We start from the raw sequence: 113,719 nt of genomic DNA, 5'->3' as shown, positions 1-113,719 counted from the left end.
CCCGCGTGGGCCGCCCAGATCTACCTCACGAACCCGCTGGTCAGCGCGGTGTCGCTGTTCCAGCGGGCGTTCTGGGAGCCGGGCGCGCCGGGCGCGCTGCCGCCCGTGCCTGCGCTGGAGGCCCGCACGGTGGCGTCGCTGGGCTTCGCGGTCGCGGTCTTCCTGACCGGGCAGTGGGCGTTCGCGAGCCTGCAGAAGCGATTCGCGCAGGAGCTGTGACCGTGACCGACCATCCCGAGCCCGCTCCCGTGCCCGCCTCCGCGCCCGCTCCCGCGCGGCTGCCGTCGATCGTCGTCGACTCGGTGAGCAAGCGGTTCACGATCCGGCACGCGCGGTCCATCAAGGACATGACCGTGCGCGCGGTGCGGCGGCAGAGCCTGTCGGAGTCGTTCAACGCCCTGGACGACGTCAGCCTCACCATCGGGCGGGGCGAGACGGTCGCGCTGATGGGCCTGAACGGGTCCGGCAAGAGCACCCTGCTCAAGCTCATCTCCGGGGTGCTGTCGCCCGACGCGGGCTCGGTACGGGTGCGCGGCCGCATCGCCGGGCTGATCGACGTGGGCGCGGGCCTGCACCCCGAGCTGACCGGGCGGGAGAACGTCTTCCTGAACGGCGCCATCCTCGGCATGGACGAGGCCGAGATCCGGAGCAAGTTCGACGCGATCGTGGAGTTCTCCGGGGTGGAGCGGTTCCTGGACAGCCAGGTGAAGTTCTACTCGTCCGGGATGTTCATGCGGCTGGCGTTCTCGATCGCCGCGCACACCGATCCCGACATCTTCCTGATCGACGAGGTGCTGGCCGTGGGCGACCCGCCGTTCCGGGAGAAGTGCCTGGCCAGGATCCGGGAGCTGCGGGACGAGGGCCGCACGATGGTGATCGTGGCCCACGACATCCAGATGCTGATCAAGCTGTGCGACCGAGGAGTCATGATGCGAGGCGGCCGCAAGATCTTCGACGGCGACGTGGCGGAGGCGGGGGCGATGTGGCGGGGGGACCGCCAGGCGCGCAACAAGGGCGCCAAGCCCAAGCCCAAGGCCAAGCCGCCCGGCTCCGAGCCGCCGGCCAAGGGGGACGGGCCCTCCACCGGGTCGGTCGAGCGTTGAACCGAGCCTTGAACCGAGCGTCGGGCCGAACGCCGGGCGGGCGGGCGCGCCGGTACGGGGCGCTGCTGGCGGCCTGCGCGCTGGTCCTGTCGACCGCGTGCGGCGTCGTCGGGAACGGGCCGTCCAAGCCCCCCAAGGCCGTGGCCTCGCCCGGCGGGCCCAAGCCCAACATCGTGTTCATCCTGACCGACGATCTGAGCTGGGATCTCGTCCAGTACATGCCGCGCGTGAGGAAGATGCGCGAGCAGGGCGTCACGTTCACCAACTTCATCGCCACCAACACGCTGTGCTGCCCGTCCAGGGCGACGATCCTGTCGGGCAAGTTCCCGCACAACACGCAGGTGCTCACCAACGAGCCGCCCAAGGGCGGCTGGCAGCGGTTCAACGGCAACGGCGGTGAGCGCGACACCTTCGCCACGACGATGGAGGGCTCGGGCTACCGCACCGCGCTGATGGGCAAGTACCTCAACGGCTACGACCCGGCCAAGGTGCAGGCGGGCTCGCAGGCGTTCGTTCCGCCCGGGTGGACGGAGTGGTACGCCACCAGTCTCGGCTACCGGCACTACGACTACACGCTGAGCGAGAACGGCAAGCCCGTCCGGTACGGCAACCAGCCGGCCGACTACCTGACCGACGTGCTCACGGGGAAGGCCGTGGACTTCGTCAACCGGTCCACCACGAGCCGCCCGTTCCTGCTGAAGCTGTCGACGTTCGCGCCGCACGCGCCGTTCACTCCGGCGCCCCGGCACGCGAACCTCTTCCCCGGGGTGAAGGCGCCGCGCGGCCCCGCGTTCAACGAGCCCGACATCTCCGACAAGCCATCCTGGATGCACGCCTGGCCGAAGATCGGCCCCAAGGGGATCCAGACCATCGACCAGAAGTACCGGGGCCGGGTGCAGATGGTGCAGGCGGTCGACGAGATGATCGGCCGCGTCCAGCAGGCCCTCGCGGACCGGGGGCTGGACCGCAACACCTACCTCGTGTTCGCGTCCGACAACGGGTTCCACATGGGGCAGCACCGGCTGGTGGAGGGCAAGGGCACCGCCTACGACCCGGACGTGCGCGTCCCGCTGATCGTGACCGGGCCGGGCGTGCCGAAGGGGCGCGCGGTCAACGAGCTCACGGCCAACACCGATCTGCGGCCGACGTTCGAGGAGCTGGCGGGCGTCCCGATCTCGCCGCTGGTGGACGGGCGGTCGCTGGTGCCGTTCCTGCGGGGCGCGCCGGTGCGGTCGTGGCGCAACTCCATCCTGATCGAGCACGCCGGGCCGGTCAGCGACCCGCGCGACCCCGACTACCCGGGGCGCGGCTGGGGCAACCCGCCGTCGTACATGGCGGTGCGGACCACCAACGAGCTCTACATCGAGTACGACGCGGGCGAGCGCGAGTACTACGACCTGCGCACCGATCTGGCCTCGCAGCACAACATGGCCGCGCAGCTCGCGGTGCCGCGCCGGGACCAGCTGGCCGGGCTGCTGGCGGCGCTCAAGGCGTGCTCGGGCGCGTCCTGCCGTTCCGCCGACCAGGGCACCTGACCACCGGGACGGCCGTCAGGGCCGGTCAGGAGACGTCGATGTGGTCGAGTTCGGCGAAGCCGCTGCCGTAGGTGAGGCGCAGGACGTTCCATCCGGCGCGCAGGCCGGCCTCGACCGTGGCGTCCTTCCACTGCGGGGACGATCCGCCCGGGGGGTAGGCGACCGCGACCGGGGCGGCGCCGTTGACGGTCAGGACGTGCTCGGCCGCCTCGCCGCCGCCCGGTGAACGGTTCGCGTACCGGATCCGGACCAGGTACGCCCCGGCCGCGGGCGCGTACACGTCCAGGTCGACCAGGCACTGGGCGTTGTCGATGTAGCCGACGGCGGCGCCGCCCGACGTGCCGGGCACGTCGCGCAGCACCCGCGCCCCGTACACGCGCCCCTTCTCGGCCTCGTAGCGGACCGGGCTGCCGCGCACGACGGGCGCCGCGTTCGCGGCCCAGCCGAGCTGGGCCACGTACATGGACCGCTGGACGGCGTCGCCGCCCCAGAACTTGGTGATGCCGTGGAACACCAGGTAGGAGTCGGTGCCGTCGTGGACGACATCGGCACCGCCCGGCCCGGTGATCTGCTTCCCGTACCCGTCCGTGGACAGCAGCGGGCCCGCCGCCTTCGTGTACGGGCCGGTGATGGCGGAGGCCGTGGCGTACCGCGTCTGGTAGTCGGGGCTGTAGAAGACGCCCGCGGCGTAGAACAGCACGTAGCGGCCGTCCCGTTTCACCAGGGCCGGGGCCTCGACGAGGATGGGCTCGTCGCCGCTCCTGGTCAGCAACTGGGTCGGTTCCCCGTCGGCGCGCATCCCGTCGGGGGTGGTGCGCTGCAGGAACAGGCCGCCGGGCGCCTTCTTGCCGTCGCCCTCCCGCTTGTAGAGGACGTAGCGGGCGCCGTCGGTGTCGGTGAACGCGGCGGGGTCGATGACGTCCTTGCCGTCGCGGCAGGCCAGCGGCCCCTGCGCGTCGGGCGTGAACGGCCCGGCCGGGGAGGGACCGGTGGCGGCGCCGATGCACTGGTCGTCCGTGCCCTTGCGCCCGGCGGTGAAGTAGAGGAGGTACGAGCCGTCCCCGCGGGCCGACACGTCGGGCGCCCAGGTGCGTCCAGGCTCGGCCCAGGGCGGCAGTACGGGGAGCGCGTCGCCGCCGGTGCGCGTCCAGGGCCCGGCGGGGGACGGCGCGGTCGCGACCGGGACGTTCTTGCCGCCGTCGTTGGTGGCGTAGCCGTAGTAGAGGTTCCCGGCCCGCACGATCTCGGGGTCGGGGAAGTTGGAGTCGAGGGCGGGCCTGAGCTCGGGGCGGGCGGCGTTCATCGGCTGCTGCGCGGGCGGACCGGTCGTTCCCGGCGATCCAGGCCGCACGGGCGGTCCGGATCGCAGCGGCGCGGCCGAGCCGTCACCGTCCGGCGCGGCCAGCGCGCTGACGACCGCGACGAGCACGCTGACCAGGGCGCCCGTGAGGAGCGCGAGGAGCGGCCGCCGCATCACCCGACCGCCCCCTCGTTGTGTTGATCATGTCCCCGTAACGGACGATCTACGGCAAACTAGCCCACCGTAACCGCCGCGGGCGAGCCTACGAGAGGTGTTGCGTGTGCAGTTGACGAGCGGCTGGCTCATCGGGGCGCTCATCGTCCTGGCCGTCGTCGTGACAGGACTCACCGTGTGGCTGCTGCCCCGCGCCTCGGGCCCGGGCCCCGGCCCGGTGCTCGCCCGGTCCGGGCTGCTGGCGGCCTGCCAGGTCGCCCTCGTCCTCGCGCTCGCCGCCGGTCTGAACGGCTACTTCCTCTTCTACGTGACCTGGGGCGACCTGCTGGGCACCGCCGGCGAGGGGCCCGGGAAGGTGCGGGAGGGCGGTCCCGGCGCCGCCGCGGGACGCCCGCTGCCGCGCACCATCTCGCCGCTCGGCGCCACCTCCGGGCTGCGCTCGTCCGAACGCGACGGCCAGCTCGACGAGGTCACCATCCGCGGGTTGCGCACCGGGCTGCGCGCCAAGGCGTTCGTCTACCTGCCGCCGCAGTACTTCCAGCGGCAGTTCGAGCGGCGCCGGTTCCCGGTCACGCTGGTGCTGGCCGGGTACCCGGGCGACCCGCGCGGCATGATCAAACGGCAGGGGCTGCTGAAGGACGCCAGCACCGGCATCAGGACCGGCCGCCTCCAGCCCACCATCTACGTCATCACCCGGTCGATGGTGGCGCCGCCGCGCGACACCGAGTGCACCGACGTGCCCGGCGGCCCGCAGGCCGAGTCGTTCTTCTCCCAGGACGTCCCCGAGGCCATCACCGACACCTACCGCGTCGCCGCCGACTCCCGGGGCTGGGGCGTCATGGGGCAGTCCACCGGCGGGTACTGCGCGGCCAAGCTCGCCATGCGGCACTCCGACCGGTTCGCCGCCGGGGCGTCGCTGGGCGGGTACCTGCGCGCCATCCAGGACGGCTCCACCGGAGACCTGTACGGCGGCAGCAAGCAGGTCCGCGACGACAACGACCTGATCTGGCGGCTGGAGCACCGCCCGCCGCCGCCCGTCTCGCTGCTGCTGGCGCAGACCGAGCAGGGACCCGAGTTCGACCAGGCGCAGCGGTTCGTCAAGCTGGCCAAGGCCCCGCTCCGCGTCTCCACCCTCTTCCCGCGGAACGGCGGCCACAATCTGCGCACCTTCCAGCGCCTCACGCCCGAACTCCTACGCTGGATGAGCGGCCGCCTGACGACGGGCTGACGCCGGTACGACGGGTTCACGCCGACTGCGCCGATATGATCCGAGTCGGCGCATTCGACGCCCCGGTGAACGACACCCCGGTGTCAATGGCCGCCGCACCGACCATGACTTCGCCGAACACGGGGAGACGGGCGTGACCCCACCGAAGACTCCGGACGACGAGCCGGGCGGCGACCGGCCCCAGGCCGAGTCGCCCGACAACCCTGCGCCGGAAGGCGGCCACGCGGCGCCGCCGCCCCCGCAGTGGCTGGACGGCGGGCAGCTCCCGCCGGGAGCGCACCTGCTGCCCGAGCCCCCGCCGCTGCCGGCGTTCGGCGCGGACGAGCCCGCGCCGGCCGACCGCACCATCAGCGACCGGACGATCACCGACTTCGACGCCAACGGCAGCACCCAGGTCTTCGACCGGGGCGCGGGGCCGCCGGTGCCGCCGCCCCCGCAGTCGTTCACGACTCCGCCGGCCCCGGATTCGGAGTCGTCCAGGGGCCCGCGTGCGGACACCACCGTGACCGACCTGTCGCAGTTCATGCCCCCGGCGGGCCGCCGGTCCGACGACGAGGCCGGCGACGAGGGGCCGGGTGGGGCGCCCGCGCCGTCCGCGCCGCCCCTGCCCCCGCAGGAACCGCCGCGCGACGAGGCCCCCGTGCAGGAGGTGCACCTGGAGGAGGTCCGCTTGGAGGACCTCAGCGCCCAGGGCGGCCTCCCCGGCCCCGGCCTTCCCGCGCCCGGCCTGCCTCCCGCCCCCCGGGCCGAGGAGCCCGGCACCGAGGTGCTCACGCCCGAGCAGCTCAAGCCCGCCGGGACGCCTCTCACACCCCCCGAGCCCGAGCCGGAGCCGTCGCCGGACAGCGACAAGACCTCCACGTTCCCGTACGCGTCCGAGGCCCCGGCCACGCAGCAGATCCCGAACGCCAAGTCGGTCGCGGAGTCGGCGGCCAAGCCCGGCACCGAGGCGCAGCAGGCGCCCGCTCCCCCGGCACCGCCCGCTCCTCCGGCACCCGCGCCCTCGGACTCGCCCCCGGCGCCCGAGCCGTTCCCGTACGCGCAGCACATCCCGGAGACCCCGTTCGCGGCGCCGCCCCCGCCCGCTCCGCCGACCCCGTCACCGTCGCCGTCGCCGAGCCCGCCCGCGCCGGAGCCGTTCCCGTACGCGCAGCAGATCCCCGAGGCTCCGCTGCCCGCGCCCACCCCGCCCGCCCCCGCTCCCCCGGCGCCGGCACCGCCGAAGCCGGAGCCCTTCCCGTGGGCGCAGGAGATCCCGGACACCCCCAAGCCTCCGCAGCAGGCCGCGCACCAGGCGCCCCCGGCCCCCGAGCCGTTCCCCTTCGCGCAGCAGATCCCCGGCCCGCAGGCCCCCGTCCCGCAGCCGCAGCCCATGGCGCCGCCGCAGCCCATGGCGCCGCCGCCGCAGATCGACGAGCCGTGGCGCACCGAACCCAAGCCCAAGGCCAAGCGCAAGGGCCCGAAGGTCGGCAAGAAGCCGCTGCTCATCGGTGTCGCCGGGGTCGCCGCCGCGGCCCTGGTCGCCGCGGGCGGCTTCTTCGTCGTCACCTCCCTCGGCGGCGACGGCGATGGTGGCGGCGAGGGCGCGGCCAAGCTCGCCGGGTCGGTCTTCGCGATCGACCCGAACGCCGCCACCGACGGCCGCGACCAGCAGCTCACCTCCGCCGCGTCCGTCGGCAGCACGGTCGTCGCGGTCGGCGCCGAGTCCGACGGGCGCTCCCCGCGCGGCCAGTTCCTGGTCTCCGCCGACGGCGGCCGCACGTTCAAGCCCGCCGAGGTGCAGGGCGGCGGCGCCGAGGGCCTGGCCAAGGGCGAGCTGCCGCGGGTGATCGCGGGCTCGGCCAAGGGCTGGGTCGCGATCGGCGTCAAGCCGGGCGGCGGCGCCGTCTGGACGAGCCAGAACGGCCAGACCTGGACCCGCCAGCCCGACGGCGCCGGGCAGCCGTTCGCCCCCAACACGCGCGTGCGGCGCGCGGTGGCGTCCGACGCTGGCTTCCTCGCCTTCGGCGACACCTCCAGGAAGGGCGACTTCAGCGACGCCGAGCCCACCATCTGGACGTCGGCCGACGGCACCAGCTGGGAGGCGCGCACCGGAAGCCGGATCGGCCTCCCGCTCCAGCGCGGCACCATCAACCTGCTGGAGGCCGCGGGCAGCGGCGACGTCCTGCTGCTGGAGGGCCTGCACACCGCCAACCCGGGTGCCAGGAAGCTCCAGCAGGGGCGCCGGGTGTTCCGCTCCGACGACGGCGGCCGCAGCTGGACCGAGTCGAAGGTGCCGGTGCCCAAGGGCACCCGCGGCCTGATGATCGGCGGCGGCGCGACCGGCTTCCTGGCGATCCGCGAGATCCAGGGCGGCGGCAAGACCTACGGGCAGGCGTTCGCGTCCAAGGACGGCTCCACCTGGACCCAGGCCGGACGCGTGGAGTCCTCCGGCTACCAGCGGACCAGCCGGATCCTGGCGTCCGACCAGGGCTACGCGGCCATCGTCGTGCGCGGCCGCGACGTCGCCATCTCCCGCACCCCCGACGGCTCGGCCTGGCAGGACGCGGGCTCGCTGCCCAGCCGGCCCGGCCGCGTCCTGAACGGCTCGGCGCTGAGCGGCGGGCAGACCGTCCTGGTCGGCTCCGACAACGGCGGCGGCGAGCTGAACTCGCTGCTGGGCGTCTACGACGGCGGCGGCACCCAGCTCCCGGTCGACATCACCAAGGTGCCCGGCGCGGTCCGTCCCGACCACACGGTCGCGGCCGTGGCCGGCGGCTCCGACCGCGCGGTCGCGGTCGGCAGCGCGCGCGGCGACGCCGGGGTGTGGACGACCACCGACGGCGCCGCGTGGACCCGCGCCCAGGCCGGGCAGGGCGTGTTCTCCCGGCCGGGCCCGCAGCAGCTGGTGGGCGTGGCGCAGGGCAAGGCGGGCTGGCTGGCGGTCGGGTCCGACCAGGTCAACCCGCGCCGCCCGCTCGTGGTCGTCTCCGCCGACGGCGCGACCTGGCAGGCCGGCGACTCGGCCGAGCAGTTCAAGCCCGCCCGGAACACCGCGCTCGCCACCTACGCGACCGCCTCCGGCCCGGCCGGCTACGTCATCGTCGGCGAGGACGGCCTGTCCGCGGCCACCTGGTTCTCCGCCGACCTCAAGACGTGGGAGCGGGGCCGCAGCGTCGGCCGCAACAGCCTGGAGGCGCTGCCCGGCTCCAACCGGTGGATGCGCGGCGTCGCCGCCGGCCAGTCCGGTTTCGTCGCGGTCGGCGGCCTGCGCGACCCGGCCGTGGGCAACGGCCCGGCCTCGCGTCCAGGCGTGTGGACCTCACCCGACGGCAAGGCGTGGACGCTGCAGCAGCTCCAGTTGCCGGGCGGGGTGGCCGAGGGCGCGCTGACGCACGTCGCGGCCAAGGGCAACGTCGTCGTGGCGGCGGGCAGCGCGGGCACCTCCCCGCTGTTCTACGTGTCCGCCGACGGCGGCAAGACGTGGAAGGAGTCCAAGCCGCCGATCCCCGAGGGCGCCTCCAACGTCCAGGTCACCGCGCTCACCGCCACCGCGAAGGGGTTCGCGGCGGCGGGCACCGGCGGCGAGGCGGGCGCCACCGACGTGGTGTCGTGGACGTCGGCGGACGGCGCGTCCTGGCAGGCGTCCAAGCCCGAGGGCACCGGCCTGGCGGGCGGCGGCGCCCAGTCGATCGGCGGCCTGGGCACGTTCAAGGACAAGCTGCTGGGCGTGGGCCGCACCGCCGACGCGACGCGCGACCAGCCCGTCCTGTGGGACCGCCCCGTCCCCTGACGCGACGACGCGAATACAGAGGAGGCCGTGCCCCGCGCAACGGGACACGGCCTCCTCCATTGGTCCGCTAACGCTCCCAGGCGGTGGCACCAGGGTTGGGCGTGCCGGGCGCGTCCCTCATGGGCGCAGAGGCGTCTTGAGAGCCGTACAGGGGCGCGGCACCACGCCTCCTCCCCCTCGCATGGCGCGGGACGTAGGGCTCGCGCGGCACGGGCACGCCGGCCGCGCCGGCCGGGGCGACGGACTCGGCTCCGGGCGGCCCCTCCGTGACGACGAGCACGGCCCCTTCCTGCCCGCGCGAACGGTTGCGGCGCGCACCGTACGGCGCCACGATCCACCGGTACACCGGACGCCGGATCAGCGTCGGCACCAGCCGGTACCCGCCCCGCACCACCACGTTGCGCAGGTACTGCGGCTGGGAGATGAACCCCTCGCGGAGCATCTCGCGCTGCAGCCGCAGCTCGGAACGCAGCAGGTCGCGCCCGCCGCGCCGCTCGTACGCGCCGTCGCCCACGCGGTAGTAGACCAGCGGCTCGGGCACGTTCACCACCCGCGCCCCGTTCGCGATCATGCGGACGAACAGCCAGTAGTCCTCCATCAGCGGCAGGTCGCCGTAGCCGCCCGCGGCGATCACCGCGCTGCGCCGGTACACCACGGTCGGATGGTTGAACGGGTCGTGCAGCCGCGAGTAGCGCGCGATGTCGTGCGGGTCGCTGGGCGGGGTGCGGCGGCCGACGACGTCGTCGATGTCGCGGCCGAACTCCAGCAGGCCGGCCCCGACCAGGTCGGCGCCCCCCTGCACGAGCGGCACCTGGAGCGCGAACCGGTGCGGCATCGCGACGTCGTCGGCGTCCATCCGGGCCACGATGTCGTACCGGCTGGCCTGGAGCCCGGCGTCCAGCGCGGGGCCGAGGCCGTGGTTGTCCACGAGCTGGACGAAGGTGACGGGCACGGGGCTGGCCGCGACCAGGTCGGCCAGGCAGCGTTCCAGTTCCGGGGCGACCGGGCCGTCCTGGACGAGGACGACCTGCCCCGGCCGCAGCGACTGGTCGTCCACCGCGCTGCGGAAGGCCGCACGGACGTACTCCACCCGGTCGCCGCCGTACACGGTCATGAGCAGGGCGAAGGGGTCGGGGCGCATGGTTCCTTCTCCGGAAGGGGGCCGTAAGGGGTCCGGCGGAGCCCAGGGCGGGGTACGGCTCCGGAAGCGGCGAGGGGTCGGGGAGCTCAGGGACCGGCCGCCACGCGGGCGGCCGAGGTCGTCGAGGCACGGTCGGGGGGCACGGTCGTGACACGGTCGAACAGGGGGCACGGACACGGATTGAGTTGTTACGTCCCTTGTGGGACGCATAAGGGGGCTTGTTGGTTTAGCGCCGCCAAGATACAGGTGGGTCTGTTCCGACACCTACCGATGGTCCGGATAGCCGGACGTTTTCACTTCGACGTAACTTGCCACGAAGCGCCCGAGCCAGGGTCGGCTCACGTTCGGGCGCACACGTCCTGGTCGGCGCGAATCTCACCGGCGACCTTCGGGACGGGCTTGGCGGCACCGGGCATGTCCGCGCCTTCCTTGCCGACGATGAGGTAGACCTGGCCCGGCTTGCCCGACGGGAACAGCTTGGGCGGATGGCCGGGCATCGCCGCCGCCAGCGCCGCCGCGTGCCGCTGCGCGCCCGGGCCGAACAGGATCTCCGTCTTGGCGTCGGCGGACACCTGCTTGCGCGTCCCCACCTTGACGACCTTGAAGCCCTTCTCCTCGAGCTGCTCGGCGGTGCGCTGCCCGAGGCCGTCGGTGCGCGTCGCGTTGTAGACCGCGACCTGCACCTGCGCGGGCGGCACGGGCGGCGGCTTGGGCGCGTTCGGCCCGCGCTGCTGCGCCGGGACGGGCGCCGGCTCGGGAACGGTGTTGTCCTTGCGGATCGCCTCGAACAGCGGCGCCGCCAGCACCTGGTTGATCTGCACCCGGTTCGGGTCGGGCGGGTAGGCCTGCACCGGCACGGTCACGAAGCGCACCTTGCCCGCGCTCATCCCGCGCAGCCCGCCGGCCAGCTTCTGCATCGCCGACAGCGTCAGCCGGTCGTCGGCCTTGATGGAGCTGGCCACCGCGGACAGGAACGCGTAGGTCTTGCCGGGGTCGGTGAGCATGCCGCGGTCGGTGGCCTTCTTGACGACCGAGGCCATGAACGCCTGCTGCCGCTGGATGCGGGACAGGTCCGAGCCGTCGCCGAGCCCGCCCGTACGGGTGCGGACGTACCCGAGCGCCTGGTCGCCGCGCACGACCTGGCGGCCCTTGCGCAGGTGCAGCTCGGCCTTGGGGTCGTTGACCGGCTTGGGCACGCAGATCTCGACGCCGTCCAGCGCGTCCACCACCCGCTTGAACCCGGCCATGTCGACCTCGACGTAGTGGTCGATGCGGATGTTGGTGATCGACTCGATGGTCTTCCAGGTGCAGGCCGGGCCGCCCTGCGCGTACGCCGAGTTGATCATGTCGAGCCGGCCCGGGGCGGTGCCGCCGCCGGACTTCTGGCAGCTGGGGAGCCGCACCATGGAGTCGCGCGGGAAGCTCATCCCGATCGCGCCCTCGCCGCCGGGCGACAGGTGCAGCAGGATCGTGGTGTCCGACCGCTGCCCCTCCTCGACGCCGTACCGGGCGTTCTCCCCCGCCCGGCTGTCGGACCCCATCACCAGGATGTTCATCGAGTTGTTGAGCTTGGCCGGACGGTCGTCGCCGAGCTTGCCGTCGACGTTCTCGCGGGCGATCTGGCCGTCGATCCTGCGCCAGAACCCGTAGGCGCCGAGGCTGCCCAGCACCATCAGCACGGACAGGGCGATCGACAGCCAGCCGAGCACGCGCCACCGGCGCCCCCGCACCGGCGGTTCCGGTGGCGGCGGCGCGTCGCCGTTGAAGTAGGCGCCCCGGAACTGCCCGCGGTCGGGCGCCGCCGATCGCTGCATCCGTAACATTTCAGCACACACAGGACATGGACCACCGCCGTCACGCGAAACTTCGTCCCGTCCCGGTCCCGAACGCCCCCGGACGCCCCCGGCCTCTCCCCAGGGCCCGACTAGACTCGGGTGAAGATGAGCACCGTAGACGTAGTGACCGACCAGGCCATGGTCCTGCTGCAGGACCGCCCCGTCGTCCCGCTCACCGCCTGGACGGCCGAGGCCATCGGCGAGTGCGCCGAATCCGGCCGCACCCTGCAACTGGTCACCCCGCTCGACTCGCGGCTGTCGCTGCCGATGCGCGCCGCGGCGTCCGGCACCGAGGCCCAGTGGGTCGTCCGCAACGGCGACGGCTACTACGAGGGCCTCACCGGACGCCCCCTCCAGTGGAGCGGCGGCACGTTCGTCCCCATCCCCGAGGCCCGCGACTACGCGCCCGGGTTCACCACCCGGCCCACCGCCCCGATCGGCGCCCAGCTCAGCCTCACCTACCGGCTCCGGCACGGCACCGCCGGCGACCTCGGCGCCCCCGCGCAGCGGATGCTGCAGCTCCTCACCGGCAAGGCCCCCGCCGGCTGGGGCCCCGCAGAACCGCTGCAGCACCCCTGGCAGTCCGACCGCCTCACCGAGTACGTGCGCGCCCGCGCCACCGCCCGGCTCATCGTCGCCGGCGACGGCCCGCGCCCGGCCCAGGCCGTCGCCGAGTTCACCGCCGTCGACGGCGGCGTCTCCGAGGTCACCACCGTCACCGTCGGCTACGCCCCCGAGGACCCGCCGCCCCTCCAGCACCTGCCCTCGCTGATCGGCGCGATGGCCGCCGAGCAGCCGGTGGCGTCGCTGTTCGCCCAGCTCATCCCGGGCCGCGCCGACCTCACCGTGGAGGCCCGCTGGACGGGCGCCGCCGCCCCCATCGGCATGGCCGTCACCGGCACCGTCACCGGCCCCGCCGGACTCCCCGGCCAGCAGGTCGGGCCGACGAGCCGGCCGCTGACGCTGTTCCCGCTCGGCGACGGCCGCTCACCGGACGGCTGGCAGCGCCACCGCATGCTCATGCAGCACCTGCAGTCCGCCGCCGCCCGAACCTGAGCACGTCCCGGACGCCCGGTACGGCCGGTCAGCCCCCGATGACACCGCCGGGGAAGGCCGGGTCCTCGGCCGCCTGCCCGCCCTCGCCCGGCTCCGACGGGTCGGACGCGCGCCAGCTCAGCGCGGGCGCCTCAGGCTGCCCGTCGGGATAGCTCGTACCGCCCACCCAGTGCACCAGCGCCTCGGTGAACTTCCGGGCGATCCGCACCGCGTCCGGCAGGTCGCCCACGGCGCGCACGTCCACCCACCACACCGGCGCGCTGACCCGGGACGCGAACTCCGGCCCCAGCAGCCGCGCTATCTCGCTCTGCAGCACGACCTGCACCGGGTCCTCGATGGACACCAGCAGCCGGCCCTCCGCGTCGTACAGCCGGGTCGGCTCGGGCTCGCCGCCGCGCAGTTCCAGCGCCTCCCCCATGGCGACCAGGCCGTCGGCGACCGCGTGCACGTCCGGGCGCCGGCGGACCAGCGCGATCAGGTCCATGCTCATCAGGGCGCTCCGGGGGCCGAGAGCGAGCGGGCGAACACCTCGTGCACGATCCGGTTCACCGCCGAACGGGTCGCCGCCGCGATCTTGGTCAGGTCGAGCGCGCTCCCGGTGGCGACGTGCCGGTCGTAGGGCACGTGCACCACGGGCAGCCCCCAGGCGGTGAGCATCTGCTGGGCGCGCTCGAGGTCGGCGCCGACCTGCGGGGCGTGCGAGACCATCGCGATGACGGTACGCGACAGCAGCCCCTGCTGGTTGTTGGCGGCGAACCACTCCAGCGCCCCGCGCGCGCTCAGCGCCCCGTCGACCGTGCCGGGAGTGACCAGCACCAGCCCGTGCGCGTGCGCGAGGATGCCCCGGTTGAGCTCGGTCAGGATGCCCGCGCCGCAGTCGACGACCGCGGCGGACACGTACCGGCTCACCGCCCCCAGCGCGGTCTGGAAGGTGTCGAGGGTGAACTCCCCGGCGATCCGGCCGCCGCGGGTCGAGGACATCACCCACAGGCCGTCGGCGGTCCGCGACAGGAACGGCGCGGCCTCCTCGAACGAGCGCGGGCTCGTCCCGGCCAGGTCGAACAGCGAGCGTTCCGCGTGCACACCGAGCCGCAGCGGCAGCGACCCGAGCTCGGCGTCGGCGTCGGCGGCCAGCACCCGGTCGGTGCGGTTGCGGGCCAGCTCGGTCGCCACCAGCGCGGCCATCGTCGTCTTGCCCGCGCCGCCGCGCACGCTGGCCACCGCCAGCTGCCGGTAGCTGGGCACCGAACGCTGCATGAGCTCGGCGAACGCCGCTTGCTGCTGGCCGTCCTGCCCGGCGCTGCCGCCGACCGCCTTGCGCACCCCGCGGCCCATCCGGCGAACCAGCGGGTCGCCGTGCTGCACCTTGCGCACCAGGTCTTCGGCGGGCGGCCGCGGCGCCGCCTGCTGCCCGGCCGCGGCGGCCGCGGCCGCCGGGTCCTGGCCGTGCTGCGCCTGCTGCTGCGGCGGACCCTGCATGCCGCCGGTGGGGTCGTACGGCTCGTCGTCGTCGACGCCGGCGAGCGCGCCGAACGCCAGCGACGCGCCGAACGCGCCCGTCTCGGGACGCACCATCGAGAACGCGGGCGGCTGCTGCTCGGCACCTTGCTGGGACGCCGCGTCCGGCTGCGGCTGCTGCGCTGCGTCCGGCTGCCCCAGGAACGGCGGCGGGGCCGGGGGCCCGGGCGGGGCGGGCGCGGCCTCCTGCTGCTGCGGGTCGAGCGCGGGCGGCGGTGGCGGCGGTGCCGGGGGCGCGGGGACGTCCGCCACCGGCGTGGGCGGGACGGGCGGCCCGGGCATGCTGGGCGGAGCGGGCGGCGGCGGTGGCGGCGGAGGAGGAGGCGCCGCCTCCTGCACGGGCGCGGCTACGGGCATCGGAGGAGCAGGCGGAGCGGGAGGAGGAGGCGCGGACTCGGCCACGGGCGGACCGGGAGGAGCGGGCGCGGGCTCGGCGACGGGCGCCACCCGCTGCTGCTGCGCCGCGAACGAGGGCGGAGGCGGGGGCGGGGCGGGCGGCACCGCGTCCGAAGGCGCGGTGGCAGGCTCCGGCGCGGGCACCGGATCTGACCGTTCCGCCATCGGCGGGGCGGCGGCGCTCTCCGCTCCCAGCGTGCCCCCCGCAGAGGACGCCGAGGGGGGGCCGAGGACCGCGAGGCCCCGCTGCGACGCGCCGAGATCACGCAGCACGCCCTGCTGCCAACCCGAGTCGGACACCTGCCTCCAATCTCCGTCGCAAGCCTACGAGACTCCGCGGATCCCGCGCAGCGTCAACCCCCGGCCGGATCACGGAGACGGCAGTGAACAACGGGACGCGCAAGGGTGTACGGGCACGCCACAACAGGGATCCCCGGTGTGCCGGAACCGGGTATCCGGGTAGTCTTGCCCGATCTTTAGTGCTAAACACGGCTTTGACATGACTATCGGCCTGGAGCTGCGATGAACCCTCCTGAATGGCCTGGCCAGCATCAGCCCGGCCAACCGGGATTTCCTCCGCAAGGTCCCCCGTACGGCCCGCCCGGTTTCCCGCCCCCGAGCCCGCCGCCACCCAGCGGCGGGGGCGGCAACGTGCTGATCCCCCTCCTCATCGTCGGGGCGATGCTGGCGATCGTGGTCGTCGGAGCCGGCGTCTTCTTCGTGGTGAGCCGGGACGACGACGATCCCGATCCCCCCATCGCCGTGCCGACGTCCACCGGACCCTCGTCCAACGCCTCACAGCCGGCCACGACGTCGGACATGAGCACCATCCTCAAGCCGACCATCGCCACCGCGCAGGGCAACACCTTCACGCGCGCCGGCGTCATCCGCAACGGCAGCTGCATCAGCCGCGCGGACGCCGACCTGTTGGGCGCCCTACGCAGCAACGCGTGCGTCCAGAACATGGACTCCGCGCTCTACACCAACACCTCGCGCACGGTCGTGACGGTCATCTCCATCCTGAAGTTCACCGACGCCACCGCGGCCGCCGCGGTCAGCGACGAGACCAGCGAGGGCGCGAACCCCACGCTGCTCCTCCCGCCGTCCGGAAGCGGCCTGCCCGCGCTGACCCGCACGCCGCCGTCCTGGACCCGCAGCTGGACGCGCAGCGAGTACGTCATCTACGCGCAGGGCTACTGGGCCAGCGGCAGCGACCCGGGCAGCCGCACCGGCACCGTCTTCAACACCGCCGGTGAACTGGGCGTCGACGTCGCCAACACCCTCACCTGGGCCAACTGAGCCCCTTCCCCAAGAGCCCGGTGCCACCGGCACCGGGCTCTCGCCTTTCGTCCCTGGGACGTCGGTGAGCGTTGCCAACCTCATGCCGACACCCCCACGGTCACCCCGCAGGAGCGCTCCGTGACACAGGGCCCCGAGAACGTGCCCCCGGCGCGTCCCGCCCAGCCGAACTTCCTTCCTCCCCAGGAAGCGACCCCACCGCCCGCCGCGCCCCTGCCCCCGATCCCGCCGGCCGCTCCGCCGCCTCCGCGGGCGTCGCGCAAGCAGCGCAGGACCTTCCTCATCGTGCTCGGCGTCTTCGCCGTCGCGGCGATCGCCGTCGGCGCCGCGGCGGTCGCCGACATCAGCTCGCGGACGGCGAAGGTCGGAGAGATCCGCCGCTCCGCCGAGAAACCGCTGATCACGTCCTTCCCCGCGAACCCCTGCGAGGTCGTGCCGGCCGCGACGATCGGCCGGCTGGTCCCCTCGGCCGAGACCATCCCGTCCACCCAGGCGGGCACGGACCCGCGCGCCGGATGCCGGTGGCTGGGGCGGGCGTCCGGCGCGTCCAGCCGCCACGTGACGCTCCAGATGACCGCCTACCAGGACGACACCGTCGCCAGCGGCGCCGACACCGCCAAGCGCGAGCTCGCCGGCCACCGGACGCTGCAGCAGAAGCGCGTCCCGTTGCAGCCCCTCCCCGGCGTCGGCCCCGAGGCGTTCGCCGGCCACTCCACCGCGAACGACGGCACGGGCGAGTCCGGCAGGGTGCTGGTGATGTTCCGCACCGGCAACACCCTGGTCGACCTCTCCTTCAGCGCCTCGGACGACAAGGACGGCCGAAGGGTCGCCCCCGACCAGTCCCGGACGCTCCAGGACGCCACCACGATCGCCCGCGAGATCGCGCAGTACCTGACCACGTGCGCGACCTGCGGCGGCTGACCCGCCCGCCTTCGCGCGCCGTAAGTCGTTTGCCGCCCCCGGCCACCTCAACGACACTTCCCGCATGGCCGAATCCGCCCGCAAGGCCCTCGCACTCGACGCGCTCACAGGACTTTCCGTGGGGGACGCCGTCGGAAACCAGGCGTTCCCTCCGCACCTGCGTGTCAGGAAGGCGGGGAACCCACCGGAGGTCTGGTCCTGGACGGACGACACCCAGATGGCCTGCTCCCTGCTCGACGTCCTCGACCGCCACGGGACGGTCGACCAGAACGCCCTGGCCAAGGCGTTCGCCGAACGCGCCGAGACGTTCCGCGACTACGGGAAGGGCGCGCTCCAGTTCATCGACCACGTCTTCCACGGCGGCGACTGGCGCGCCATCAACGCCGAACTCTTCGACGGCGTCGGCTCGTGGGGCAACGGCGGCGCCATGCGGGTCGCGCCGCTCGGCGCCTACTTCCACGACGACCTCGGGAAGGCCGCCACCGAGGGCGCCGCGTCCGCCGAGATCACGCACGCGCACCCCGAGGGAGTCGCCGGGGCCGTCGCGATCGCGGTGGCCGCCGCGCACGTGACCGCGCACCGCGGCCGGACCGTCCCCGACCTGCTGGAAACGGTCCTGGAGCACACACCGCGGGGCGCCGTGCACGACGGCGTCCGGCGCGCGGCCGGCCTCCTGGACCGGCCCGCGATCGAGGTGGCGGGCGAGGTCGGCAACGGCTCCCGGATCAGCGCCCCCGACACCGTCCCGTTCGCCCTCTGGACGATCCAGACCCGGCTCGGCGACTACGAGGCCGCCATCCGGACCAGCACGCTCGTCGGCGGCGACATGGACACCATGGCCGCCATCACCGGCGGCGTCATCGCCGCCCACCACGGCGCCGGCTGCGTCCCCCGCACCTGGCTCGACGCCCGTGAACCCCTCCCCGCCTGGTTCACCGCCTGACCCGCCCCCGTACAGCGGAACTCCCCACCGCCGGACGTCGGCGGTGGGGAGTTCCGTGTCGCTCTACTGTCGCGGCGGAGGCTGCTGCGGAATGTCCTGCTGCGTACGCGGCTGCTGCGGGATGTCCTGCTGGGTTCGCGGCTGCTGCGGAATGTCCATGTGGGTCTGCGGAGCGTACCCACCCTGCGGCGGCCCCTGCGGCGGCCCCTGCTGGGGAGGCTGCTGCGGGTAGCCCTGCGGCGGATACCCCTGCGGGCCAGGCCCCTGCCCCTGCGGACCGGGCCCCGGCGGCATCTGCCCCTGCTGCGGGTACGGAGCCCCGAAGCTCGGCGTCGCCCCCGGCACCGGACCGAGCGGCGCGGGCCGCCCCTTCTTCCGCCGCCGCATCAGCACGAACAGCATGACCAGCGCGATGACGGCACCGACGACGACCCACGCGACCAGGACGATGACACTGGCCATGTCCGCCCCGCCCTTAGGCCCGCCACCCCCCGAAGGCTCCTCGGTCTTCTGCGCGTTCTTGGCCTGACGGTCGTACGCCTCGAAGACCGGGTTGGCACCGTTCTTGGGAACGGTGCCGTTGAACACGCGGTACGGCCGGATGAAACCGAATCCGGTCTGGGGGTCCCTGCCGGACGGGCCCACATCCATCGCCGATCCGATGACCTGCTGGACGACCTCGCGGTTCGACATGTTCGGGAACTTGGCCCGGATCAGCGCCACGGCCGCCGACGTCAGCGCGGTCGCGTCACTGGTCCCGCTTCCGAACGAGACCTTCCCGTCCCGCAGGATGGCGCTCGTCTGCACGCCCGGTGCGGCCACGGTCACGTACGACTGCCGCTGCGACTTCACCCAGGGCCGGAACTGAGCGTCCACGGCGCCGACCGCGACCACGCCCGCGCAGTTGGCGGGGGACATCGAACTGTTCGAGCCGTTGCCGTCGTTCCCGGCGCCCGCGACCACGACCGCGTCCTTGCCGAGGGCGTAGGTCACCGCCTCTTGGAGGTCCGCAGGGCACGCTCCGGGCAGGGCCTGGGAGAGGCTGATCACCTTCGCGCCGCGATCGGCCGCGAAGCGGATGCCCTTGGCATAGGCCGGCTTGCTCTGCGCGACGACGGGCAGGATCTTCGCGTTCGGCGCGACGCCGAGCAGCCCCGTGCCTCGTCCTTGCGCGGCGATCAGTGACGCCATGGCCGTGCCGTGCCCGTTGGACTCGGTCCGGTCGACGTCGGTGCGGCCGTCGCCGCTGCCGCTCTCGGCGTCCATGCCGGGCAGGACGGCACCGTTCAGATCGGGAAGGCTGGCCTGGACACCGGTGTCGATGACCGCCACCGTGACACCCTGGCCTCTCGACGACGTCCAGAGCCGGTCCTCGACGCCCCAGCTGGTGAACCACCACTGCTGCGGGAGCGGCTTGGCCGCGGCCGCCGCCGAGCCCGGGGATGCCACCGCTCCGACCACGAGCAAGGCCAGTGCAGATCTGGCCACAAGCCGACTCCACCGCCGCATCAGAACTCCTCGCACACCGAGACCGCCTGGAACAGGCGCGGGCAGGCCAGGGTATTCCCGGCCTGCCCGCACTGTCATCTCGCCGCCAACGTCCTGGCCCGACGTCAGCCGATCACTGGAGGAGCGGTGTCGTCGTTGCCGCCCCAGACATCCTCGTCCTCGGTGAGCCAGGTGGAGCGCTCACGCTCGTTGTCGTTGCCGCCGCCACCGGCACCGGCGCCCATCGGCATGCCCATCGGGCCACCGGCGGCACCCATGCCGTTCTTCCCGAACGCGCCCGCGCCCGGGAAGGCACCGGGGCCACCGGCGCTGCCGAGACCGGCACCACCGACCGGCGCGCCGCCGGGCATGCCACCGGGGGCACCGCCGCCGAGGCCGCCGCCGGGACCACCGCCGGGCATGCCACCGGGGCCGCCGCCGGGCATGCTGGCCAGGTCACTGCCGGGGCCACCCGAACCGCTGCCCACGCCGCCGGGGAAGTCCGGACCGCCGGGACCGTTCGGGCCACCGGGGCCGTTCGGACCGCCCGGAATGTTCGGCCCGCCGGGACCGTCCGGACCACCGGGGCCGTCCGGGCCGCCCGGAAGGTCAGGCCCACCGGGGCCGCCCGGAAGGTCAGGCCCGCCGGGACCGCCGGGCGGCATGCCGCCGGGACCACCTGGCGGAGGGCCGCCACCGGGCATCTTCGGAGACCCGGGCCCACCCGGAGTGTTCGGAGGACCGGGGGGAGTGTTCTCCCGAACGTTCGGGTTGGGGTTGGGCATGTCCTGGCGGATGCCCTCGGGGAAGCGGTCGTTGGACTGCTCGGTCCCGACGTTCACCTGGTGCATACCCTCGCCGGCGCCCATGTTGTTGGCGAGGAAGCTCGTGACCATGCTGGCGGGGACCAGCGGGCCGGCGCCCCAGCGCGCGACCTCGCGGACCCAGCTGTCGGTCGCGCTGCCCGAGCCGTACTGCTGCTGCCACTGGGTCTGCGTCTGCGCGTGCTGCGTCAGCGCGCTCCCGGTCGTGGAGCCCTTCTGCTGGATCTCGAGGGCCGCGCGGTACGCCTTGTTCATCTGGTCCATCGCGAGCCGGGCGTCCTCACCGCCCCACGCCTCGATGATCTTGTACGACTGGTTGTGGAGCAGTCCCACGGTGGTGCCCATGGCGGTGGCCATGCCCGTGTACTTCTCGCCGGCCGTGCGCACCGTGCCCGGCTTCATGCTGTCGACCAGCTGCTTGAGCTTGTCGAACTGGTCTTCCCAGATCTTGAGGCTGTTCCAGCCGCCGATGCCGTCGGAGGCGCCGCCGACGTCCTGGCGAATCTGCTGCTCGCCCCCGGGCGCGCTGGGCGCTGATGGTGGAGCCACTTACTTCACCCCTCTCGGTGACATTCCCATGACGATCAGCTGGCGAACCGGGAACCGCCGACCGAGTTGACCCCCGCGCGGGACTGGTCGTCGGCGTTGCGGGTGTTCTTCTCCGAGTCGCGAAGGGCCGTGATGACGTTCTGGTAGGCGGTCAGGAACTGGTCGTAGGTGCTCCCGATCGCCGTCTGGGCCGTCTTCGTGGTGTTGTGCAGCCCGTGGCCCGCGGAGTAATCGCCGATGGCCGGCTGACCAGGATTGCCGTAATCCTCGAGGGCCTCTTTCCAGCGCGCGTCGCGCAGCCGGTCGAGGTCCTCCTGAAGACGATTCGCGATCGTCTTCAGCTGGTCGTGGTCCATCTTGATTTCCTTGCCCGCCTGGGGCAGGTTCCTGGGGTAGCCGCCATTCTCGGGAGGTGGTGCCATCCCTGATTACCTCCTGTCGGCCAGTGCCGACCTCTCAATTCCCACTGCCGTCCCGGGAGATGAGACGGCTCAGAAACTCACTCGGTTCGACCGAAACCGGCGGAGCGGGCCCCGGCCGTCGGCGACCAAGGCCCGCTATGTCCCAGAATCCTGGGCGCGCTCGCCGAAGCGGGCCTCAGCCGCCCCAGACGGCGCTGTTGGTCCGCTCCGCCTGCTGGTAGTTGTCGTGCGCGTCGCGGATCGCCAGACCCAGCTGCGAGACGACGTTCTGCATGTCCTTGGCGGCGGCGTCCCACTGCTTCTGGAAGACCCAGTAGGCCTCCTGGGAGGAGCCCTCCCACTCGTTGAGCTTGGTGCGCAGCTTGCCCTCGAGGTCGTTCAGCTCGTCCATCAGGGCGCGCGCGGCCAGGCTGAACTGGGCCTCACCCTCGGTCAGGCCACCGAAATTCGCTCTGGTGAAGTCAGTCATCTCTCTCCTCTATCCAGCCTCGATCACCATGTCGGAGGCGCCGCTCAGGTACGGCCGTTCAGCAGAGCCTGAACCTTGTTCACGCCCTGCTCGGCCATCTCTTCCTTGGCCTCGTAGGTGATCTTCGTCTGGACGAGGCTCTCGTGCATGCCGTTCAGCGCCTCAAGGACCTTCCTGAAGTCCTCGTTGAAGCGAGCGAAGACCGTCTCGAAGGCCATGGAGGCGTTACCCTCCCACGACGAGCGGACCTGCTGCTTGTGCGACTCGAGCTGGGTCTGCAGGCCCTTGATCACGTTCGCCGACGCGTCGATGTCGCCGGCGGCTTGCGTCATTGAAGCTCTGTTGACGGCAGAGTTCTGCCCCATCCGTCACCTCCAGTGAACGGGTACATCGACCCGAGGGGGATGAAGAAGGCAGAGGCGCTCGGGTCGACGCGCCGTAAGCCCCCGTTCAGCAGCACGAAAACCCCTGTGGCTGAGCTTGGCGGGGGGTCGCGCGCCGCAGAGTACGCATCAGACTACGGGCTTGATCGCAAGGTGTCCATCCCTTTCAAGTCTGAGACGGATGTCACACTTGTCATGCCCGATCCGTCCTTTGGTTGGACGCGCCGTGATCAGATCCGGTTCGGCTCTGGTCGGAAGAACTTCGGATCAGTTTCCCGACTGGGCATTCAGCGGAACGGTCGTGGAGACCGCCGCCGGGTCCAGCACCGGGCCCTGCGCGATCAGGTCGAGCACGCCGGCCGGCACCTTCGAGGCGTTGCCGGGAAGCGCGTAGCCGAGGCCTTCCGCGGCCTGCGCGTCCTTGATCGGGAAACGCTTGCCCTCGGCCACCAGGTAGTAGGTGTTGACCTCGGCCGCCTTGCCCGGGCTGGGCACGCGGCCGGCCAGCGCCGCGCTGCCGGGCGGGAACACCAGCTGGTCGGCGCCCACCGGCTGCTGCCCGCCGGGCGGGCCCGGCAGCGAGCCGCCGATGGTCAGCTTGGCGTCGGAGTTGCCGGACGGGTCGTCGTACACCGCGCACAGCGCGCTGCTCTCCTGGTACGGCGCCATGGCGGGCGCCTTCCCGTCCAGGCGGGCGTCACGCAGCTGCTGCCGGGACTGCGGCATCGAGTTGACCCGGCCCGCGTCCACCTGGATCGGCTGGACCTGCTGGTTGCCGTACGCGGCGCGGGTGCGCGGGTCGGCGACGAGCAGGTCGCGCTGGATCGGGGTGACCGGCGCCAGCCCGTCGGCCAGCAGCACGTACGACGCCGCCGACCCCGAGGAGGTGTTGACGCTGAAGACCTGGCCGACCTGGCCCTGACCGGCCGGGCCCTGGACGCGCTGGCCGAGCCCCGGGATCTGCGGCGCGGCGTAGTCGGGGCCCTGCGACACCGAGTCGAGCCACTTGCCGGCGATCGGGGTGGGGCTGGCGCCGAGCGTGGCCATCGCGTACTGCGGCATCCGCAGCCGGGTGTTGCGCCACAGCAGCCAGCTCTGCCCGTCGGCCTGGACGACGACCGCCTGGTCGTCGCGCACCTGCGTGCCGCCGACCTTGCGGCCCGCCACCAGCGTGACCAGCGACTGGCGGCCGGCGGAGGTGCTGTTCACCGCGCGCACGCACACCGACCAGGGCGCCTTGGTCAGCTTCTTGGGGTCGGGCAGGGTGTTGGGCGCGCCCTGGATGCCGATCAGCGGGCCGCGCTCGAACTTGCTGAGGGAGTTGGTGGAGACGGTGCGGCGGCTCTTGGCGTCCTTGCCGGCCACCAGCCGCGCGGAGACGTAGTTGGCGACCGGGCACAGCTTGCCCTCGCACCAGATGTAGCGGGCGCCGGTCTCCTTCTCCACCAGGAGCATGCCGGCCTTCTCGAGGCCCTTGGCGCCGCCCGGGCGGATGATGCCGAAGATGCCGAACGCCGCGCACACCAGAATGGCGATCATGATTCCGGAGAACGCGCCGATGTTCATCCGGCGCAGCGGCAGCTCGGGGTTGTCGGGCTCACCGGAGATGAGCGCCAGCGACGCGCGCTGGGTCATCAGGCGGTGGGCCTGCAGCAGGTCCTTGCGTGTCTGCACGACGAGCTCCTAACCGGCCAGCCCGCGCATGAACGAGAACAGCCCGCACGCACCGGCGGCCAGCGGGACCAGGGCGATCAGCATGAACAGTTCGAGGAGGTCGCCGGCCCGTCCCCAGAACGGCGAGGGGTGCCGGCCGGGGAGCCACAGCCCGACGCCGACCACGGCGGCGGTCAGCGCCAGCACCGGGACCAGGCCCGCGGCCACCATCATGATCATGGAGCCGTCCCAGGCGATCGCGATCGCCAGCACGCCGATCCCGGCCATGCCCGGCACCAGCAGCGCCAGCCGCTGGACGCGGCCGCGGAAGAGCCGGGAGCGCAGCAGCATCAGCACCGAGATGACCCCGGCGGTGACGGGTCCGAGCCAGCCGGAGTCGAACGCCGAGGGGATGAGCCCGAGGAACCCGGTGATGCCCAGCCCGGTGGTGAAGCCGGTGATGAAGCGGTCGGCCTGCGCGGTGCGGGTGAGCACCTGCTGGCCGTCCACCATGATGGTGTCGCGGCGCAGGTCCTCCGCGCTCTGCGGGACGGGCGGCAGCGTCACCTTGGAGAACCGGAAGGCCAGTGTCGGGGTGAGCGGGGTCAGCATCATCGCGACCACGACGACGAACGCCGCGATGCCGGCCGGGTCGAGGTTCTCGAACAGCAGCGCCACCCCGGCGCCGATCGCGGCGAGCAGGCCGCCGACGACCGTCCCCCAGAAGACCGACAGGCCGTCCGACACGGCCGCGGCGCAGATCATCGCGACCAGCACCACGGCGCCGAAGCCCGCCAGCACGTGCAGCGCGCCCAGGTCGCCGAGCGCGGTGTCGCGGGCGGGGCCGAACAGTCCGGCGAGGAAGGCGTGGGGAATGGCGGAGAAGCCGAGGACGGTGCCGGCCTGGGTGTCGCCCGCCGCGCGCGAGACCGACACGGCCGCGATCACCAGCAGCAGCGCGATGACGCCCGCGCAGATCGCCGGGACGATCCAGGACGGCCCGGACAGCACCAGCATCACCGCGGCGACGCCCGAGCCTCCGGCGCCGACACCGAGCGCGTAGGTGCGCGTCCACTCCGGGCGCCAGCGGTCGCGCCGGTCCTTGATGGCGGTGGCGACCACGTCGGCGACGTCGTCGAACGCCAGTTCGGGCAGCTGCGACATCCCCGGGCGCAGGTAGAGCACCTCGCCGTCGCGCAGTCCCGCCTGGGCCGGCGTGGTACCGCCGCCGAACGGGGCCTCGTCGAGGCGCTGCAGGACCCAGCCGCCGTGCGCCAGCCCGGCGTCGGCCATCTGGTTGCCCGAATAGTGCAGGATCGCCGGGAAGAGCTGGGCGAACGGGACGTGAGCGGGCAGCGAGATATCGATGCGGCGCTTGGGAGCCACGACCGTGACCCGGCACAACTCCGCCCCGGTGACTGTAGCCACTGATCTCCCTCACTAGTTCACACGGGCCGCACAGGGCAGTCCGACACGGCGGAAACCGTAACAACATAAACGGTGAGTCGAACCTCGCGCGACAGCTTGTGAGCCCGATCGCCCGCCGCGGTCAGGACGCACGTGACCGCACCTCGCCGGGCGCGCGGCCGCCTCATGGAGGGTCAGACGCGGCGCCGCCCCCATCGGTGTCATGGATCTCCGGCGAACATTCCGGGAACGTTCGGCGTACCGCGCGGCTCCAATACACCTACGGGTTTCGTCCGTAATGAGGTGTCGCTACCGTCGAGGCCGACTTGACCGGGGGTGAGATGTGATGACCGAACTACCGGACGACGACGGCGTCCCGTTCGAGCGCCGCCTGCAGGAGGCGCGCGACGCGCTGGACGAGGCGTCGTCCGCCGGTTCCACGCACGGCGAGGAAGGTACGGGACGAGAGGAGCAGCCCGGCCTCCGCGGTGAAGGCGAGTCCGCCGATGGACGCGTGCGCGCGGTCGCGGTGACCGGAGGACGCATCGCCTCGCTGGAACTGGACCCGAGGGTCATGCGGCAGGCTCCGGACGAACTGGCCCGGACCATCGCCGAGGCGCTCAACGCCGCGCTCGACTCCCTGCGCGCGCGGGCCGCCGCCGAACGTCCCGAGGAAGCGCTTCTCGACGCGGCGCTGATGATGGAGCGCCTGCGCGAGGTGCAGAACGAGGGGCTGCGGCAGCTGAGCATCATGTCCCGGGGGATCAACGACGCGCTGGCGGGCATCCAGGACCGCGCCCACGTCGGCGGCGAGGCGGCGTTCCCCGGCCTGGAGCACCTTCTCGCCCAGGCCCGCGACGTCACCGAACGGGCCCTGGACCCCGACCCCGGCGGGGAGCAGGACGCGGCGGGCGGCACCGGCTCCGCCGCGGACGGCCTTGTGCGCGTCACCGCCACCGCGACGGGACGCGCGTCCAGGAAATCCACCTCGAACCGGACGCGCTCAGGCGCGCGTCTCACGAGTTGGCCACATATGTGATCAACGCGACGGAGGCGGCCCTGGACGAGGCCGGGACACGGGCGGCGGAGCGGCTGAACACCGTCGACGGCGCGGACCTGCAGGCGCGGGTGCGCGCCGTGCAGGACCAGAGCCTGGAGCAGCTCGGCTCGTTCGCCCGCTCTCTGCAGGCCCTGATGAACGGCATCCAGAAGCGCTGACAGGAGGCGGCCCATGGGCAACGAGTTGAACGTCGACCCGCAGACCATCAAGCGGGGCGGCGCGGGAATCCGCTCCGCCGCGCACCAGGTCCAGTCGGAGTGGGAGACGCTGCAGGGGAAGCTCTCCGGCTACGGGGAGCCCTGGGGCGGCGACATGATCGGAATGCTGATCGGGGGCTGCTACGCGGCCATCTTCGAGGTGGCCGCCGAGTGCGTCACCGGGAACGTCACCGGCATGACCGACCACGCGGAGGGGGCCACGCTCATGGCCTCCAACTACTTCCAGTCGGAAGAGGCCAGCATGGTCGAGGTCAACCGCGTCCGGCAGATCCTGGGGTGACGTGGTGGGCATGACACTGCCGGGCGAGCTGACCGGCCTGCTGAGCATGCTCGGGTACGACTGGCCCGAGTCCGACGAGGAAGCGCTGTTCAGGATGGGCGGCGACTGGGTCGGCTTCGCCGGGAACCTGGGCGTCCCGGTCGGCGAGGCCGAGACTCAGGCGGCGCAGATCTGGACCGGGAACATGGGCGAGGGCATCGACGCCTTCCGCACCGCGTTCACGCAGGAGGACGCGCCGGTGCCGGCGCTCAAGGACGCGGGCACCGCCGGCGCGATCATCGGGGCCGCCCTCATGGTGTGCGGCGCGATCGTCCTCGCCCTGAAGATCAATGTGATCATCCAGCTGATCATGCTGGCGATCCAGATCGCGCAGGCCATCGCCACCGCCGCGGTGACCTTCGGGGCCTCGCTGCTCCAGATCCCCCTCTTCAAGATCATAAGCGGGATCATCATCGACCAGCTGATCAACCTCACCCTGCAGGCCATCTTCAATGGGTGAGTCCTCGTGGGGCGGGGCCTCGCCGGGCAGGGCCTCGCTGGGCAGGGTGATCGCGCTCGTCCTCGTCCTGTTCCTGCTCGCCCGCCCCCGGCCGCGGCCCGGCGGGTCACCGGGCGGGGGCGGCGGGAACCCGGGCATCTTCGAGCCGGCGGTGCGCTGGCTGCGCAGGAAGGTCCAGACGAGCGGGCGGCACCATCACGTCTTCCGCGGCGAGGTCCGCCGCGGCCGGGGCGGGCAGATGGTGGGCAGCGGCTACCACCACCGCTTCATGGGGCAGGACTGGGCCGACCGCCGGATCACGCGGGTGGTCCGCACGGGCTCCAACGGCACCTATTCCGCCCGCGTGCAGATGAAAGGGCCCAACGGCCAGTGGGTCGACAAGCCCGCGGACAGCTCGTTCTTCCCCGACAACTGGACGCCCCAGCAGGTGGATCGCACCATCCGGGATGCGTTCCAGAACGGCCGGGAAGTGCCCGGTACCGATGGCAGACGCTGGCGCGGCGAGGCGAACGGGATCCTTGTGGAAGGCTCGTACAAGAGAAGCAGCCGCAACTGGGATTCCGCCTGGCCGGTGGTGGACTGACGAGGAAACGACATGACGGAAAAGCTCTCCTTCTATCGGGATCAGTGGAACGCGCCGGCGTTCCGGCCGCATGACGAGGCCTACAGCGCACTGGGCTCGATGCTCACCAGCGACGTGCAGAACTCCGAGATCCTGTGCCTGGACCGGCTGGCCTGGATCGAGGACGTCCGCAGCGGCCGGAAGGCCGAGCAGGGCTGGCAGGGGAACTCCTGGGACGCCAAGGCGACCCCGCAGGGCCTCCAGTTGTACGACCTCTACTCCGATGACTGGGAGGGTCACTACTCCCTGGAGGAGGCGCACGACGTCCTCGTCGGCTACCTGCGTTTCCTGTCCCCGGGGATGGGCCCGGGCTCGGGGCCGGTGACCGAATGGGAGAAGGAGTACGGCCGCCCCCACCCGTGCCGCGACCATCTCGGCTAGGCGGTGATCGGCGAGATTCGCCGTGCGGCGTCCCGGCCTGACCGGCTGAAGGCCGCGGCGGTGGAACCGCTGCGGAACCGCTGCGGAACCGCGGCGGAACCGGGACGGATCATGCGGCGTCGAACGTGGGCGTCTCGCGGTGGTTGCGGTAGTGATGGCCGCGGGTGACCATAAGCGCACGGTCATGACCGCGACGGCCATGACGCGACCCGCCACGCCTTCCGTAGGATGACCACCCTTGGACAGTGGCGTGTCAAGGGATGAGGGGAGCTTGACCAGTGAGCACCGTCGTGGTCCGGCGCAAGGAACGCCGCAGGCCGCCGGAGATGCCGCGGGGCGAGATCCTGCTGGAGTCCCCGCCCGAGCTGCCCGAAGTCGTCACCGACGGATTCCGGAACGTCCTGACGATGCTGCCCATGGCGGCGGGGTCGGGAAGCATGGCGTTCATGTTCCTCAATCCCAATTCCAACCCGATCCAGATGGTCGCGGGCGGGATGATGGGACTGTCGATGTTCGGCATGATGTTCCAGCAGGTCGGGCAGAAGGGCGGGGAACGCAAGTCCAAGCTGAACGGCGACCGCCGCGACTACCTCCGCTACCTGGGGCAGGTCCGCACCAAGGTCCGCAAGGCCGCCTCGCAGCAGCGCGAGGCGCTGGAGTGGTACAACCCCGACCCGTCCCGGCTGTGGTCGCTGGCGATGAGCGCCCGGCTGTGGGAGCGGCGTCCCGAGGACGGCGACTTCGGGCAGGTCCGGGTCGGCGCCGGCCCGCAGAAGCTGGGCGTGCAGCTGATCGCGCCGGAGACCAAGCCGGTGGAGGACCTGGAGCCGATGAGCGCGGGCGCGCTGCGCCGGTTCATGCGCACCCACTCCACGGTCCCCGCGCTGCCGGTGGCGATCAACCTCCGCTCGTTCTCCCGGATCTTCCTGTCCGGCGACGGCGAGGCCACCCGCGCGATGGTCCGGGGCATGCTGATGCAGCTGGCCACCTTCCACACCCCCGACGACGTGCGGATCAGCGTCTGCACCTCGCAGGAGCAGCTCCTCTACTGGGACTGGGTGAAGTGGCTCCCGCACGCCCTGCACCCCACCGAGCACGACGCCGCCGGGCAGGTGCGGCTGATCGCGCCGACCATGTCCGAGCTGGAGGTCATGCTCGGTCAGGAGGTCAAGGACCGGGCCCGGTTCGTGGCCGGCCGGCCGGCCGGCGAGCTGCCGCTGCACGTGGTCGTGGTGGACGGCGGGATGGCCTCCTACGACTCGCAGCTGGCCGCCGACGGCATCGAGGGCGTCTGCGTGATCGACCTGTCGCAGACCACCGGCACCACCACCGAGGCGGGCACGCTGCGCCTGAACGTCTCGCCCGAGCGCGTCCATATGCTGAAGAAGGACCGCACCGGCAAGGACGTCCCCACCGCGATCGGCAAGCCCGACAACGTGTCGATCGCGCAGGCCGAGGGCCTGTCGCGGCAGCTGTCGCCGTTCCGCAGCAGCGCCCTGGACACCGTGGTCGAGGACGACGTGCTGTCGGCCAACACGACGCTGACCTCGCTGCTGGGCGTCGACAACCCCTACGCCGTCGACCCGGCGCAGGTGTGGCGGCCGCGCGCCCAGCGCAACCGGTTCCGGGTGCCGATCGGCCTGGACGCCGACGGCCGCCCGATCGAGCTCGACATCAAGGAGTCGGCGCAGGGCGGCATGGGCCCGCACGGCCTGTGCATCGGCGCCACCGGTTCCGGCAAGTCGGAGCTGCTGCGCACCCTGGTGCTGGGCCTGGCGATGACGCATTCGTCCGACATCCTGAACTTCGTGCTCGTCGACTTCAAGGGCGGCGCGACGTTCCTGGGCATGGAGGGCCTGCACCACGTCTCGGCGATCATCACCAACCTGGAGGACGAGCTCCCCCTCGTCGACCGCATGTACGACGCGCTGCACGGCGAGATGGTGCGGCGCCAGGAGTACCTGCGGCAGATGGGCAACTACGCCTCGCTGCGCGACTACGAGAAGGCGCGGCTGGACGGCGCGAACCTGCCGCCGATGCCGACGCTGTTCCTGGTCCTGGACGAGTTCTCCGAGCTGCTGTCGGCCAAGCCCGACTTCGCCGAGCTGTTCGTGATGATCGGCCGGCTGGGCCGTTCGCTGGGCGTCCACCTGCTGCTGGCCTCGCAGCGCCTGGAGGAGGGCAAGCTGCGCGGCCTGGACACGCACCTGTCGTACCGGGTCGGCCTGCGGACGTTCTCGGCGATGGAGTCGCGGGTCGTGCTGGGCGTCCCGGACGCCTACGAACTGCCGTCCGCGCCCGGCCACGGCTACATGAAGTTCGGCAGCGAGCCGATGGTGCGGTTCCGCGCCGCCTACGTCTCCGGCCCGGTCGACGAGACGCCCGACCAGAACAAGAACGGCAACACCGGCAGCCAGATCGCCGCGCAGGTCGTGCCGTACATGTCCGGCTACATCCAGCCGCAGGTGATCGAGGAGCCGGGGCAGCAGGAGCAGCCCCAGCAGGAGGAGAACAAGAACAAGGCGTCGCTGTTCGACGTGGTCGTGGGGCAGCTGGCCGGGCACGGCGGGCCCGCGCACCAGATCTGGCTGCCGCCGCTGGACGACGCGCCGCCGCTGAACGAGATGCTGCCGCAACTGTCGGTGGCGCAGCAGCACGGCCTGACCACCGCCGGGTGGGAGGGCCGCGGGAAGCTGTACGCGATGGCGGGCATCGTCGACAAGCCGTTCCACCAGCGGCGCGACCCGTACTGGCTCGACCTGTCCGGCGGCGCCGGCCACATCGGCCTCGCGGGCGGCCCGCAGAGCGGCAAGTCCACCGCGATCCGCACGCTCATGGCCTCGCTGGCGCTCACGCACACGCCCGCCGAGGTGCAGTTCTACTGCCTGGACTTCGGTGGCGGCTCGCTGGCCGCGATGGCCGACCTGCCGCATGTCGGCGGGATCGCGACCCGGCTCGACGCCGACCGGGTGCGCCGCACCGTCGCCGAGGTCAGCTCGCTGCTGGAGCAGCGCGAGCGGGAGTTCGCCGAGCGGGGCATCGACGGCATCGCCACGTACCGGCGGATGCGGGCCTCGGGCGAGTACCACGGCGACGGCTACGGCGACGTGTTCCTGGTCGTCGACAACTGGCTGACCCTGCGGCAGGACTACGAGGCCCTGTCCGACACCATCACCCAGCTCGCCGCGCGCGGTCTCGGCTACGGCATCCACCTCATCGCCGCGACCAACAAGTGGACCGAGTTCCGCACCAACGTGCGCGACCTGCTCGGCACCAAGCTGGAGCTGCGGCTGGGCGACCCGTACGAGTCGGAGATCGACCGGAAGCTGGCCGGCAACGTGCCGGAGAACCGGCCCGGCCGCGGCCTGTCCCGGGACGGGTTCCACTTCCTCACCGCGGTGCCGCGGATCGACGGCGGCGGCGCCGACGAGTCGCTGAACGACGGCGTGATGAAGATGTGCCAGGCGATCGCGCAGAACTGGCAGGGCCCGCGGGCCCCGCAGGTGCGGATGCTGCCGGAGGTGCTGCCGGCCGCGCAGCTGCCCACCCCGGCCGAGACGGGCCTGCGGATCCCGATCGGCATCGACGAGGACGGGCTGGCGCCGGTCTACCTGGACTTCTCCTCCGACCCGCACTTCATGGTCCTGGGCGACACCGAGTGCGGCAAGTCCAACCTGCTGCGGCACATCACGACCGGCATCACCAGCCGGTACACGCCCGACCAGGCGCGGATCATCTTCATCGACTACGGCCGCTCGCTGCTGGACGTGGCCACCACCGAGCACCAGATCGGCTTCGCCGCGTCCGCCCCGGCCGCGACGTCCCTGGTGAACGACATCCGCGGCGCGATGATGGAGCGGCTCCCACCGGCCGACCTGACCCCGGACCAGCTGCGTTCGCGGTCGTGGTGGACGGGCGCCGACCTGTTCCTCATCATCGACGACTACGAGATGGTCGCCACGTCCGACAACCCGCTGCGCCCGCTGGTGGAGCTGCTGCCGCAGTCGCGCGACATCGGCCTGCACATCATCCTGGCCCGCGCCATGGGCGGCGCCGGACGCGGCATGTTCGACCAGACCATCACCCGCGTCAAGGAGATGGCGTCGCCGGGCCTGGTGATGTCGGGCAGCAAGGAGGAGGGCGTGCTGCTCGGCAACGTCAAGCCGGAGAAGCTCGCCGTGGGCCGCGGCTACCACGTCGACCGCCGTACCGGCACCCGCCTGATCCAGACCGCCCTGTACGAGGAGACCCCGCAGTCCTGACCCCGGTTCCGAACCCCGGTTCCGATTCGATCCGTCCGAGCCGCGAACCCGTACGGCAACGTCAACGTCAAACGTCCACGACAGAGGTTCCGTGTTTCCCGCGTCCCCGCCGGGAACGTGCCCGCGAACGCGGGACCCTGCCCGCCACGGCCTCCGGGCCACTACGATGCACCGGTTACGGGCGGCCGCGAGAAACGGGGCCGCCGCCCGGAGCCGTTCGCCGACGCGAAGGAGTACCCGCATGGGCGGTGAGATCAGGCACCAGACCGATTCGATCCGGGATCACAGCAAGAGGTACGAGACCGAGGTGGGCGACCTGCTGAAGAAGACCCGGCAGACCCTCAACGGCGCGCCCCGCGAGGCCGCGTCGGCGGCGTTCACCATGTACGGGTTCGAGCTCGCCATGGCGCACAATCTCGCGACCGAGTGGGCCGACGAGGACCTGCAGACCAAGGTCAGGCAGCTCTACGACTTCGGCAACCGCTTCCGGGCCGTGGCGCAGAACCACGACCAGGCCGAACAGGCGAGCACGCTCAACATCTGACCCGTCCCGTCCCTGTCCCGCCCCCGCTTCTGACCCACCCCCCCGTCCCCCGCTTCTGACCCACCCCCCGTCCCCCGCTTGGGAGCCTCCCGATGTGCGGCGTCAGCGCCTTCAAACTCACCGCCCAGACCGCCTACATGGTGGCCGCGGGCTCGGCCATGCTCATCCCCAACGCCTGGCCCGCCGTCTCGATCATCTACGAGGGGCAGGGCGACCCCGACCAGATCCTGCACGCGGCGATGGACTGGTGGAAGGTCAACGAGCAACTGGGCGAGGTGATGCAGCTCAGTGCTCAACTGCGGGAGTCGATCGACGGCGACACCTGGACCGGCCAGGACCGCAACGCGCACAGCGAGAAGCTGTCGGAGTACGAGAACCAGTGCATGTGGTCGGGCATGCACGCGGCCGCGGTGAGCATGTCCATGTACGGCGTCATGGCGATGCTCATGATCTTCACCGTCATGATGGCGGTGGTCGCCGCGATCCTGTTCGCGCTCGCCATGTACGTCATCGCGATGTACGTGGCCTCGTTCTTCACCGCCGGCGCCTCGGCCGCGGCGGCGCAGGCCAAGGCCAACATCATCGCCGGCAAGTGCTACGCGGTGCTGAAGTCCACCGCCACGATCTTTGAAACGATCATGAGGGTGGCGTCGGCCGTGATGGCCGGGTTCACCGGCCTCATCGGCGTCGGCGGCAACGTGGCCAGCGGCAACTGGATGGCGCTGGCCGACCTCGGCAAGGGCATGTGGAACTCCATCGACGACCTGATCGCCGGCTCGCTCGGCAAGATCGACCAGTCGTTGATGTCCGGGCTGATGAAGGGCCGGCTGGGCGGCCAGCAGCTCTTCAAGTGGACGATCCCCACCGCCTCGCTGCCGCGCGACGCGCGCTTCCCGATCGCGATCCTGGCGGGCATCAAGGGCATCCCCGAGGTCGGGCTGGGCGGCTTCGAGGGCGCCGGCGGCCCCATCGGCCTGGGCAGCATCTACGGTCCGCGCCAGTACGGCGACGACTACGTCAACAAGACCCACCCCACCGACCCGCAGCCGGAGGTCTGAGCCTCTCGCCCCTCGAGGCGGAAGCCACGGGCCTTCCCTGGGCCACAACCGAACCTCCCGGTCTTCATGGGCGCCGCCGTGAAGACCGGGAGGTTCGCCGTTTCCGGGCCGCGGACGCGCGAAGCGGTGCCGGAACGTTCCAGCACCGCCTCAGCGGCACCCTCGCGCGCCGCCACGTTCGTCTCAGCGGGGCGGCCGGCCTCCCTGGGGACCCCGAGGGCCATGGGGGCCCCGGGGACCGTTCTCGTCGTCCTCGTCGTCCTGCCGCTCCTGGGGCTGCTGCGGACGCGACACCGGACCGCCGCCCTCGACGTGGCCGCCCGGGGACCAGCCGCCGCCGGAGCCGCCCTCCACGTGCCCACCGGGCGACCAGCCGCCGCCCGAGGAGCCTTCGACATGGCCGCCGGGCGTCCAACCGCCTTGTGCCTGACCGCCCTGCGGCCAGCCGCCGCCCTGTCCACCCTCGACGTGCCCCCCCGGCGCCCAGGCCGGAGGCGGTGGCGGGGGAATGTTCGGCTGGCCGGGCCCCTGCGGAGCGGCAGGACGCTGCGGGTCCGCAGGTCGAGGCGGGTCGGCGGGACGCGGCGGTGCACCCGGCGGAGGCCCGTAGCCGCCGGAACCACCCGGGGCTGCGCTCGGAGCAGGGTGCGGGCTGGGCGGAGTGGGAGCAGGACCGGGAGCAGGCGGCTGACCGGGCGGAGGCGTCGGGCGCGGGCCCCCGAACGGGAAGCCGCCCTCGCCCGGTGTGAAGAAGGGAAGACCACCGGGCGGGCCGGACGCGGGACCGGAACCGGCGCCCGCCCCCGGACGTGCCGGACCGCCCGGCGCACCGCCCGCGGGAGCATCGCCTCCCGGACCCCCGGACCCGGCACCCCCGATGCCCATCGCACGGCTGACCTGCTCCAGGATGCTCTCGACCTCCTTGGTGGCGCCCTCGAAGATCCGGCCCATGTCGCCCAGCGTCTGGGTGATGCCCTGGGGATCCTCGACGATGTCCTTGAGGTCGTCGGGCGTGAGGTCCTGCGCGCCGAGCGACTCGTCCACCAGCTCCTTGATCTTGCGTTCCAGATCGCGCTTGGCCTCGTATGAGGCCTCCAGGATGGCCGCCTTGAGATCGTCCGAACCGCCGCGCAGCGCGCGCGGATCGAGGTCGAGGTCGGCCAGCCCGCGGTCGTGGTCGTAGACGGCCTTCACCCGGCCGTCGCGGGACTCCCCGTGGCCCTGCAGCTCGGCCATCTGCCGCTGCATGTCGGCGACCTGGTCGAACTGCGACCGGACGTCGCGGAACATCAGCTCCGGGTCGAAGTCGTCATTGGATCCGAGATCCGGCACGAGGTCCCTCCTTGTTTGTCTCCAGGCCCGGCCCCGGGGGCGGCGGGTGGTCGTTCCGGGAGCTTGTCCCCCTGGGTCGGTCCCGGGTTCAGGCGCCGGGGCGCCAGCCGCGGCGCCGGCCGGCCGGGATGACGACGGAGCCGATGGCCACCCCCGCGGCCGCGGTGAGCGTGACGCCCGCGATGGACAGCGCGACGATCCGCCCGACCCGGTCGTCCGGCGGCGGCTGGTCGATCTTCACCTTGTGCGGGCCGGTGGCCGCCGCGGCGGACTGGCCGCGCGCGACCGTGGTCACCGCGCGCAGCGGATTGACCACGCCCGAGCCCGTGCCCTGGCCGCGGGAGCCGTCGGCGGTCAGCTCGATCTGCCGCTTCACCTGCTCGCGGTTCATCCTCGGATGGTACGAGCGGATCAGCGCCGCGGTGCCCGCCACGAACGGCGCGGCCTGGCTGGTGCCGTCGGCCATGTGGTACGTCCCCTGCGGCCACGTGCTGACGACCGACTGGCCCGGCGCGGTCACCGTGACCGGGGTCGTCTGGTTGGAGAAGGTGGCCAGCGAACCGTCCTTGTTGAGCGCGCCGACCGCGATCACACCCTGGTAGCTGGCCGGATAGGCGTTGCGCGGGGTCTGGTTCTGGTCCTTGATGTTGCCGGCCGCGGCCACGATGACCACGTCCTTCTGGAGCGCGTACTGCACCGCGGCGCGCAGCTCGGCGTAGTCGGGCGACTGGGACGACATGTTGATGACCTTGGCCCCCAGATCGACGGCGCGGCGGATGGCCGCGGGCGCCCACTTGGGATCGTTCTGCTGGCCGCCGGTCGCCGCCTTGACCGAGATCAGCTCGATCCCGGGCGCCACCCCGAGGAACGGGATGCCCTGCCGGCGCATGTCGGCCGCGCCGATGATCCCGGCGACCTCGGTGCCGTGGCCGACGCAGTCCTCGTTGCCGGTCTTGGTGACGTCGTACTGCTTGACCCGGCCGCGCAGCTGCGGATGGGTGCCGTCGACGCCGCTGTCGATGACCGCTACCTTGACGCCGCGTCCCCGCGTCAGCTCCCAGGCCTCGGTGAAGTTGAGCTGCTCCTGCGGCCACAGCTGGGCGGGAAGCTGGTTCCTGGGCTGACCGGCCTCACGGGGCTGCGCACAGGGCGCCGCCGCCCCGGCCGCCTGCGCCAGGGGAAGCGGAGGAGCGCACACAAGCCCGACGCCCAGAGCGGACGTGAGCGCCGCCCACCGTGCTCGCCTCAATGCCACCCCTCCCAACGGGCCGACTTCGGAGCCGCTTCAAGAACTGAGTAACAGCACATTACCGGCACCATACGTTCCCGTACCGTCGCGGACCGCGATCATGGACGGCCGGATCAGCCGATCCTCGCGAGCGCCTCGTTGATCGCCCGGGTGAGGAGCGCCATCTGCCGGAGCCCCGGATCCTGCTCCGCACCGTCGTCGCCCGTCCCGTCCTCGGTCTCGTCGCCCTCCGGCTTCGCCGGCCGCGCGGCGTTCCTGGCGCGCGCGTCGTCCAGCGCCGCATTCGCCGCCAGCACCAGCTGCCGGCCGAACTCTTCGGAGGACAGACGCATCGCCTCGGGATCCAGTTCCACCGCGCTGAGCCGTCCGCCCGGCGCCGCGGTCACCCTGATCCGGCCGTCCGCGCCCGAACCGGCGCCCTCGGCCTCCGCGCCCGCGCCGTCCGGGACGTCCACGGGCTCCGCGTCCGGCCTGCGGACGCGGATCGACTCCAGCGTCGCGCGGGCCTCGGCCAGCACCCGGTCCAGATCCGCATCCGAGAACTCCGTCAAACCGGTCTTCCCTCCCATGGTCCGCCCGGTGGCGCGGGCACGCGTCCGCCGCGGCGCTCCGGGCGAGCTTAACGAGCCGTGTGCCCGCCGGAGATCCTTCCGCCTCCCGATGGTCCGATTAGCAGTTTTGCTCCACATTGTGATGTTGACGGAGCCATCCCGAGCCGGCCGCCAGAAGCAACCGACCGAACAGCACCAGAACGCCCGGCGATCACGGCCCGGACAAACGGGAGAACCACGTCCCAGGGAAGAGCGCCGGCCGCCGAGTCGTGGACCGGGAAAGGAGTCTCCAGAACGCGCGAGGCCCCGCCGTCCGCGTGGAGCGGGCGGCGGGGCCGGTGAGCCGTGGCTCAGGTCAGATCGCGACCTCGAGGGCGGCGACCTCTCCGGTCTTCGCACTGATGGTGCTGTCGACGCTCACGCCGCCGGCGGCCAGGACGCGCACGGTCCAGTCGCCGTCGGCGGCGAAGAACCGGAACACCCCCTCGTCACCGGTGACGACCTCGGCGGTGAACTCACCGGTCGAGTCGAGCAGGCGGGCATAGGCGCTGGACACGGGTGCGCCGTCGCGGGTGACGGTGCCCTGGATGACGGCCTCGTTGGCCAGGTCGACGGTCGCCGGAAGGTGCGCCGTCTGCGCGGGCGCTGCGCAGCCCTGGGTCATGATTCCTCCATCTCCGTTTTCACGGGAGTGCTGTCCGCCGGCCGGGCGGAAGATCGTTCACTGGATCGGCCGGATTCACCGGGATCTGTTACTCGGGATCGCCGGGCCCCATTACCCGGGTCAGGTGCTCGGACTGGCCGAGCCGGACGACGCGGCCTACTTGGGCTCGCCGAGCTCGATCGGCACGCCGACCAGCGAGCCGTACTCGGTCCAGGAACCGTCGTAGTTCTTCACGTCCGGCAGGCCCAGCAGCTCGCGCAGGGCGAACCAGGTGTGCGAGGAACGCTCGCCGATGCGGCAGTAGGCGATGGTCGGCTTGCTCAGGTCGACGCCGGCCTCGGTGTAGAGCTCGCGGAGCTCGTCGTCGGACTTGAAGGTGCCGTCGTCGTTGGCCGCCTTCGACCACGGGATGCTGCGCGCGGTCGGCACGTGGCCGGCCCGCTGCGCCTGCTCCTGCGGCAGGTGCGCCGGCGCCAGCAGCTTGCCGCTGAACTCGTCGGGCGAGCGCACGTCGATGAGGTTGTCGGTGCCGATCGCGTCGACGACCTCGTCGCGGAAGGCGCGGATGGCCAGGTCCTGCTCCTTGGCCTTGTACTCGGTGGCGGGACGCTGCGGCACGTCCTCGACCAGCTCGCGGGAGTCCAGCTCCCACTTCTTGCGGCCACCGTCCAGCAGCTGGACCTTGTCGTGGCCGTACAGCTTGAAGTACCAGTACGCGTAGGCGGCGAACCAGTTGTTGTTGCCGCCGTAGAGGATCACCAGGTCGTCGTTGGCGATGCCCTTGGCCGACAGCAGCTGCTCGAAGCCGGTCTTGTCGACGAAGTCGCGGCGGACCGGGTCCTGCAGCTCGGTCTTCCAGTCGATCTTCACGGCGCCACGGATGTGGCCCTTGTCGTACGCCGAGACGTCCTCATCGACCTCGACGAGAACGAGGCCGGGCGAGTCCAGGTTCGACTCGACCCATTCGGCGTCCACCAGGACGTCGGAGCGGCTCATGCGGGAACCTCCCTGTCGGAGCGGATCTTCGTGGTGATGCGGCGGATCAGCAGGTACATCTCGCAGCCGAGGCAGAACCCGAACACCGCGTTCAGGAACGCCGCCCCCAGCGCGAAGGCGGTGGCACCGATACCGAGCCAGGTGAGCTCCAGGGCGTACCCGACCGTGCCGACCAGCGCGAATCCGAGGCCGACGCCCTGGGCGAACCGGGGCGGGCCCTCGTGCTCCAGCTCTCGGGGCGGGCCGAGACGGGGGCGGATCAGCGCTTGGTAGACCAGACCGTACGGTGCGTACCGGAGGCCGAGGAGGCTCGCGATCGCGAACACCACGGCCTGGGCGGCGAGCAGAACCCAGCTTCCCGTCACCAGGACCACGATCAGTACCACCGTCGTGATGGCCGCGGCCGAGCGCTGCCCACGCGGATCAACCTGCATCGGGGTGCTCCTGGCGGAGAGATTCTGTGCGTACGAGCTAGATCGTCGGAATGCTCGGAACGGCGGGCCCGTTGGAGCGGGCCAAGCGGCTCGATGCCTTAGGCCAGGCGACAGAGCGAGGCGGACACGCGGCAGAAATCGACCGCGCGTCGCTTCGTGAGCAGCTGCTCTGTCCGGTAACGCACGGTCCGATGGTAAGCCGACTTCCGTGGCCCTGTCACATCTGTCTCGCCTTTCGAGACAGTTACATTGCCTTTCACGCAGGTCAGCGCGGCGAAGTTCATGGACTGACCGGGTCAGGCAAGGGTGCCGAGGGCCGCGATGACGTCCGCTTTACGTGGCTGGCCGGTCGCTCGGCGGACGATCCGGCCACCGCCGTCCAGCACCAGCACGGTGGGCGTGCGGATCACGTTCAGCCTGCGGACGAGCTCGAGACGGGCCTCCGCGTCGATCTCCACATGGGCCACTCCGTCGACCATCCCGGCGACCTCACCGAGGATCCGGCGGGTGGCGCGGCAGGGCGCGCAGAACGCCGTGGAGAACTGCACCAGCGTGGCACGCTCGCCAAGCTCAACCCCAAGATCGTCCACCCCGAGCCTGTCACCGCCCAAAGCCTCTGGACGACCACCAATGCCCGTGTCGTCGTTCACCGGGGTGCTCCCCTCCGCCGCCTTGCCCTGAACGCGCAGCCTGCCATCGCGGTGCCGCCGAACAAGACCGAACACGGTGGCGGCCACGAGGACCGCGATTGCCACGAGTGCGCCTTCCACGCCAGGGTGCAACCATGCCCGTACACCGTCTCTTCCCCTGACGCCAGCAAGGTCTTCCCTCGCAGCAAGCGGCAGCAGCAAGGCGAGGACGCCGTCGCCGTCGTCCGCGGGCTGCGCCGCCGGGAGCTGCTCCGGGTCGCGGTCGCCGACCTGCTCGGCCTGGCCGACGTCGGCGACGGCGCTCACCGACATCGCCACCGCCATCCGGCTGGGCAGCGGCGCGTGCAATCCGCCCCCATGACGACGATCTCCAGCGCCATCACGCACACCACCTCGCGCAAGGTCAGGCGGGGATGGTGAGGATGGGCTGGCCGTCCAGGGTGACGACCTCGAACGAGTAGATCTCGTCGCGCTGGAACATGGTGGAGCTCTCGTAGACGCCGTAGCCCTTCCGGTACGCCACGTACCAGCTGCCGAGGGCGTCCCGCTGCCCGTTCCGGGCCACCGCGTACCAGCGGCAGTGCCCGCCGAACGGCGCACCCGCCAGATGCAGTTCGACCTTCGTCCCCCATCCCCGCTTGTAGAGCACCAGCTCGGCCTTGACCCGGTTGGACGCGTTGGCGGCGTTGAGCCGCTCTCCTCCGGGGCTCGGCGAGATCAAGGGCGTGGCTGGCGCCGACGGGCCCGGCCGCCCGGCGACCGGACGGTCGTCCCGCGTGACCCCGGACACCAAGCCCCCCGCCAGCGCCCCCATCAGGACGAGCGCGCACGCGGCCAGCGCGGCGGGCGTCCACCACAGCCGGCCCGCGCCGGGCGGGCGTCGGAGGAGCCCGCGGACCCCGCGGCGGCGCCGCGCCGCGCGCGCCAGCAGCGAGTCGAGCAACTCCGGCGGTGGCCCCGTCACCTGGGTGATCTGCGCCTGGTTCACCCGGCCGAGCAACGCGGGCAGCCCCGCCAGCCCGGCCAGCTCGTCCCGGCAGGCCGGGCAGGACTCCAGGTGGGACTCCAGCCTGGCGCGTTCCGCGGGTTCGATCGCGCCGAGGACGTACACGCCCAGCGAGGTGCGCACCTCCGCACAGCCGTTCACGGCGCCAACCCCCGCTCCTCCAACGCGAGCTTGAGCGCCCGGAGGGCGTAGTACGTGCGGGACTTCACGGTGCCGGGCGGGATGCCGAGCGTTTTGGCGGCCTCGGCCACCGAACGCCCCTGGTAGTAGGTCTCGACCAGCACTGCCCGGTGCTGGGGGCTGAGGTCGGCCAGCGCCTCGGCGACCGTCCAGGACTCCAGGGCCCGGTCGATGTCGTCCGAGCCGGCCTCGGTCATCATCAGGTGCTCGTCGATCCCGGTCTCGGGCGGCCTGGCCCGGCGTGCCCGGTGCGCGTCCACCACCAGGTTCCGCGCCACGGTGAACAGCCAGGGCCGGACGGGCCGCCCGGCGAGCGCCTCGGGATGCCGCCAGGCGCGCAGCAGCGTCTCCTGGACCACATCCTCGGCCTGAGGGCGATCGCCACCGGTCAGGCGCAGGACGTAGCCGAGGAGGGGACCACCGTGCTCGTCGTAGAGAGCGCGCAGCAACCCTTCATCCGCGGTCGGACCCACATCTCTCACACGTACGGACTCCCCGTCCGGTTCACGCCCCCGCCATTTCCGCAGATCTTGTCAAGCCGCCCCACCCTCCCCGCAACGGCCCCTCCCAGCCAGACCGCCCGATCTCTCCAGCCGGGCCTCGTTCACACCAGGCTCTTTCAGCTGGTCACCCGACTGCGGCGCCCGGCAGGCTCCTGAGCGAGGACCGTCCAGGCCGCCAGCCCGAGAGTGAGCACCGCCGCCCACAGCCGGTGGGCCTCCTCCCAGCGGTCGTCTCCGAGCGGGACGGTGAGGGCGAGGCCGCCCGGGAGCACGGCGGAGGCGATCGCGATCGCCAGCACCGCGCCGCCCGCCGCCAGGCCGGGCGAGGCCGCGGACGTGAACCGCACGGCCCCCGCCGCGATCGCGAGGGCCGCCGCGACCAGCGCGGCGGCCTCCAGCGTCGCGGCGCCGACGGGCAGTCCGCCGCCCTCCGTCCCCGCCGCGGCCAGGGCGCACACCACCGCCCACCACGCCGCGAGCGGCGGCAGCGCCAGCACGAGCCGCAGCCCCTGCCGGACCGGCCGCTGCACCGGGACGACGTCGGTGGTGTGCCGGGCGGGGTCGTCCAGGACGAACGCCATGCCCAGCGCCCCGGACAGCGCCGCCATCCGCAGCAGGTACAGGACGGTGCCCGCGTCGAGCTCAAGCGACAGGACGAGCGGCACCGCCACCAACACGAGCCCGAGCCCGGCCCCTGCCGCCGGCGCCATCCACACCATCGACCGCGCCACCGGCCGCACCAGCGCCCGCAGAACCACCATCCCCGATCCCCCGCTCCTCCTCGCACCCGACATCACGTCCACCACCCCGCCCACGTGCCGCCCGTCCTCTCGGCATTCGTCGTCACACCAATCCCGCGTCCTGCGTCCCATCCCACCCGCTGCCCGATACCGCCTCTCGCCGCATCCGCCGTGGTGTCCCACGTCCTGCTCCACAAGCGGCCCGGCGCCACGCCCCGCATGGTGCGCAACACCGCGTCCGTCATCACGGCCAGCGGAGTACTCGCGGTCATGAGCAAACCCACATGCGATCGTCAGCGATCGCGCCCAGGACGGTCACACCCAGCAGCACGGCCACGCGGTCTGTGAAGGTCCCCGAACCGACCAGCCCGTCCCAGAGAACGCCTCGACCCGCCAGGCGGGCTCAGCGGACGGCCTGGTCAGCAGGGCGCGGACGACCGTGTACTCGCGAAACCGCACTCTGATCGAGGTCGCCGGTGTGGCGTCCGGCGTGGTGTCGGACGCCGTGATCGACGTGGCGTTCGACGTTATGAGCAGGCCCACCGGCGGTCGTCGGCGGCCTCGGCCGGGGCGGTCACGCCCAGCAGCCAGGCCGCGTGATCCATAAGGGTCTCCGGACGGGCTAAGCCGTCCCAAAATGCCCCGACCCGCCAGGCGGGCTCAGCGGACGGCCTGGTCGGCAGGGCGCGGGCGAGCGTGTACTCGCGAAACCGCACTCTGATCGAGGTCGCCGGTGTGGTGTTCGACGTCATGAGCAGGCCCACAGGCGGTCGTCGGCGGTCTCTACGGGGGCGGTCACGCCCAGCAGCGAGGCCGCGCGGTCTGTGGAGGTGCCTGGACGGGTCAGCTCGTCCCAGGATGCGTTGATCCGCTTGGCGATCTCGGGGGTCGGCCTGTTGAGGAGGGCCTGGACGACGGCGTACTCGCGGTCTCGGACCGTGATCGGGTTCACCGGCGCGAGGATCATGCCGCCGCCACCGCCCATGTTCTTGCGGGCGGTCGCGTACTGCGCCTCGCCGTCCGGGATTCCTCTGATCGCCAGCCAGAACATCAGGACGCCGCGCGCGTCGCAGTGGACGCGGCCGAGGCGTTCCGAGCGCACCACCATGCCTCGGGCGACGCCGGCGGCCAGTTCGAGCCGCCGCTCGCCGTCCCAGGCGGTGCCGATGGTCACCTCGTGGCCGCCGTCGGGGGCGGGCGGCAGCTCGCCCATCGCCGAGGGGCCCTTCACGGCGTACACCCGCTGGCGCACGGTCAGCTCCCGCGTCGCCGCCGGTCCGGCCAGTGCACGCACCCCGTCCACGACCTTGCGCCACTCGGCGGTCCAGGGCTTGAACTCCTCGAAGGCGCAGTAGGTGGTGAGGCCGTGCCGCACGCAGTCTTGAACGGCGGCGGGCTCGCGGGTGGCTCGTTCCCTGGCGGCGGCCAGTTCGGTGGACGGACCGCGGCCCTGCATGACCGCGGCGGCGACGGTGACGGCCAGCGCGCCGGCCGCGACCGCGCGGATCACCGCCGTACGGCCGCCGCTCGCCCACACCGCCACCATGACCATGAGGAACGCGGCGGCCACCAGGTAGAGCGCGTGCCAGCCGGCCGGTCTGCCCACCAGCTCGGCGGTCAGGGGCCGCTCCCCCTCGTCGGCCACCAGCGGCGCCAGCCACCGCGGCCCGCCCTCGTCGGCCACCAGCACGAACGTGGCCGCCAGGACGACGACCACCGCGAGCGGCCCCGCGAACGCCGACCGGGCCAACCGGCCGAGCATCACCCCGACCGCGCCGAGGAACAGCACGATCAGGGGTCCCGTCGCCAGCTCGGCGAACGACCCGTGCCCCACCGCGCCCGGCCGCGCCGCCTCACGGGCGAACAGCGCGGCCACGACCACCGCGGTGACCAGCGCCAGCGGCACCACCGACAGCGCGTGCGCGACCGTCCGCCACCAGGGCGCCAGCACCAGCACGCCGAAGTGCGCCTCGGTGCCGTGCCGGCGGGAGCGCAGGACGGCCGCGTTCACCGTCAGCAGGCCCATGAGTCCGATCAGCAGGGGTCCGAGCTGCGACTCCCGGTCCACCTCGTGCAGGACCGGGTAGGTCTCCCCGTCGCCGGGCCACAGCGTCATGACCACGTGCCCGAGCACGGCGAGGATCACCAGCGGGCGCAGTAGCAGCCGCGCCTCGACCCGCGCGAGCGCCAGCGTCGCCCGCACGGGCGATACCTCCGGCACTGTCTCCACGGGCCTTTCCAGGACTGTCATGCGTCCTCCTTGGGGGACGGCTCCGCGTGCGCCCTTGCGAGGGCGTGCGGTGCTGGGGCTTCCAAGGCGTCGTTCATGGTGCGACCGGCTGTCCGTCCAGGGCCAGGAGGTAGCCGTCCTCCAGGGTCGGGGTGAGCAGGGCCGCGTGGGCTGGAGGGTCGCCGAGGTTGCGGAACTCGCCTGTTCCGGTGCGCCAGCCGGCCAGGGCTCCCGGTGAACGCTCGGTGCTCGACCACACCCGGCCTTCGGCCAGGGCGGCCAGCTCGGCCGGGGTTCCGTCGAAGCGGATCCGGCCCCGGTCCATGACGATCACCCGGCCGCAGAGCATCGCGACGTCCTCGGTCTGGTGCGTGGACAGCAGCACGGTCCGTCCCGCGCCCGCCTCGGCGATCAGTTCCCGGAACCGCATCCGCTGCTCGGGGTCCAGCCCCACGGTCGGCTCGTCCAGCACCAGGAACCCCGGATCGCCCACCAGCGCCGCCGCCAGCGCCACCCGCTGCCGCATCCCGCCCGACAGCGCCCGGATCCGCTTGCCGCGCAGCTCGGCCAGGCCGACGCCGTCCAGGACGCGCCGCACCTCGGCGTGCCGGGCCCGCCGGTCGGTCATCTCCTTGAGGATCGCCACGTAGTCGACGAACTCGAACGCCGTGAAACCGGGGTGGAACCCGGGGTTCTGCGGGAGGTAGCCCAGCACCCGCCGGGCCTCGGTACGCCCCCGCACGCTGCGCGGGTCATGCCCCAGCACCCGCATCGACCCCTTGTCGGGCGGTGTCGCCGTGGCGAGGATCCGCAGCAGCGTGGTCTTCCCGGCCCCGTTCGGCCCGAGCAGCCCGATCACGCCGCGGCCGAGGTCGAGGGACACGTCGTCGACCGCGCGCGTGCCGCGATAGGAGAGGGTCAGCCCGGCCGCCTCCACGGCGGATCCGGTACCGGACGACGGATCTGGACTGGTCACGACAGCCTCCTGGCCGCGAATCGGAAGGACGGGTTCGGAGCGAGGTGCCGGCCGTGGTCGAACCGGTCGCGTACCGCCAGCAGCAGCGACGCCGCCGCCACGACCGCCACCGCCGCGACCACCCGCCCGGCGGGGGTGAACGGGAACAGCGCTCCCCCCACGAGCAGCCGGTCGGCCACCAGCGCCGCCGCCCAGCCGCCCCCGACCACGCCGGGCGCGACGATCGGCCCGAGCCATGGCATCAGCGCCAGCCCGAACGTCGTCAGCGCCAGCGCGGGCAGCAGCCAGCCCGCCGTGACCACCGCGAACGACGGCACCGCCAGGCTCGCCGCCAGCGACACCGGGATCGTGGTCGCCAGCACCGCCACCGTCCGCACCATCAGCAGCCGGAAGGTGTGCAGCGGCGCCACCACCGCCATCTCGTGCGTCGGGTCGAGCCCGGGCCCGAACGACAGCGCCACCCCGGCCAGCGGCAGCAGCGGCGCCGTCGCCAGCAGCAGCAGCGGCGTCGCCGTCCGCCCCACCAGCGCCGACAGCACCAGCACGGTGACCATCGCCAGCAGCCAGGACCGGCGCAGCACCGGTGTCGCCGCCAGCAACCGCGCCGTGTGGTCGGGCACCCCGACCTTGAGCAGCAGCGATTCCACGGGGCCGGGACGCGGGACGTCCATCTCGTCCTGGAGCCGGGCCCAGCCCGTGTCGAGCGCCGCCGGGTCGAACGCGGCCCCCAGCTGCGCGCGGCAGTCGCCGCAGGCCATCAGGTGCCGGTCCGCCGACCACAGCCGGGGCGGCTCCAGCGTCCCGGCCGCGTACGCCCGCAGATCCTCCTCGGGCACATGCCACGGTGTCGGTGCGGTCATGTCAGCTCCTGCCGCAGTTGCCGGCGGGCGCGCATCGCCCGCGTCTTGACGGTGCCGGGCGGCACGCCGAGCAGGGCGGCGGCCTCTCTGGTGGTCAGCCCGTCGATCACGGTCGCCTGCAGGACGGCGCGCAGCTCGGGCGACAGCCGTTCCAGCGAACCGGCCAGATCGCCGTGCTCGACGCGCGCCAGCACGTGCTCCTCGGCGGACCGCTCGTCCCGGTGCCGCATCCGTGCCAGCGCCTGGCGCAGGCGCCCGCGCGCCCCGTCGCCGCGCAGCGCGTCGATCAGGCGCCGCGAGCCGATCCGCCACAGCCAGCCCGCGACGTCGCCGTCGTGCCGGTAGGAGGCGGTGCCGCGCCACACGGCCAGGAAGGTCTCCTGGACGATGTCGTCGACGACCGCGTGATCGGCGCACCGCCCGCGCAGCCGCGCCGTCAGGAAGGGCGCGTACCGGCGGTACAGCTCCTCGAAGGCGTGCCGGTCACCGTCGGCGGCGGCTCTCACCAGCTCGCCGTCGTCGCGGCCGCCCGGCCCGTTCACCTCGCTCACACCCCCTCATCGGAACGGACCCCCGTTTCGGTTCACGGAAGGTGCGGCGGTGAGGAAGCGGCATGCCTGGACGCTCCGGCGCCCGGCGGGAGGCGGAGGTGGGAGAAGGAGGGCGGAGGGTCAGACGCCGCGCAGGTTGCTCATCTTCAGGTTGTCGGCGGTCGCGCTAACGCGGAGCCCCTCGGGGGTCGGCTGGATCTGGCTGATCCGGGAGCCCACCGGCAGGTTGGTGATGGGAACCGTCCAGGCCAGGCGGTCACGGAGCAGCGGGAGCGGGATCTGCCCGGCACCCGAGCCCGCCGACACCGGGGTGATCACGATGCCGCCGCGGGTCGCCTTCACCGACACGACCGCGCTGCCCGTCACCGGGAAGCCCATGATCGCCCCGGCCATGTCCACCTGCAGGTCGTCGCCCTTGGGCCCGATCTTGCGGACCTCCTTGGGGGCGCGCTGCTGGAGCACCTCGTACGGCACCACGGCGGAGGCGGTCGCGGTGCGGACCGTCACGTTGTTGGAGTTGCCCGCCATGACGTCGCTCAGCGGAGCGCCCACCCCGCGCATCTCGACCTTGACGTCCTTGACGGTGATGCCCGACTGGCTCCAGTCGCCGATGGACACGTCGATCCGCTCGTACTCGCCGCCGATCGCCTGGGTGAGGAAGGGAAAGCCGTGGATCTTCACGTCGGGCTGCTGCCGCAGGTCGTACTGCGCCGCCACCTGCCGGCCGATCTCGTTCTGGGCGAACCGGACGCCGAGCCGGTCCGCGGCGATGACACCCCCGACCACGAGGATCAGCAAGACCACCAGCACTTTCCGCATGACTCTCCTCCGGGCGTCGGGACGGCCACACCCTAGTCCGAGCGGAGGGGCCGCCGAGTCGCTCCACAGAACCAGATAGGCAGGAAAAATGTCGGAAAAGATGTGATATCAGCCACCCGCGAACGGCGGCAGCACCTCCACCACACCGCCCTCCGGCAACTCGATGGCCTCGTGTGGCCGCTTCCCGACCGGGACGCCGTCGACCAGGAACGAGCTACGGCCGATCACCCGCCCGAAATCGGCGTCCCGCCCGTCCACACGGGCCGCCCGGGCCAGCGCGTCGGCCAGGGTCACGGCGTCGTACGGCTCCTCGTGAACCCCCGCCGCGGCCTTCGCGGCCGCCCAGTATCTGATCGTTCCCTGAGCCATAACCCCAGAGTCTCATCTGCCTGACCCGGCGGCAGCGGGCGCATACCCCCATTGCCCCGATCCGCGCCTCGGATATGCTCTGCGAAGAGGGATCCGGGCGATGGGGCCGTGGAGTTCATCCGATGACCCAGCATGGCACCACGTCGCGAGCCGTACGCCTGGCCGGGCTCGAGGATGGACCGCCTGGGTCCTTACGTCTTTTTGGCGAGGAGGCGGCACTTGAGCAGCTTGCTCCTGCTGACCAACGCTTTGGAACCTTCCGATGAGGTCCTGCCCGCGCTGGGCCTCCTGCTGCACTCGGTCCGCGTCGCGCCCGCCGAGGCGTCCGCGCTGATCGACGCGCCACCGGCCGACGTCGTCCTCGTCGACGCCCGCCGCGACCTGGTCCAGGCCAAGAGCCTGTGCCGGCTGCTGCGCACCACCGGCCTGGACTGCCCGCTGCTCGGCATCGTCACTGAGGGCGGCCTCGCCGCCCTCAGCCCCGAATGGGGCCTGGACGACGTGCTGCTCCAGACCGCGGGCCCCGCCGAGGTCGAGGCCCGCCTCCGCCTGGCCGTCGGCCGCGCCGCCGCCGTCGCCGAGGCCGACGAGGTCCCCGGCGAGATCCGCAGCGGCGAGCTCACCATCGACGAGGCCACCTACACGGCCCGCCTGCGCGGTCGCGTCCTCGACCTCACCTTCAAGGAGTTCGAGCTCCTCAAGTACCTGGCCCAGCACCCCGGCCGCGTCTTCACCCGCGCCCAGCTGCTCCAGGAGGTCTGGGGCTACGACTACTTCGGCGGCACCCGGACGGTCGACGTCCACGTCCGGCGCCTGCGGGCCAAACTCGGCGCCGAGTACGAGTCCCTCATCGGCACCGTCCGCAACGTCGGCTACCGCTTCGTCCCGGACCACCGCCCAGGCGAACAAGAAGAGGCCGCCGCCGTCCCGTCCTAGGCCCCACTCCTGGACGCAGCCGGGGCTCTAACAGGAGTCTCCGGGTGAATCGTTCACGCTCCTTCTCTGGGTGAATCGGTTCCTCGCCATCTCGCCACGCTCGGGTCCCTGGGTAAAGTCGGTCCTCGCTTCGCTCGGGCTGCGCCCTCTGGGGCTCCCGCCCCAGACCCAAGGCAGGGGGCTCCGCCCCCCACACCCCCGAAACCCGGGACGACCAGCCGAAGACAAGCCCTCAGCACTTGAAGGCCACCCACACCGGGACCGACCGGCTCACGACCCTTTACCGTTCGGTCACTGACCGCCCGGGTTCTCCCGCTTGCCCAGCGGAACGGCTGCTCGGAGATCCCATCGGTAGAGCCGTCCGTCGCGGACCTGCTCGACGAGATGAACTTCACCGACCCGCAGGGGGCGGCCCTGGGGTTGGAGCGCGAGCGCGTCGATGACGGGTTTCGCCGGGCCGTCTCCGTGGCTGTAGGCGACGGAGACGTGCGGGGTCCAGTCGGGCTCGTCGGCGAGCTGGTGCACGCGCACCGATGCGGCTGCGGCACCCCGGACCGCCTCACGCACCGGGTCAAGGGCCTGCGGTGGCCGGATGCCGAGCATGATCGCCTCGCTGTGGAACCACAGCTTGCCCAGCTCCACCTCGATCGGGGCCAGGGCGCCAAGCCGTTCCGCGGCCCCTTCGAGCATCGCGTCGACCTCGGCCACGCTGATCTCGTCGGCGAACCCGATGATCTGCGTGGTCATGTGCAGCCACTCCTCCGGGATCAAGTCCAGGCCGTCCAGTCCGGCGAGCTTGTCCTGGTACTGGCGTACGAGTTCGCGGGGCTCGGGCTGGTCGTGCAGCAGGATGTGCCATACCAGCAGGCGCCGACCCGGCCGGACGCCGGGACGCCACCACCAGTGGTCGGACATGCGGGTCGGATATGGACTCATGGGACCTCCGGGGTGGTGAGGGCCGTGTGCTCAAGCGAACCGGTTTGGAAGGCGCGGATGCGTTCTTGCAAGGAGCTGGCCCGAGGGTCGCCCTTGTAACGGTTGTGACCGAGTCGCTGGGCAACCTCGGTCATGCGGCCGGTGATGGTGACGACACGGAACTCCCGGCCGAGGTCAAACACCGGGGCCAGTTCCTTGGCCGCGCCTTCCGGCTCACCCTTCATGACGTAGGCCAGCGCGGCGCCAATGCGAACCTGGGCCCAGGTTCCGTACACACGGGGGTCGCCTTCAGCCCATGCGTCATCGGCGGCCTGAACGGAGTGGAGCATCGCGTCGGGGTCGCGGGCACCGAGGCCCACCTGGAGTGCGTAGGTCTCCTGCCGGGCGCGCGGGCAACTCCAGGCGTCGGCCGTTTCGTCCAAGTTGTTCAGGTCATCGCGAGCGTCCTGGGCCCGCCGTAGAGCCTCATAGGCCGAGCCGATATCGCCACTGGATTGCAGAGCGGTCGCCTCCGAGACTGCCAGCAGGATCCGCCCACGGGCTCCTATGGGCGCCAGGTCGAATCCGCGACGAGCGAACTCGGCCGCCTCACCATAGCGACCTTCCCATCTAGCGGTCTTGGACTGCGCACACAGCACCAGCGCACGGACCGGATCCGAGTCGGCCTCGTCAGCGCACGTCCAGGCCGCGTACCCGTAGGCGTCCGCAAGGTCGTAGCGCCCGACGTCGCCAGCCAGAAGGTTGATCAGGGCGAACAGCTCAGCCGACACAGTGAGCAGCGTCTGCGTCTGACCGAGGCGCTGGCGGCCGTTGCGCAGGATGTACGTCACGCGGGCCTGGAGACCGCGGGCTTCTCCCAGGACGTCCAGCGGCGGCCGACGGGGATAATCGAACGTCAGCCGACGGGTCGCGGTCTCCAGATAACCGATGACACCATCGCCCACATTGGACTGCTCCAGCCACGCGGCAAGTTCGACCGCTTCCTCGGCTGCGTCGTCTCGGGCGGGCTGAGTAATGATGCCGGGGCCGGTGTAGAACAATTCTGCCTCGGTCTTGCCTGTGACCTTCGCGTACAGCGGCCGGTAGATCGGGCCCGGAACGGAGTCGCCCCGCTCCCACTGCTTGATCATGTCCGCAAGGCTCTGGATACCCGGCAGGTCGTCGGCGGTCTGGCCTGCGGCGTTGCGGAGCAGAATGGCCCACTTCTCACGCGAGTAACGCGCACGGCCGGTGAGGCTCTGCGGCTCCTCACGCAGCCGCCGCAGACGCGCGCCGATGGCCTTCCTGATGACCTTCTTGTCGGCGGACATGTCGCGATTCACCTCTCGCCGGGACCCGTCAAGGGGAGGCTGCGTAGCCTCCCCCTCCTCCCCATGGTCCCCCTAGTCCTCCGCCATCCGCCACGGATTCACTGGCTCCAACAGAACGTGCGTCGGCGCGGTGGGTCGATGCAGGCGCACGTCCTGGCCAGAGACAAAGCGGCCCCGGCCTGGTGTTACCGCACCAGGTGGCCCGGGGCCTCGGCCGGAAGGAGACTCCGACCTATGGCTGATGGTAGATCCATCACCGAGCCGCTCGCCCGGCTCGCCGCGTTCCTGGGCGGCCAGGGCCTCAAGACCGAGCTGACCGAGCGCGGCTTGAAGGTGGTCAACCCGGAGATCGCCGGGTGCTGCTCGGCCAACGCGGCCGACACGGTCGCCTGCCGTCCGCGGCCGGAGGACGGTGGCCGACTCTGGCTGTGGACGTCGTGGGGCGAGCCGATCGCCGAGGCCGACCACATCGTCGACGCCGCCCTGATCATCCGTGGCAACCTTGCCCGCCGTGCGCTGGGCGAGGTCGCGCGGTGAGCGCGATGGCTCCGCCGCCGGCGGAGGTCTCCCGCATCGTCGCCGAGTTCCGCCGCTGCTTCCCGGGCGTTGTGGCCTGGTGGGGACGCTCCACAGGGCAATGGTGGGCACTCACCCGTGACGGCTTCGGCCGTGACCACTTGGTGGAGGCGCCCGATCCGGCCGAGCTGGCTCGTCGGGTGCAGGCCGTTCTCACCACGCCCCGATTCGCCCACGACCGCCGAGCCGACGACCCTGCGAGTCCTCTGGCGACCGGTATCGACGGACCTGGTCGGCCCGCCGCGGCCCCGGGCCGCAGACCTATGGCCGCCATGGCTTCGTCCGGCGCGGCCCGCTCTGCGGCCGTCGCTGACACTCTCGACGATCCCTGGAGCGCGAAGCATGCCTCGCTTCAACGAACCGTCCGTCCTGACGCGGTACGCGCAGTTCGGACCGCTCGACAGCCTGCACGGCGCACTCCGCCAAGCATTCCCCCAGGTAAGCGTGGCCCGCGTCAGGAAGCCCTCGGAGTTCGTCGCCGTCGACTGCCGGCGCCGGGGGCCTTGGCGGGTCTGCTGGGAGGACGGCGACGAGCTGTTCATCTGGGCCTCTGGTCCTGACAAGGACAAGCCCGTCGGCACCCTCATCTATGTCGATCGGACCGCGCAACGGATCGCGCGCCTGCTCGGCCTGCCTACTGACGTACTGCGATGCTGACGCCCCGTCCGTAGACGCGGCCGGGATGGCTGATCGACCACCTCGCGTCCCCGAAGTGCACATGGCACACCTACCCAGACGGCGGGGCGGGCTGGCCTCAACGGCGCGGCAGCCGGGCCCGTCCCGCATCAACGCCGTGCGACTGCCCCAGCTCCCACGCCCCCTTCGGGAGACCCCCACGCACTCAGGGCGGTCGCACGGCCCAGAACCCGGGTTGGTGGCGGGGAAACGCCACCGCCCGGGGCAGTGCGGCCGGTGTTCCTTGGCCCCCCGGAGGGACATCGGCCGCAACCACAGACTGCGGCTCCGGTAGATGGCGCGCGCCGGGGCCGTGCCAGGTTCGTCGAAAGCGCGCCGGAGGTGAACATGACCATCACAGCCGACCACACCGATCAGGCCGCGCAGGCCGCTGTCAAGGACCCGCGTGACCTCGTCCCGCCCGAGGTGTTCGACCTTCTCGTGGCGGACATCATCCGCTACAACCACGTCACCCGCGTCTACGCCGAGCGGCTGATGGGGCAGGCGCTGGTGTTCCTCAAGGCGCACGCCGACCTCGTCAAGGCCGCGAAGGCAGACCCCGGCGCCTGGATCAGGATCGTCCCCTCGGTGCCGGTCGACGAGGGCTGGCACGCCTTCCTCAAGCGCACCAAGCCCTACACCGAGTTCGGCATGCACCACGCGGGCGACTACCTGCATCATGTCCCGGTAATGGACGAGGACATCCGGTCCGGCGCCGCGCTGGAGCGGACCGTGCCGATCCTGAAGGCCACCGGTTACCGCCTCGACATGGAGTTCTGGGAGTCCGGTGCCGGGGCGGGCTGCTGCCCGCCCGAATGCAGCACCATCGGAGACTGACGGAAGGCCTCGATGCGCAGCACGTGGGCGATCCTGCCGCACGAGATCCGGGACGCCGTGGCCGAGCGGACTGGTCTCGTCCAGGAGGTCCGGCCGGTCACGGCCGGAACCAACGCCGAGCTGGCCGCCGTGGTGAACGGCGCGGCGGGGCTGGCGTTCGTCAAGGCCGCGAGGATCTCCGGCCGTCAGGCCCGTGCGTTGCGCAGAGAGGCCGCGATCAATCCGCACGTCCGCGAGTTCGCCCCCCGGCTCCACTGGACGGTGGAGACCGAGGGGTGGCTCGTGCTCGGCTTCGAGCACGTCGACGGTCGGCACGCGAACTACGCGCCCGGCTCCCCGGATCTGAACACGCTCGCCGCCTTCATCCGGGAGCTGCACATGCTGGCGTGCCCGGACGTGGTGGAGATGCGCGTCGAGCGGCGTTGGGAGGGCCTCGCTGAGGACGTCTCGGCGCTCGCCGGAGACACACTCCTACACACCGACCTCAACCCGCGCAACCTCCTGATCACCAGGTCCGGCCGCCCTTACGTGGTCGATTGGGCGTTCGCTTCTCGCGGGGCCGCCTGGATCGAGGCCGGCCAGGTCATCCCGTGGCTGATCCATGCCGGGCACAGCCCGGCGGAGGCCGAGGCGTGGGCCGACCAGGTCCCCGCCTGGAGGCTCGCCGACCCTGCCGCGATCGACCTGTACGCACAGGTATCAGCCGAACGGTGGAGGCGGCACAGCCAAGCCAACCCACGCCCAAGCGGCGAAGTGCCGGAATACGTCACCGTGAGGGAACGGTGGGCGCGACATCGCGCACGCTGATCCGCCACGAGAGGAGCGTAAGAGCCCGAGCGCTTCCATAAGCGGGTCAGGCCCGATGTGCGGGGGCGGGCCATCAGCCTTATCGAGGATTGCCTGTTGCTTGTCGGTCCGGAGCTGGTCGGGGGGTGTGGGGGGCGGAGCCCCCTGCCTTGGGGTTTGGGGCGAGAGCCCCAATGAGGGCAGCCCGAGCGAAGCGAGGACCGAATCAGCCAGAGGCCCGAGCGGAGTGGTGCGGGGCGGAGCCTTGCTGGGGGGCTGGCTCCCGAGAGAACACAGCCCCCAGATCGTTCAGCCGAAGCGGCCGGTGATGTAGTCCTCGGTGGCCTTCTGTTCGGGGTTGGTGAAGATGTTGCTGGTGTCGTCGATCTCGATCAGCTTGCCGGGCTGGCCGGTGCCGGCGATGTTGAAGAAGGCGGTGCGGTCGCTGACGCGGGCGGCCTGCTGCATGTTGTGGGTGACGATCACGATGGTGTACTGGCTCTTCAGCTTGGCGATGAGGTCTTCGATCGCCAGGGTGGAGATGGGGTCGAGGGCGGAGCAGGGCTCGTCCATCAGGAGGACCTGGGGCTGGACGGCGATGGCGCGGGCGATGCAGAGGCGCTGCTGCTGGCCGCCGGACAGGCCGGCCCCGGGCTTGGAGAGGCGGTCCTTGACCTCGTTCCAGAGGTTGGCGCCCTGGAGGGACTCCTCGACGATCTCGTCCAGGCGGGACTTCTTGCGGACGCCGTTCAGCTTCAGGCCCGCGGCCACGTTGTCGTAGATGGACATCGTGGGGAACGGGTTGGGCCGCTGGAAGACCATGCCGACGACGCGGCGCACGGCGACCGGGTCGACGGACTGGGCGTAGAGGTCCTCGTCGTCCAGCATGACCTTGCCCTCGACGCGGGCGCCGGGGATGACCTCGTGCATCCGGTTCAGGGTGCGCAGGAACGTGGACTTGCCGCAGCCGGAGGGGCCGATGAACGCCGTCACCGACCGCGGCTCGATCGTCATCGAGATGTCCTCGATGGCGTGGACGCCGCCGTAGTAGGCGTGCAGTCCGGAGACTTCGATCCGCTTGGCCATGGGGTGAATGCTCCTTGTCGAGGGTCGGTCAGCGGCCGCCGGCGGGGCGGTACAGGCGGGCGATCAGGCGGGCGCCCAGGTTCAGCAGCATGATGATCAGGATCAGCACCAGGGCGCCGGCCCAGGCCCGGTCGATGGAGTTCTGGTTGGGGTCGGCGGCCTGCTCCCAGATGAACGTCGGCAGCGAGCCCTGCGGCCCCTCGAACGGGTTGGTGTTGATCGCCTTGGTGAAGAAGATCGTCAGCAGCAGCGGCGCGGTCTCGCCCATGACGCGGGCGACGGCGAGCATGACGCCGGTGATGATGCCGGTCAGCGCGGTGGGCAGCACCACGAAGCAGACCGTCCGCCAGCGGGGGACGCCCAGCGCGTAGGACGCCTCGCGCAGGTCGTTCGGCACCAGCTTGAGCATCTCCTCGGTGGCCCGGACCACCGTGGGGATCATCAGGATGGTCAGGGCGAGGGCGCCGGCGAAGCCGGAGAACTCGAACCCGAAGGTGAGCAGCCAGAGCGCGAGGACGAACAGGCCGGCGACGATGGACGGGATGCCGGTCATGACGTCGACGAAGAAGCTGATGGTGCGGGCCAGCCGGCTGCCGTTGCCGTACTCGACCAGGTAGATGGCGGTGAGCACGGCGATCGGGACGGCGATCACGCTGGTGATGGCGACCTGTTCGAGGGTGCCGATGATCGCGTGGTAGGCGCCGCCGCCGGCGTCGCGGCCGCTGAGCCCGTTCATGGAGAACGAGAAGAACGTGCCGTCCAGGCGAGCGAGGCCGTTGCTGATGACGGTCCACAGCACCGACAGCAGCGGGATGACGGCCAGCGCGAACGCGCCGTACACGAGGACCTGCACGAGCCGGTCCTTGACCTTGCGGCCGGTGGAGACCGAGGTCAGCTGCGAGCCCTTCTTGTACGGGGCCTTCGACACGGCGGTCACACGAACTCCTTGCGGCGGGCGACGACGGCGCGCGCGGCCATGTTGACGAGCAGGGTGATCACGAACAGGACGAGGCCGGAGGCGATGAGCGCGCCCTGGCCGGTGCGGGACGCCTCGGCGAAGCTGTTGGCGATGTTGGCGGCGAACGTGGCGCCGCCGTCCTCGAGGATGTGCCAGTTGATCCCGGGGACGAAGGTCAGCACCATGGCGACCGCGATGGTCTCGCCCATGGCGCGGCCGAGGCCGAGCATGGAGGCGCCGATCATGCCGGAGCGGCCGTAGGGCAGCACCGACATCCGGATCATCTCCCAGCGGGTGGCGCCGAGGGCCAGGGACGCCTCGATGTGCGCCTGCGGGACCTGGAGGAACACCTCGCGGGAGATGGACGAGATGATCGGCAGGATCATGATCGCCAGCACCACGCCGGCGGTGAAGATCGAGTTCTTGCCGGGGCTCTCACCGCCGAACAGCGGGATCCAGCCGAGCACGGTGTTGAGGAAGGAGCTGACCGACTCCATGTGCTGGGAGAGGAAGATCAGGCCCCACAGGCCGTACACGATGCTGGGCACGGCGGCCAGCAGGTCGACCAGGTAGCCGAGCCCGGCGGCGAGGCGGCGCGGCGAGTAGAAGGAGATGAACAGCGCGATCCCGATCGCGACGGGGGTGGCGATCAGCATGGCCAGCAGCGAGGAGGCCACGGTCCCGAACGCCAGCTGGGCGATCCCGAACCGGGGCGGCTGGGCGTTGGGGTCCCAGGCCTCGGAGGTCAGGAAGCTGGCCTCGTTGTCGCGCAGCGCCGGGATCGCCTTCCAGATGAGGAACACCGCGATCGCCGCCATGATCACCAGGACGATGATCCCGGAGCCGCGCGCGGCGGAGACGAAGATCTTGTCGCCGGCCCGGCCGGTGCTCATGCGCCGGCCGGTGGCGCGATGTTTGGCGCCGGCGCCCGTCTCGACGCCGGTCTCGGTGGTCACGGGAGAGCCTCCTCGAATCGCTGCGGCTTCGGCGGAATCCACGTCGGCCCCGCCACCGATGCCTTCGGTGGCGGGGCTTTCGCGGTCGGGATCGTGCGTCAGGACAGCGCCTTGATGGAGCCCTGGACCTTGGTCAGGACCGCGGCGGGCAGCGGGGCGTAGCCGATGCCGGTCAGGACCTTCTGGCCGTCCGCGCTGGCGGTGTAGGTCAGGAAGGACTTGACGAACTGGGCCTGCTCGGCCGGCAGCCCCTTCTCGCAGGCGATCTCGTAGGTCACCAGGACGATCGGGTAGGCGCCGGCCTCCTTGGTGGTGTAGTCGATCTTCAGGGCGACGTCGTTGCCGGTGCCGACGACCTCGGCGCCCGCGACGGCCTTGGAGGCGCTGTCGGCGGTCAGCTGGGTGTACTCGCCGGCGCCGTTCTTGACCTTGGCGGTCTGCAGTTTGTTGTTCTCGGCGTAGGACATCTCGACGTAGGAGATGGTCCCGGCGCCGTTCTTCACCTGGGCGGTGACGCCGTCGGACTTGGCGGCGCCCTGCCCGGCCGTGGCGGCCCACTTCTTGGCGGGCTCGTGGGGCCACGCGCTGGGGGCGGTGGCCTTGAGGTACTTGGTGAAGTTCTCCGTCGTGCCGGACTCGTCGGAGCGGTAGACCGGCTTGATCGGGGTGTTGGGCAGCTGGGCGCCCGAGTTCTCCTTGGCGATCGCCGGATCGTTCCAGTTCTTGATCTTGCCGTTGAAGATGTTCGCGATCGTCTCGGGGGACAGCTGGAGGCCGTCGACGCCCTGCACGTTGTAGATCACGGCGACCGGGCCGACGACCATGGGCAGGTTGACGGCGTTGCTGCCCTGGCAGCGCTGCTTGGCGGCGGTGGCCTCGTCGGGCTTGAGCGCCGAGTCCGAGCCCGCGAAGGCCACCTGGCCCTGGGTGAACGCCTCGATGCCGGCACCCGAACCGCTCGGGTTGTAGTTCAGGTTGGCGCCGGCGCACTTCTGCGCGTAGACCTTGGTCCACTCCTCGATGGCGTTCTTCTGCGCGCTGGAGCCGGCGGCGTTCACCGTGGCCTTGGCGCAGTCGATGTCGCCGGTGGGCACGGCGGACGCGTTGGTGCCCTGGTTGCTGTCGCTACCGCAGGCACTGAGGGCGAGCGCGCCCGCAACGACCACACCGCCGAGGGCGGCAAGCCGAGAACCGTTCTTCACCGGTAGGTCTCCTCTAAGTTCGGTTAGGGGTGTCCCGAGCGGGGCGCTGGAGTAGTTTGTCCAGGTAAGGGGGGTCACCGTCGAAAGCGAACCTAGGCACGGGAGGTGACCAGCCACCCCGATCCAGGTGAACGGAGAATGAACGCGGCCCTCTATTGCCGCGAAGATTGCCCCGCCGTGCCATAGACAGCGGGTTAACAGCGCAGGTGATCCACCCTATGAGCTCGGACATTCCTGGCGTTTCGGACAGTTGACGGTTCATCGATCGCCATGAGTTTCAGCGTGTATGCCCGCAAGGTCCGCGACCCCGCCCTCCCCCTCCGCCGCCGCGTCTCGGCGCTCCGCTCCTGCGCGCAGCTGTACCGTCCGATCGGCTTCCACGCCACGCTGGCCTACCTGCGCGCCAAGGCCGGCCCCTACGAGCGGGACGAAGCCGCCCTGCTGCGCGCCCTCGTCCTCATCGAGACCAGCCGGGCCGCCTGGCACGCCGCGATCCGCGCGTACGACGAGACCCGCCGCGAGGCCAAGCTCAGGGGGCACCGCACGCCCCGTTCACCCGGCCCCTTCTGGCCCGCCGTCTGGTACGGCGCCCCAGAGGAGGCCGCCCTCCACGCTGTGCAGTACTGGCACCGGCACCGCCTCCCGGCTTTGCTCACCCCGGAGGACGAGACGGCACATGCGCTGGCCCGTTGCGTAGAGAGGTGCCTGGCGTCCCAAGGCGTCCTGGACGCGGCAGAGCAAGAGGCGCTTCGGGCGGGCAAAGAGGAAATGGAACGCCGCCAGAGGAACCGCCCACCCGACGCCGAGTACTTCCGAACCCGCGACCTGCTGACCTTGACCGCGCTGCTGGGAACCGCCACCCGCCGTCACTCCGGCGGATCCTCGTAGAGCCCACTGGGAAAAGGTTCAGGGCCGCCAGACCTTGTCGGTCTGGCGGCCCTGTTCGGCCGGTTCACGATCAGGCTTTGTTGAAGGTGTTCTTGGCCCAGAGGTAGGAGAGGACGGCGATGCCGGCGCACCAGGCGGTGGCGATCGCGGCGCTGTTGCCGATCGGGGTGCCGAGAAGCAGGCCGCGGACGGTTTCCATGATCGGGGTGAAGGGCTGGTACTCGGCGAACCAGCGGATGGCGGTGGGCATGGAGTCGGTGGGGACGAAGCCGCTCCCGAGAAAGGGCAGCAGGATCAGGGGCATCGGGGCGTTGCTGGCGGCTTCGGGGGTGGGGGACTTCATGCCGAGGGCGACCGACAGCCAGGTGATGGCCAGGATGAACAGGGTGAGCAGGCCGGTGGCGGCCAGCCATTCGACGGCGGTGGCGTTGGGGTTGAAGCCGATGGCGAAGGCGATGCCGACGAGGACGGCCATGCCGAGCAGCTGCTGGACGACGCTGCCGACGACGTGGCCGGTCAGGACCGAGGCCCGGGAGATGCGCATGGTGCGGAAGCGGGCGATGATGCCCTCGGTCATGTCGGTGGCGACCATGACGGCGGTTCCGGTGGCGGCGGTGGCGGCGGCCATGAGCAGGATGCCGGGCAGGACGTAGTCGACGTAGGTGTCGCGGCCGCCGCCCAGCCCGGCGCCGAGGGTGCCGCCGAAGACGTAGACGAACAGCAGCAGCAGGATGACGGGCGTGATGATCAGCTGCACGGTCATGGACGGGTAGCGGATCAGGCGCTTGAGCTGGCGCCGGACCATGGTCGAGGAGTCGCGCAGGGCGAGGGCGGGGGTGTTCATCGGGTGGCCTCCTGCTTCTGCCGGCCGGTGAGGGTGAGGAAGACGTCGTCGAGGTCGGGGGTGTGCACGGTCAGGTCGGCCGGTTCGATGGCGGCCGCCTCCAGCCGGGCCAGCAGCCGGCGCAGTGCCGCGACACCGCCGTCGTGGGGGACCTGCAGGGTGAGCCGGTCGTCGTCGGAGGGGTCCACGAAGCCGGCGCCGAGCGCGCCGAGCGCGCCGGTGAGCTCGTCGCCGTCGGTGAACCGCAGTGACACGTGGCCGCCGGGGATGAGCCGCTTGAGCTCCTCGGCGGTGCCTTCGGCGATCAGCCGTCCGTGGTCGAGCAGGGCGATGCGGTCGGCGAGCTGGTCGGCCTCCTCCAGGTACTGGGTGGTGAGGAAGATGGTGACGCCGCCGGCGACCAGTTCGCGGACGATCTGCCACATGGAGCGGCGGCTGCGGGGGTCCAGGCCGGTGGTGGGCTCGTCCAGGAAGATCAGGCGGGGGTCGCCGACCAGGGTCATCGCCAGGTCGAGCCGGCGCTGCATGCCGCCGGAGTAGGTCTGGGCGGGTTTGCGGGCCGCGTCGACCAGGTCGAAGCGCTCCAGCAGCTCGGCGGCCTTGCGCCTGCCCTCGCGGCGGGACAGGTGCTTGAGGTCGGCCATGAGGAGCAGGTTCTCCTCGCCGGTGAGCAGCTTGTCGACGGCCGAGTACTGCCCGGTGACGCCGATCGCGCCGCGCACGTCGTCCGGGCTGCGGGCCAGGTCGTGGCCGGCGACCTGGACGTCGCCGCCGTCGGCGGGGATCAGGGTGGACAGGATTTGGACGGTGGTGGTCTTGCCGGCGCCGTTCGGGCCGAGCAGGGAGAAGATCGTCCCTTCGGGGACGGCCAGGTCGACGCCGTCGAGCACGACCTTCTCCCCGGACTTGTCGCGGTAGGACTTGCGCAGCCCCTGGGCTGCGATCGCCAGGTTCGTCATGGTTCTGCTCCTTCAGCGGCTGCGGGTCAGAGGCTGCGGGCGTCGATGTCGCCGTGCGAGGTGGTGGCGTGGATGTCGAGTTCCGCCGTGCCGTCGTTCTTGAGGCCGTTGCTGACGCGGCCGTGTCCGGTGCCGGCGTCCAGGGAGGCCGAGACGCCGGCCGCGGCGCCGACCGAGATGTCGCCGGACTGGGTCCGCAACACGACCGTGCCGCCCACGGCCTCGGCGATGCGGATGTCGCCCCTGGTGGTGCTGATCTCCGCGGGCCCGCCCAGCCGGCCGACCTCGACGTCCCCGTCGATCGCGGTGAGGCGGACGCTCGCGGCCTCGTCCAGCTTGATCTGGCGGTAGGCGCCCTCGAAGGCGACGTCGCCGAGCCGGCCGACGCCCCGCAGTTCGGTGCTCACCGCCTTGACCCCGACCCGGGAACCGGCGGGCAGCTTGACCGTCACCTCGATGGCACCGGAGGGGCCGCGGTACTGGTTCTTCGCCGGGGCCTCGATCCGCAGGACGCCGTCGGCGGACTCGACCGTGGTCTGCTCCGCCATCTTCACGTCGCGGCCCTTGGAGGCGTCCGCGGGCAGGACCTCGACCGCGGTGTCGGCCCGGTCGGCGGCGATGAACTGCACGCGCCCGGCGGGGATCTCCAGGACGGCGGCGATCGGGGCGGGGGTGGCGAACTTCTGCATCGTGTGCTCCCTGTGCGTTGTGCCGTTTCGTTTCCGACATCGCAAAAGCTACGTTGCCTTCAAGGATTCTTCAATCTACTCGTTGCACAGTTTCAGCATTTTACCAGTTCAGAGCAGTGAAATCGTTGCAACCGGTGTCGATGTAACGCAACGAAACCCTGCCCGCACGTTGCAATGATGGTGAGGTGAACGCTATGCTGAAGGCATCAGGGACCACGAAGGAGAACGCGATGCCAGGGGGCAGGCTCACCCAGCAGGAACGCCAGCAGATCGCCTTGGGGCTGGCCGACGGGCTCGCCTACGCGGAGATAGCCAGGCGCCTGGACCGCCCGACCTCAACGGTCACGCGTGAGGTGATGCGCAACGGCGGGCCCACCGGCTACCGCTCCGACCTGGCCCACCGCGCCACGGAACGGCGCGCCCAGCGGCGCCGGTCCGCCTCGTCCCGGGCGCCGCAGGCGGCCCCCCTGCCGCACGGACGCGACGTCGAGGCCGTCCGCGAGTACGAGGAGACCTTCACCGACGTCCTCATGGCCTCGGGCCTGCCCAAGATGATGGCGCGGGTGCTGGTCTGCCTCTACACCACCGACTCCGCCAGCCTCACCGCGTCCGAACTCGTCCAGCGCCTGCAGGTGAGCCCGGCGTCCGTCTCCAAGGCGGTCGCCTTCCTGGAGAGGCACACCCTCGTCCGCCGGGAGCGCGACGAACGCCGCCGTGAGCGCTACATCGTCGACGACGACCTCTACTACCAGTCGATGATGGCCTCCGCCCAGGACATCATCAGGCAGGTCGAGGTCCTCCAGAAGGGTGTCGGCGTGCTCGGCCCCGGCACCCCGGCCGCCGTCCGCCTCGAGAGCATCGCCCGCTACCTCGACTACGTCGGCGAAAGCTTCGCCCGCGCCGCCGAGCAGGCCCGCGACGTCCTCTACACGAAAACCGAGGCCGACGACCGTTAGGTGCCGTACATGACGTCCACGGTGTGGCGGGTGAAGCCCAGGGACTCGTACAGGCGGACGGCGGCGGTGTTGGACTCGTCCACGTACAGCAGGATCGCCGGGACGCCCCGGTCGCGGAGGTGGTGCAGGCCCGCGAGGGTGAGGGTGCGGCCCAGGCCGAGGCCCTGGGCGTCCGGGTCGACGCCCACGACGTAGACCTCGCCCAGGCCGTCCGGGTGGATCTTCGTCCAGTGGAAGCCGGCCAGGCCCCGGTCGTTCTCGGCCAGGAAGAAGCCGGACGGGTCGAACCAGGACTCGGCCTCGCGCTGCCGGACGTCGTCGAGCGTCCACGCGCCCTGCTCGGGGTGGTCGGCGAAGGCGCGGCCGTTGACCCGCAGCCAGGCCGCCTCGTCCTGCCCGGGGACGAACGTGCGCAGCCGCACCCCGTCCGCGACCTCGGTCTCGGGGAGGGGGTCGGCGGCGGGACGGCGCATCTGGTAGAGCGCGCGGACGCGGCGGAGCCCCTCGGATTCGGCGAGCTTGGCGGCGGCGGGCAGGTCGCCGTGGGCCCAGACGCGCAGCGGCCCGGCGGCCCGCTCCCGGACGGTGCGCAGCAGGGCGCGGCCGTAGCCGCGGCCGCGGTGGCCGGGGTGGACGACCAGCTCGGCGGCGGCGCTCTCCTCGGCGGTCGCCGGGTCGAGATGGGCGTAGGCGACGATCCCGGCCGCGTCGCGGTCGCCGCCGTCGGTGATCACGAGACCGTGGCCGCCGTTGCGCAGCCGCAGCAGCGCGTGCTCGGAGAGGGCGCCCGCGCCGTCGGCCGCGGTGGCGGCCTCGGCCAGGGCGAGCACCTCGGCGATCTGGGACTCGGTCAGCGGCGCCTCGCTCATGATCGCCAGCCTATGCGGCCGGGCCCCGCGAGCGCAGCACGCCCCTGACCGAACCGTCACGCAAACGTCACCGAGGTGCGCGGAAGCGGATGCCCCGCGCTCTTACGGTGCGAGGATGACTCGACGACGCATCATCCTGGCGTGCGGCACGGCGGTCGCCGCCGCGGTGGCGGTGGCCGCGCAGCCGGCCGCGGCCAAGCCCGCGCCCACCGCGTCCGTTCGGCTGCTGTCGCTGAACGACTTCCACGGCAACCTGGAGCCGCCCACCGGCAGCTCCGGCACGGCCGTCGACGAGACCGGCGCGTCCGTCCCCGCGGGCGGCGCGGCCTACGTGGCCGCCCACCTCAAGCGGCTGGCGAACCGGGACACGCTGACCGTGGCGCAGGGCGACATGATCGGGGCCTCGCCGCTGATCTCCGCCGCGTACCACGACGAGCCGTCGGTGGAGTTCCTGGGCCGGGTGGGCGTCACCGCGTCGGCGGCCGGCAACCACGAGTTCGACGAGGGCCACCAGGAGCTGCGCCGCATCCAGCACGGCGGCTGCCACCCGGTGGACGGCTGCTCCCCGGCGGGCAGGTGGAAGGGCGCCTCGTTCGACTACCTCGCCGCCAACGTGCTGAAGGAGAAGGGCGGCACGCCGATCCTGAAGCCCTGGACCATCCGGAAGATCAACGGGGTGCGGGTCGGGTTCATCGGCGTCGTCACCAAGACCACCCCGACGATCGTCAGCGCGGACGGGATCAAGGGGCTGACCTTCGACGACGAGGTCGCCGCCGCGAACCGCGCCGCCAAGGAGCTCAAGCGGCGCGGGGTGCGGTCGATGGTGCTGCTCGTCCACGAGGGCGACCAGACGCCGGCCGGGCAGCGGCCGGACGCGTGCGGGGTCGTCCCCGGCGCCGGGACGCGCATCGCCCGCGACGCCGACCCCGAGATCGACATGGTGCTGGCCGGGCACACCCACCAGCAGTACGTGTGCTCGGTGACCGACCCGGCGGGACGGCCCCGGCTGTACTCGTCCGGGTCCTCGTTCGGACGGGTCATCACCCAGGTCGACTTCGCGGTGGACCGCCGCACGGGCGACGTCGTCCGCTCGTCCCTGAAGGGCGACAACCACGTGGTCACCCGGGACGTCCCGGCGGACCCGGCGACCGAGCGGTTCGTCCAGACGTGGAAGGACCGGGTCGCGGAGATCGCGAACAAGCCGGTCGGGTCGATCACGGCCGACCTCACCCGGGCCCCCTCCCCCGCGGGCGAGACCGCGCTCGGGGACGTGATCGCCGACGCGCAGCTGGCGTCGATGAAGGGGCACGGCGCGCAGGTCGCGCTGATGAACCCGGGCGGCGTGCGGGCCGACCTGGTGCACCGGGCGTCCGGTTCCGAGGGCGACGGCGTGGTGACCTACGGCGAGGCATTCGCGGTGCAGCCGTTCAACAACGTCATGGGCGTGGTCACCCTGACGGGCGCGCAGCTCGACGCGCTGCTGGAGCAGCAGTGGACGGGTTCGGGCGAGAAGATCCTGCAGCCGTCGTCCACGCTGCGCTTCACCATCGACCGGAGCAGGCCGGTCGGCGACCGCGTCTCCGGCATCGCGGTGGACGGGACGGCGGTCGACCCGGCCGCGTCCTACAAGGTAGCCACCAACAACTTCCTGCTGGGCGGCGGTGACGGCTTCACCACGTTCACCGAGGGCGCGGACCAGGTGCTCGGCCCGATCGACCTGGACGCGTTCGTCGCCCACCTCGGCGCGAACTCCCCGATCGCCCCGCCCGCCCTGGACCGCATCTCCGGCCGGTAGGCGCCGCCAGAGCGCCCCCGGCGTTCCGGCCGGGGGCGGTCAGGCGCCGAAGAGGTGGACGGCCCAGTAGACGATCGCGGCCACGGCGGCGGCCATCGGCATCGTCAGCACCCAGGCCAGCACGATGTTGCCGGCCACGCCCCAGCGGACCGCCGACAGGCGCTTGGTGGCGCCCGCGCCCATGATGCAGGACGTGATCGTGTGGGTGGTGGAGATTGGAGCGTGCCAGATGTAGGCGGCGGCGTAAAGGATCATGGAGGCCGTCGCTTCCGCGGCGAAGCCCTTCGGCGGGTCGAGCTCGATCACCTTCCGGCCCAGCGTCCGCATGATCCGCCAGCCGCCCGCGTAGGTGCCCAGCGACAGCGCGCCGGCACAGGAGACGATCACCCACAGCGGGACGGTCTCGCCGCTGGCGTGCCCGGTGGTGACCAGCGCCAGCACGATGATGCCCATCGTCTTCTGCGCGTCCTGCAGGCCGTGCCCGAGCGCCATGGACGCCGCCGACAGCGACTGCGCGATCCGGAACCGGCGGCCGACCCGGCTCGGGTGCGCCCGCCGGAAGATCCACAGGATCGCCACCATCACCAGGTAGGCCAGGCAGAAGCCGACCACCGGGGAGATCACCATCGGGACGGCCACCTTGTCGACGACCTTGTCCCAGCTGACGCTGGACGCCGAGGCCAGGCCCGCGCCCACCACGCCGCCGATGAGGGCGTGCGAGGACGACGACGGCAGCCCGAAGTACCAGGTGATCATGTTCCAGGTGATCGCGCCGAGCACCCCGGCGGCGACCACGGTGAGCCCGTGCAGCCCGCTCGGCGGGGTGATCACCTCGCTGACCGTCTTGGCCACCTCGACGCCCAGCAGCGCGCCGATCAGGTTCATCACCGCGGCCATCAGCAGCGCCGCCCGCGGGGTCAGCGCCCGGGTCGACACCGAGGTCGCGATCGCGTTGGCCGCGTCGTGGAACCCGTTGGTGTAGTCGAAGACCAGCGCGACCACGATGACCAGGATGAGGACCGCGGTCTGCGCGTCCTGGCGCAGCCCGAGCGCCCCCGCCGCCATGACCGCCAGCACCGCGAGCAGCAGCAGCGGCCAGAACTTCACCGGGCCGCGGCGGGCCTGCTCGGCCAGCGAAGGCTCGGCGCCGGGGGGCTGGTCCATCACCAGGCTCGCGTCCGAGCCGCCGGAACCGCCGGCGCCGTTGGCCGTCCGGAGGGCGGCCCCGGTCTCGTCCCGGACCTCGCCGGGACCTCTGGGCGCGGGGGGTTCCGCGGCCTCCTCGGCGTCCCGGGAGGTCCGCACCTCGCCCGACGAGCTCATGATTCCTTGACCGCGATGGTCTCGACCGTGTTGGCCACGTGCTCGAAAGCGTCCGCGGCCTCCTCCAGCCGGTCGATGACCTCCTTGAGCTTCATCACCGTCAGCGCGTCGTAGTCACCGCCGAACAGGTGCGCCAGCAGCTTGCGGTAGGCCTGGTCGCCCTGGTTCTCCAGCCGGTTGATCTCGATCCAGTACTCGTTGAGCTCCTTCATCGAGCGCAGCCGGGGCATCGCCTCGGCGGTCAGCTCGGCGGCCCGCTCGAGCACCTCCACCATGTGCACGATGCCCTTGGGGAACTCCTCGATCTTGTAGAGCACGACGAGGTCGGCGGCCTCCTCCATCTCGTCCATCACGTCGTCGATCGTGGAGGCCAGCCGGTAGATGTCCTCGCGGTCGAACGGGGTGATGAACGTTTCGTTGAGCCGGCGCATGATCGCGTGGGTGCACTCGTCGCCCGCGTGCTCGCAGGCGCGCATCTTCTCCGCGATCGCTTCCCGGTCGGCGCCGTCGCTGATGAGCTCCACGAGCAGCCTGGCGCCGGTGACCAGGTTGTTCGCCGAGTCGGCGAACATGTCGTAGAAGCTGTCCTCACGCGGCGTGAGACGCAAGCGCACGTTCGTACTCCTGATGTGCCGTGACGGTCCGCAGAGGATCGTAGGCGCAACCAGGCGTAAAAAGAACCTTTGCCTCGCCTTCGGCTGCCGTCCGCCGTCCTCTCACCTACAAGACTGCCCTTGGGACACCAATGCACACGCACGGGAGAGGGCCCTGTCGGGGCGGAGAGAGCTTGTTTTCCATCGCGCGAACATTCTCTGTGACGAAGCACTCACAGAGTGTAGTCGGAATGGTGTGAGTCAACTCACTCTGCGACTGGACGAAAAGCTCGAGCAAGGGCGGGGCATCAGCCACTAAAGAGTGCCCCCGAAGTCACCATGGAACCGCTGCCCGAGCCAATGCGGGACCGCCGCGGGCAAAGCGGAAGCCGGGCACGCCGCTCGGAGGGCGTCCCCGGCCTGTTGCGGAACTATCGGTCCTGTGGCGTCAGCTCGCGACGACCGGCCTCACCCGAACGCAGCCCGAGCACCATGTCGATCTCGTCCAGCGTCAACGGCCGCTCGGCCGCCGCCACCGCGCTGAGAATCTCGGCATAGAGTTCGATCTCATCCAGCGCGACCCGGTCGTGGACGCGCAGGTCGAAAGTGTGCTGGCGCACCGCGTCCACCTCCGTTCGTTCCCCACACCCGTACCGAGGCTACGCGTCCGTAGCCCGCGGGCACATGACCCAAGAGGGCCATTCCAGAACCACTCTCGGGACGGGTCTTCCCGGCCACGCGCATTGGATGCGGACTATCTACGGATGGTCACCCTCGCTCCCGGAAATCCCCCATCATCTGCTCCAGGGGCGACTCGGGCAGGTCGCGGGCGGTGAGGCGGGCCACGGTGGCCGCGTTGACGTCGACCCCGGCCAGGCGTGCGGCCTGCCGGGCGATGGTCTGTTCGAACAGCTGCCGGACGGTGCGGGCGAAGGCGAACTGCGGATCGTCGCGAAGCCGGGCGAACCGGGCCAGCAGCTCGACCCGCAGCTCCTCGTCCAGCAGGTACAGGTCGCGCTCGGCGTACGCCTGGAACAGCCCGACCAGGTCGCGGTCGCCCATGCCCTCGAACTCCAGCGTCCGGCCGAACTCGGCCTGGAACGACGGATTGCCCGCGAGGAACCCCTCCATCTCGGCGGCCAGGCCGGAGCAGACCACCATCAGCCTGCGCCCGCGCTGCCGCATGCAGCGCAGCAGCTCGTTCACCACGGCGGGGACGCGGTCGAGCCGGTAGGCCTCCTGGATCAGCAGCACCCCGCCCAGCGCCTGGTCGACCATGCTCGCGACCCGGGCCTCGGTGTCGAGCTGGTCGCGGCCGGACAGGTGGACGGGACGGCAGGCCACCACATGGCCGGAGTCCAGCAGGCCGAGCGCGGCGTAGATCCCGCCGAGCAGCCCGGCCACGGTCGTCTTGCCGGTGCCGGACGGGCCCACGAAGACCAGGTGCAGCCGGTCGCGGCCGCCCACGCCGTGCCGGGCCCGGTCGGCGGCCAGCGCGGCGTCGTCGGCCAGCTCCCGCACCGCCTGCTTGACCTCCCGCAGGCCGGTGAGCTGGTCGAGCTGGCGCAGGTAGCCGTCGATGTCGCCGGGCGGGCGCAGCGCCGGCTCGATGCCCTCGGCGACGCCGGCGAGGTCGTCGGGGGCCAGGACGAGCCGGTCGCGGGAGGCGCCGCCGGCCCGCTCCAGATGCCGCTGGCAGGCCTGGTCGAGATAGGCCTCGACGAGCCGGGCGTTCACCAGGTCGCCGGGGCCGCGCAGGCGGTCCAGGTCCTCGCGGGCGACCTCCAGCGCCGACGACCCGATCGTGACCCGCCGCTCGTCGGCCAGCAGGTGCAGCAGCGTCATCCGGCGGTCGAGGTCGCCGAAGTCGGGCAGCCGGTACACCCGGAACACCTCGATCAGCCGCGGATGGTCCTGCAGCAGCCGCTTGTAGGCGCGCGGCTCGCAGGTCGCGATCAGCGGCGCGGTGGCGGCGGGGCTGCGGCGGGCCCGGCGCACGGCGGTCGCGACCGCCGCCGGGTCGCCGGCGCCGGTGATCGCCACGTCGAGCCGTTCGAAGAGGATCGCGGGGCCGGGCCGGGTCACCAGGGCCGGCAGCCGCTCGGCGGGCGCGTCGCGGACGTCGTCGGCGTCGTGGGCGCGGATGGCGCCGTCGCCCATCCCGGCGTCGGCCAGCGTCAGGGCGATCAGCCTGGACAGCCGCCGCTGGCCGCTGTGCGGGGCGCCGACGATGAGCACGTTCGGCATACGGGCGGAGGGGGCCGAGGGGGCCGCGCCGCCGTCGAACCGGGTCGCGCCGCCGACGCCGTCGAGGCGGGTCGCGGGGCCCGCGTCCAGGCGGGTGGCCGGGCCGACGTCCATCCGGGTCTGGTCCACGGCCGAGCCGCCGCCCGCGCCGCCCGCGCCGCCCGCGCCGCCACCGGAGGACTTCCAGCGCTCGGCCTGCACGCGCAGGCCGTCGAGCAGGTCGCCCGCGTCCTCGGTGCCGGAGACGAAGTTGATGCCGAACCGCTCCAGGGAGCGCCGCTCGGACCTGTCCTTGGGCGGCGGGATCTTGTGGACGGGCGTCTCGGGGGACGGGGTGTCGTCGAGGAAGTCGAAGTTCCCGACCATGGTCTCGGACATGATCCGCGTCCCGGGACCGGCGTCGCGGCCACCGGGCGTGGGCGGCGGCTGCGGGGGGTGGAGCGCACCGGGGACGTTCTGCTCGCCCGCGGCCTCGCCCAGGTCTTCCGCGCCCAGGACTCGTGTGCGGGGGCGGTCTTGAGGCTGCGCGGGCGGCGGCGGGGGCACGGGCGGCTGGGCGGCCTCCTGCTGATGCGCGGCGGGCTGCTGCGGCATCGGAGGCTGCTGCATGGGCGGCTGCTGCTGCCTGGGCCCCGGAGGAGGCGGCACCTGCCCGGGGGGAGGCTGCATGGGCTGGGGAGGCCCCGGGGGCTGCTGGAGCGGCGCAGGAGGCCCCTGGGGAGCGCCTGAAGGCTGGTATCCGAGCTGCGTGTACGGCGGCGCGAGGTGCTCGTCCGCCTTCTCCTCCTCCTGCTGTGGAGGCTGCGGGGGTTGCGGGGGCTGGCCGTAGGGCTGCTGCGGCTGCTGGGGGTCCGGGCCGGGCGGAGCGTAGGGCGTGCCAGGCGGAGGGCCGGGCGGGGTGCCGGGCATGCCGAAGGCACCTGCGGGGGACGGGCCCTGCGGCCCTGCTGCGGGCTGGCCAGGAACCGCGGGGCCGGGGGCTTGCCTCTGCAGGCCGAGCGCGGTGTACGGCGGGACGGCGCTCCCCTCCTGCTTCTCCTCCGAGGCCGAGAACGCGGCTATCTGCGGGTCGGGCGGAGCGAACGGCGCCGGGCCCGCACCCGGCTGCGCGGGAGGCTGCACGAAGGGCCGGTCGGCCTCACCGGCAGGCTGCGACGGGCGGCGCGCGCCCGGCGGGAATCCCGGCTGCGACTGGGCCCCGTACGGGGGCGGAGGCGGCGGAGGCGAGTGCTGGGCGGCCTGGGCCTGCGCCGAGGGCGCGATGGTGGGCGCCCCGGCGGTGGCCCGTACCCGGCTCCGTCCCACGAGACCGGCCGCGATCGCGTTCGGTACGGGGAAGCCCCGGGGGCGCGCGGGCATGCCCCCGGCCAGCCTGCACCAGGCCAGATCCAGCTCGTACGTCGTGGCGAGGAGCGTTTCGGCGCCCTTGCCCGAGACCGACCCCAGCGGCCTCGGCAGGCGCAGGTCGTCGGGCCAGAGGCGGCGCAGGGGGTGCCCGTTCTGGTGCAGCACCGCCTGGACGGTGTAGCGGATCTCGGGGTCGAGCCAGGGGACGACGTTGGCCGCCACGTCCTTGCGCACGGTGGCCAGGTCGGCGGCCAGCAGCGCGGCGGACACCAGGCGGGGCTCGACGTACGAGGGGTCGCCGGGGTCGCCCACGTGCCGCGCGACCTCTTCGGAGAGCGCGTAGAAGGCGTGCCGGAAGTTGTCGCCCTGCGAACTCTCGTTCCGCAGCGCGGGCACCAGGTGGGGCGGGCAGCGGGTCAGCCACTGCTGCACGATCGCCTGGTCGCCGTACGGGAGCGCCCCGTAGTCGACGGTCGGGTTGCTGAGGGTTGCGCTGAGCATCGCCAGGAGCGCGTCGGCCCGTACCTGGAAGCGAGGGTCTTCGCGTAGCGCGCTGGCCACCGCCCACATCGTCCGCAGTACGACCACCGCCGCGTCGACGCGGCTGGCGCGCAGGCGTTCGGCGTAGAGCGCGACCAGGGTTTCCAGAGGAGGAGGGGTGAGCCAGCGTGGCCCGTCCACATCGGGCAGCGGCTTGGCCCGGTACTGCTTCCAGTGGTCGAGCAACTGCGCGTCGAAGCGCGAGTCGAACACCGGGGCCGCCGCGCACCACAGCATCACGCCCCAGGAGGCGGCAACGGTCGAGGGCGTCTGCGGGGTGAACTGCGACGACCAGTGCGGGTACTCCTGCGTGGGCAGCGCCGCGGCGGAGTCGACGGTCGCGCGCACGCGCAGGCTCAGGTCGCCGTCGAACCCCCGGCCGACGAAGGGCCGTACAGGAGACGGGTCGTAGGAGAAGTCGGGCCCCGCGGGCACGACGTGCGGCGGCAGCGCGGGCACCTGGCCGCCGCCCTGCCCCGCGGGCCGGGCGGCCATGCGGACCTCGGGCGTGCGCGGTGGAGGGCACAGGTACCACTGGCCGTCGGACGGGTGCAGCCGGTACCACCGGGCCCACGCCCCGAACGCCCACCACGTGCCGTCGGGCAGGACGAGGAGCCGCCCCCCGATGGCGTGCTGGCGCTGCTGAGGAGGCGCAGACGGCCACCATCCGGCGGCCACCATCGCCCGCGTGTCACGCTCTGCCGCCGAGAACGGATCTTCCCCCCTCGGGGGGCTGGGCGGCGGAGCACTGCCATAGCCCGGTCCCCACACCACGTGGTCATCGTAGTCAGCCCGAGACCCGCCGAACTCCCCACGAGCCCGACAAAAACGCGTACGCGCAGGTCAAATAGGGTGCTTTCCCGCGAGCCTCAACCGCCTCAGCCGTCCCGGCGGAAATTCTTTGCTAGGCGTCGCGCCATTCCGCGGTCGCGTGGCGCTTGGCCTTGTCCATGTAGGAATCGGGGGTGAGGCGCAGGATGGCCCGGTCGTCGTCGTTCAACTCCCGGACGATCTTGCCCGGGACGCCCGCCACCAGCACCCCGGCGGGGATCTTCTTGCCCGGGCCGACCAGGGCCCCGGCGGCGACGAGGGTGCCGGCGCCGATGCGGGCGCCGTTCATGACGATGGCGCCGATGCCGATCAGCGCGCCGGTCTCCACGTGCGCGCCGTGGACCATCGCCTTGTGCCCGAGGCTGACCCGGTCCTCCAGGAGGGCCGGGGTCCCGGGATCGGCGTGCAGGCAGCTCAGGTCCTGGATGTTGACCTCGTCGCCGACGATGATCTCCTCGTCGTCGCCGCGCAGCACCGAGCCGTACCAGACGCTGGAGGCGCGGCCCAGCGTCACCTTGCCGACCACGACCGCGCCCGGCGCCACCCACGCCTCGGGGTGGATGCGCGGCCCGTCCTCGCCCAAAGACCCGACATAGCTCATGCCGGAGATGGTAAGGCGGTGTCCTGCGCCGGGGCGGCACCGGGGCGGGGCGGGCGGGTCGCGGAACCGGACGGGGAAGGCGTGACGGTAGGTTGCCCACCGCACGGCCATAGACGCGAAATTTCCTGAAATCGGGTGACTTGGCGCATCACCGTGGCAGAAGAAACTGCAGCGAGAACAGGCATTCCGCTTGCGCGAATGGGGTGGACCGGACAAGAGTCGACCCTGGACGTTTCCGATGATGTGCAGCCCGCCGTGCCACGCGAGGCCGTGACGCGCGGGCGAGGACCACGAGCCTGCGCTCTCTCCGACCCTGACGGGGTGATCAGCCCCCGCCAACGACCCCCCAAGGCACCATGAGCAACGAAGCAGAAATCCTGCCGAACCTTCTCCGCGAGGAGACCTTCGAGATCGTCATGCGCGGCTACAACCGCCGCCAGGTCGACGAGTACATCGCCCGCAGCCAGAACCAGATCCGCGAGCTGGAGACCCGGCTCGCCCGCGCGCTCGACGACGTCGAGCGCACCCGCCGCGAGATGGCCGAGGTCCGCGAGGCTCGCAAGCCCACCGGGGACGATCTGAGCGACCGGCTCCGGCAGATCATCAACCTGGCCGAGGACGAGGCCAAGGACAAGGTCGCCGAGGCCGAGGCCAAGGGCCAGCAGATCCGCAAGGACGCCGAGCAGGAGTCCAAGCGGATCACCGACGAGGCCCGCGCGCACGCCGACAAGGACCTCGCCCAGGCCGAGCAGAAGGCCGAGCAGGTGCTGGCGGCGGCCAAGAAGGAGTCCGACAGCGTCCTGACCGCGGCCACCCAGGAGGCCGAGCAGACGGTGACCAGCGCCCGGCTGGAGGCCGAGCGCACCCTCACCGCCTCCGAGCGCCGGGCCAGCGTGATCAACGAGGGCGCCACCCAGCGGCTCACCCAGCTCACCAAGAACCACACCCAGGCGCTGCAGCGGCTCACCGAGATCAGCGAGACGCTGCACCGGCTGCTCACGGCGGAGAACGAGGCCGGTCCGCTGGAGAAGATGGTCGAGGACGCGGTCAAGCAGCACACCGGGCCGGCTCCGTCCGCCCCGGCTCCGCAGCGCAAGCCCGCCCCCGCGCCGTCGCCCGCCCCGGCCGCCAAGGCCCCGGCGCCGAGCCCGGCCCCGGCCGCCACGGCCCCCGCCGCCCCGGCCAAGCCCGCGGGCGGTCCGCCGTCGCCGTCGCCGGCCCCCTCGTCCCCGTCGGGTCCGTCGGCCCCTTCGGCTCCCTCGTCTCCGTCGGCCCCGTCGAGCGCCAAGCACGCCGCGCCCGTGGCGCCCAAGCACGCCGCCCCTGCCCCCGCCCCCGCGGCGGGCGGGCCGTCCGGCGCCCCGGTCGCCGGCTCCCCCGCGGGGTCCGGCTCCGCGCCGGGATCCGGGTCCGCCTCGGGCCCGGCGTCCGGTCCGGCGCCGTCCGGATCCGGCCAGCCGCACCCGGCGATCAAGAAGGCCGAGCCCGAGCCCACGCTGGTCGACAAGCCGGTGCCGCCGGTCCCGTCCGCCGGTCCGTCCCAGCCCAAGGCCGCGGCCCCGGGCTCCGACCTGGACGACCCGGCCGACCGGCCGCTGCCGCCGTCCGGACGCGGTCCGGGCGAGCCTGCCTGAGCCGGCCCGCCCGAGCGGTCGGGAGAACATGCCGCCGGGCAGGGCCCGGCGTGGAGGTCGTTGGCGCGAGCGGTGCCCGGCGGTTCGCCGGGCACCGCTCGCTTTATAAGATCTTGGGATGAGCGAGGCGGTCCGGGGGGAGCGGGGGGCGCGGCACCGTACGGCCCATCCGGAGACTGGGCGATCCGGTGCTGCGGACGGAGTGCGATCCCGTGCGCGCGTTCGACTCCTCCCTGGAACGGCTCGTCGACGACATGTTCGTGTCGATGTACGAGGCGCAGGGCGCCGGTCTCGCCGCGAACCAGATCGGTGTGCCGCTCCAGCTGTTCGTCTACGACTGCAAGGACGACAAGGGCCGCCGCCACGTGGGCCACGTCGCCAACCCCACGCTGGTCGAGGCGGACGGGGAGCTCGTCTCCGAACCGGAGGGCTGCCTGTCCCTGCCCGGCCTCCACTTCACCACCGCCCGCCATGCACGCGCCGTGGTCGAGGGCGTCGACATCAAGGGCAAGCCGGTACGCGTCCAGGGGACCGGCTATTTCGCCCGGTGCCTCCAGCACGAGTGCGGTCATCTGCGCGGCGAGGTCTACATCGACGTCCTGTCAGGCGAGGCTCGCCGCGAGGCCATGCGCGCCATCCGCGCCGCCCAGCCCTGACCCCGGCTTGGCGTTAATGCCAGCGCCCTGAGCGCTGCTTCTTGATGTCCGAGCGGCGCCGCTTGTTCTCCAGGCGGCGCTCGTTGATGCCGCGCGGCTTCTTCTTGGGGATGCGCTTCTTCGGCGGTGGCGCGATGGCCTCGGAGAGGATCGCGGCCAAGCGCGCGCGGGCGGCGTCACGGTTGCGCGCCTGCGAGCGGTATTCCTCGGCCCGGATCGACAGGACGCCCCCGCTGAGGCGTCCCGCCAGCCGTTCGAGCGCGCGCTGCCGGTACGGCTCGGGCAGCGACGGCGAGTTCGCGACGTCGAACGACAGCTCGGCCGCCGTGGCGCTGGTGTTGACGTGCTGGCCGCCCGGCCCCGAGGAACGGGAGAAGCGCCAGGCCAACTCGGACTCCGGGATGGAGACCGAGTCGCGTACATGGATGTCGCCGGGCATGTCTCGATTATCCCTTCCACCGGCCGATCATGTCGCTCCCTTTTCCACGGCGGGTGTACGGCCCGCGGCGAAGGCGCGGGCGCCCTCGGTCCAGGTCCGGTCCAGGTCGGACTGCTCGGGGAAACGGCGGTCGATCTCCAGTATCACCATGCCGTGCGCGAAGGCGAACAGCGCCTGCGCCAGGTGCGGCTCCCCCACCGCGAGGAAGAACGGCTCGCCCGCCCAGTCCTCCAGACCGGGCGCGAGGCGTTCGCGGGGCAGCGGGCCCGCGGTGCTGAGCCGGTAGAGGTTGGGGTTGGCGAGGGCCTGGGCGCGGTACGTGCGCAGCAGTTCGGGGACGGGCCGTTCACTGGCCACGGCCGCCCGCAGCGCGGCGCCGAGTTCGGCCAGGCCCTGCTCGATCAGCGCCGCCTCGACCGCGCCCTTGTCCGGGAAGTGCTTGTAGAGGGAGGGGGCGCGGATCCCGATGCGGTCGGCCAGGACCCGCATGGTCAGGGCCTCGGGGCCGCTCTCCTCCACGAGGTCGCGGGCGGCCGAGACGATCTCGGCCGCCCGCGGTGTCAGCGGCGTCAGCGCCGGCTGCCGGTCGTCGGTCATCGGGCCATTGTCTCGGCCCTGGACTTGAGTGCGGCGTTCATGGCCCGGAAGCCGTCCGCCACGTCCAGTGGCCCCCCGGCGAAGGGCACCAGCGCGCCGGTAAACCGCTCGCCGTGGACGAGGCGCGTGCGGCCGCCGTCGAGCGCCTCCAGGCGGAAGTAGTGCTCGCCGTCCAGCACGCCCGGGACGATGAGGCGGCCCAGCCAGCGCAGCTCGCGGTCCGGCGCGGCGACCAGGATCGTCGGGCTGAACGTCAGCGTGCCGCCGCCCTTCTGGGTGAGCTTGTTGGTGAGCCGGCCGCCCTCCCGGACCTCGCCCTCGGCGCTGATGATGAACGGGTTCCAGTCGGGGTAGGCGCGCAGGTCGGTGAGGACCCGCCAGACGGGGCCGGGCGCGGCGTCGATCTCGATCTCGGTGCGGATCTCGCGGGGCTTGAGCCGGGTCCACGTGTAGAGGCCGGCGGGCACGGCGACCAGCAGGGCGATGATCGCGGCGAGGGTGCGGACGGGCATGGCGGCCTCCTGGACCGGGCTGCGCAAGGCAGGCTAACGCTGTTAGCCTCACCATAGGCTAACAGCGTTAGCCATGCAAGTCCCGGAAACGACGACGGCGGCGGTCGTGCGACCCCGACCCCCTGGGGATCACACGACCGCCGCCTCCCCTGACCGCCGCGGTTCCGCCCTCCGGCACCGCGACGGCGCTGTGCGGCGTGCTCGCCGCGGGCTCAGCGCCCGCCGGTGGAGATGATCGCCTCGGCCGCCCTCCCGGCGTCGTTGATCGGGATCGCGAAGCCGACCCCGATGCTGCCCGAGCCGCTGCCGGACGTGGCGATCGCGGTGTTGATCCCGATCACCTGCCCGGACGCGTTCACCAGCGCCCCGCCGGAGTTGCCGGGGTTGATCGCGGCATCGGTCTGGATCGCGTTCTTGATCACCGTGCTCTCCCGCTGGGACACCTGCTCGCGCAGGTACGGCGGCACCTGCGCGTCGGGCTGCCGCCCGCCCTCCTGGATCTCCCGTCCCAGCGCGCTGACGATGCCCGAGGTCACCGAGCCGTCCAGGCCCAGCGGGCTGCCCATCGCCAGCACCGTGTCGCCGACCGCGAGCGAGCGGCTGTCACCGAGCGCGGCGGGCTTCAGCCCGGACACCCCGGACGCCTTGATCACGGCCATGTCCTTGCTGCGGTCGGTGCCGATGACGGTCGCGGGCGCCGTCCTGCCGTCGCTGAACCGCACCGAGATCTGCCCGACGTCCTCCACCACGTGGGCGTTGGTGAGGATCGTGCCGTCCGAACGCAGGATCACGCCCGAGCCCCCGCCGCTTCCCGACCGGGTCTGCGTCTGGATCGCCACCACGCTCGGCTGCACGGCCGCCGCCACCTGCGCGACCGTCGACTTGCTCGTCACCCCGGCCACCGCGGTCGGGCCGGACAGCCCGCCCTGCGGCCCCGCCAGCTCCAGCGCCGCCACGGCGCCGAATCCGCCGGCTCCGAGCGCGAGGGCGAACACGGCCCCGGCCGCGGCGATCTTCTGCCGCAGCGACCAGTTGCCCCGCCGCGCGGGCTCCGGCCCGGGCAGGTAGGGGTTACCGGGCTGCGGCGGCGGGCCCTGCCATCCGCCGAACGTCCCGCCGCCCCCGTAGGGCGCGCCACCCCCGTAGGGCCCGCTCGGCCCGCCCGGTCCGCCCGGTCCGCCCGGCCCGCCGGGGCCGCCCGGTCCGCTGGGCACCCCCGTGCCGCCCTGCGCGCCCGGAGCGGCAGGCGTGCCGTGCGCCGCCTGGGCCTCCGGTCGCGGTGCGACCCTGACGTCCTCCGGCCTCGTCGGCCAAGGGCGCCGGGCCCCGTACGGGCTCTCGTTCGGCTGGTCCGCGATCATCTGATCCCCCTGACTCTCTCCACCATCAGAATGTCCATCCGGTCTGGAGCAAGCCTGGAACCAACCTGAAAGTCGCCTGAATGCGAACGTTCAGGTGGCGAGCGGAAGGATCACACGGAACACGGCGCCCTCCCCAGGGGTGGAGTCCACTTCGACCTTCCCCTCATGCGCGCCCACGAGCGCGGCCACGATCGCCAGGCCGAGGCCCGTGCTGCCGTCTTCGCGTGAACGGGACGGATTGGCCCTGTAGAAGCGTTCGAAGACGCGTTCCGCCTGCTCCGCCGACAGGCCGGGCCCCTCGTCGGCCACCTCGCACACCGCCGCGGAGGCGTCCCCCAGCGAACCGGGCTTCAGCCGTACCGTCACCGCCGTGCCCGCGGGCGTGTGCGTGACCGCGTTGGTGAGCAGGTTCCCGAGCACCTGGCGCAGGCGCGGCTCGTCCCCCAGCACCTGGTACGCCACCCCGCCCTCGACCGACAGCTCGATCGAACGGTCCGGCGCGACCATCCGCGTCTCCTGGACGCTGTCGGCCGCGATGGCCAGCAGGTCCACCGGCCGCTTCTCGATGGGCCGCTGCTGGTCGAGCCGGGCCAGCAGCAGCAGGTCCTCCACCAGCAGGCCCATCCGCTCGGCCATCTCCTCGATGCGGCCCACGAGCCGGTCGAGCTCCTCGGGCGTCCGCGCCGCGCCCTGCCGGTAGAACTCCGCGAAGCCGCGGATGGCGGTCAGCGGCGTGCGCAGCTCGTGGCTGGCGTCCGCGACGAACCGCCGCATCCGCTCCTCCGAGCGCAGCGCGGTCTCCTCCGACCGCCGCGCCGCCGCCTCCGACTGGGCCCGCGCCCCGAACGCCGACTCGATCTGGGCGAGCATGCTGTTGAGCGAACGGCCGAGCCGCCCCACCTCCGTGCGCGGATCGGCCTCGGGCACCCGCCGGGACAGGTCGCCGGTCGCGATCGCCCCGGCGGTCTCCTCGATCGCCGCCAGCGGGCGCAGGCTGGCCCGCACCACCCACACCCCGGCCGCGGCCAGCACGGTCACCACCAGCAGGCCCACGATCACGTCGATCACCATCAGCCGGTTCACGGTGCGGCGCACCTCGTCCAGGCTGAGCCCGAGCACCAGGACCGCGCCGCCGTCCAGCGGCTCGGCGAAGATCCGCCACGGCGCGCCCGAACCGCCCTGCCCCGGCACGGTGAACGGCTCGCCGAGCCGCTTCCCCAGGTCGGCGGGGACGCGCGGGCGGCCGGTGTCGCCCAGCGCGTTGATGCTCTGCCGCCACCGCCCGTCCGCGTCCTGGACCAGCACGTACATCTCGCCGGGCAGCCGCACCTCCATGTTGCGGCGGCCCATCTGCGGGACGATCTGCGCCGCCACCGGCCCGAACGTCGACTGGAGCTGCTGGTCGGATCGGCTCACCAGGTACTGGCTGAGCACCGAGACGCCGGCGCCGCTCATCACCGCCATGCCGAGCGCGACCAGCACCAGCATGCCCGCGATCAGCTTGACCCGCAGCGGTGTGCGCCCGGGCAGGGCACGCAGCGCCTGAAGGGCCATCAGCCCTGGTCCGGCGGCAATCGCAGGACGTAGCCGACGCCCCGCAGGGTGTGGATGAGCCGGGGCTCGACGTTGTCGACCTTCCGCCGCAGCGCCGACACGTACGACTCCACGATCCCGACGTCGCCGCCGAAGTCGTAGTTCCACACGTGGTCGAGGATCTGCGGCTTGGACAGCACCCGGCCCGCGTTGGCCATCAGATACCTGAGCAGCTTGAACTCGGTCGGCGACAGCTGGATCGGCTTGCCGCCGCGCCACACCTCGTGGCTGTCCTCGTCCAGCTCGATGTCGGCGAACACCATCCGCGGCGTCGGCTCCTGCGCGCCGCCCCGGAACCGCCGCAGCACCGCGCGGATCCGGGCGATGACCTCCTCCAGGCTGAACGGCTTGGTGACGTAGTCGTCGCCGCCGATCGTCAGGCCCTTGATCCGGTCCTGGACGGCGTCCCGCGCCGTGAGGAACAGCACCGGGGTGTGGTCGCCGCCCGAGCGGAGCCTGCGGGCCACGTCGAACCCGTCGATGTCCGGGAGCATGACGTCCAGCACGATGAGGTCGGGCCGGCGCCGCCGCGCGGCCTGCACGGCGTCCGCCCCGTTGGTCGCCGTGATCACCTCGAAGCCGGTGAAGCGGAGGCTGCCGGCGAGCAGCTCCAGGATGTTCGGCTCGTCCTCGACGACGAGCAGCAGCCCCTCCGAGGCCTTCCGCGCCTGCACGGTACGTTCCGCCAACGCCGATCCCCCTCCCCTGATCCTTACCGAGGCTTCCACCCTTTCCTGAAAGTCGCCTGAATACCCCCTGAGGTTTTCCCCGCAACGCGAAGCGGCCCGTCCTCCGAAGAGAACGGGCCGCCCCGGCCGAACGAGCTTCCCCACTCGCCGACAAGATCACCCTACATCCTGGGGCCGCCGCGCGGGGCCCACCACGCCGACCTTGGCCACCCCCGGCCCGTCCCGTCCGGGCCGCGGCCCGGACGGGACGGGCCGGCACCTCAGATCGTCAGGTTCTCCTTGATCTGCTTGAGCCGGTGCCGCGCCAGGGCCAGGTTCGCGCGGCCGCGGTCCAGCGCGAGGTAGAGGAACAGGCCCTTGCCCTTGCGGCCGGTCACGGGACGGATCACGTGGTACTGGCCGCTCAGCGTGATCAGGATGTCCTCGATCTCCTCCTTGATGCCCAGCTGCTCCATCGTGCGCAGCTTCGCGCGCACGACCTCGGTGTTGCCCGCCGAGGCGACCTGCAGGTCCAGGCTCTTGGAACTGCCCAGCGTCCCGAGGGCCATGCCGCTGTTGTAGTCGACGACGGCGGCGCCGATCGCACCGTCGATCGCCATCATGTCCTTCATCGACACGTCCAGGTCGGACATGCTGTTCCCCTTCACTGGTCGGTTTCACGGGCGGCGCGGTGCGGTGCTGCGGCCTCCCTTCCGCGACGGTTCGGCGGTGCGGCGGGGCCGGTCCGGCGCGGCCGCCAGCAGGTCGGCGATGGCGCGCGCCGCCGGGCGGGACTCCAGATGCAGGCGGCCCACGTTGACGTCCGGGGCCGACAGCACGGTGAGCGAGGCGCTCCAGCCGGCGGAGTAGATCACCACGTAGCCGTTGGTGCCGCGCAGGACGACCTCGTGGAACCCGCCCCCGTGGGCCGTGGACGCCATCCGGTGCGAGAGCGCCAGCTCCGCGGCGGTCAGCGCGGCCATCCCGGACGGTTCGATGCCGTCCGGGAGGTCGTGCGCGATGAGCAGGCCGTCGGACGAGGCGATCACGCTGCCGGTGAGCCGGGCGACGCGGCCGCGCAGCGCGGTCAGCTCGGCCAGCAGGGCCGGGTCGGACGCGGGCCGTGCGACATCGTCCATGCGCTCGTGGACCGCCACGTTCGTCATCCTTTCGATCAGCCGTCCCATACGCCGTTTCAGCACGTCAGGCGAGCCCCTCCAGCCCCGACCGGAGCCGGAGCAGCACCTCGTGCCCGACCGGCTCCCACTCCGGGGCCTCCGTCTCGCCGCGCCGCCGGACGGGCAGGTCCGGGACGGGGGCGTCCTGCGGCGGGCGCAGCATCCCGGCGGCGGCCAGCCGGCGCACCGCGAGCAGGCAGTCGAACGCGGACCGGCCGAGGTCGCGGGCCAGGTCGGCGGGCGCGCGGCGGCCGTCGGCGTTGAGCAGGATCTCCGCCTCGACAGCGGTCAGCACCACCCGCTGGCGGCCGACCCTCCGCACCGGGACGACCGGTGCGTGGTCGCGCGCCGCCGAGGGCAGCGCCTCGTCCAGACGGGCCGCCCGCCTGGCGCGCTCGGCGACCAGTTCGTCCGGGGCGATGCGGCACAGGTGCGCGAGCCGGTGCGGCGGTCCCTCGGTGAACTCGGCCCCGTCTTCGGAGCCGAGCAGGAAGTAGGCGGCGTCGTGCAACGCCAGCCGCGCGACCGCCTCCATCCCGGCCTCCCCCAGCGCCCCGGGCGCCGGGGCGGCGGCGAGGAGGTGCTCAAGGCTCGGCGCGCTCCGGCATTCGGCGTACGCGACGGAGCCCTCGACGATGTGCAGCGCGCCCTCGTCCCGCACCCGCAGCACCCCGGTCGCGCGCCGCCCTTCCAGTTCGCGCAGCGCGGCCACCGGCGAGTGGGCCGTCCGGTCACCCGTCATGGCCGGATCCCGCCATTTCCTGAATCGCCGCGCGGACCCGCAGGCGGGCGAGCGCGAGATTACCGGTGTCCCGGTCGAGCAGTAAATGCAGGAACACCCCGCCACCGAATATGGCGCCGACCAGGGTGAGCAGATGATATCCGCGTTCCCCGCACACGATGATCTCTTCGATGCCGTCGCCGTCGGGGGTGGCCGACAGCGCCGGGCAGGCCAGCACCGCGCGCACCGCGTCGGTGCTGGCCGCGGCGTCTTCGTGCTGGTCGAGCGGGCCGTCCGCACCGCCGGCGGCGATGGCCAGACCGCTCGCGCCGTCCACCAGGGTCACCCGGCGGGCGCCGGGAATATCCATGATCTGGCCGAGACAGGCGTCGATACCGAGCACGGACACCCCCACATGCGCCGCGTTTCCGGAAGCCCGACGCTACACGCGACGACACCGCCCGACCACCGATTCATCAGAGAATTTCAGGCCACTTCGGACGCGAAGATAAATGGCCGAAAGATCCCTATGCCCCGGCCGCGGAAATATACCTTTCGGTATCCCGGCCAAAGGCCGGATGATCAGTCCCGGGCGGTGAGCCGGGTGGTGATGTGGGCCCGGATCAGGGGGTGGAAGCGGTACCGGCTCGGGGCGGGCTCCTGGAGGAGGTGGACGTCCAGGAGGTGGTCCAGGAGGCGTCTCGCGCGCGGCTCGGTCGTTTCCAGGAGGACGGCGGCGTCGGCGGCGCTGAAGCCGCCGGGGGTGTGCGAGCCCAGCAACCGGTAGGCATGTCTCTGGTCGGCGGTGAGCCTTTGGTAGGAGAGGTCTAGAGCGGCGGCGACGCTGTGGCGGCCCGCCCGCAGTTCGGCCAGCCGGTCGTCGTTCAGCCGGTCCAGGAGGTGGGCCGGGTTCCAGCTGGGGTGCGCCCGGAGGCGGGCGGCGGCGATGCGGAGGGCGAGCGGGAGGTGCCCGCATCGCTCCGCGATCTCGGCCACGGCCGGTGTGTCCGGGACGCGGGCCGCGCGGCTGAACAGGGCGACCGCCTGCGCCGGCGGCAGGACGTCCAGGGAGAGGGTGCGGGTGTCGTCCAGGCCGGTCAGGCGGCGCCGGCTGGTGACGATCACGCGGCAGCCCGGCCCGGCGGGCAGCAGCGGGCGGACCTGCTGCTCGTCGGTGGCGTCGTCCAGCACGACCAGGACCCTGCGGTCGGCCAGGACGCCCCGGTACAGCGCGGCGCGGTCGTCGGTGTGGCCGGGGATGTGCTCGCCTGGGACGCCGAGTGCGCGGAGCATGCGGGCGAGCGCTTCGCCCGGCTCGACCGGGGCGGTTCCCTCCGTGTGGCCGTGCAGGTCCATGAAGAGCCGCCCGTCGGGGAACCGGGGGGCGAGCCGGTGGGCGGCGCGCACGGCCAGCGCCGTCTTGCCGGCTCCGGGCATGCCGTCGATGGCGAAGACGTCCGCGGCGTAGGTGCCGTGGCGGGCTTCCAGGGCCGCGAGTTCCCGCTCACGGCCCACGAACGCGGCGATGTCGGCGGGGAGCTGCCGCGGGACGGTCACCGCGGGCTCGTCGCGTCCCGCCGGGCGGCCGTGGGCGACGGCGGCCAGCAGTGCCCGCTGGGCGCCGTCCAGTGCCAGCGCCTCGGCCAGGAGCAGCATGGAGGTGACGCGAGGCTGGAACTCGTTGTTCTCCAGCCGGCGGACCGTCCGGACGTTGAGCCCCGATCGTTCGGCCAGCTGCTCCTGGGTCAGCAGCGCCCGCTCCCGCCATCCGCGCAGCAGCTCGCCCAGCGGGGGCCCTGTGATGTCCGGCGGGGATTCGCTCATGGTCGTCATGGCCGGTCGGCATCCGTTCCTCGGTGTCGGCGGGTTCATCGAAGCGGTGTCCTGCCTGTTCCGGCCACCGGTGGGACGGAAGCGGACGGAATCGGACGACCGTGATTGATCGGCGCGGCGGCGATTGGCCAGAATGAACGCCATGGGCGAGGGCGGCCACCGTCGGCCCCCGGCGGGGGTCCGGCCGCATGCGTGCCCGTACCAGGGCCTCGCGCCGTTCGAGGCCGGGACGAGCGGGCTGTTCTTCGGGCGTGCGCGGGCCGTCCAGAACCTCGTTGGACGCCTGGCGCCGCGGCTGGAGGGCCGTGGATCGATCCTGCTGGTGTCGGGCGCCTCGGGGGTGGGCAAGTCGTCGCTGCTGCGGGCGGGGCTGCTGCCCGCGCTGGCGCAGGGGACGCTGCCGGTCGAGGGTTCGCGTGACTGGCCGCGGCTGCTCATGACGCCGACCGCCGAGCCGTTGCGCACCCTGGCCGAGGTCTTGGCGCAGGAGTTCGGCGGCGATGCCGGAACCGTGCTGGAGGAGCTGCGGCACGCCCGCCCGCCGGGCGGCCGGCTCGTCCTGGTGGTCGACCAGTTCGAGGAACTGTTCACGCTGGTGACCGACGAGCGGGAGCGGCAGGCGTTCGTGCGGGCGCTGCACGCGATGGCCGAAGCGTCGGCCGCGGTGGTCATGGGTGTGCGCGCCGACTACTGGGACCGGTGCGCGGCCTACCCGCAGTTCGCCGAGGCCATCCAGGACGGCCAGGTCATCGTGGAGCCGATGGCGGAGCCGGATCTGCGGCTGGCCATCACCGGTCCGGCGGCGGCCGCGGGGTTGGAGATCGAGCCGGGCCTGGTGGAGACCATCCTGGACGAACTGGACGCCGGCGACCGGCACGGGGCGCTGCCGCTGCTGTCGCAGGCCCTGCTCAACACCTGGGAGCGGCGCGAGGACGGCCGGCTGACCGTGCGGGGGTACGAGGAGTCCGGCCGGGTCCGCGACTCGGTGCGGCGCACGGCCGACGAGGTGCTCGGGCGGCTGCCGGCGGAGGACCGCAAGACGGCGTTCAGGATCTTCCGGCGGCTGACGCTGATCACGGCGGGCGGGCGGGTGGCGCGGCGGCGGGCCACGCGGGCCGAGGTGCACGCCGCCGCGCCGGCGCGTTCGGCGGAGGACCGGGCCCGGGTCGAGGCGCTGCTGTCGGCGTTCGCGGAGCAGCGGCTGCTCACCCTGCACGAGGACGCCGTCGAGATCTCCCATGACGCGCTGCTGGGCGCCTGGCCGGCCCTCCGGCAGTGGCTGGAGCCCGATCTGACCGCGCACGGGGTGTACGACCGGCTGATCGAGGACGCCGCGCAGTGGGCCGAGCACCACCGCGACGCCGCGTTCCTCTACCGCGGCGCCCGGTTGCTGGCGGTGCAGGACAGCCGGCCCCGCTGGGAGCGCGATCCCGACAGCTTCCCGCCGCCCGGCCCCACGGTGGAGGCGTTCGTCGCGGCGTCGGCGCGGGCGGCCCGGCAGGCGGGGCGCCGCCGCGGTCTCGTCATGGCCGGCCTGGCGGTGCTGTCGGTGGTCGCCCTGGTCGCGGCCGGCGCCGCCGTCGACGCGGCGGGTGACGCGGGGCGGCAGCGCGATCTCGCGGTCTCGCGGCAGCTGGCGGCGCAGAGCGAGGTGGCCGGCGACCCGACGGTCTCCGCGCTGCTGGCCGTGGCCGCGTGGCGGGTCGCGCCCACGCCGGAGGCGCGCCACCGGATGCTGGACGTGGCGACGCGGCCCGGCCGGGGCGCTCTCCGCGGGCCCGGCCCCGTCACCGAGCTGGCGTTCAGCCCGGACGGCTCGCTGATCGCCACCGGAGGCGGCGACGGCGTGGTGCGGCTGTGGGACACCGCGGCCCGCCGGGAGTCCGGCGCCCCGATCGCCGCCGCGCAGGGGGTGCTGTCGTCCTGCTCCGCGGGGTTCGACATGGCCTTCAGCCCCGATGGGAAGGTGCTGGCCACGGCGTGCTTCCGGAGCGTCCGGTTCTGGGACGTGGCCACCCGCCGGCCGCTGGGCGGCGCGCTGGACCCCGGTAGCCCCGCGGACCCGATCGGTTCCGTGCAGGCGATGGCGTTCAGCCCGGACGGCAGGACGCTGGCGACCTCGGGCTACGAGGGCACCACCCAGCTCTGGGACGTGGCCGCGCGGCGCAGGAGCGGCGCCGCCCTGGGCCGCCCCGACACCCGGACCGGTGACCGGGCCGTCAACGCGGTCGCCTTCACCCCCGACGGGAAACGCCTGGTCACCGCCGGGAACGACGACGCCGCGCGGCTCTGGGACATCGCCACCCGCCGCCAGGTCGGCGGCGCCCTCACCGGGCACACCGCCGACGTCGAAGACCTCTCCGTCGCCCCGGACGGGACGACCCTCGCGACCGCGAGCACGGACGGGACCGTCCGGTTGTGGAACCTCGCCACGCGGGACCAGATCGGCGGCCCGCTGCGGGACCCGGACGGCCAGGGGCATTTCCGCGGTTTCCAGGGCGTCGCCTTCTCGCCCGACGGTCAGCGGCTCGTGACCGCCGGGGCCACCGGTTTCACCCGGTTGTGGGACACCGCCGCCCGCCGGCCGGTGGGCCCGCCGCTCGCCGACAAGCGGCAGCCCGTCCAGAAGGCGGCGTTCAGCCCGGACGGGCGGCTCCTCGCGGCGGCCGGGGAGGACGGCGCGGTGTGGCTGTGGGACCCGGTGTCCCACCGGCAGGCCGGTACCGCGATGCCCGCGCTGAGCGATGTCCGCTTCAGCCCGGACGGGAGGACGCTGGCCGCCCCCGGCCCTCGGGCGGAGCCGGGGTCGGAGGGCGCCGACCGTGCGGCCGGGCTCTGGGACGTCGCCACCCAGCGCCGGATCGGGCCCGCCCTGCGCCCCGGGGACATCCGCGCCCCGGGCGACGACATCCTCTACAAGGTCCGGTTCGGCCCGGACGGGCGGACCCTCGCCACGGCGAGCGCCCGCGGCAACGTCCGGGTGTGGGACACCGCCGCCCAGCGCCAGATCGGCCCGCCCCTCGCCACCGACAGGGACGCCCCGCCGGTGGAGTTCAGCCCCGACGGCCGGTTCCTCGCCACCGGGGGGAAGGACCACTCCATCGGGTTCTGGGACGTCGCGGGCCGCCGCGAGCACGGCCCCCGCATCACCGTCCCCGGCGACGCCTCCCTCCGGGCGATGGCGTTCAGCCCCGACGGCGCCACCCTCGCCGCCGTGGGCGGCGACCGCGCCCTGCGGTTCTTCGACGTGGCCGCGCGCCGCCAGATCGGGGCACCGCTGACCGGCACCACCGACGGCATCGCCCAAGACCTGGCGTTCAGCCCCGACGGAAGGACGCTGGCGGCGACCGCCGCGAACGGTGGCGTGCAGCTGTGGGACGTGGCGCGGCGCCGCCCCGTCGGGGCCGCCCTGACCGGCCACACCGACGCCGTCGCCGCCATCGCGTTCAGCCCGGACGGCCGCACCCTCGCCACCGGCTCGGCGGACCGCACCGTCCGGCTGTGGGACCTGGCGACCCGCCGCCAGATCGGGCCGCCGCTGACCGGCCACGCCGGAACGGTGGCCGCGATCGCCTACGCCCCGGACGGGACCACCCTCGCCACCGTCGGCAACGACCGCACGGCGCGGCTGTGGAACGTCGCCGTGCCCGCCGACCCCGCCGCCACCACCTGCGCCAACGCGGGCCGCTCGTTCACCCGGGCCGAATGGGAGCACTATGTACCGGGCGAGAGATTCCGGCGGACGTGCACGTGACCGGACGGACGAACCGACGGACGGGCTGGCGAGGGATGTTCCTGCGAGGTTTCCGGCGGCGGACGGGCAGGCCCGTCCCGGAGCTGTCCGCGACCTTCCGGTCGATCGTCGACGGCGGCCGGGACGTCCACCCGATGGCGTCCGGCTTCCTGGAGCACTTCCTGGACGGCGCCGGGGAGTCGCGGACGCTGCCGACGCGCTGGCTGCGCTCGTTCCGGGTGATCAGGAAGGCCGAGGCCAAGAACCGGCGCAGGTTCGAGCGGCAGCTAGCGCGGGAGGCCGGCCGGTTGCGGGACGGCGCGTCGACCTGGCTCGGCGACCACTGGGACGCCCGGATCAACGCGTTCATCGGGACGGAGCTGTTCTACGTCAGCAGGATGAGCCTGCTGCGCTCGCAGGGATCGTTCGTCCTGACCCGGTCCGGGGCGGAGGTGCGGGTGTCCGGCACGGTCCGCCACCACTGGCTGGACCCGTATGACTGGGATCGCGGCCGATGGGTCTACATCCCGCGGCACGGGTTCGTTCCCATCGCGGTCGGCCGGGATCTGGTCGAGGCCGACGAGGCGCGCAACTTCCTGATGGAATCACGCCATGTCCAGACGATCGAGGGCACGTTCCGGGACGGCGGCCGGTGGCCCAGGCGCGGCCGGGCGACGCTGGAGTGGTCGCTGGTGAGAAGGGGGGACCGATGACTCCGGACCGTCCCTCCCCGCCCGATCCCACGGGGGCCGGCAGCGCGGCGGAGTTCGTCGCGTCGCTGGTACGGCTCAGGCAGTGGGCGGGCGAGCCGTCCCTGAGCAGGCTGCGGTCCCTCGGCGGCCAGACGGTGACCGCGGACGGCGCCACGGTCGACGCGCTGCCCAAGAGCACGGTCTCGAACGTGCTCCGGCGGCCGGACAGCCTGCCGCGCTGGGATTTCGTGAAGGCGTTCGTCACCGCGTGCCTGCGCTACGGCGACCATCCGGCCGGGCTGATCCCCGGTGAGCTCGAACGCTGGCGGGCGGCGCGGGAGGCGCTGGCCGTGTCGGGAGGACGGCCGTCCCCGGCGATGACGGCCGCGGCCGCGGCGGGGCCGTCTTCCGCGGTGGACGTGGCAGTGGAGGTGGTGGAGGCGCCCGCGGAGGACGGGCAGGCGGCCCTCGACCATGACCACGCGCACGACCACGCGGTCGAGCTGCTCGTCCGGCGCGTGGCCGGGGAGGAGGACCGGGCGCGCAAGGGCCTGCTCGGCGGGTACAGCCTCGCCCCCGTCTCCTACGGGCCCGACACCGGCGACGGCAAGGGCGAGGGCGCCGCCCCCGGAGACGACCTGTACTCGATCGGCCGGTTCTTCGGCGACCTGAGCCCGCGGCGCCTGCTGGTCGTGGGCGAGGCGGGAGCGGGCAAAACGGTCCTCGCGATCGAGCTGGTGCTCCAACTGCTCGACCCCTTCCTGACCCCTGGCGGACGGCCCCCCGATCACCACGAGCCGGTGCCGGTACGCCTGAACGCGGCCCGCTGGACGCTGGGGAGCCGGTTCGAACCGTGGCTGGCCGAACAGCTCGTCCAGGACTTCGGTCTCGCGTCCGCCGACGCGCTGCGGCTGGTGCGGGACCGCCGGGTGCTGCCGGTCCTGGACGGCCTGGACGAACTGGACCCCGAGCCGTCCACGGGCCCGCCCCGCCGGGCGATCGGGCTGCTGGCCGAGCTCAACCGGTACAGCGACCCGTCCGGGCGGCGGCCGGGGGCGGTCGTGGTGACCTGCCGGGCCGACCGCCACGCCGAGCTGCGCGCGGCCCGCGCCGGGCTGGACGGCGCCACCCGGATCCACCTGCGCGAGATGACCCTCGACCAGATCGGCACCTACCTGCACGCCCGTTGGCCGGACGGGCATCCGTGCGGCGCGCACCGGGACGCGGTGCTCGCGGCCCTGTCCGGGCCGTCGGGCGCGGCCGTCCACGCCGCCCTGGCCACGCCGTGGCGGCTGCTGCTGACCGTGACCGCGGTGGAGTCGGGCGCGGACCCCGCCGAGCTGCTCGGCGCCGACCCGGACGACGATCCCCGCGCGGCGGCGGCCCGGATCGCCCGGAGGCTGCTGGACACCTACGTCCCGGCCGCGACGGAGCTCGCCCCCCGCACCGCGCACGGCACCCCCTACGACCCCGGGCAGGTGCGGGCGTGGCTGGTGGCGCTGGCCGAGCATCTGCGGTGGCAGGCCGCGCACGCCGCCGCGACCGGACGTCCGCCGCCCGGTCTGACGGCGATCGACATCGTCCCGCACCTGGTGTGGCCGATCGGCGGGCGGCGCCTGGTCCGGGTGCTGCACTGCGCGTGCTGCGCGGTGTTCGCGGTCATCGCCATGCTGGCGTTCTGGAAGGGCTCGGCGGTCGACGATCCGGGCGGGCTGCGCGACGGGCTCACCCCGGAAGGCGGCCTCACCGTGGCGCTCATGGCGGGCTGGGTGGGCATCGCCACGGGCCTGTCGCTGTCGCCGTGGCCGTCCGCGGCCGGCGGGCGGAGCGGCGTCCCGCGCAGGCGGCGCGTGGTCGGCGGCCTGCTCGGCGGCCTGGCGGGCGCCCCGGCCGGGGCGCTCGGCGGCCTGGCCGGGCTGGCGCTGACCGGCGGCAGGGTCTTCGGGCCCGGGTTCGCGGTCGCCGCGGGGGCGGCCGGGGGCCTGGTGCTCGGAGCGGTCATCGGGCTGACCGCGGCCGGGCGGCGCGGCGCCGAGCGCATGACCATGTCCGGGGCGATCCGTGCCGAGCCCGTCACCCTGCTGGGCTTCGGGCTGTGCGGCGCGATCACCGGGCTGCCGCCGCTGCGGCTCGCCGGGGCGGGTCCCGTCCCGCTGGCCGCGGGGGCCGCGGGCGCGTTCGTCCTGGCCTTCGCGCTCGGGACCGTCTTCAAGGTCGCCACGGGCGGGTGGAGCATGGACGCGGAGCTGGCGCACCCGCGGGAGGCCCTCCGCCGCAACCCGGCGATCGGGGTGGCCTTCGGCCTCACCGGCGGCGTCGCCGCATTCCTGGTGTTCGTCCTGAACCAGGACGCCGTCACGTCGCTGGCGTGCGCGCTGGTCGGCGGCGTGGCCTTCGGTCTCGCGTTCGGGGCGGTCGCGTGGTCTCGCGCGATGATCGGCCTGGCCGTCGCGGCCGCCCGCGGGCTGCTCCCACTGCGGCTGTGGACGTTCCTCGACTGGGCCTGCGAGGCGCGCCTGCTCCGCGTCAACGGCGCCACGTACCAGTTCCGGCACCGCGAGCTCCAGGACCATCTGACCCCGTCCGGGAGCACCGCGGTGGACGGCCGCTGACGGGTCAGGTCACCCGGGTCCCGTCGGTCCCGTACTCGCGGTCCAGCGGGGCTCCGTACTCACGGTCCAGCGGGATGCCGTACTCGCGGTCCAAGGGAGCCGCGACCGCGGCGTTCCCGGTTCCGGCCCTCCAGTGGTTGTCCTCGGCGGCGACGGCGACGCCCCCGACCAGCGTCAGGGAAAGGGCCCCCAGCACGGCGGTCGACATGACGCGAACGATCCGCATTCTCGTTCCTCCTCTCGCGAACGGCGCGCACGGCCTTGGATAATGGATCGCCGTGCACCCCTGCGTCCGCACAGTCTCGATCGGCGAACGCGACGGGACCAGGCACGCGACCGGGCATTCACCGGGCATCCGAGGAGGCCGCCGATGAGGCCGGGACGGTGGGCGGCCGCACGGCTGGTCCGGCGGGCGGCGGACGAGGGCGGGCCGCACCTGGCCGCGCTGGAACGCCGGGCCGGCGCGGGCGGCCCCGCACGCGCCCTGGTGGTCGAGCTGGCCACCGCGGAAAGGCATCTCGACCACCCGCTGCGCGCCTGGTCGCGGGATTGGATCGCGCGGGCGTGGGCGCGCGACCGCGATCCCGGCCTCCGCGCCGTCGTCCGGGAGCACGGCCTGATCGCCGCCGGGGGCGGCGCGCGCTGGACGACCGCCGCCCTGCACGGCCGCCTCCTCGCCCGCTGGGACGCCGAGGCCGGGCCCGCCGTGCCCGCGCTGCTCGCCGACGCCGACGAGGAGGTGTGCGAGGGGGCGCGGCGGGCATGCGCGGACGCCGTCGAACCCGCGCTGGGCGCCCTCTGGCTGGAGGTCGAGAAGTCCCCGGGGCCCGAGCACAAGACGCTGCTGGACGCGCTGCTGCGCAACCCCCATCCCCTCGACGACCTCACGGTGGCCTGGGCGTGGTCGTCCTGGATCCGCGCACCGTCCCCGAGGCTGTGGGCGTTCCTCCGTGACCGCGGCCAGGCCGCGCCCCGGAGCGGCGGCGTCCCGGCGTGGCGCCTCAGCCGGCTCGCGCTCGGGACGGCTCCGCCGGAAGAGCTGTGCCAGGGCGTGCTCGCCGACGGCACCCCCGAGCATGTGCGGCAGATCGCCGTCCGCATCTGCGTGGAGCGCGGGCTCGTCCCGGCCGATCCGGTCGTCCGGGCGGCGTTCCTCTTGATCGTCAAGCGGTACGGGGAGTACCGGGCGCACGACCCGGACGGGACGCTCCTGGCCGCCGCCTACGCGGGCGCCTCGGCCGGGCTGCGCGCCCGGGTGCGCTCGGCGGTCGCGGCGGCGGGCGAGCTCGACCTGGTACGCGTCCTGATCGGCACCGCCCCGGCGCGGGCGATGAGCGTCCGGGAGCGCGGCTTCCTGGCCGACCGGCTGGCCGCCGAGCAGGCGTGGCCCGAGTTGTGGCGGCTCGCCCGCGATCTCCCGCTCGCCGAGGCGCTCAACGCACTGCGGCCGGTCGGCGGGTGGTGCCCGCCCGGCCTCCCGCCGGAGGAGTTCGCGCGGCTGCGCAGCATGCCGCCGGACCGCGTCGCCGCCGCGCTCGCCTCCCTCGACGTGCGCGGTCCCGTCCTGCCCGAGTCCGGGCTCCGGGTGTCGGCCTGCGCCCTGTCTCCGGACGGGACGCGCCTGGCCGCCGCGGGCCGGGCCGAGGACGCCGCCGTGATCGTCGAGTACGCCCTGCCCGAGCGGGAGGTCATCGCCCGCCACCAGGTGGACCCCTTCGACGGCCGGGGCACGCCGGTGCACACCGGCGACGCCGTGATCGTGATCGAGGGCTCCACCGAGTCCCTGACGGGCCGCGTCATCGGGAAGCCGGTCCGGTACGGCGGCGGCGGCGGCGAACGCACGATCCTCTTCGGCGACACGATCCAGGGGCTGGCCGCGGCGCCGGACGGCGGCCTGGTCGCGGTGGGCCCGGACCGCCTCCACCTTCTCGCGCCGCCGTACCAGGCGCCCCGCCGCACCGTCCGCTTCACCGACCTGGGGTTGGCGTCGGTGGCGCCGTTCGCGGTCGTGGTGGAGTGGTCGACCGGAATGATCGCGCTCGGGGGCACGGAACCGGCGGTGCTGGACGCGGCGGCCGGAACGGTGATCGCGCGCGGGAGCGCGGCTCCCGGACGGGCCGTGCAGGTGGCCTTCGCGTCACCGTCCCGGCTGGTCACGGTGGACACGGACGGCTCGGTCACCGGTTGGCGGCTCGCGGACGGCACGCTGCGTCCGGAGCGAACCGTCAAGCACGGCCGGTACGGCGAAGGCTTGGCCGTACTGCCCGGGCAGGGCCGCGTCTGGGCCGGCCAGGGCACCCACTTCCTCGACCTGAGCACTCTGGAGAAGACAGGGCCGCCGCCCGGGTTCCCCGCGAAACCGCACTCGGTCTGGGCCGCGCCGCGGGGCGGCCACTTCGCCGTCCAGCACCGCGCGCACCCGTCCGAGGAGGAGTACGTCGAGGTGCACGGGACCTACCGCGATTCCGCCGGGCGGATGCTCGACCGGCCGCTCGGCGACGCCGTCCCGGACGACCTGGCACGGCTCGACACGCTCCTCGCCTCCGGAAGATACGCGGGCGACGTGGCCGAACTGCTGGCCCTGCTCCGCATCCTCCTGGAGCAGCGCTACGGCTCCGAGGTCGCCCTGGGCGCGGCCGTGTTCCTCGGCGACGAGACCGACATCGCTATTCGAAGTCGATGAGGCCCAGGGCCGGTTCGGCGAGTTCGGGCGGTGCCGTCTTGGGAGTGCCCGCCTGGAACGGGGGCTCCGGGGCGTACTCGATGGCCAGTTGCACCGTCTGCGCCGTCGTCTCGCCGGCCGCCTCGCCGACGAGGCTCAGGGCCATGTCGATGCCCGCGGAGACCCCGGCGGCCGTCACGATCCTGCCGTCGGTGACGACGCGTTCGCCGACGGGACGGGCGCCCACCCCGGACAACTGCTCCAGCCATCCCCAGTGCGTGGTGGCGTCGCGCCCCTTCAGGAGTCCGGCGGCGCCGAGCACGAACGAGCCCGAGCAGACCGAGGTCGTCCACCGCGTGTGCTCGTGCGCCTCGCGGACCCAGTTCAGGAGGGGTTCGTCGAACACGGCCTGGAGGGTGCCCGGACCACCGGGGACGACGATCACGTCCGGGCGCGGCAGATCGGCGTAGGTGGCGGCGGCGACGAGGGAGAGCCCGCCCTTGTCGTCCAGGACGGGTCCGGTCTCGGCGCCGACGAAGGTGACCGTCCAGCCGGGCGTGAAGGCCATCACCGTGTACGGGCCGACGGCGTCCAGCGCGGTGAACCGGGGATAGAGGGGGATCGCGACCTGCATGTTGAGCGCTCCAAGGGGGTTGCGGTGGCGGCGGAAGGCGCGGCTTCATGCTGGTCAGCGCCGAGCCATGGGGTCAATGACACAGACCTGACATTGCACGCCGTCAGCGGCGGTCCAGCCATGCGGGGAGGGGCTCGCGGAAGCCGAGCCATTCGGGCGGAATGCAGGCGTCCCCGGTTCCGGCCGCGATGACGCCGCCGGCGATCGCGGCGGTGGTGTCCATGTCGCCGCCGACCGTGACGCAGGCGCGCATCCCGGCCGGGTAGTCGTCCAGGTGCCGGGCGGCGGCCCAGAGGGCGAACGGCACGGTGTCCTGGGCGGTGATCCGGGACCCGTTGCCCAGGACCTGCGCCGCCTCCTCCGGTGTCGCCTTCCGGAGGCCGAGGGCTCGCCGGAGGCCCCGCCGCACATAGGTGCCGCGGGTGTGGTCGAGCGCCGCCTCCAGCAGCGCCTCGGTGCCGTCGGCGGCGACGGAGGCCGCGACGGCGACGGCGACCGCGCCCGCGATCCCCTCCTCGTGGGCGTGGGTGATCTCGGCCTGCAGGGCGGCTTCGGCGGCGGCGCGTGCCGGGTCACCGCCGAAGTAGGCGCCCAGCGGAGCGGCGCGCATGGCGGCGCCGTTGCCGTAGGAGCCGTTGCCGCCGAACGACTCGGCCGACACGACCCGCCAGGGCCGCCCGTCGCGGACGCCTTCCAGGAGTTCCAGGGCTCCCGCGCCGTAGCGGCGGCCCGTGTCCATGCGGGTGGCGAACGCGGTGGCCAGGGCGTCCTGGACGATGCGCCCGTGGCCGTGCAGGCAGTCGACGACCGAGCAGGCCATCTCGGTGTCGTCGCTCCACTCCCACGGCGGCGGCGGGAGGTCCGCGGCGGTCAGGTGGCGGTTGGCGTGCAGGAAGAACTGGTCGCCGAAGGCGTCGCCGACCGACAGTCCCGCCAGGGAGGCGTGCATGCGCGCGACGCGCTGATCGTCGTTCATGAGGGTGTCCCCTCTCAGGGGGTCCGGAGGACGGCGGCGATGGTGGTGGTCACCATCGTGTGGACGGTATCGGGCTCCGGCGGCGGGCCGGTGCGGTCGGCGAACAGCAGGTGCGCGGCGCCGATCAGGGTCGGGGCGAGGATGTCGATGTCGGCGCCGGGCGCGACGCGGCCCAGGTCGCGTTCCGCGGCGAGGTAGGCGGCGAGCATGGCCGTGGCCTCCGCGAGGAGCGGGACGCCGGTCGGGCGGGTCCGGCGCAGCCGGGCGCGCAGGCCGTCGCGGAAGGTGATGAGGGGGACGATCGCCACGGCGACCGGCCCGAAGAGGCCGGTCAGCGCGGCGGTGAGGTTGCCGGCGACGGTGCCGGTCCCGGCGGAGTCGCGCAGGTCGGCGGCCTGGGCGTCGACGCGGGCGATGCGGTCCTCCACGAGTTCGGCGAGGAAGTCGTCGAAGTCGGCGAAGTGGCGGTGCAGGACGCCCTTGGCGACGCCCGCCTCGGTGGTGACCGCGCGGCTGGTCAGCGCGCTCGGGCCGTCCCGGAGCAGGACGCGTTCGGCCGCGGCGAACAAGTGCGCGCGGACGTCGCGGATGTGCACCCCTGTCGGCACCGGCTCTCCTTTACGAGTGGGCATGTGCCCACTAGAGTGGGCGCATGCCCACTCTACCTTCCAGACCCGAACCCCATCGGCACCGGCAGGTCGCGGAGTCCTTCGGGGTGGACGCCGAACGCTACGACCGGACCCGGCCCCCCTACCCCGACGCCCTGGTGGAGCGGATCGCCGCCGCCGCACCCGGACGCGCCGTCCTCGACGTCGGCTGCGGCACCGGCATCGCGGCCCGGCAGCTCCGGGCGGCCGGCTGCGCCGTGCTCGGAGTCGAACCCGACGCGCGGATGGCCGAGTACGCCCGCCGCGGCGGGGTCGAGGTCGAGGTGGCGACGTTCGAGGACTGGGACCCGGCGGGCCGGGAGTTCGACGCGGCCGTCGCCGCGACGGCCTGGCACTGGGTCGACCCGGTCGCGGGCGCGGCCAAGGCGGCGCGGGTGCTGCGGCCCGGCGGCCTGCTGGCGGCGTTCTGGCACGCGTTCGACCTTCCCGACGCCGTGGCCGAGGGCTTCGCCGCCGCCTACGAGCGGGCGGTGCCCGACTCGCCGTTCGACTTCCGGGCGGCGCGGCAGACCCGGGACTCCTACCAGCAGATGATGGACATGGCCGCCGGCGGGATCCGGGAGGCGGGCGGGTTCGGCGACCCCGAGCAGTGGCGGTTCGACTGGGAGCGGACCTACACGCGGGACGAATGGCTCGACCAGCTGCCGACGTCCGGCGCCTTCACACGACTGCCGCAGGAGCAGCTGGCGCAGGTGCTGGAGGGCGTCGGGGAGGCCATCGACGCGATCGGCGGCAGGTTCACGATGCCCTACGCCACGGTGGCGGTCGCCGCCGTCGCCTCCGGCTGACGGTCAGGGCATCACGGGGACGCCGTCGCGCGGGGCCGGTTCGGGGCCGCCCATGTCCAGCCGGAACGGCGGGTAGCGGTCGGTCATCAGCAGGGCGTACGCCGCGACCCGCAGGCCCCACCGGTCCATGCCCAGGACGAACTCGAACAGCCCGTGCGGATAGCGCGCCGTGAACAGCAGCGCGATGACCGCGAACAGCAGGAGCAGGTTGATCAGGCCGGGGATCCACGCCGCCCACAGGTACATGGAGTCGTCGTTCCCGGTGCCGCTCGTGGACGCGCCGGTGAAGACCGCCAGCACGAGGTAGTGCGGGATGGCCAGCAGCCACCACTTGACCAGGACGAGCCCCCGCGACAGCCGCTCCGGGTACTCGATCCGCAGGCGGGCGGGATAGTCCTCGACGTCCCCCAGCGTGAAGGGCGGGTAGCGGTCGGTGGCCAGCGCGCTGTAGCCGTAGACGCCGACGCGCCACGACCAGCGCAGCACCCCCAGCGTGAAGTCGAACATGCCGCGCGGGTAGCGGCCGGTGATGAGGATGGCGAAGAAGCTGATCACCGTGACGACCCAGACCGCGATCCACAGGAAGAACAGCACGATGTAGTGCGGGATCAGCAGGAGCCATTTCACCAGCCACAGCCAGCGTGACAGCGGTTCTTCGAGCCGGGCGTCGACACGCACCGGCAGTGGCCTTCCGTCCATCTCGTCCTCCCTCGCGGCAGCCGGCTCCGGGCCCCCGGGAGGTCGAGGCCGCGGTTGGCGTATTTCCCCCTGATCGACCACGTAATCCCATCGGCCTGCGGAGGTCCGAAGCGTCATGCCAGGTTGGGACGGGTGTCACCGCCCATTCGCCTCCGCAGGCCAGGGTCGGTGATCGTCCGGCGGCCGATCGCGGCCGTCCGCTGTCGAGAGGGAACCCCCCATGCCTCGCACCGCGCGCGCTCTCGGCGCCGTGCTCGCCACGATCGTGCCGCTGGCCGCCTTCACGCTGGCCGCCCCCGCCGCCTCCGCCGCCCCCGGCCCCCGGCCCGCGGTCGACGTGATCGCCCACCGCGGCTCGTCCGGCGCCGCTCCGGAGAACACCCTCGCCGCCGTCAAGCTGGCCATCGCGCACAGGTCGGACGTCGTGGAGAACGACATCCAGCGCACCAAGGACGGCGAGCTGGTGATCATGCACGACACCACGCTCGCCCGCACCACCGACGTCGAGCAGGTCTTCCCCGACCGCGCCCCCTGGAACGTCCGCGACTTCACCCTCGCCGAGATCAAGCGGCTGGACGCGGGCGCGTGGTTCGCGTCCGAGTTCAAGGGCGAGCGGGTGCCCACCCTCGCCGAGTGGGTGAACGCCGTCGGGCGGCAGGCCGGGATGCTCCTCGAGCCGAAGGCGCCCGAGCTCTACCCCGGCATCGAGACCGACCTGGACAAGGAGCTGCGTTCGCTGCCGGTGTTCGACCACGCGCTCAGGTCGGGCCGGGTCGTCGTCCAGTCGTTCAACCACCCGTGGCTGCGCGCCTACAAGGACCTCGCCCCGGACGTGCCGGTCGGGCTGCTGTTCAGCAACAAGCCGACCGAGGCCGACATCGCGGCCGCCGCGACGTGGGCGCAGCAGGTCAACCCGGCGCTCGGCCCGATCGACCAGGCCACCGTGGACCAGGTGCACGCTCGGGGCCTGGAGATCCACGTGTGGACCGTCAACGCCGGGCAGGACATGCGCCGGGCGATCGGCTGGAAGGTCGACGGCGTCATCACCAACTACCCGCAGGTGCTGCGCGACATCCTCCAGCGCGGCTGAGCCCGCGAAGGCACGCGGCGACGACCCGGCCGCGTGCCCCGCGACGCGCTCGTGCCGCACACGACCGGTGGCCCCGGGCGGACGTCCGCCCGGGGCCACCGGCGTTCGGCGGCGGAACTCGTCGCGCGCGGGATGCAACCTCCGGGCGGCCCGGCCCTGTCCCCTCCATGTGAGCGACTCAGCGCCCCCGGCGAACGCGCACGGTCCCGCCTCCCGCGGCGAGCCCGAGCTGGCCGTGGTGATCCCGGCCTACAACGAGGAGCGGCGGCTGGGCCCGACGCTCGACAGGATCGGGCGGTACCTGCGCGCGTCGCCGATCAGCTGGGAGCTCGTCGTCGTCGACGACGGGTCGACCGACGCGACGGCCGCCCTGGTCCGCGCCGCGCGCCGCGCGGACCACCGGGTCCGCCTCATCCGGTCGGGCGCCAACCGCGGCAAGGGCCATGCCGTCCGGACCGGGGTGCTCGCCTCGCGCGGACGGCAGGTGCTGTTCTCCGACGCCGACCTCGCCACCCCCATCAAGGAGCTGGAGCGGCTGCGGGCGGCGCTCGCCGCGGGCGCCGACGCGGCGATCGGGTCGCGGGCGCACCGGGCGGCCGGCGTCCCGGTGGAGCGGAGCGTGCCGCGCCGGGTGCTCGGCCGGGCGGGCAACCGGCTGATCCGGGCGCTGGCCACGCCGGGCATCGCCGACACCCAGTGCGGCTTCAAGCTCTTCGACGGCGCCAAGGCCCGCCGGGCCTTCGGTCTCGCCACGATCGACGGCTGGGGCTTCGACATCGAGATCCTCTCCCTGTTCGCCCGGTCCGGCTGGACGATCGAGGAGGTGCCGGTCCGCTGGACGCACCGGCCCGGCTCCAGGCTGCGGCCGGGCGCCTACCCCAGGGTGGCGGCCGAGCTGATCCGGGTCCGGCGCACCGCGCGGCGGGGGCGGGGCCGATGAGCAGGGCGCGCGTCTCCGAACCGGCGGTCGCCGGGGCGTTCCTGCTGGCGTCCGTCCTGGTGTACGCGCGGCTGTGGGCCGCACCGGGCCGCCGCTACCTCGTCAACGGCGGGCAGGACCAGCACCAGTGGGAGTGGTTCTTCGCCGTGACGGCACGGGCGGTCGTCCACCTGGACGACCCCCTCTTCACCCACCTGCAGAACGCCCCGCTCGGCGTCAACCTCATGGCCAACACGGTGATGCTGGGCGTGTCGATCCCGCTCGCCCCGGTGACCCTGGCGTTCGGGCCGAGCGCGACCTGGGCGGTCGTCCTGACCGGCGGGCTCGCCTCGACCGGGTTCGCCTGGTACCGGCTGCTCCACCGCCGGCTGGGCCGCTCCCGCCCGGCCGCCGCGATCGGCGGCGGGCTGTGCGCCTTCGCCCCGGCGGTCGTCTCGCACGCGAACGCGCACCCCAACTTCGTCGTGCTGGCCGTCATCCCGCTGATCGTCGACCGGCTCCTCGCGCTGTGGCGCGGGGAACGCCCGGTCCGGGACGGGGTGCTCCTCGGGCTGCTCGTCACCTACCAGGTCTTCCTCGGCGAGGAGGCGCTGCTGCTGGCCGCGACCGGGCTGCTGGTCTTCGGGCTCGCGTACGCGGCGGCCCGGCCGGAGGCCCTCCGCGCCGCGGCCCGCCCGCTGCTGACCGGGCTCGGCGTCGCCGCCGCGCTGTCGCTGGCGCTGACGATCCACCCGCTGCTCCAGCAGTTCACCGGGCCGCAGAGCTACCGGAGCCTGCTGCACGGGCCGTCCGGCAACGACCTGATGGCGTTGCCCGCGCTCGCCGAACGGTCCCTGGGCGGCCCGAGCACGGTGGGCCCGGTCGCCGCGAGCACCACCGAGCAGAACGCCTTCTTCGGCTGGCCGCTGCTCGTGCTGGTCGTCGTGCTGGTGATCTGGATGCGCCGGCAGCCGGCCGCGCTCGCGCTCGGCGTGGTCGCCCTGGTGTCCGCCGTGCTCTCGCTCGGGCCGGAGATCATCGTGCGCGGCGAGGGGACCGGGATCGCCGGGCCGTGGCTGCTGCTGTCCAGGCTCCCGCTGTACGAGTCGGTGCTGGAGTCGCGGATGGCCATGATCTGCGTGCCCGCCATGGCGATCCTGATCGCCACCGCCACGGACCAGGTGGCGGGGGTGGCGAGGGCGGCGCCGTGGCGGGCGGCGCCGTGGCGGGCGGCGCCGCTGCGGATGGTCTGGGGGATCGTGCTCGTCCAGGCGCTGCTGCCCATCGCCCCGCGGCCGCTGCTCGCCGAGGACCGTCCCGCGACGCCGGCGTTCTTCACCGAGGGCCACTGGCGGGCGTACGTGGGAGGGGGCGGCGGCTCGGTGCTCGTGGTGCCGCCGCCGGACGCGGCGAACGCCGCCGCGCTGCGCTGGCAGGTGGACGCGGGGCTGGGGTTCCCGATCGTGGAGGGCTACTTCGTCGGCCCGTACGGTCCCGACCGCACGGGCGTCTACGGCGCGGTTCCGCGGCCGACCTCGTCCCTGCTGCGCGAGGTGGCGGACTCGGGCCGCGTCCCGGCGCTCACCGCGGCCGAGCGAGCCACGGCCCGCGCGGACCTGCGGTTCTGGCGGGCGGACGCGGTCGTGCTCGGGCCGCATCCCCGGCGGGAGGCGCTGCGCACCACGGTCGAGGGGCTGCTGGGCCCGGGCCGGGATGTCGGCGGCGTCCGGGCGTGGGACGTGCGGCCCATCACGGGACGGCCGCCCGAGCGGAAGGGCAGCGGGTGAGGACGCGGATGGCGGATACGGCGGTACCCCCTTCACGGCCCCGCCCCCGTCCCGTAAAAGAGATCGGGGCACCGGGAAGGCGGCCGATGAAGGCAGCGGAGGAAGAGGACTTCGTCGCGTACGTGACCGTGTCCCTGCCCCGTCTCCGGCGGATCGCGCACTACCTCTGCAAGGACGCCCACCGGGCCGATGACGTGGTCCAGATGACCCTCACCCGCCTCTACACCCATTGGCGGCGCGCACAGCAGGCGAACGATCTGGACCGCTACGTTGAGAAAATGCTCGTCCGGTGCTTCCTGAACGACCAGCAGCTTGGCTGGTGGTCCCGGGTGAGGCTGTCAGGGGCGCCCAGGGACACGCCCGCGCAAGCGCCCGCGCCCCCGGGCCCGGACGTGGAGACGCGCACCGTGCTGCACACCGCGCTCGCGCGGCTTCCTCCCAAGCAGCGGGCCGTCCTGGTGCTGCGGTTCCTGTGCGACCTGTCGGTCGCCGAAACCGCCGAGATCCTCCAGTGCTCCACCGGCAACGTCAAGAGCCAGACCTCGCGGGGCCTGGCCACGCTGCGCGGCCTGCTGGGCGAGCACATGCCGGCCATCCTCAGGGGGGAGTGAACCGTGGACCGCGAAGAACGCGAAGAAGTGGACGCGCGGCGGCTGCTCGCGCCCCTCCGGGACACCGGACCGGACGCCGCGACCCGCGTCGACATCGCGGCGGCCGTGCGGGCCGGCCGCCGCCGGTCGCGCAACCGCCGCATCGCGGGCGCCGGCACCCTCGTGGCCGCGGTGGCCGCGGTCGCCGTCGCCTCCACGCTGCTGGGGCGGACGATGCCGCCCGACGACGTGCGCCCGGTCGCACCGCCCAGCCAGTTCGACCTCACCCGCCAGCACTTCCGGGTCGGGTCGGCCGGGGGCTTCACACCCGATGACTACGAGACGGGCCGCTACCGGCAGCGCGCCCACCTGCGGCTCGCCGACCGGGACGGCCCGCGCCGCGCCGACGGGCTGGTCACGATGTTCCCGCGGGACCGGCTGGCCGGCCGCGACGGGCGCCCCTGGGTCCCGTCCGGGACCAGGGCGCCGGACGTCAACGGCCGCCGGGCGTTCTGGCCGGACCGTCCCGTGACCCGTCCGGGCGCGGTCGAGGTGGCGTGGGAGTGGGCGCCCGGCGCGTGGGCGTTCGCGTCGGTGCGCGGCGACGGCGCCGACCGCACGGTGGCGCACCGCGTCGCGCAGAGCGTGCTGCCGGACGGGCGCGCCGTGGTCAGGGCGCCCGTCACCGCGCCCGCGTCGATGCTGGGCGAACGGAACCGGCTGATCGGCACCGTCTCCTCGGCGCCCACCCCCGGCACCCGCCCGCGGGTGGCGCTCCGATACGGGCCGCAGGACCCGCCGGCCCGGATCGGAGCCCCCGAACCCGGGTGGATCGCGATCGGGGTCGAGCGGCCGGACCCGGATCTGCGGACCGGCACGACGGTGGGAGGCCGTCCCGCGGCCGTGACCAGCACCAGGGTCACCGTCCGGGAAGGCGCGGACACGGCGCTCTTCGCCGAGGCCGCCGATGAGGCCACGCTCGCCGCCTCCGGCGGGAGCCGGTGGCTGCGCGACCTGGCCGCCGCCGTGGCGCCGGTGCCCGGGGTCGCCTGGTCGCCGCCGGCACCCTCCGCGAGCCCCCGTCCCTGACGCCGCGCGTCAGGGCCCGCCGGTCAGGGGGCGGTCCTCCCTCGCCTGCTCGTAGGCGCTGTCGTGGATTCGCAGGGCCTCCTTGAGCGCCGCGTCCAGGGCGCGGAGGCGTTCGTCGATCTCGTCCATGACGCGCTGGGCGTGGCGCAGCCCGGACGCCTTGGTCAGCGCCCCCATCGCCAACCCCTCGACGAGCGCGCGCTCCGCGTCGCGGTGCAGCGTCAGGGACGGCAGCCGCCGCCCCGCCTCCTCGCGCAGCTCCTCGTGCTCGGCGCCCAGCCGCTCCAGCTCGGCCTGCTCCGCCTTGAGCCGGGCGCGCAGCGACTCCACGTCCGCCTCCGTCCGGGCGCCCTCGTCGATCGCGCGGGCGACCTCCTCCCGCAGCCCGGACAGCTCGGCGGCCGACACCGCCTGCAGTTCCCGGACCGCCCGGCCCAGCCGCTGCTCCTCCTCGGCGACCTGCGCGAGCTCCGCGCGGCGGCGGTCCATCAGCGCGTGCTGGTCCAGGAGCGTGTCGAGCCCGGCGCCCAGCGCCTCCAGGCGCCGCAGCTCGTCCAGCTCGGCGCCGAGTCGCTCCCGCAGCGCGGCCTTGCGGCGCAGCTCCTCGACGAGCGGCCGGACGCGTTCCAGCTCGGCCAGCCGCAGGGCGACCTCCGCCTCCCGCTCCTGCAGCTCCTCGTGCCACTCCTCCAGCCTCCTGCGGCGGGTGCCTCCCAGGTCGGCCGTGTCGGCCAGCTCCGGGACGAGCCGGAGCAGCTCCGGCAGCCGGCGCAGGGCCGCCGACAGGTCGGTCACGAACGCGTACGCGGCGGCGTCGTCGTCGGGCGGGACGGCCCGGGCCGCCACGACCAGCTCGTCCACGGCGCGGCCCAGCGACGCGAACAACTCCTCGGCGCTCAAGCGGGCTCCCAGTCGTCCAGTGGTACCAGCGTGGGCTCGGCGTCCGCGATCAGCGGGCTGAACAGCAGCAGCGCCGACCCGTTGACCGTCGACCTGAGACCGATCCGGCAGGCGACGTCGTTGCGCACGGGGATCGTCCCGGGCGCGCCGCCGACGGTGAGCGGCACCCGGCCGTCCGCCGCGCGCAGCACGATGCCCGGCCCGTCGCCCGCGCGGCTGACCAGCAGCGGTTCCCGCCCGAGGAAGGCGAAGTTCCCCGGGCCCGGGACGAGTTCCACCTCGGCCGTCTCCAGCAGGCCGTTCGCCACGCGGTGGACGGGCAGGCGGACGTCGACGCGGCCGGGGCGCGCCATCGCGAACGTCCCGCGCTCCAGCAGCTCCGCGCCGCGGACGGACGCGTCCGGGCCCAGCCGCAGCGCCGGCCCCGGCAGCGCCCGCTCCACCAGCGGGAACTCGCCGAACCCGCCGCTGACGACGAGCCGGTCGTACGACCAGCCCAGGCTCCGGATCCGCTCGCCCAGCAGCTCCGCCAGCGGCCCGAACCGCTCGATGAGCAGCCCGGCGCTGAACTCGACGCCGTCGATGATGTAGACGGGGTCGTCCAGGTAGCCGTCCGAGGCGCGGGACAGCACGGCGCGCGCCCTGGCCGCCTTGGCGGCCTGCACCCCGGCGAACCGCCGCCGCACCTGGTCGGGCAGGCCCGCCGTCACGGCCTGCGCGTACGCGCCGCCGCCCGCGCGCGGCTCGAACTCGCCCGCCAGCAGTTCGATCATCGGGCCGTCCACGCGGCACAGCCCGAGGCTCGCCCCCGACCAGCCCAGGTCGCAGACGAGGTAGACGCCGGCGCCGTGGTCCCGCGCGGCCAGCGCGGCCACCGCGGGGGAACGGCCGTACCAGGTCAGGTCGGGGAACGGCGCGAGCTCCTGCCGGAACGACTCGTGCTGGACCACGCCCCGGCGGTCGCCGTCCAGCCACCGGTCCGGGACCACGATCGCCAGCGGCCCGGCCGGGACGCCGGCGCCCGCCAGCCGTTCCGCCAGGACCGCCGCGACGCTGCCGTGCGGGGTCGGGTACTCGATCGGGGCGGCCGCCCCCGGCGGCAGGATCCGGGTCCACAGGGCGCCGCATTCGGCCACGGGCTTGCTCATCCGCTACCGCCTGAGGAAGCCGCGCTTGCCGAGCAGGTCACGGATCCAGCCTGCGGCCTCGTTGAGCGCGTCCCTCGCCCGGCCCGTCACCTCCCGCTCGGTGTAGTCCGGCGGTATGGAGGAGGTGACCTCGACCAGCATGAGCTGGAACCACAGCTCCTCCTCGGCCTGCGCGGCCACGGCGTTCCGGAAGCCGTTCGCCACGCCGTACTCGTAGCCCTGGGCCAGCGCCTTGGCCATCTCGACGGCCTTGTCGCCCGCCTGCGTGCGGGACGCGCCCAGCTGGACCAGCGCCCGCCGGGTCTCGATGACGACCTCCAGCATGACCTCGCCGGTGGGCCGCGCCTCCGACTTCGCGATCCAGGCCAGGACCTGCCGGGCGGGCGTCCCCTGCCGCATCGACTCGGCGGCGAGCCGGCCGATCTCCTCGGCGCGCGCGCCGCGCGGCAGCGCCGTCAGACTCGTCATGTACTGCTCCTCCACGACCCGGGGATAAGCTGCCGCGATCTTCCGCCACCACCGCCGGTACTCGGGGGACTCGACCATCTGCGGCTTGATCGCGCGGCCGCGCACGACCGCGCGGGCGAGCTCCGACCAGTCCTGGCCCGGCACGTCGCACAGCGCCTCGGCGACCTGGACGACGGCCCGGACCTGCTCCTCGTCGGCGGCCCAGTTCGACCGGACGAGATGGTCGACCATGCCCGCCCGCGCGTTCGGCAGCGCCGGGCGCATCCACGCCTCGCCCGCGTGCCGGCGGAACGCGCGCAGGTAGGCGTCCCACCCCGGGCCGACGGCCGCCGCCAGGTGGGCCGGGCGGGCGCCGGACCGCAGCAGCAGGACGTCCAGGACGGCCCGGTCCTCGCCGCGGGTGGGGGCGAGCGTGGCGAGCCGGTCGGCCCAGGCGAGGCGGACGGCCTCGGGCCGCGCCACCAGCCAGTCGAGGAACGGCGGGATCACCCGGTCCACCCGCCCCAGATCGGTGGCCAGCCAGAGCAGCGCCGACACGCAGCCCTCGCCGTGCCGGGCGACGCCGGCGAGATCGTCGGCGCCCAGGGGCCGGGCGGGCGCGTTCAGGAGGATCTGGAACGGGCGCAGCAGCTCGCCCGGGACCGTCTTCTCCAGCCTCGCCAGCCATGCCCGCAGCCGGGGCCGCGCGTCGGCGTCGGCGTTCTGCGCGATGATCAGGGCGCAGACGATCAGGGGGTTGGTCCTGAGCGCGGCCAGTGTGCGGGGCCAGGGCTCCGGCCCCGCCGGGTCCACCCAGCGGGCCACCAGCCAGGCCGCGGCCGCCACCCGGCTGTCGTCGACCTCCAGGCCCGGTGCCCCGTTCTGCGGCAGCAGCCGGGCGAGCAGATCGTCGGCGAGGCCCAGGCGGTGGGCCATGCCCACGTAGGCGTCCACCCGCCGGTCCGGGGTGCTGTTCCACAGCAGGGCGCGTGCGCTGTCCCGCAGGGTCGTCCAGATCTGGGTGCGGCCCTCCTGGGACGCGCTCGCGTTGACCGGCCGGTAGACCTTCTCGATGGCGGGCGCGAAGTCCGGGCCGCCGAGCCGCATCAGCTCGCACAGCAGGAACACGTGGTCCTGCTTGCGCGGCAGTTCCTCGTAGCGCCCGCTGTCGAAGAGCGTACGCAGCTCCTCGGGCTCGGCGACGCCGTCGCGGACCCGCTGGAGCACGCTCCCGGGCCAGTCGAACCACTCCAGGATCTCGACGGCGCGGCGCGGCTCCGCCTCGGCGAGCGACTCGGTCTGCGTGCCCAGGAACGCCAGCACCTCCAGCAGGCCGAACCCGCGGCGCTCGACGAGCTCGCCGAGCTCCTTCAGGTAAGGGCCCGCGATGTCGGCGCCCGGCGGCGGGCCCTGCACCGGTTCGGCCCGCCAGTCGAGGTGGAACCCGTTTCCGCGCGAGTGCCGGGCGAAGGCGAGCTGGATGTACGGGCTGCCGCCGCGGAACCAGGTCGAGGCGGTGAAGCGGGTCCGCCATCCGAACGGCAGCAGCGCCGCGACCGCGTCCAGGAACCGGAGCCGCTCGTCGACGTCCAGCCCGCCCGCGCCCGTGATCGTCACCGGTCCTTCGAGCAGCATCGCCGCCGCGACCATGGCCCGCTGGTACCAGCCGTCGCGCATCAGGTCGCGCTCGTGCTCCTCCGGCGCGTACGCGGCCACGTCCGCGCCGTCCGGGCCGAACCCGTCCGGGCCGAGGCGATCGACCGCGGTCGCCAGCTCGCGGTACGACACCGGCGCCCGGGAGAACTGGGGGAAGGGGAAGCAGCCGTACCGGGTCTCGGCGATCGGCCGTCCGGCCCCGTCCGATTCCCCGGTCCAGTTCAGCACCGACACGCCGAGGTAGCTGTGGTCGTCGTCCTGGACCTCGCTCAGCGTGATCCAGGGGAGCGCCTCGTCCCCGGTCTTCTCGGGCGGGGGGTTGCCCAGCGCGTACCGGTCGAGGATCGCGGCATAGTCGGCGGCCGAGAACGCTCCCCCGCACTCCAGGACCGCGTAGTCCTGGAAGCTGCGCGGCGCCTTCCCGTGGCGCGCCCAGCCCGCGGTCACCCGTGCCACGCGACCACCCCCCTTCTCACGACGTCTCTCACGACGGTCCGGTCAGACTCCGTACCAGCCACATGATGGGCTCCAGCACGTTGATCGGGTGGACCTTGCCCTTGAGGTGCATCGTGTCAGTACCGTCGGCGTGGCTGCGCTTGACCAGGTTGCTGTAATCGTCGTCGTCGAACCGCCCGGTGTCGGGGTCCAGGTAGAAGCCCACCGCGGAGGTGACGAAGTAGCGGGTCCGCTCCGGCGAGAAGTGCTGCCGGATCTCCCGGCGGACCGCGTCGGCGTTGCTGACCTTGTCGGCGCGGCACAGCTCCTCGAAGAACAGCTCGGCCAGGTCCTCGTGCACGGTGGGGAAGAGGTGCTCGGGGTGGGAGACCGACTCGAAGCCGTTCTTGCGCGCGATGTCGCGCACCCAGTAGTGGTCGTACTTGGTGATGCAGACGGCGAGGTGGTGCGGCAGGTAGTGGTCGCGCGGGTGCGCCGGGGCCCGCTGGCTGATCTCCAGCACGGTCCGGTTGAAGAACTGGTAGGAGTCGGACGCCTCCTTCTCCCGCGTCGGGTCGAACAGGTAGATCAGGCCGCCGCAGGCGGCGAGGTGGTCGACCAGCCGCTCCCGCAGGTCGCCGCCGCGGTCCGGGGTGGACCCTCCGGACGGGCCGCCGGTCGCGAAGCGCGGGCCGCCGCCGGAGGCCGGCTTGGCGTCGCTCTCGGCCGGCTGGCTGTCGAACAGCCGCCCCGGCGGGTCGACGAAGTCCAGGTAGACGCTGGCGCGAACGGACGCCTTCTTGGCCGGCAGGTACTTCTTGCGCTTCTCCTTGACCTCCCGCATCCCGGTCAGCCGCCACGAGAGCGGTTCCAGGCCCTGCGTGGCGGAGGGGAACACGCGCAGCTCGGCCAGCTGGTGGGTGCTGTCGGCCAGGAAGGTGGTGGACCGGGTGTCGACGCCGTCCAGGCGCCACCCGGTGTCGCCGATGCTCATGGCGGTGCGCAGCGCGGCGAGGAAGGTCGTCTTCCCGCTCTGCGGGGCACCCCAGATCCCGATGTTGCTGCGGCCCGGCGGGGTCTGCTGCTCGGCGGGCCCGGAGGACTCCGGTGCTTCAGAGGACTCCGGGGCCCCGGAGGACGGGCCGGTGCGGCGCCGGCGGGACGGCGCCCCGGACGGCGCCGGCGGCTCGGACGGCCCCGGCGGCCCCGCCGGGCCCGGCGGCCCCGGCGGGCCCGGCGGCCCCGGTGGTTCGGAGGGCCCGTACGGCCCGGACGGCTCGGCTGGTCGTGTCATGCGTGGTCGCCTCTCAGGGGGAACGGAAGGCTCGGGCCCCCGGCCGGCACGAGCCGCAGCGCCTCGGCGAGTTCGCGGGGTCCCAGGTCCTCGACCACCGCGAGGTGGTCGGCGCCGAGCGCCCGCCAGATGTCGTCGCCGGTGTCGGCCGACTTGTCCAGGACGGCGACGAAGCGCACCCCGGCCCGCCGCAGCCGCTCGTACGCCGCCTGCCAGTCGTGCTTGCGCGGGCACGGCTGGGCCAGCTCCCGCCTGCGGTCCTGGCCCTGGCGGCGCGGATGCGGCGGCCGCCCGGCGACGACGAGCAGCGTGCGCGGCACGCCGACCGGCGGCATCCCGGGCGCGCCCGGCGGCCCGAAGCCCGGCCCCGGCATCCCTGGCCAGGGTTCGTGGGCGCCGGGTCCCGGCATGCCCGGCCAGGGCCCGGCCCGGTTCCGGGCGCTGCGCTCCTCGTCGATCCGCTGGACGATCTCCGCCAGCGCGTCCTCCAGCGGCGCGGCGTCGGCCTGCCAGGTGCCCGCCGCGGGCGGGAGCGCGGCGAGCGCGGCGCGCGCCGCCTCCGGCTCGGTGATCCAGACGCCGTCGGTCACCGGCGCCTGCTCCTCGCCCAGCTGGAACGAGTGCTCGTAGTAGCCGTAGACCGCGACCCGCGCCCGGTCCGGCAGGTCCTCGGCGACGAGCTCCAGCGTGCCGGAGACGAGGTCCTTGCGCTTGGCCGCGCGCTCGGGCGGGCCGCCCAGCTCCACCGCGCACATCAGCTCGGCGTACCCGGACGCGACCGCGCTCGCGCGGGTCTGCGCGTACAGCTCCTCCAGGGTGCGCGCCTCGACGCCGATGTCGGCGGGTTCGAGCCAGCGGACCCGGCCGGGGCCGTCCAGGACGGCCCGTACCGTGGTGGTGCCGCGCGGCAGCCCGGCCGACACGATCGACACGGGCTCGTGGTGCGAGCCGGGCGCCGGGCGCCCGCCGCCCCCGGCGCCGACCACGACGGCGAGCGCGATGTCCTGGTCAATGCCGCCCGGCCCCCGGGTGACCGTGGCCCGCGCCTCCTGGCCGGCGACGCTGCCCGCCGGGAACAGCGGGACGGCCACCGGAACCGGGCCCTCCGGCCGCGCCTCGGCGACGATCAGCGCGTACGGGGAGCGCAGCGGCTGCCGGGCGATCGCGCCCGGCAGTTCCTCGGCCACGGGCACGACCGAGGCGGCGGACCGGGCGGTGGGACGCATCCGCCGCAGCAGCCCGACGGCCTGCTCGGGGACGGTCCAGCCGGGGGCCGTGCAGACCATCACGGCCGGCAGGTCGGGGCGGATGCGGGCGACCAGCTCCTTCAGCCAGCCGCCCAGCGCGGCGTTGAGGGCCGCGCGGTCGACCCGGTGGAGCCCGCCCGCGACCTGGAAGCCCAGCTCATCGGGGTCGTCGGAGAGCATGGGCGCGAACTGCCGCCACGGGTGGTGCTCCCGGAACGGCCAGGGGTCGGCGGTGTCCAGGTCGCGGGTGCGGACGTACAGCAGGCTGAGCCCCGACGGATCGACCTCGATCACGGCCATCATGTCGTTCATTTCGCCGAGCGCCTCGGTGAGCGCGCCCTCGGCGCGCGGCCCGTCCGCGACGCCCGGCCCGCCGGCGCCCTGCCCGGTGGCGTCGTGCCCGCCGCCCGGTTGCGGCCGCGGCCCGGCGGGATGCACGAACGCGCCGTCCGGGCGGGCGCCCTGCCGGCGGTTGCCGAGGGCGGCGTAGGCCCGCGTCCACTCCCCGACCTCGCCGTCGCCCTCCTCCCACGGCGTCCCGCCGCCGACACCATCGCTGGCGGCACCGCCCTGATGCGCGGGGACGCCCAGCCGCAGGGCCTCCTGCCGCGCCTGCGTCCACAGCCCCTCGTCCAGGACGCCGCGGACGAACCGCCGCGCGCCGTCCCCCGCCCGCGCCGCCGCCCTCAGGTCATAGGCCATCCGGGCCCCGGCCAGGCTCCGCTCGAAGCCCTCCCGGTCGCCCGGACCGGGCATCCACCCGGTGTGCAGCACCCAGCGGCACCCGGGGTCGGCGCACCTCCCGGCCGCGTCCGCCTCCGCGACCGGCGACCCGCACACCGGGCAGCCCGGCTCACCAAAGCTCATCGGGGACATCCTCCGGCAGGTACGTCCGCAGTGTCGTGTCGTCCAGCACTTTTCCGAAGACCCGCTCGCTGAGGGCGCCGAACATCTGCTCCTCCAGCTTGCGCACGCTCCGCGCGTTGCCGAACCCGTCGGCCGCCCTGGCCCGCGCCAGCAGATCGGCGGCCCTGCGCTCGGTCCCGTCGCCGAGCCGGAACCCGCGCCGGCCCGCGTCCCGCCGCAGGATGGCCAGCAGCTCGGACGGGTCGTAGGCGGGGAACTCCAGCCGCCCCCCGAACCGCGACCGCATCCCCTCGTTGGCGGCCAGGAACCGGTCCATGGGCTCGGAGTAGCCGGCCGCGATCACCACCAGGCGCCCGCGCATGTTCTCCATGTGCTGGTTGATCGCGTTGATCGCCTCCCGGCCGTACGGGTCGGTGCGCCCGTCGTCGGACGAGACGAGCGCGTACGCCTCGTCGACGAACAGCACCCCGCCGGACGCGCGCTCGAAGCAGTCGGCGGTGAGCCGGGCGGTCTCGCCGAGGTAGCGGCCCACCAGGTCCTCCCGGCCCACCTCGACCAGATGCCCCTTGGTGAGCAGGCCGAGCCGGTGGAAGATCCGGGCGATCTCCCGCGCCACCGTCGTCTTGCCCGTCCCCGGCGGGCCCAGGAACAGCAGGTGCGGGGCGGTGACCCGCTCCTCGCCGAGCCGCCGGCTCAGGTCGATCTGCGCCACCAGGCGGCGCAGCGCGTTCTTGACCGAGGCCAGGCCGATCATGTCCTCCAGCGGCCCGAACAGCTCCTCCGGGCTCGGCGGCGCGGGGTCCAGGAACATCCGGTGCCGTTCGGGCAGGTCCTCGACGGCCAGCGGCGCGGACCGCTCGTCGCGGACCCGCCGGGCCCAGCGCCGCCCGATCTCGTCGGCGAGGTTGCGCATGACGCGGGCGTTGCCGAACCGCGCGTCGCGCGCCCCGTGCAGGCCCTCGACGACCTTCCGCAGCGCGGCGCCGAACTCCTCGTCCCAGGTGTGCGGCGGGTCCACCGACGTCAGCCGCGACACCGCGATGTCGTGCAGCGTCGCCGGGTCGTAGTCGGGGAAGTCCAGGTGGCCGGACTCGGGGAAGCGGTCGCGCAGCCCCTGGTTGGCGTCGAGGAAGCGGCGCATGTCGTCCCGGTAGCCGGCGACGACCACGACCAGCCGGCCCCGGTCGTTCTCCATCCGGGCGAGCAGCGTGTCGATGGCCTCCTTGCCGAAGCCGCGCTCCGCCTGCTCGCTCAGCATGTACGCCTCGTCGACGAACAGGACGCCGTCCAGCGCCTCGTTGACCGCCGCGTCCGTCTTCAGCGCGGTGCCGCCGAGATGGTCGGCGACCAGGTCGCCCGCCTTCACGGCCCGGACGTGCCCGCGCCGCAGCACGCCCGCCTCGCGGAGAATCTCCCCGACGAGCATCGCCACCGTCGTCTTGCCCGTGCCGGGGTTCCCGGTGAACACCATGTGGTGCGCGGGCGGCTCGTCCCCCGCGGGCGGCTGCCAGCGCAGCCCCGTCAGATGCTCCTTGACCTGGTCGAGCCCGCGCAGTTCGGCGAGCCGCTGCCACACGTCGCCGGTCTTCACCGCGCTGGTGACCCAGCCGAGGTCGCGCAGCGCCTGGTGGCCCAGCGGAAGGCCCCGCTCGACCAGGACGCGCTCCAGCCGGTCCTCCCAGCGGCGCAGCGGCTCGTTCTCGGCGGCCATGGCCCGGACGACGCCCGGCAGCGCCGTCCAGTCCTCGATCTCCAGGCCCGCGCGGACGCGGGCGCGCTGCACCAGCCGGGTCAGCTCCTCCTCGCGCGGCGCCCCGACCAGGCCCGGACGCGGCGACCGGCGGGCCCGTTCGGCGCTCACCGCCGTCTGCAGCGCGGGAACGGCGTGGTCGGACTCGGCGGACCGGCCCACCTCCTCCAGGTCGTCGCGGGCGAAGACCAGCACGCACGCCTTCCGCACACCCGGCCGGTAGTCGAACCAGCGCTCCAGGGACGACGCCAGGCCCCGCTGCGCCTCGCTGTGCCGCGCGATCACCTCGGCGTGCTCGAACACCACGGCGGTCGGCCGCGGCGGGCCGTCCAGCAGATGGTCCAGCATCTTCAGGGCGTGCGGGTCGCTCATGCCCATGCTCTCGCCCGCCGCGGGCCCCTCCGGCCGGGACGGCGGCGGCGTGACGATCGCCCGCCCCAGCGGCCCCTCGAAGCCCGCGCCCATCCGCGCCTCCTCCGAAGGCCCCGGCTCCTGGCCGGCACCGGACGGCACCAGCCGGGACGCCGCGTCCCGGACCCTCAGCATGCCCCGCAGCGAGAAGAACACGATCCGGGCGAACCCGGCGTCGTGCAGCGTCTCCCACAGCGCCTCGGCGAGCCCGTACCGCCGGTACGCCGCGTCCACGAAGGCGTC

The 113,719-nt window shown here is 73.1% G+C and carries 102 protein-coding genes and 1 pseudogene (2 of these 103 cut by a window edge); 38 read left to right on the top strand and 65 right to left on the bottom strand.

Features of this window, described 5'->3' with window-relative positions:
* The 3 genes in view from ACZ466_RS25040 to ACZ466_RS25030 are tightly spaced (at most 8 nt apart) and all read left to right on the top strand, a layout consistent with a single transcriptional unit that may run on beyond the window.
* A protein-coding gene (locus ACZ466_RS25040; protein WP_464043959.1) for an ABC transporter permease crosses the window boundary here: on the top strand, positions 1-219 show its final stretch. It extends 810 nt beyond the left edge of the window; 219 of the gene's 1,029 nt are visible here — the last part of the coding sequence; its start codon lies beyond the left edge, outside the window; the stop codon is at positions 217-219.
* Positions 220-221: 2 nt separating this feature from the next.
* Positions 222-1,103 (top strand): ABC transporter ATP-binding protein, encoded by an 882-nt coding sequence (locus tag ACZ466_RS25035; protein ID WP_378281604.1) that lies wholly within the window; start codon positions 222-224, stop codon positions 1,101-1,103.
* A gap of 8 nt (positions 1,104-1,111) precedes the next feature.
* Entirely contained in the window at positions 1,112-2,638 is a 1,527-nt protein-coding gene (locus ACZ466_RS25030) for a sulfatase family protein (protein ID WP_378281605.1), read from the top strand.
* A 25-nt stretch (positions 2,639-2,663) separates the two neighbouring features.
* Here ACZ466_RS25030 and ACZ466_RS25025 read toward each other — a convergent pair whose 3' ends face one another.
* A complete protein-coding gene (locus ACZ466_RS25025; protein ID WP_378281606.1) occupies positions 2,664-4,112 on the bottom strand; it encodes a family 43 glycosylhydrolase in 1,449 nt (482 codons plus the stop codon).
* A 106-nt stretch (positions 4,113-4,218) separates the two neighbouring features.
* Between ACZ466_RS25025 and ACZ466_RS25020 the strand changes: the two genes are divergently transcribed.
* On the top strand, positions 4,219-5,340 hold the full coding sequence (locus ACZ466_RS25020) for an alpha/beta hydrolase (protein ID WP_378281607.1): 1,122 nt from the start codon (positions 4,219-4,221) through the stop codon (positions 5,338-5,340).
* Between the two features lie 133 nt (positions 5,341-5,473).
* Entirely contained in the window at positions 5,474-9,112 is a 3,639-nt protein-coding gene (locus ACZ466_RS25015) for a beta propeller repeat protein (protein WP_378281608.1), read from the top strand.
* Positions 9,113-9,179: 67 nt separating this feature from the next.
* On the opposite strand, the gene ACZ466_RS25010 is transcribed toward ACZ466_RS25015, so the two are convergent.
* Together ACZ466_RS25010 and ACZ466_RS25005 are read right to left on the bottom strand one after the other, a co-directional pair.
* Complete coding sequence (locus ACZ466_RS25010; protein ID WP_378281609.1) at positions 9,180-10,253, bottom strand: glycosyltransferase; 1,074 nt, start codon at positions 10,251-10,253, stop codon at positions 9,180-9,182.
* 338 nt (positions 10,254-10,591) lie between these two features.
* The gene (locus ACZ466_RS25005; protein WP_378281610.1) at positions 10,592-12,067 is read right to left on the bottom strand and encodes an LCP family protein; all 1,476 of its coding nucleotides are present in this window, start codon (positions 12,065-12,067) and stop codon (positions 10,592-10,594) included.
* Positions 12,068-12,193: 126 nt separating this feature from the next.
* Between ACZ466_RS25005 and ACZ466_RS25000 the strand changes: the two genes are divergently transcribed.
* Complete coding sequence (locus ACZ466_RS25000) at positions 12,194-13,144, top strand: DUF6177 family protein (RefSeq protein WP_378281611.1); 951 nt, start codon at positions 12,194-12,196, stop codon at positions 13,142-13,144.
* Positions 13,145-13,172: 28 nt separating this feature from the next.
* Here ACZ466_RS25000 and ACZ466_RS24995 read toward each other — a convergent pair whose 3' ends face one another.
* Together ACZ466_RS24995 and ACZ466_RS24990 are read right to left on the bottom strand one after the other, a co-directional pair.
* Positions 13,173-13,634, bottom strand: coding sequence for a hypothetical protein (locus tag ACZ466_RS24995; RefSeq protein ID WP_378281612.1), 462 nt, complete (start codon positions 13,632-13,634; stop codon positions 13,173-13,175).
* Positions 13,634-15,358: a MinD/ParA family protein gene (locus tag ACZ466_RS24990; protein WP_378281613.1), complete on the bottom strand. Its 1,725-nt coding sequence runs from the start codon at positions 15,356-15,358 to the stop codon at positions 13,634-13,636. The genes ACZ466_RS24995 and ACZ466_RS24990 overlap by 1 nt, the downstream gene beginning before the upstream one ends.
* A 351-nt stretch (positions 15,359-15,709) precedes the next feature.
* Here ACZ466_RS24990 and ACZ466_RS24985 point away from each other — a divergent pair, with 351 nt between their 5' ends.
* From ACZ466_RS24985 to ACZ466_RS24975, 3 genes are all read left to right on the top strand, one after another.
* On the top strand, positions 15,710-16,357 hold the full coding sequence (locus ACZ466_RS24985; protein ID WP_378281614.1) for a hypothetical protein: 648 nt from the start codon (positions 15,710-15,712) through the stop codon (positions 16,355-16,357).
* A 120-nt stretch (positions 16,358-16,477) separates the two neighbouring features.
* Positions 16,478-17,278 (top strand): hypothetical protein, encoded by an 801-nt coding sequence (locus ACZ466_RS24980; protein WP_378281615.1) that lies wholly within the window; start codon positions 16,478-16,480, stop codon positions 17,276-17,278.
* A 64-nt stretch (positions 17,279-17,342) separates the two neighbouring features.
* Complete coding sequence (locus ACZ466_RS24975) at positions 17,343-18,221, top strand: ADP-ribosylglycohydrolase family protein (protein ID WP_378281616.1); 879 nt, start codon at positions 17,343-17,345, stop codon at positions 18,219-18,221.
* A gap of 63 nt (positions 18,222-18,284) precedes the next feature.
* Here ACZ466_RS24975 and ACZ466_RS24970 read toward each other — a convergent pair whose 3' ends face one another.
* The 7 genes from ACZ466_RS24970 to eccD form a co-directional block, all read right to left on the bottom strand.
* On the bottom strand, positions 18,285-19,709 hold the full coding sequence (locus ACZ466_RS24970) for a S8 family serine peptidase (RefSeq protein ID WP_378281617.1): 1,425 nt from the start codon (positions 19,707-19,709) through the stop codon (positions 18,285-18,287).
* Positions 19,710-19,834: 125 nt separating this feature from the next.
* On the bottom strand, positions 19,835-21,082 hold the full coding sequence (locus ACZ466_RS24965) for a hypothetical protein (protein ID WP_378281618.1): 1,248 nt from the start codon (positions 21,080-21,082) through the stop codon (positions 19,835-19,837).
* A gap of 35 nt (positions 21,083-21,117) precedes the next feature.
* Positions 21,118-21,438, bottom strand: coding sequence for a hypothetical protein (locus ACZ466_RS24960; protein WP_378281619.1), 321 nt, complete (start codon positions 21,436-21,438; stop codon positions 21,118-21,120).
* A gap of 241 nt (positions 21,439-21,679) precedes the next feature.
* Positions 21,680-21,973: a WXG100 family type VII secretion target gene (locus ACZ466_RS24955; protein ID WP_378281620.1), complete on the bottom strand. Its 294-nt coding sequence runs from the start codon at positions 21,971-21,973 to the stop codon at positions 21,680-21,682.
* Between the two features lie 44 nt (positions 21,974-22,017).
* Positions 22,018-22,338: a WXG100 family type VII secretion target gene (locus ACZ466_RS24950; protein ID WP_378281621.1), complete on the bottom strand. Its 321-nt coding sequence runs from the start codon at positions 22,336-22,338 to the stop codon at positions 22,018-22,020.
* Between the two features lie 285 nt (positions 22,339-22,623).
* Positions 22,624-24,030, bottom strand: a complete 1,407-nt coding sequence (gene eccB, locus ACZ466_RS24945) for a type VII secretion protein EccB (protein ID WP_378281622.1) — start codon at positions 24,028-24,030, stop codon at positions 22,624-22,626.
* A 9-nt stretch (positions 24,031-24,039) separates the two neighbouring features.
* Positions 24,040-25,437 carry a type VII secretion integral membrane protein EccD gene (eccD, locus tag ACZ466_RS24940; RefSeq protein ID WP_378281623.1) on the bottom strand — a complete coding sequence of 466 codons (1,398 nt, stop codon included), beginning with the start codon at positions 25,435-25,437 and terminating at the stop codon, positions 24,040-24,042.
* A 325-nt stretch (positions 25,438-25,762) separates the two neighbouring features.
* On the opposite strand from eccD, the gene ACZ466_RS24935 reads away from it, so the two are divergent.
* From ACZ466_RS24935 to ACZ466_RS24895, 9 genes are all read left to right on the top strand, one after another.
* A complete protein-coding gene (locus ACZ466_RS24935; protein WP_378281624.1) occupies positions 25,763-26,455 on the top strand; it encodes a YbaB/EbfC family nucleoid-associated protein in 693 nt (230 codons plus the stop codon).
* Entirely contained in the window at positions 26,452-26,634 is a 183-nt protein-coding gene (locus tag ACZ466_RS24930; RefSeq protein ID WP_378281625.1) for a hypothetical protein, read from the top strand. Before ACZ466_RS24935 ends, ACZ466_RS24930 begins: the two co-directional genes overlap by 4 nt.
* Positions 26,635-26,647: 13 nt before the next feature.
* Entirely contained in the window at positions 26,648-26,974 is a 327-nt protein-coding gene (locus ACZ466_RS24925; protein WP_378281626.1) for a hypothetical protein, read from the top strand.
* A gap of 10 nt (positions 26,975-26,984) precedes the next feature.
* Entirely contained in the window at positions 26,985-27,473 is a 489-nt protein-coding gene (locus ACZ466_RS24920) for a WXG100-like domain-containing protein (RefSeq protein ID WP_378281686.1), read from the top strand.
* Positions 27,466-28,056 carry an EndoU domain-containing protein gene (locus ACZ466_RS24915; RefSeq protein ID WP_378281627.1) on the top strand — a complete coding sequence of 197 codons (591 nt, stop codon included), beginning with the start codon at positions 27,466-27,468 and terminating at the stop codon, positions 28,054-28,056. Before ACZ466_RS24920 ends, ACZ466_RS24915 begins: the two co-directional genes overlap by 8 nt.
* Before the next feature lie 12 nt (positions 28,057-28,068).
* Positions 28,069-28,476 carry a hypothetical protein gene (locus ACZ466_RS24910; protein ID WP_378281628.1) on the top strand — a complete coding sequence of 136 codons (408 nt, stop codon included), beginning with the start codon at positions 28,069-28,071 and terminating at the stop codon, positions 28,474-28,476.
* 278 nt (positions 28,477-28,754) lie between these two features.
* On the top strand, positions 28,755-32,738 hold the full coding sequence (gene eccCa / locus ACZ466_RS24905; RefSeq protein ID WP_378281629.1) for a type VII secretion protein EccCa: 3,984 nt from the start codon (positions 28,755-28,757) through the stop codon (positions 32,736-32,738).
* Positions 32,739-32,979: 241 nt separating this feature from the next.
* The gene (locus tag ACZ466_RS24900; RefSeq protein WP_378281630.1) at positions 32,980-33,282 is read left to right on the top strand and encodes a hypothetical protein; all 303 of its coding nucleotides are present in this window, start codon (positions 32,980-32,982) and stop codon (positions 33,280-33,282) included.
* 92 nt (positions 33,283-33,374) lie between these two features.
* Entirely contained in the window at positions 33,375-34,340 is a 966-nt protein-coding gene (locus ACZ466_RS24895; protein WP_378281631.1) for a hypothetical protein, read from the top strand.
* A gap of 183 nt (positions 34,341-34,523) precedes the next feature.
* Here ACZ466_RS24895 and ACZ466_RS24890 read toward each other — a convergent pair whose 3' ends face one another.
* From ACZ466_RS24890 to ACZ466_RS24815, 16 genes are all read right to left on the bottom strand, one after another.
* A complete protein-coding gene (locus tag ACZ466_RS24890; RefSeq protein WP_378281632.1) occupies positions 34,524-35,672 on the bottom strand; it encodes a YbaB/EbfC family nucleoid-associated protein in 1,149 nt (382 codons plus the stop codon).
* 88 nt (positions 35,673-35,760) lie between these two features.
* A complete protein-coding gene (locus ACZ466_RS24885; protein ID WP_378281633.1) occupies positions 35,761-36,921 on the bottom strand; it encodes a S8 family serine peptidase in 1,161 nt (386 codons plus the stop codon).
* Positions 36,922-37,034: 113 nt separating this feature from the next.
* Positions 37,035-37,472, bottom strand: coding sequence for a YbaB/EbfC family DNA-binding protein (locus ACZ466_RS24880; RefSeq protein WP_378281634.1), 438 nt, complete (start codon positions 37,470-37,472; stop codon positions 37,035-37,037).
* A gap of 355 nt (positions 37,473-37,827) precedes the next feature.
* Positions 37,828-38,136: a DUF1416 domain-containing protein gene (locus ACZ466_RS24875; protein WP_378281635.1), complete on the bottom strand. Its 309-nt coding sequence runs from the start codon at positions 38,134-38,136 to the stop codon at positions 37,828-37,830.
* 156 nt (positions 38,137-38,292) lie between these two features.
* Positions 38,293-39,132 (bottom strand): sulfurtransferase, encoded by an 840-nt coding sequence (locus ACZ466_RS24870; protein WP_378281636.1) that lies wholly within the window; start codon positions 39,130-39,132, stop codon positions 38,293-38,295.
* Complete coding sequence (locus ACZ466_RS24865) at positions 39,129-39,566, bottom strand: DUF4395 domain-containing protein (protein ID WP_378281637.1); 438 nt, start codon at positions 39,564-39,566, stop codon at positions 39,129-39,131. Before ACZ466_RS24865 ends, ACZ466_RS24870 begins: the two co-directional genes overlap by 4 nt.
* A gap of 296 nt (positions 39,567-39,862) precedes the next feature.
* The gene (locus ACZ466_RS24860) at positions 39,863-40,564 is read right to left on the bottom strand and encodes a TlpA family protein disulfide reductase (protein WP_378281638.1); all 702 of its coding nucleotides are present in this window, start codon (positions 40,562-40,564) and stop codon (positions 39,863-39,865) included.
* A gap of 55 nt (positions 40,565-40,619) precedes the next feature.
* The gene (locus ACZ466_RS24855; RefSeq protein WP_378281639.1) at positions 40,620-41,363 is read right to left on the bottom strand and encodes a zf-HC2 domain-containing protein; all 744 of its coding nucleotides are present in this window, start codon (positions 41,361-41,363) and stop codon (positions 40,620-40,622) included.
* The gene (locus ACZ466_RS24850) at positions 41,360-41,851 is read right to left on the bottom strand and encodes a sigma-70 family RNA polymerase sigma factor (RefSeq protein ID WP_464043958.1); all 492 of its coding nucleotides are present in this window, start codon (positions 41,849-41,851) and stop codon (positions 41,360-41,362) included. The genes ACZ466_RS24855 and ACZ466_RS24850 overlap by 4 nt, the downstream gene beginning before the upstream one ends.
* 170 nt (positions 41,852-42,021) lie before the next feature.
* Positions 42,022-42,666 (bottom strand): hypothetical protein, encoded by a 645-nt coding sequence (locus tag ACZ466_RS24845; protein WP_378281640.1) that lies wholly within the window; start codon positions 42,664-42,666, stop codon positions 42,022-42,024.
* Positions 42,667-43,393: 727 nt separating this feature from the next.
* A complete protein-coding gene (locus ACZ466_RS24840) occupies positions 43,394-44,896 on the bottom strand; it encodes a hypothetical protein (RefSeq protein ID WP_378281641.1) in 1,503 nt (500 codons plus the stop codon).
* 73 nt (positions 44,897-44,969) lie between these two features.
* The gene (locus tag ACZ466_RS24835; RefSeq protein WP_378281642.1) at positions 44,970-45,851 is read right to left on the bottom strand and encodes an ABC transporter ATP-binding protein; all 882 of its coding nucleotides are present in this window, start codon (positions 45,849-45,851) and stop codon (positions 44,970-44,972) included.
* A complete protein-coding gene (locus tag ACZ466_RS24830; RefSeq protein WP_378281643.1) occupies positions 45,848-46,711 on the bottom strand; it encodes a zf-HC2 domain-containing protein in 864 nt (287 codons plus the stop codon). Before ACZ466_RS24830 ends, ACZ466_RS24835 begins: the two co-directional genes overlap by 4 nt.
* On the bottom strand, positions 46,708-47,262 hold the full coding sequence (locus ACZ466_RS24825; protein ID WP_378281644.1) for an RNA polymerase sigma factor: 555 nt from the start codon (positions 47,260-47,262) through the stop codon (positions 46,708-46,710). The genes ACZ466_RS24830 and ACZ466_RS24825 overlap by 4 nt, the downstream gene beginning before the upstream one ends.
* Before the next feature lie 120 nt (positions 47,263-47,382).
* A complete protein-coding gene (locus tag ACZ466_RS24820) occupies positions 47,383-48,081 on the bottom strand; it encodes an LmeA family phospholipid-binding protein (protein ID WP_378281645.1) in 699 nt (232 codons plus the stop codon).
* Positions 48,082-48,189: 108 nt separating this feature from the next.
* Complete coding sequence (locus ACZ466_RS24815) at positions 48,190-48,450, bottom strand: MoaD/ThiS family protein (protein WP_378281646.1); 261 nt, start codon at positions 48,448-48,450, stop codon at positions 48,190-48,192.
* A gap of 219 nt (positions 48,451-48,669) precedes the next feature.
* Between ACZ466_RS24815 and ACZ466_RS24810 the strand changes: the two genes are divergently transcribed.
* Complete coding sequence (locus ACZ466_RS24810; protein WP_378281647.1) at positions 48,670-49,386, top strand: winged helix-turn-helix transcriptional regulator; 717 nt, start codon at positions 48,670-48,672, stop codon at positions 49,384-49,386.
* Positions 49,387-49,677: 291 nt separating this feature from the next.
* Here ACZ466_RS24810 and ACZ466_RS24805 read toward each other — a convergent pair whose 3' ends face one another.
* Both ACZ466_RS24805 and ACZ466_RS24800 read right to left on the bottom strand, forming a co-directional pair.
* A complete protein-coding gene (locus tag ACZ466_RS24805; protein WP_378281648.1) occupies positions 49,678-50,322 on the bottom strand; it encodes a 2'-5' RNA ligase family protein in 645 nt (214 codons plus the stop codon).
* Positions 50,319-51,632 carry an ATP-binding protein gene (locus ACZ466_RS24800; protein ID WP_378281649.1) on the bottom strand — a complete coding sequence of 438 codons (1,314 nt, stop codon included), beginning with the start codon at positions 51,630-51,632 and terminating at the stop codon, positions 50,319-50,321. Before ACZ466_RS24800 ends, ACZ466_RS24805 begins: the two co-directional genes overlap by 4 nt.
* Before the next feature lie 234 nt (positions 51,633-51,866).
* Here ACZ466_RS24800 and ACZ466_RS24795 point away from each other — a divergent pair, with 234 nt between their 5' ends.
* From ACZ466_RS24795 to ACZ466_RS24780, 4 genes are all read left to right on the top strand, one after another.
* Entirely contained in the window at positions 51,867-52,169 is a 303-nt protein-coding gene (locus ACZ466_RS24795) for a hypothetical protein (RefSeq protein ID WP_378281650.1), read from the top strand.
* 381 nt (positions 52,170-52,550) lie between these two features.
* Entirely contained in the window at positions 52,551-52,865 is a 315-nt protein-coding gene (locus tag ACZ466_RS24790) for a hypothetical protein (protein ID WP_378281651.1), read from the top strand.
* Between the two features lie 366 nt (positions 52,866-53,231).
* Positions 53,232-53,720, top strand: coding sequence for a glycine-rich domain-containing protein (locus ACZ466_RS24785; RefSeq protein ID WP_464043957.1), 489 nt, complete (start codon positions 53,232-53,234; stop codon positions 53,718-53,720).
* Positions 53,721-53,732: 12 nt separating this feature from the next.
* Positions 53,733-54,527: a phosphotransferase gene (locus ACZ466_RS24780; RefSeq protein WP_464043956.1), complete on the top strand. Its 795-nt coding sequence runs from the start codon at positions 53,733-53,735 to the stop codon at positions 54,525-54,527.
* A 288-nt stretch (positions 54,528-54,815) separates the two neighbouring features.
* Here ACZ466_RS24780 and pstB read toward each other — a convergent pair whose 3' ends face one another.
* The 4 genes from pstB to pstS all read right to left on the bottom strand — a co-directional run bounded on the left by pstB (position 54,816) and on the right by pstS (position 58,708).
* Positions 54,816-55,592, bottom strand: coding sequence for a phosphate ABC transporter ATP-binding protein PstB (pstB, locus tag ACZ466_RS24775; RefSeq protein ID WP_378281653.1), 777 nt, complete (start codon positions 55,590-55,592; stop codon positions 54,816-54,818).
* A gap of 28 nt (positions 55,593-55,620) precedes the next feature.
* Positions 55,621-56,529, bottom strand: a complete 909-nt coding sequence (pstA, locus tag ACZ466_RS24770) for a phosphate ABC transporter permease PstA (protein WP_378281654.1) — start codon at positions 56,527-56,529, stop codon at positions 55,621-55,623.
* Positions 56,526-57,506, bottom strand: a complete 981-nt coding sequence (gene pstC / locus ACZ466_RS24765) for a phosphate ABC transporter permease subunit PstC (RefSeq protein ID WP_378281655.1) — start codon at positions 57,504-57,506, stop codon at positions 56,526-56,528. Before pstC ends, pstA begins: the two co-directional genes overlap by 4 nt.
* A 98-nt stretch (positions 57,507-57,604) precedes the next feature.
* Positions 57,605-58,708, bottom strand: a complete 1,104-nt coding sequence (gene pstS / locus ACZ466_RS24760; protein ID WP_378281656.1) for a phosphate ABC transporter substrate-binding protein PstS — start codon at positions 58,706-58,708, stop codon at positions 57,605-57,607.
* Positions 58,709-58,978: 270 nt separating this feature from the next.
* On the opposite strand from pstS, the gene ACZ466_RS24755 reads away from it, so the two are divergent.
* Positions 58,979-59,596 carry a hypothetical protein gene (locus tag ACZ466_RS24755; RefSeq protein WP_378281657.1) on the top strand — a complete coding sequence of 206 codons (618 nt, stop codon included), beginning with the start codon at positions 58,979-58,981 and terminating at the stop codon, positions 59,594-59,596.
* 70 nt (positions 59,597-59,666) lie between these two features.
* Here the strand turns inward: ACZ466_RS24755 and ACZ466_RS24750 are convergent, their stop codons facing one another.
* Genes ACZ466_RS24750 through ACZ466_RS24740 form a run of 3 tightly spaced genes read right to left on the bottom strand, consistent with a single transcriptional unit; the run spans position 59,667 to position 62,088 of the window.
* On the bottom strand, positions 59,667-60,440 hold the full coding sequence (locus ACZ466_RS24750) for an ABC transporter permease (RefSeq protein WP_378281658.1): 774 nt from the start codon (positions 60,438-60,440) through the stop codon (positions 59,667-59,669).
* Complete coding sequence (locus ACZ466_RS24745; protein ID WP_378281659.1) at positions 60,437-61,399, bottom strand: ATP-binding cassette domain-containing protein; 963 nt, start codon at positions 61,397-61,399, stop codon at positions 60,437-60,439. Before ACZ466_RS24745 ends, ACZ466_RS24750 begins: the two co-directional genes overlap by 4 nt.
* A 26-nt stretch (positions 61,400-61,425) precedes the next feature.
* Positions 61,426-62,088: a DUF4097 family beta strand repeat-containing protein gene (locus ACZ466_RS24740; RefSeq protein ID WP_378281660.1), complete on the bottom strand. Its 663-nt coding sequence runs from the start codon at positions 62,086-62,088 to the stop codon at positions 61,426-61,428.
* Between the two features lie 230 nt (positions 62,089-62,318).
* On the opposite strand from ACZ466_RS24740, the gene ACZ466_RS24735 reads away from it, so the two are divergent.
* The gene (locus tag ACZ466_RS24735) at positions 62,319-63,044 is read left to right on the top strand and encodes a helix-turn-helix domain-containing protein (protein WP_378281661.1); all 726 of its coding nucleotides are present in this window, start codon (positions 62,319-62,321) and stop codon (positions 63,042-63,044) included.
* Here ACZ466_RS24735 and mshD read toward each other — a convergent pair.
* A complete protein-coding gene (gene mshD, locus ACZ466_RS24730; RefSeq protein ID WP_378281662.1) occupies positions 63,041-63,913 on the bottom strand; it encodes a mycothiol synthase in 873 nt (290 codons plus the stop codon). The genes ACZ466_RS24735 and mshD overlap by 4 nt on opposite strands.
* Before the next feature lie 115 nt (positions 63,914-64,028).
* On the opposite strand from mshD, the gene ACZ466_RS24725 reads away from it, so the two are divergent.
* Positions 64,029-65,708, top strand: a complete 1,680-nt coding sequence (locus ACZ466_RS24725; protein WP_378281663.1) for a bifunctional metallophosphatase/5'-nucleotidase — start codon at positions 64,029-64,031, stop codon at positions 65,706-65,708.
* A gap of 39 nt (positions 65,709-65,747) precedes the next feature.
* Here the strand turns inward: ACZ466_RS24725 and ACZ466_RS24720 are convergent, their stop codons facing one another.
* The 5 genes from ACZ466_RS24720 to ACZ466_RS24700 all read right to left on the bottom strand — a co-directional run bounded on the left by ACZ466_RS24720 (position 65,748) and on the right by ACZ466_RS24700 (position 73,190).
* Entirely contained in the window at positions 65,748-66,872 is a 1,125-nt protein-coding gene (locus tag ACZ466_RS24720) for an anion permease (RefSeq protein WP_464044024.1), read from the bottom strand.
* A 155-nt stretch (positions 66,873-67,027) separates the two neighbouring features.
* Positions 67,028-67,645 (bottom strand): DUF47 domain-containing protein, encoded by a 618-nt coding sequence (locus tag ACZ466_RS24715; RefSeq protein WP_378281664.1) that lies wholly within the window; start codon positions 67,643-67,645, stop codon positions 67,028-67,030.
* Positions 67,646-68,055: 410 nt separating this feature from the next.
* Positions 68,056-68,253, bottom strand: a complete 198-nt coding sequence (locus ACZ466_RS24710) for a hypothetical protein (protein WP_378281665.1) — start codon at positions 68,251-68,253, stop codon at positions 68,056-68,058.
* 139 nt (positions 68,254-68,392) lie between these two features.
* Positions 68,393-72,439: a hypothetical protein gene (locus ACZ466_RS24705; RefSeq protein ID WP_464043955.1), complete on the bottom strand. Its 4,047-nt coding sequence runs from the start codon at positions 72,437-72,439 to the stop codon at positions 68,393-68,395.
* Between the two features lie 223 nt (positions 72,440-72,662).
* Positions 72,663-73,190: a gamma carbonic anhydrase family protein gene (locus ACZ466_RS24700; protein ID WP_378281667.1), complete on the bottom strand. Its 528-nt coding sequence runs from the start codon at positions 73,188-73,190 to the stop codon at positions 72,663-72,665.
* A 356-nt stretch (positions 73,191-73,546) separates the two neighbouring features.
* Between ACZ466_RS24700 and ACZ466_RS24695 the strand changes: the two genes are divergently transcribed.
* A complete protein-coding gene (locus tag ACZ466_RS24695) occupies positions 73,547-74,824 on the top strand; it encodes a DivIVA domain-containing protein (protein ID WP_378281668.1) in 1,278 nt (425 codons plus the stop codon).
* Positions 74,825-74,991: 167 nt separating this feature from the next.
* Positions 74,992-75,480, top strand: coding sequence for a peptide deformylase (gene def, locus ACZ466_RS24690; protein WP_464044023.1), 489 nt, complete (start codon positions 74,992-74,994; stop codon positions 75,478-75,480).
* Between the two features lie 13 nt (positions 75,481-75,493).
* On the opposite strand, the gene arfB is transcribed toward def, so the two are convergent.
* The 11 genes and pseudogenes from arfB to ACZ466_RS24635 all read right to left on the bottom strand — a co-directional run bounded on the left by arfB (position 75,494) and on the right by ACZ466_RS24635 (position 84,373).
* A complete protein-coding gene (arfB, locus tag ACZ466_RS24685; protein WP_378281670.1) occupies positions 75,494-75,919 on the bottom strand; it encodes an alternative ribosome rescue aminoacyl-tRNA hydrolase ArfB in 426 nt (141 codons plus the stop codon).
* Between the two features lie 27 nt (positions 75,920-75,946).
* Complete coding sequence (locus tag ACZ466_RS24680) at positions 75,947-76,516, bottom strand: TetR/AcrR family transcriptional regulator (RefSeq protein WP_378281671.1); 570 nt, start codon at positions 76,514-76,516, stop codon at positions 75,947-75,949.
* A complete protein-coding gene (locus ACZ466_RS24675; protein WP_378281672.1) occupies positions 76,513-77,028 on the bottom strand; it encodes an SRPBCC family protein in 516 nt (171 codons plus the stop codon). Before ACZ466_RS24675 ends, ACZ466_RS24680 begins: the two co-directional genes overlap by 4 nt.
* A gap of 257 nt (positions 77,029-77,285) precedes the next feature.
* Positions 77,286-78,389, bottom strand: a pseudogene (locus ACZ466_RS24670) (S1C family serine protease); the annotation flags it as partial.
* Positions 78,390-78,479: 90 nt separating this feature from the next.
* Positions 78,480-79,943: a sensor histidine kinase gene (locus tag ACZ466_RS24665; protein ID WP_378281674.1), complete on the bottom strand. Its 1,464-nt coding sequence runs from the start codon at positions 79,941-79,943 to the stop codon at positions 78,480-78,482.
* Entirely contained in the window at positions 79,943-80,671 is a 729-nt protein-coding gene (locus tag ACZ466_RS24660; RefSeq protein WP_378281675.1) for a response regulator transcription factor, read from the bottom strand. The genes ACZ466_RS24665 and ACZ466_RS24660 overlap by 1 nt, the downstream gene beginning before the upstream one ends.
* A 260-nt stretch (positions 80,672-80,931) precedes the next feature.
* The gene (locus ACZ466_RS24655) at positions 80,932-81,303 is read right to left on the bottom strand and encodes a hypothetical protein (protein ID WP_378281676.1); all 372 of its coding nucleotides are present in this window, start codon (positions 81,301-81,303) and stop codon (positions 80,932-80,934) included.
* A gap of 24 nt (positions 81,304-81,327) precedes the next feature.
* Positions 81,328-81,816: a roadblock/LC7 domain-containing protein gene (locus ACZ466_RS24650; RefSeq protein WP_378281677.1), complete on the bottom strand. Its 489-nt coding sequence runs from the start codon at positions 81,814-81,816 to the stop codon at positions 81,328-81,330.
* A 37-nt stretch (positions 81,817-81,853) separates the two neighbouring features.
* A complete protein-coding gene (locus ACZ466_RS24645) occupies positions 81,854-82,570 on the bottom strand; it encodes a hypothetical protein (RefSeq protein WP_378281678.1) in 717 nt (238 codons plus the stop codon).
* Entirely contained in the window at positions 82,560-82,952 is a 393-nt protein-coding gene (locus tag ACZ466_RS24640; protein ID WP_378281679.1) for a roadblock/LC7 domain-containing protein, read from the bottom strand. The genes ACZ466_RS24645 and ACZ466_RS24640 overlap by 11 nt, the downstream gene beginning before the upstream one ends.
* 179 nt (positions 82,953-83,131) lie before the next feature.
* Entirely contained in the window at positions 83,132-84,373 is a 1,242-nt protein-coding gene (locus tag ACZ466_RS24635) for an ATP-binding protein (RefSeq protein ID WP_464043954.1), read from the bottom strand.
* A gap of 151 nt (positions 84,374-84,524) precedes the next feature.
* On the opposite strand from ACZ466_RS24635, the gene ACZ466_RS24630 reads away from it, so the two are divergent.
* The 3 genes from ACZ466_RS24630 to ACZ466_RS24620 are packed head-to-tail and all read left to right on the top strand — an operon-like array spanning position 84,525 to position 91,419.
* Positions 84,525-88,136: an NACHT and WD repeat domain-containing protein gene (locus ACZ466_RS24630; RefSeq protein ID WP_378284089.1), complete on the top strand. Its 3,612-nt coding sequence runs from the start codon at positions 84,525-84,527 to the stop codon at positions 88,134-88,136.
* A gap of 35 nt (positions 88,137-88,171) precedes the next feature.
* Positions 88,172-88,828 carry a hypothetical protein gene (locus ACZ466_RS24625; RefSeq protein WP_378284088.1) on the top strand — a complete coding sequence of 219 codons (657 nt, stop codon included), beginning with the start codon at positions 88,172-88,174 and terminating at the stop codon, positions 88,826-88,828.
* Positions 88,825-91,419, top strand: a complete 2,595-nt coding sequence (locus tag ACZ466_RS24620) for an NACHT domain-containing protein (protein WP_378284087.1) — start codon at positions 88,825-88,827, stop codon at positions 91,417-91,419. The genes ACZ466_RS24625 and ACZ466_RS24620 overlap by 4 nt, the downstream gene beginning before the upstream one ends.
* Positions 91,420-91,423: 4 nt before the next feature.
* Here ACZ466_RS24620 and ACZ466_RS24615 read toward each other — a convergent pair whose 3' ends face one another.
* Positions 91,424-91,645 carry a hypothetical protein gene (locus tag ACZ466_RS24615; protein ID WP_378284086.1) on the bottom strand — a complete coding sequence of 74 codons (222 nt, stop codon included), beginning with the start codon at positions 91,643-91,645 and terminating at the stop codon, positions 91,424-91,426.
* A 144-nt stretch (positions 91,646-91,789) separates the two neighbouring features.
* Between ACZ466_RS24615 and ACZ466_RS24610 the strand changes: the two genes are divergently transcribed.
* Entirely contained in the window at positions 91,790-94,102 is a 2,313-nt protein-coding gene (locus tag ACZ466_RS24610) for a hypothetical protein (protein WP_378284085.1), read from the top strand.
* On the opposite strand, the gene ACZ466_RS24605 is transcribed toward ACZ466_RS24610, so the two are convergent.
* The 3 genes from ACZ466_RS24605 to ACZ466_RS24595 all read right to left on the bottom strand — a co-directional run bounded on the left by ACZ466_RS24605 (position 94,086) and on the right by ACZ466_RS24595 (position 96,299).
* Positions 94,086-94,715 carry a DJ-1/PfpI family protein gene (locus ACZ466_RS24605; protein WP_378284084.1) on the bottom strand — a complete coding sequence of 210 codons (630 nt, stop codon included), beginning with the start codon at positions 94,713-94,715 and terminating at the stop codon, positions 94,086-94,088. The genes ACZ466_RS24610 and ACZ466_RS24605 overlap by 17 nt on opposite strands.
* 103 nt (positions 94,716-94,818) lie before the next feature.
* Positions 94,819-95,691 (bottom strand): ADP-ribosylglycohydrolase family protein, encoded by an 873-nt coding sequence (locus ACZ466_RS24600; RefSeq protein WP_378284083.1) that lies wholly within the window; start codon positions 95,689-95,691, stop codon positions 94,819-94,821.
* Positions 95,692-95,705: 14 nt separating this feature from the next.
* Positions 95,706-96,299: a TetR/AcrR family transcriptional regulator gene (locus tag ACZ466_RS24595; protein WP_378284082.1), complete on the bottom strand. Its 594-nt coding sequence runs from the start codon at positions 96,297-96,299 to the stop codon at positions 95,706-95,708.
* Positions 96,300-96,343: 44 nt separating this feature from the next.
* Between ACZ466_RS24595 and ACZ466_RS24590 the strand changes: the two genes are divergently transcribed.
* Positions 96,344-97,147, top strand: a complete 804-nt coding sequence (locus ACZ466_RS24590; protein WP_378284081.1) for a class I SAM-dependent methyltransferase — start codon at positions 96,344-96,346, stop codon at positions 97,145-97,147.
* A 3-nt stretch (positions 97,148-97,150) separates the two neighbouring features.
* Here the strand turns inward: ACZ466_RS24590 and ACZ466_RS24585 are convergent, their stop codons facing one another.
* The gene (locus ACZ466_RS24585; RefSeq protein WP_378284080.1) at positions 97,151-97,846 is read right to left on the bottom strand and encodes a DUF4389 domain-containing protein; all 696 of its coding nucleotides are present in this window, start codon (positions 97,844-97,846) and stop codon (positions 97,151-97,153) included.
* A gap of 220 nt (positions 97,847-98,066) precedes the next feature.
* On the opposite strand from ACZ466_RS24585, the gene ACZ466_RS24580 reads away from it, so the two are divergent.
* From ACZ466_RS24580 to ACZ466_RS24560, 5 genes are all read left to right on the top strand, one after another.
* On the top strand, positions 98,067-98,936 hold the full coding sequence (locus ACZ466_RS24580) for a glycerophosphodiester phosphodiesterase (protein ID WP_378284079.1): 870 nt from the start codon (positions 98,067-98,069) through the stop codon (positions 98,934-98,936).
* 169 nt (positions 98,937-99,105) lie between these two features.
* The gene (locus ACZ466_RS24575; RefSeq protein WP_378284078.1) at positions 99,106-99,876 is read left to right on the top strand and encodes a dolichyl-phosphate beta-glucosyltransferase; all 771 of its coding nucleotides are present in this window, start codon (positions 99,106-99,108) and stop codon (positions 99,874-99,876) included.
* A complete protein-coding gene (locus ACZ466_RS24570; protein ID WP_378284076.1) occupies positions 99,873-101,642 on the top strand; it encodes a hypothetical protein in 1,770 nt (589 codons plus the stop codon). The genes ACZ466_RS24575 and ACZ466_RS24570 overlap by 4 nt, the downstream gene beginning before the upstream one ends.
* Positions 101,643-101,728: 86 nt before the next feature.
* A complete protein-coding gene (locus ACZ466_RS24565; RefSeq protein ID WP_378284075.1) occupies positions 101,729-102,253 on the top strand; it encodes a SigE family RNA polymerase sigma factor in 525 nt (174 codons plus the stop codon).
* A 3-nt stretch (positions 102,254-102,256) separates the two neighbouring features.
* Positions 102,257-103,321: a hypothetical protein gene (locus ACZ466_RS24560; protein ID WP_378284074.1), complete on the top strand. Its 1,065-nt coding sequence runs from the start codon at positions 102,257-102,259 to the stop codon at positions 103,319-103,321.
* Between the two features lie 9 nt (positions 103,322-103,330).
* Here the strand turns inward: ACZ466_RS24560 and ACZ466_RS24555 are convergent, their stop codons facing one another.
* The 6 genes in view from ACZ466_RS24555 to ACZ466_RS24530 are tightly spaced (at most 28 nt apart) and all read right to left on the bottom strand, a layout consistent with a single transcriptional unit that may run on beyond the window.
* Entirely contained in the window at positions 103,331-104,221 is an 891-nt protein-coding gene (locus ACZ466_RS24555) for a coiled-coil domain-containing protein (protein WP_378284073.1), read from the bottom strand.
* On the bottom strand, positions 104,218-105,369 hold the full coding sequence (locus tag ACZ466_RS24550; RefSeq protein WP_378284072.1) for a hypothetical protein: 1,152 nt from the start codon (positions 105,367-105,369) through the stop codon (positions 104,218-104,220). The genes ACZ466_RS24555 and ACZ466_RS24550 overlap by 4 nt, the downstream gene beginning before the upstream one ends.
* Before the next feature lie 3 nt (positions 105,370-105,372).
* Positions 105,373-107,928, bottom strand: a complete 2,556-nt coding sequence (locus tag ACZ466_RS24545; protein WP_378284071.1) for a hypothetical protein — start codon at positions 107,926-107,928, stop codon at positions 105,373-105,375.
* Positions 107,929-107,956: 28 nt separating this feature from the next.
* Positions 107,957-109,201 (bottom strand): hypothetical protein, encoded by a 1,245-nt coding sequence (locus ACZ466_RS24540; protein ID WP_464043953.1) that lies wholly within the window; start codon positions 109,199-109,201, stop codon positions 107,957-107,959.
* Positions 109,198-111,315, bottom strand: a complete 2,118-nt coding sequence (locus ACZ466_RS24535; protein WP_378284069.1) for a hypothetical protein — start codon at positions 111,313-111,315, stop codon at positions 109,198-109,200. Before ACZ466_RS24535 ends, ACZ466_RS24540 begins: the two co-directional genes overlap by 4 nt.
* Positions 111,302-113,719, bottom strand: partial view of an AAA family ATPase gene (locus ACZ466_RS24530; RefSeq protein ID WP_378284067.1) — the 3' portion only. 84 nt of this gene lie beyond the right edge of the window; the window shows 2,418 of its 2,502 coding nt (coding positions 85-2,502); the start codon falls outside the window, past its right edge; its stop codon occupies positions 111,302-111,304. The genes ACZ466_RS24535 and ACZ466_RS24530 overlap by 14 nt, the downstream gene beginning before the upstream one ends.

It is taken from the genome of Actinomadura rugatobispora, from assembly GCF_055379765.1.
This window is presented reverse-complemented; position numbering and strand designations above follow the sequence as displayed.

Bases quoted from the DNA above. Each gene is read 5' to 3' on its own strand.
- ACZ466_RS24865 (WP_378281637.1), bottom strand. From the start codon at position 39,566: ATGCAGGTTGATCCGCGTGGGCAGCGCTCGGCCGCGGCCATCACGACG.
- ACZ466_RS24700 (WP_378281667.1), bottom strand. From the start codon at position 73,190: ATGAGCTATGTCGGGTCTTTGGGCGAGGACGGGCCGCGCATCCACCCC.
- ACZ466_RS24570 (WP_378284076.1), top strand. From the start codon at position 99,873: ATGAGCAGGGCGCGCGTCTCCGAACCGGCGGTCGCCGGGGCGTTCCTG.
- ACZ466_RS24790 (WP_378281651.1), top strand. From the start codon at position 52,551: ATGCCTCGCTTCAACGAACCGTCCGTCCTGACGCGGTACGCGCAGTTC.
- ACZ466_RS24680 (WP_378281671.1), bottom strand. From the start codon at position 76,516: ATGACCGACGACCGGCAGCCGGCGCTGACGCCGCTGACACCGCGGGCG.
- ACZ466_RS25010 (WP_378281609.1), bottom strand. From the start codon at position 10,253: ATGCGCCCCGACCCCTTCGCCCTGCTCATGACCGTGTACGGCGGCGAC.
- ACZ466_RS24750 (WP_378281658.1), bottom strand. From the start codon at position 60,440: ATGAACACCCCCGCCCTCGCCCTGCGCGACTCCTCGACCATGGTCCGG.
- ACZ466_RS24650 (WP_378281677.1), bottom strand. From the start codon at position 81,816: ATGACGAACGTGGCGGTCCACGAGCGCATGGACGATGTCGCACGGCCC.
- ACZ466_RS24820 (WP_378281645.1), bottom strand. From the start codon at position 48,081: ATGCGGAAAGTGCTGGTGGTCTTGCTGATCCTCGTGGTCGGGGGTGTC.
- ACZ466_RS24845 (WP_378281640.1), bottom strand. From the start codon at position 42,666: ATGGTGGTTCTGCGGGCGCTGGTGCGGCCGGTGGCGCGGTCGATGGTG.
- ACZ466_RS24540 (WP_464043953.1), bottom strand. From the start codon at position 109,201: ATGACACGACCAGCCGAGCCGTCCGGGCCGTACGGGCCCTCCGAACCA.
- ACZ466_RS24815 (WP_378281646.1), bottom strand. From the start codon at position 48,450: ATGGCTCAGGGAACGATCAGATACTGGGCGGCCGCGAAGGCCGCGGCG.
- ACZ466_RS24590 (WP_378284081.1), top strand. From the start codon at position 96,344: ATGCCCACTCTACCTTCCAGACCCGAACCCCATCGGCACCGGCAGGTC.
- ACZ466_RS24755 (WP_378281657.1), top strand. From the start codon at position 58,979: ATGAGTTTCAGCGTGTATGCCCGCAAGGTCCGCGACCCCGCCCTCCCC.
- ACZ466_RS25025 (WP_378281606.1), bottom strand. From the start codon at position 4,112: ATGCGGCGGCCGCTCCTCGCGCTCCTCACGGGCGCCCTGGTCAGCGTG.
- ACZ466_RS24795 (WP_378281650.1), top strand. From the start codon at position 51,867: ATGGCTGATGGTAGATCCATCACCGAGCCGCTCGCCCGGCTCGCCGCG.
- ACZ466_RS24550 (WP_378284072.1), bottom strand. From the start codon at position 105,369: ATGAGCAAGCCCGTGGCCGAATGCGGCGCCCTGTGGACCCGGATCCTG.
- ACZ466_RS24785 (WP_464043957.1), top strand. From the start codon at position 53,232: ATGACCATCACAGCCGACCACACCGATCAGGCCGCGCAGGCCGCTGTC.
- ACZ466_RS24800 (WP_378281649.1), bottom strand. From the start codon at position 51,632: ATGTCCGCCGACAAGAAGGTCATCAGGAAGGCCATCGGCGCGCGTCTG.
- ACZ466_RS24830 (WP_378281643.1), bottom strand. From the start codon at position 46,711: ATGACCGCACCGACACCGTGGCATGTGCCCGAGGAGGATCTGCGGGCG.
- ACZ466_RS25000 (WP_378281611.1), top strand. From the start codon at position 12,194: ATGAGCACCGTAGACGTAGTGACCGACCAGGCCATGGTCCTGCTGCAG.
- ACZ466_RS24610 (WP_378284085.1), top strand. From the start codon at position 91,790: ATGAGGCCGGGACGGTGGGCGGCCGCACGGCTGGTCCGGCGGGCGGCG.
- ACZ466_RS24605 (WP_378284084.1), bottom strand. From the start codon at position 94,715: ATGCAGGTCGCGATCCCCCTCTATCCCCGGTTCACCGCGCTGGACGCC.
- ACZ466_RS24705 (WP_464043955.1), bottom strand. From the start codon at position 72,439: ATGGTGGCCGCCGGATGGTGGCCGTCTGCGCCTCCTCAGCAGCGCCAG.
- ACZ466_RS24720 (WP_464044024.1), bottom strand. From the start codon at position 66,872: ATGGACCAGCCCCCCGGCGCCGAGCCTTCGCTGGCCGAGCAGGCCCGC.
- ACZ466_RS24805 (WP_378281648.1), bottom strand. From the start codon at position 50,322: ATGAGTCCATATCCGACCCGCATGTCCGACCACTGGTGGTGGCGTCCC.
- ACZ466_RS24740 (WP_378281660.1), bottom strand. From the start codon at position 62,088: ATGCAGAAGTTCGCCACCCCCGCCCCGATCGCCGCCGTCCTGGAGATC.
- ACZ466_RS24745 (WP_378281659.1), bottom strand. From the start codon at position 61,399: ATGACGAACCTGGCGATCGCAGCCCAGGGGCTGCGCAAGTCCTACCGC.
- ACZ466_RS24955 (WP_378281620.1), bottom strand. From the start codon at position 21,973: ATGACTGACTTCACCAGAGCGAATTTCGGTGGCCTGACCGAGGGTGAG.
- ACZ466_RS24615 (WP_378284086.1), bottom strand. From the start codon at position 91,645: ATGCGGATCGTTCGCGTCATGTCGACCGCCGTGCTGGGGGCCCTTTCC.
- ACZ466_RS24695 (WP_378281668.1), top strand. From the start codon at position 73,547: ATGAGCAACGAAGCAGAAATCCTGCCGAACCTTCTCCGCGAGGAGACC.
- ACZ466_RS24910 (WP_378281628.1), top strand. From the start codon at position 28,069: ATGACGGAAAAGCTCTCCTTCTATCGGGATCAGTGGAACGCGCCGGCG.
- ACZ466_RS24665 (WP_378281674.1), bottom strand. From the start codon at position 79,943: ATGGCCCTTCAGGCGCTGCGTGCCCTGCCCGGGCGCACACCGCTGCGG.
- ACZ466_RS24975 (WP_378281616.1), top strand. From the start codon at position 17,343: ATGGCCGAATCCGCCCGCAAGGCCCTCGCACTCGACGCGCTCACAGGA.
- ACZ466_RS24895 (WP_378281631.1), top strand. From the start codon at position 33,375: ATGTGCGGCGTCAGCGCCTTCAAACTCACCGCCCAGACCGCCTACATG.
- pstB (WP_378281653.1), bottom strand. From the start codon at position 55,592: ATGGCCAAGCGGATCGAAGTCTCCGGACTGCACGCCTACTACGGCGGC.
- ACZ466_RS24535 (WP_378284069.1), bottom strand. From the start codon at position 111,315: ATGAGCTTTGGTGAGCCGGGCTGCCCGGTGTGCGGGTCGCCGGTCGCG.
- ACZ466_RS24630 (WP_378284089.1), top strand. From the start codon at position 84,525: ATGGGCGAGGGCGGCCACCGTCGGCCCCCGGCGGGGGTCCGGCCGCAT.
- ACZ466_RS24900 (WP_378281630.1), top strand. From the start codon at position 32,980: ATGGGCGGTGAGATCAGGCACCAGACCGATTCGATCCGGGATCACAGC.
- ACZ466_RS24950 (WP_378281621.1), bottom strand. From the start codon at position 22,338: ATGGGGCAGAACTCTGCCGTCAACAGAGCTTCAATGACGCAAGCCGCC.
- ACZ466_RS24925 (WP_378281626.1), top strand. From the start codon at position 26,648: ATGGGCAACGAGTTGAACGTCGACCCGCAGACCATCAAGCGGGGCGGC.
- ACZ466_RS24580 (WP_378284079.1), top strand. From the start codon at position 98,067: ATGCCTCGCACCGCGCGCGCTCTCGGCGCCGTGCTCGCCACGATCGTG.
- ACZ466_RS24675 (WP_378281672.1), bottom strand. From the start codon at position 77,028: ATGCCCGTCCGCACCCTCGCCGCGATCATCGCCCTGCTGGTCGCCGTG.
- ACZ466_RS24915 (WP_378281627.1), top strand. From the start codon at position 27,466: ATGGGTGAGTCCTCGTGGGGCGGGGCCTCGCCGGGCAGGGCCTCGCTG.
- ACZ466_RS24655 (WP_378281676.1), bottom strand. From the start codon at position 81,303: ATGTCCGACCTGGACGTGTCGATGAAGGACATGATGGCGATCGACGGT.
- ACZ466_RS24935 (WP_378281624.1), top strand. From the start codon at position 25,763: ATGACCGAACTACCGGACGACGACGGCGTCCCGTTCGAGCGCCGCCTG.
- ACZ466_RS24585 (WP_378284080.1), bottom strand. From the start codon at position 97,846: ATGGACGGAAGGCCACTGCCGGTGCGTGTCGACGCCCGGCTCGAAGAA.
- ACZ466_RS25005 (WP_378281610.1), bottom strand. From the start codon at position 12,067: ATGCAGCGATCGGCGGCGCCCGACCGCGGGCAGTTCCGGGGCGCCTAC.
- ACZ466_RS24625 (WP_378284088.1), top strand. From the start codon at position 88,172: ATGTTCCTGCGAGGTTTCCGGCGGCGGACGGGCAGGCCCGTCCCGGAG.
- ACZ466_RS24600 (WP_378284083.1), bottom strand. From the start codon at position 95,691: ATGAACGACGATCAGCGCGTCGCGCGCATGCACGCCTCCCTGGCGGGA.
- ACZ466_RS24725 (WP_378281663.1), top strand. From the start codon at position 64,029: ATGACTCGACGACGCATCATCCTGGCGTGCGGCACGGCGGTCGCCGCC.
- ACZ466_RS24635 (WP_464043954.1), bottom strand. From the start codon at position 84,373: ATGAGCGAATCCCCGCCGGACATCACAGGGCCCCCGCTGGGCGAGCTG.
- ACZ466_RS24875 (WP_378281635.1), bottom strand. From the start codon at position 38,136: ATGACCCAGGGCTGCGCAGCGCCCGCGCAGACGGCGCACCTTCCGGCG.
- ACZ466_RS24620 (WP_378284087.1), top strand. From the start codon at position 88,825: ATGACTCCGGACCGTCCCTCCCCGCCCGATCCCACGGGGGCCGGCAGC.
- ACZ466_RS24780 (WP_464043956.1), top strand. From the start codon at position 53,733: ATGCGCAGCACGTGGGCGATCCTGCCGCACGAGATCCGGGACGCCGTG.
- ACZ466_RS24960 (WP_378281619.1), bottom strand. From the start codon at position 21,438: ATGGACCACGACCAGCTGAAGACGATCGCGAATCGTCTTCAGGAGGAC.
- ACZ466_RS24920 (WP_378281686.1), top strand. From the start codon at position 26,985: ATGACACTGCCGGGCGAGCTGACCGGCCTGCTGAGCATGCTCGGGTAC.
- ACZ466_RS24870 (WP_378281636.1), bottom strand. From the start codon at position 39,132: ATGAGCCGCTCCGACGTCCTGGTGGACGCCGAATGGGTCGAGTCGAAC.
- ACZ466_RS24840 (WP_378281641.1), bottom strand. From the start codon at position 44,896: ATGACAGTCCTGGAAAGGCCCGTGGAGACAGTGCCGGAGGTATCGCCC.
- arfB (WP_378281670.1), bottom strand. From the start codon at position 75,919: ATGCCCGGCGACATCCATGTACGCGACTCGGTCTCCATCCCGGAGTCC.
- mshD (WP_378281662.1), bottom strand. From the start codon at position 63,913: ATGAGCGAGGCGCCGCTGACCGAGTCCCAGATCGCCGAGGTGCTCGCC.
- ACZ466_RS24645 (WP_378281678.1), bottom strand. From the start codon at position 82,570: ATGACGGGTGACCGGACGGCCCACTCGCCGGTGGCCGCGCTGCGCGAA.
- ACZ466_RS24565 (WP_378284075.1), top strand. From the start codon at position 101,729: ATGAAGGCAGCGGAGGAAGAGGACTTCGTCGCGTACGTGACCGTGTCC.
- ACZ466_RS24735 (WP_378281661.1), top strand. From the start codon at position 62,319: ATGCCAGGGGGCAGGCTCACCCAGCAGGAACGCCAGCAGATCGCCTTG.
- ACZ466_RS24995 (WP_378281612.1), bottom strand. From the start codon at position 13,634: ATGAGCATGGACCTGATCGCGCTGGTCCGCCGGCGCCCGGACGTGCAC.